The organism is Streptomyces sp. NPDC052687 (assembly GCF_040678395.1).
GTDB lineage: Bacteria > Actinomycetota > Actinomycetes > Streptomycetales > Streptomycetaceae > Streptomyces.
Map to the genome: position 1 here is coordinate 1 of NZ_JBFATR010000005.1, position 115,343 is coordinate 115,343.

At 73.2% G+C, this 115,343-nt stretch carries 94 protein-coding genes, 6 tRNA genes and 1 other RNA gene (1 of these 101 running past the window's edge); 44 read left to right on the top strand and 57 right to left on the bottom strand.

What is annotated here, in order from left to right:
• Positions 1-90: 90 nt before the first annotated feature.
• The 6 genes from AB0K92_RS07565 to ffs all read right to left on the bottom strand — a co-directional run bounded on the left by AB0K92_RS07565 (position 91) and on the right by ffs (position 9,808).
• Complete coding sequence (locus AB0K92_RS07565) at positions 91-990, bottom strand: phosphoribosylaminoimidazolesuccinocarboxamide synthase (RefSeq protein ID WP_365920365.1); 900 nt, start codon at positions 988-990, stop codon at positions 91-93.
• Positions 991-1,058: 68 nt separating this feature from the next.
• Entirely contained in the window at positions 1,059-2,567 is a 1,509-nt protein-coding gene (locus AB0K92_RS07570) for a N,N-dimethylformamidase beta subunit family domain-containing protein (RefSeq protein WP_365920367.1), read from the bottom strand.
• A gap of 396 nt (positions 2,568-2,963) precedes the next feature.
• On the bottom strand, positions 2,964-4,841 hold the full coding sequence (locus AB0K92_RS07575; RefSeq protein ID WP_365920369.1) for a hypothetical protein: 1,878 nt from the start codon (positions 4,839-4,841) through the stop codon (positions 2,964-2,966).
• A 289-nt stretch (positions 4,842-5,130) separates the two neighbouring features.
• Positions 5,131-6,384 (bottom strand): phosphoribosylamine--glycine ligase, encoded by a 1,254-nt coding sequence (gene purD / locus AB0K92_RS07580; protein ID WP_365920371.1) that lies wholly within the window; start codon positions 6,382-6,384, stop codon positions 5,131-5,133.
• A gap of 741 nt (positions 6,385-7,125) precedes the next feature.
• Entirely contained in the window at positions 7,126-9,501 is a 2,376-nt protein-coding gene (locus AB0K92_RS07585) for a DNA polymerase III subunit gamma and tau (RefSeq protein ID WP_365920373.1), read from the bottom strand.
• A 208-nt stretch (positions 9,502-9,709) separates the two neighbouring features.
• Positions 9,710-9,808: signal recognition particle sRNA small type (gene ffs / locus AB0K92_RS07590), an RNA gene on the bottom strand.
• A 72-nt stretch (positions 9,809-9,880) separates the two neighbouring features.
• On the opposite strand from ffs, the gene AB0K92_RS07595 reads away from it, so the two are divergent.
• Positions 9,881-9,965 (top strand) — tRNA-Ser (locus AB0K92_RS07595).
• 68 nt (positions 9,966-10,033) lie between these two features.
• On the opposite strand, the gene AB0K92_RS07600 is transcribed toward AB0K92_RS07595, so the two are convergent.
• The gene (locus AB0K92_RS07600; protein WP_365920374.1) at positions 10,034-12,397 is read right to left on the bottom strand and encodes an ATP/GTP-binding protein; all 2,364 of its coding nucleotides are present in this window, start codon (positions 12,395-12,397) and stop codon (positions 10,034-10,036) included.
• Between the two features lie 189 nt (positions 12,398-12,586).
• On the opposite strand from AB0K92_RS07600, the gene AB0K92_RS07605 reads away from it, so the two are divergent.
• Positions 12,587-12,748 (top strand): hypothetical protein, encoded by a 162-nt coding sequence (locus AB0K92_RS07605; protein WP_166000237.1) that lies wholly within the window; start codon positions 12,587-12,589, stop codon positions 12,746-12,748.
• Between the two features lie 25 nt (positions 12,749-12,773).
• Here the strand turns inward: AB0K92_RS07605 and AB0K92_RS07610 are convergent, their stop codons facing one another.
• The 7 genes from AB0K92_RS07610 to AB0K92_RS07640 all read right to left on the bottom strand — a co-directional run bounded on the left by AB0K92_RS07610 (position 12,774) and on the right by AB0K92_RS07640 (position 20,822).
• Positions 12,774-13,409 (bottom strand): response regulator transcription factor, encoded by a 636-nt coding sequence (locus AB0K92_RS07610; RefSeq protein WP_365920377.1) that lies wholly within the window; start codon positions 13,407-13,409, stop codon positions 12,774-12,776.
• Entirely contained in the window at positions 13,406-14,623 is a 1,218-nt protein-coding gene (locus tag AB0K92_RS07615) for a sensor histidine kinase (protein ID WP_365920379.1), read from the bottom strand. Before AB0K92_RS07615 ends, AB0K92_RS07610 begins: the two co-directional genes overlap by 4 nt.
• Before the next feature lie 144 nt (positions 14,624-14,767).
• Positions 14,768-16,642, bottom strand: coding sequence for a copper resistance protein CopC (locus AB0K92_RS07620; protein ID WP_365920381.1), 1,875 nt, complete (start codon positions 16,640-16,642; stop codon positions 14,768-14,770).
• A gap of 80 nt (positions 16,643-16,722) precedes the next feature.
• Positions 16,723-17,496: a glucose 1-dehydrogenase gene (locus tag AB0K92_RS07625; RefSeq protein WP_365920383.1), complete on the bottom strand. Its 774-nt coding sequence runs from the start codon at positions 17,494-17,496 to the stop codon at positions 16,723-16,725.
• Entirely contained in the window at positions 17,493-17,966 is a 474-nt protein-coding gene (locus AB0K92_RS07630; RefSeq protein WP_365920385.1) for a cupin domain-containing protein, read from the bottom strand. Before AB0K92_RS07630 ends, AB0K92_RS07625 begins: the two co-directional genes overlap by 4 nt.
• A gap of 155 nt (positions 17,967-18,121) precedes the next feature.
• Positions 18,122-18,733: a GNAT family N-acetyltransferase gene (locus tag AB0K92_RS07635; protein WP_365920387.1), complete on the bottom strand. Its 612-nt coding sequence runs from the start codon at positions 18,731-18,733 to the stop codon at positions 18,122-18,124.
• Entirely contained in the window at positions 18,726-20,822 is a 2,097-nt protein-coding gene (locus AB0K92_RS07640; RefSeq protein ID WP_365920389.1) for a penicillin acylase family protein, read from the bottom strand. Before AB0K92_RS07640 ends, AB0K92_RS07635 begins: the two co-directional genes overlap by 8 nt.
• 214 nt (positions 20,823-21,036) lie before the next feature.
• Between AB0K92_RS07640 and AB0K92_RS07645 the strand changes: the two genes are divergently transcribed.
• From AB0K92_RS07645 to AB0K92_RS07660, 4 genes are all read left to right on the top strand, one after another.
• The gene (locus AB0K92_RS07645) at positions 21,037-21,630 is read left to right on the top strand and encodes an HhH-GPD-type base excision DNA repair protein (RefSeq protein ID WP_365920391.1); all 594 of its coding nucleotides are present in this window, start codon (positions 21,037-21,039) and stop codon (positions 21,628-21,630) included.
• Positions 21,631-21,718: 88 nt separating this feature from the next.
• The gene (locus AB0K92_RS07650) at positions 21,719-22,384 is read left to right on the top strand and encodes an HdeD family acid-resistance protein (RefSeq protein WP_365920393.1); all 666 of its coding nucleotides are present in this window, start codon (positions 21,719-21,721) and stop codon (positions 22,382-22,384) included.
• A gap of 75 nt (positions 22,385-22,459) precedes the next feature.
• Entirely contained in the window at positions 22,460-22,822 is a 363-nt protein-coding gene (locus tag AB0K92_RS07655; RefSeq protein WP_365920394.1) for a hypothetical protein, read from the top strand.
• A 50-nt stretch (positions 22,823-22,872) separates the two neighbouring features.
• Complete coding sequence (locus AB0K92_RS07660) at positions 22,873-22,998, top strand: hypothetical protein (RefSeq protein ID WP_365920396.1); 126 nt, start codon at positions 22,873-22,875, stop codon at positions 22,996-22,998.
• A 20-nt stretch (positions 22,999-23,018) separates the two neighbouring features.
• Here the strand turns inward: AB0K92_RS07660 and AB0K92_RS07665 are convergent, their stop codons facing one another.
• Entirely contained in the window at positions 23,019-24,632 is a 1,614-nt protein-coding gene (locus AB0K92_RS07665) for a helicase HerA-like domain-containing protein (protein WP_365920398.1), read from the bottom strand.
• 130 nt (positions 24,633-24,762) lie between these two features.
• Between AB0K92_RS07665 and AB0K92_RS07670 the strand changes: the two genes are divergently transcribed.
• Together AB0K92_RS07670 and AB0K92_RS07675 are read left to right on the top strand one after the other, a co-directional pair.
• On the top strand, positions 24,763-25,059 hold the full coding sequence (locus tag AB0K92_RS07670) for a type II toxin-antitoxin system VapB family antitoxin (protein WP_003991361.1): 297 nt from the start codon (positions 24,763-24,765) through the stop codon (positions 25,057-25,059).
• Positions 25,060-25,190: 131 nt separating this feature from the next.
• Complete coding sequence (locus tag AB0K92_RS07675) at positions 25,191-25,814, top strand: LytR C-terminal domain-containing protein (RefSeq protein ID WP_365920740.1); 624 nt, start codon at positions 25,191-25,193, stop codon at positions 25,812-25,814.
• A gap of 223 nt (positions 25,815-26,037) precedes the next feature.
• Here the strand turns inward: AB0K92_RS07675 and upp are convergent, their stop codons facing one another.
• On the bottom strand, positions 26,038-26,673 hold the full coding sequence (gene upp, locus AB0K92_RS07680; RefSeq protein ID WP_086167719.1) for a uracil phosphoribosyltransferase: 636 nt from the start codon (positions 26,671-26,673) through the stop codon (positions 26,038-26,040).
• 155 nt (positions 26,674-26,828) lie between these two features.
• On the opposite strand from upp, the gene AB0K92_RS07685 reads away from it, so the two are divergent.
• From AB0K92_RS07685 to griH, 7 genes are all read left to right on the top strand, one after another.
• Positions 26,829-27,026 (top strand): DUF4461 domain-containing protein, encoded by a 198-nt coding sequence (locus AB0K92_RS07685; RefSeq protein ID WP_166005025.1) that lies wholly within the window; start codon positions 26,829-26,831, stop codon positions 27,024-27,026.
• 302 nt (positions 27,027-27,328) lie between these two features.
• Positions 27,329-27,871: a hypothetical protein gene (locus AB0K92_RS07690; RefSeq protein WP_365920742.1), complete on the top strand. Its 543-nt coding sequence runs from the start codon at positions 27,329-27,331 to the stop codon at positions 27,869-27,871.
• Between the two features lie 68 nt (positions 27,872-27,939).
• The gene (gene tadA, locus AB0K92_RS07695; protein WP_365920744.1) at positions 27,940-28,371 is read left to right on the top strand and encodes a tRNA adenosine(34) deaminase TadA; all 432 of its coding nucleotides are present in this window, start codon (positions 27,940-27,942) and stop codon (positions 28,369-28,371) included.
• Between the two features lie 113 nt (positions 28,372-28,484).
• Positions 28,485-28,572 (top strand) — tRNA-Ser (locus AB0K92_RS07700).
• Positions 28,573-28,750: 178 nt separating this feature from the next.
• Positions 28,751-30,025 carry an aspartate kinase gene (locus tag AB0K92_RS07705; protein WP_365920400.1) on the top strand — a complete coding sequence of 425 codons (1,275 nt, stop codon included), beginning with the start codon at positions 28,751-28,753 and terminating at the stop codon, positions 30,023-30,025.
• 70 nt (positions 30,026-30,095) lie between these two features.
• Entirely contained in the window at positions 30,096-30,914 is an 819-nt protein-coding gene (griI, locus tag AB0K92_RS07710; RefSeq protein ID WP_365920402.1) for a 2-amino-4,5-dihydroxy-6-oxo-7-(phosphonooxy)heptanoate synthase, read from the top strand.
• Between the two features lie 64 nt (positions 30,915-30,978).
• Positions 30,979-32,085: a 3-amino-4-hydroxybenzoic acid synthase gene (gene griH, locus AB0K92_RS07715; RefSeq protein WP_365920404.1), complete on the top strand. Its 1,107-nt coding sequence runs from the start codon at positions 30,979-30,981 to the stop codon at positions 32,083-32,085.
• A gap of 88 nt (positions 32,086-32,173) precedes the next feature.
• On the opposite strand, the gene AB0K92_RS07720 is transcribed toward griH, so the two are convergent.
• The 9 genes from AB0K92_RS07720 to AB0K92_RS07760 form a co-directional block, all read right to left on the bottom strand.
• Entirely contained in the window at positions 32,174-33,508 is a 1,335-nt protein-coding gene (locus AB0K92_RS07720) for an MFS transporter (RefSeq protein WP_365920406.1), read from the bottom strand.
• A gap of 226 nt (positions 33,509-33,734) precedes the next feature.
• Positions 33,735-34,655, bottom strand: a complete 921-nt coding sequence (griF, locus tag AB0K92_RS07725; RefSeq protein WP_365920408.1) for a grixazone synthase — start codon at positions 34,653-34,655, stop codon at positions 33,735-33,737.
• A gap of 51 nt (positions 34,656-34,706) precedes the next feature.
• Positions 34,707-35,108 (bottom strand): tyrosinase family oxidase copper chaperone, encoded by a 402-nt coding sequence (locus AB0K92_RS07730; RefSeq protein ID WP_365920410.1) that lies wholly within the window; start codon positions 35,106-35,108, stop codon positions 34,707-34,709.
• An 85-nt stretch (positions 35,109-35,193) separates the two neighbouring features.
• The gene (locus AB0K92_RS07735) at positions 35,194-36,576 is read right to left on the bottom strand and encodes an aldehyde dehydrogenase family protein (protein ID WP_365920412.1); all 1,383 of its coding nucleotides are present in this window, start codon (positions 36,574-36,576) and stop codon (positions 35,194-35,196) included.
• Positions 36,576-37,637, bottom strand: a complete 1,062-nt coding sequence (locus AB0K92_RS07740; protein WP_365920414.1) for an AMP-binding protein — start codon at positions 37,635-37,637, stop codon at positions 36,576-36,578. Before AB0K92_RS07740 ends, AB0K92_RS07735 begins: the two co-directional genes overlap by 1 nt.
• A gap of 131 nt (positions 37,638-37,768) precedes the next feature.
• Positions 37,769-39,118 (bottom strand): MFS transporter, encoded by a 1,350-nt coding sequence (locus AB0K92_RS07745; protein WP_365920416.1) that lies wholly within the window; start codon positions 39,116-39,118, stop codon positions 37,769-37,771.
• 233 nt (positions 39,119-39,351) lie between these two features.
• The gene (locus AB0K92_RS07750; protein ID WP_365920418.1) at positions 39,352-40,728 is read right to left on the bottom strand and encodes an FAD-binding oxidoreductase; all 1,377 of its coding nucleotides are present in this window, start codon (positions 40,726-40,728) and stop codon (positions 39,352-39,354) included.
• Between the two features lie 128 nt (positions 40,729-40,856).
• Entirely contained in the window at positions 40,857-41,792 is a 936-nt protein-coding gene (locus AB0K92_RS07755) for an AfsR/SARP family transcriptional regulator (RefSeq protein WP_365920420.1), read from the bottom strand.
• Positions 41,762-42,379, bottom strand: coding sequence for an NAD(P)-binding domain-containing protein (locus AB0K92_RS07760; RefSeq protein WP_365920422.1), 618 nt, complete (start codon positions 42,377-42,379; stop codon positions 41,762-41,764). Before AB0K92_RS07760 ends, AB0K92_RS07755 begins: the two co-directional genes overlap by 31 nt.
• A gap of 215 nt (positions 42,380-42,594) precedes the next feature.
• Between AB0K92_RS07760 and AB0K92_RS07765 the strand changes: the two genes are divergently transcribed.
• From AB0K92_RS07765 to AB0K92_RS07785, 5 genes are all read left to right on the top strand, one after another.
• Positions 42,595-43,725, top strand: coding sequence for a LuxR C-terminal-related transcriptional regulator (locus AB0K92_RS07765; RefSeq protein ID WP_365920424.1), 1,131 nt, complete (start codon positions 42,595-42,597; stop codon positions 43,723-43,725).
• A 188-nt stretch (positions 43,726-43,913) separates the two neighbouring features.
• A complete protein-coding gene (locus AB0K92_RS07770) occupies positions 43,914-44,093 on the top strand; it encodes a hypothetical protein (protein ID WP_166000266.1) in 180 nt (59 codons plus the stop codon).
• Positions 44,090-44,383 carry a Dabb family protein gene (locus AB0K92_RS07775; protein WP_365920426.1) on the top strand — a complete coding sequence of 98 codons (294 nt, stop codon included), beginning with the start codon at positions 44,090-44,092 and terminating at the stop codon, positions 44,381-44,383. The genes AB0K92_RS07770 and AB0K92_RS07775 overlap by 4 nt, the downstream gene beginning before the upstream one ends.
• Before the next feature lie 152 nt (positions 44,384-44,535).
• The gene (locus AB0K92_RS07780) at positions 44,536-45,381 is read left to right on the top strand and encodes an RNA polymerase sigma factor SigF (RefSeq protein ID WP_166000268.1); all 846 of its coding nucleotides are present in this window, start codon (positions 44,536-44,538) and stop codon (positions 45,379-45,381) included.
• A gap of 350 nt (positions 45,382-45,731) precedes the next feature.
• Positions 45,732-46,673, top strand: coding sequence for an RNA polymerase sigma factor SigF (locus AB0K92_RS07785; protein WP_166000269.1), 942 nt, complete (start codon positions 45,732-45,734; stop codon positions 46,671-46,673).
• Between the two features lie 221 nt (positions 46,674-46,894).
• Here the strand turns inward: AB0K92_RS07785 and AB0K92_RS07790 are convergent, their stop codons facing one another.
• Positions 46,895-47,089, bottom strand: a complete 195-nt coding sequence (locus AB0K92_RS07790; protein WP_324938596.1) for a hypothetical protein — start codon at positions 47,087-47,089, stop codon at positions 46,895-46,897.
• A 241-nt stretch (positions 47,090-47,330) separates the two neighbouring features.
• On the opposite strand from AB0K92_RS07790, the gene AB0K92_RS07795 reads away from it, so the two are divergent.
• The 3 genes from AB0K92_RS07795 (at position 47,331) to AB0K92_RS07805 (ending at position 51,437) form a co-directional block, all read left to right on the top strand.
• Complete coding sequence (locus AB0K92_RS07795; RefSeq protein WP_365920429.1) at positions 47,331-47,849, top strand: MarR family transcriptional regulator; 519 nt, start codon at positions 47,331-47,333, stop codon at positions 47,847-47,849.
• Between the two features lie 13 nt (positions 47,850-47,862).
• Complete coding sequence (locus tag AB0K92_RS07800) at positions 47,863-50,535, top strand: MFS transporter (protein WP_365920431.1); 2,673 nt, start codon at positions 47,863-47,865, stop codon at positions 50,533-50,535.
• A 77-nt stretch (positions 50,536-50,612) separates the two neighbouring features.
• Entirely contained in the window at positions 50,613-51,437 is an 825-nt protein-coding gene (locus AB0K92_RS07805; protein ID WP_365920433.1) for a YceI family protein, read from the top strand.
• 137 nt (positions 51,438-51,574) lie between these two features.
• Here AB0K92_RS07805 and AB0K92_RS07810 read toward each other — a convergent pair whose 3' ends face one another.
• From AB0K92_RS07810 to AB0K92_RS07850, 9 genes are all read right to left on the bottom strand, one after another.
• Positions 51,575-52,348, bottom strand: a complete 774-nt coding sequence (locus AB0K92_RS07810) for a TetR/AcrR family transcriptional regulator (protein ID WP_365920435.1) — start codon at positions 52,346-52,348, stop codon at positions 51,575-51,577.
• Between the two features lie 115 nt (positions 52,349-52,463).
• Entirely contained in the window at positions 52,464-53,936 is a 1,473-nt protein-coding gene (locus tag AB0K92_RS07815; protein WP_365920437.1) for an MFS transporter, read from the bottom strand.
• Positions 53,937-53,994: 58 nt separating this feature from the next.
• A complete protein-coding gene (locus tag AB0K92_RS07820; protein ID WP_365920439.1) occupies positions 53,995-56,217 on the bottom strand; it encodes a glycosyltransferase family 39 protein in 2,223 nt (740 codons plus the stop codon).
• Entirely contained in the window at positions 56,214-57,476 is a 1,263-nt protein-coding gene (locus AB0K92_RS07825; protein ID WP_365920441.1) for a bifunctional glycosyltransferase family 2/GtrA family protein, read from the bottom strand. Before AB0K92_RS07825 ends, AB0K92_RS07820 begins: the two co-directional genes overlap by 4 nt.
• Positions 57,477-57,490: 14 nt before the next feature.
• A complete protein-coding gene (locus tag AB0K92_RS07830; protein WP_365920443.1) occupies positions 57,491-59,251 on the bottom strand; it encodes a HAMP domain-containing sensor histidine kinase in 1,761 nt (586 codons plus the stop codon).
• 119 nt (positions 59,252-59,370) lie between these two features.
• On the bottom strand, positions 59,371-60,111 hold the full coding sequence (locus AB0K92_RS07835) for a response regulator transcription factor (RefSeq protein WP_166000279.1): 741 nt from the start codon (positions 60,109-60,111) through the stop codon (positions 59,371-59,373).
• 241 nt (positions 60,112-60,352) lie between these two features.
• Positions 60,353-61,234, bottom strand: coding sequence for a DUF2797 domain-containing protein (locus AB0K92_RS07840; protein ID WP_365920445.1), 882 nt, complete (start codon positions 61,232-61,234; stop codon positions 60,353-60,355).
• A gap of 102 nt (positions 61,235-61,336) precedes the next feature.
• On the bottom strand, positions 61,337-63,097 hold the full coding sequence (locus tag AB0K92_RS07845; protein ID WP_365920447.1) for an SDR family oxidoreductase: 1,761 nt from the start codon (positions 63,095-63,097) through the stop codon (positions 61,337-61,339).
• Complete coding sequence (locus AB0K92_RS07850; RefSeq protein WP_365920449.1) at positions 63,094-63,474, bottom strand: hypothetical protein; 381 nt, start codon at positions 63,472-63,474, stop codon at positions 63,094-63,096. The genes AB0K92_RS07845 and AB0K92_RS07850 overlap by 4 nt, the downstream gene beginning before the upstream one ends.
• Positions 63,475-63,809: 335 nt before the next feature.
• Here AB0K92_RS07850 and AB0K92_RS07855 point away from each other — a divergent pair, with 335 nt between their 5' ends.
• The 5 genes from AB0K92_RS07855 to AB0K92_RS07875 all read left to right on the top strand — a co-directional run bounded on the left by AB0K92_RS07855 (position 63,810) and on the right by AB0K92_RS07875 (position 67,699).
• Positions 63,810-64,772, top strand: a complete 963-nt coding sequence (locus AB0K92_RS07855) for an ABC transporter ATP-binding protein (RefSeq protein WP_365920746.1) — start codon at positions 63,810-63,812, stop codon at positions 64,770-64,772.
• A complete protein-coding gene (locus tag AB0K92_RS07860) occupies positions 64,762-65,670 on the top strand; it encodes an ABC transporter permease (RefSeq protein WP_365920451.1) in 909 nt (302 codons plus the stop codon). Before AB0K92_RS07855 ends, AB0K92_RS07860 begins: the two co-directional genes overlap by 11 nt.
• Positions 65,667-66,578, top strand: a complete 912-nt coding sequence (locus AB0K92_RS07865) for an ABC transporter ATP-binding protein (RefSeq protein WP_365920453.1) — start codon at positions 65,667-65,669, stop codon at positions 66,576-66,578. Before AB0K92_RS07860 ends, AB0K92_RS07865 begins: the two co-directional genes overlap by 4 nt.
• A gap of 9 nt (positions 66,579-66,587) precedes the next feature.
• The gene (locus AB0K92_RS07870) at positions 66,588-67,307 is read left to right on the top strand and encodes an ABC transporter permease subunit (protein ID WP_166000290.1); all 720 of its coding nucleotides are present in this window, start codon (positions 66,588-66,590) and stop codon (positions 67,305-67,307) included.
• Between the two features lie 307 nt (positions 67,308-67,614).
• Positions 67,615-67,699 (top strand) — tRNA-Ser (locus AB0K92_RS07875).
• Positions 67,700-67,791: 92 nt separating this feature from the next.
• Here AB0K92_RS07875 and AB0K92_RS07880 read toward each other — a convergent pair.
• From AB0K92_RS07880 to AB0K92_RS07920, 9 genes are all read right to left on the bottom strand, one after another.
• Entirely contained in the window at positions 67,792-68,601 is an 810-nt protein-coding gene (locus tag AB0K92_RS07880) for an HAD family hydrolase (RefSeq protein WP_365920455.1), read from the bottom strand.
• Positions 68,598-69,875, bottom strand: coding sequence for a serine--tRNA ligase (gene serS / locus AB0K92_RS07885; protein WP_365920457.1), 1,278 nt, complete (start codon positions 69,873-69,875; stop codon positions 68,598-68,600). Before serS ends, AB0K92_RS07880 begins: the two co-directional genes overlap by 4 nt.
• A gap of 540 nt (positions 69,876-70,415) precedes the next feature.
• Positions 70,416-71,348, bottom strand: coding sequence for a prephenate dehydratase (pheA, locus tag AB0K92_RS07890; protein WP_166000295.1), 933 nt, complete (start codon positions 71,346-71,348; stop codon positions 70,416-70,418).
• 329 nt (positions 71,349-71,677) lie between these two features.
• On the bottom strand, positions 71,678-72,973 hold the full coding sequence (gene efeB, locus AB0K92_RS07895) for an iron uptake transporter deferrochelatase/peroxidase subunit (RefSeq protein ID WP_365920460.1): 1,296 nt from the start codon (positions 72,971-72,973) through the stop codon (positions 71,678-71,680).
• A gap of 10 nt (positions 72,974-72,983) precedes the next feature.
• Positions 72,984-75,041: a copper resistance protein CopC gene (locus AB0K92_RS07900; protein ID WP_365920462.1), complete on the bottom strand. Its 2,058-nt coding sequence runs from the start codon at positions 75,039-75,041 to the stop codon at positions 72,984-72,986.
• Between the two features lie 13 nt (positions 75,042-75,054).
• Entirely contained in the window at positions 75,055-75,540 is a 486-nt protein-coding gene (locus AB0K92_RS07905; protein ID WP_365920464.1) for a copper chaperone PCu(A)C, read from the bottom strand.
• Positions 75,537-76,190: an SCO family protein gene (locus AB0K92_RS07910; protein ID WP_166005030.1), complete on the bottom strand. Its 654-nt coding sequence runs from the start codon at positions 76,188-76,190 to the stop codon at positions 75,537-75,539. The genes AB0K92_RS07905 and AB0K92_RS07910 overlap by 4 nt, the downstream gene beginning before the upstream one ends.
• Positions 76,191-76,284: 94 nt before the next feature.
• Positions 76,285-77,064, bottom strand: coding sequence for a YcnI family protein (locus tag AB0K92_RS07915; protein WP_365920466.1), 780 nt, complete (start codon positions 77,062-77,064; stop codon positions 76,285-76,287).
• A 481-nt stretch (positions 77,065-77,545) separates the two neighbouring features.
• Positions 77,546-78,352 carry a hypothetical protein gene (locus AB0K92_RS07920; RefSeq protein ID WP_365920468.1) on the bottom strand — a complete coding sequence of 269 codons (807 nt, stop codon included), beginning with the start codon at positions 78,350-78,352 and terminating at the stop codon, positions 77,546-77,548.
• A 219-nt stretch (positions 78,353-78,571) separates the two neighbouring features.
• On the opposite strand from AB0K92_RS07920, the gene AB0K92_RS07925 reads away from it, so the two are divergent.
• Positions 78,572-79,018 carry an ATP-binding protein gene (locus tag AB0K92_RS07925; protein ID WP_166000307.1) on the top strand — a complete coding sequence of 149 codons (447 nt, stop codon included), beginning with the start codon at positions 78,572-78,574 and terminating at the stop codon, positions 79,016-79,018.
• A gap of 191 nt (positions 79,019-79,209) precedes the next feature.
• Here the strand turns inward: AB0K92_RS07925 and AB0K92_RS07930 are convergent, their stop codons facing one another.
• Both AB0K92_RS07930 and AB0K92_RS07935 read right to left on the bottom strand, forming a co-directional pair.
• Entirely contained in the window at positions 79,210-80,667 is a 1,458-nt protein-coding gene (locus AB0K92_RS07930; protein WP_365920470.1) for an aminopeptidase P family protein, read from the bottom strand.
• Between the two features lie 109 nt (positions 80,668-80,776).
• Complete coding sequence (locus tag AB0K92_RS07935) at positions 80,777-82,291, bottom strand: PP2C family protein-serine/threonine phosphatase (protein ID WP_365920472.1); 1,515 nt, start codon at positions 82,289-82,291, stop codon at positions 80,777-80,779.
• A 491-nt stretch (positions 82,292-82,782) separates the two neighbouring features.
• Between AB0K92_RS07935 and AB0K92_RS07940 the strand changes: the two genes are divergently transcribed.
• Positions 82,783-83,448 carry a bifunctional DNA primase/polymerase gene (locus AB0K92_RS07940; RefSeq protein WP_365920474.1) on the top strand — a complete coding sequence of 222 codons (666 nt, stop codon included), beginning with the start codon at positions 82,783-82,785 and terminating at the stop codon, positions 83,446-83,448.
• Positions 83,449-83,779: 331 nt separating this feature from the next.
• Positions 83,780-84,427 (top strand): hypothetical protein, encoded by a 648-nt coding sequence (locus tag AB0K92_RS07945; protein ID WP_365920476.1) that lies wholly within the window; start codon positions 83,780-83,782, stop codon positions 84,425-84,427.
• Between the two features lie 255 nt (positions 84,428-84,682).
• Here AB0K92_RS07945 and AB0K92_RS07950 read toward each other — a convergent pair whose 3' ends face one another.
• From AB0K92_RS07950 to AB0K92_RS07960, 3 genes are all read right to left on the bottom strand, one after another.
• Positions 84,683-85,648, bottom strand: coding sequence for a DUF5926 family protein (locus AB0K92_RS07950; RefSeq protein ID WP_365920478.1), 966 nt, complete (start codon positions 85,646-85,648; stop codon positions 84,683-84,685).
• A 289-nt stretch (positions 85,649-85,937) separates the two neighbouring features.
• Positions 85,938-86,576, bottom strand: coding sequence for an ATP-binding protein (locus AB0K92_RS07955; RefSeq protein WP_365920480.1), 639 nt, complete (start codon positions 86,574-86,576; stop codon positions 85,938-85,940).
• A gap of 89 nt (positions 86,577-86,665) precedes the next feature.
• Positions 86,666-87,493, bottom strand: coding sequence for a glycerophosphodiester phosphodiesterase (locus AB0K92_RS07960; RefSeq protein ID WP_365920482.1), 828 nt, complete (start codon positions 87,491-87,493; stop codon positions 86,666-86,668).
• Between the two features lie 224 nt (positions 87,494-87,717).
• Between AB0K92_RS07960 and AB0K92_RS07965 the strand changes: the two genes are divergently transcribed.
• From AB0K92_RS07965 to AB0K92_RS07985, 5 genes are all read left to right on the top strand, one after another.
• Positions 87,718-89,208, top strand: a complete 1,491-nt coding sequence (locus AB0K92_RS07965) for a trypsin-like peptidase domain-containing protein (protein WP_365920484.1) — start codon at positions 87,718-87,720, stop codon at positions 89,206-89,208.
• Between the two features lie 324 nt (positions 89,209-89,532).
• Complete coding sequence (locus AB0K92_RS07970) at positions 89,533-90,009, top strand: hypothetical protein (protein WP_365920486.1); 477 nt, start codon at positions 89,533-89,535, stop codon at positions 90,007-90,009.
• Positions 90,010-90,024: 15 nt separating this feature from the next.
• Complete coding sequence (locus AB0K92_RS07975) at positions 90,025-92,349, top strand: DUF6571 family protein (RefSeq protein WP_365920488.1); 2,325 nt, start codon at positions 90,025-90,027, stop codon at positions 92,347-92,349.
• Entirely contained in the window at positions 92,346-92,876 is a 531-nt protein-coding gene (locus AB0K92_RS07980) for a hypothetical protein (RefSeq protein WP_365920490.1), read from the top strand. Before AB0K92_RS07975 ends, AB0K92_RS07980 begins: the two co-directional genes overlap by 4 nt.
• A gap of 96 nt (positions 92,877-92,972) precedes the next feature.
• Positions 92,973-93,062 (top strand) — tRNA-Ser (locus AB0K92_RS07985).
• 73 nt (positions 93,063-93,135) lie between these two features.
• On the opposite strand, the gene AB0K92_RS07990 is transcribed toward AB0K92_RS07985, so the two are convergent.
• Complete coding sequence (locus AB0K92_RS07990; RefSeq protein WP_365920492.1) at positions 93,136-94,002, bottom strand: bifunctional DNA primase/polymerase; 867 nt, start codon at positions 94,000-94,002, stop codon at positions 93,136-93,138.
• Between the two features lie 842 nt (positions 94,003-94,844).
• Here AB0K92_RS07990 and AB0K92_RS07995 point away from each other — a divergent pair.
• On the top strand, positions 94,845-95,426 hold the full coding sequence (locus AB0K92_RS07995; protein WP_365920494.1) for a SigE family RNA polymerase sigma factor: 582 nt from the start codon (positions 94,845-94,847) through the stop codon (positions 95,424-95,426).
• A gap of 168 nt (positions 95,427-95,594) precedes the next feature.
• Positions 95,595-97,238, top strand: a complete 1,644-nt coding sequence (locus AB0K92_RS08000; RefSeq protein ID WP_365920748.1) for a long-chain fatty acid--CoA ligase — start codon at positions 95,595-95,597, stop codon at positions 97,236-97,238.
• A gap of 172 nt (positions 97,239-97,410) precedes the next feature.
• Here AB0K92_RS08000 and AB0K92_RS08005 read toward each other — a convergent pair whose 3' ends face one another.
• The gene (locus AB0K92_RS08005) at positions 97,411-98,685 is read right to left on the bottom strand and encodes an MFS transporter (RefSeq protein ID WP_365920496.1); all 1,275 of its coding nucleotides are present in this window, start codon (positions 98,683-98,685) and stop codon (positions 97,411-97,413) included.
• A gap of 127 nt (positions 98,686-98,812) precedes the next feature.
• On the opposite strand from AB0K92_RS08005, the gene AB0K92_RS08010 reads away from it, so the two are divergent.
• Positions 98,813-99,391: a TetR family transcriptional regulator gene (locus AB0K92_RS08010; RefSeq protein WP_365920498.1), complete on the top strand. Its 579-nt coding sequence runs from the start codon at positions 98,813-98,815 to the stop codon at positions 99,389-99,391.
• A gap of 142 nt (positions 99,392-99,533) precedes the next feature.
• Here the strand turns inward: AB0K92_RS08010 and AB0K92_RS08015 are convergent, their stop codons facing one another.
• Positions 99,534-104,306 (bottom strand): PAS domain-containing protein, encoded by a 4,773-nt coding sequence (locus AB0K92_RS08015; RefSeq protein ID WP_365920500.1) that lies wholly within the window; start codon positions 104,304-104,306, stop codon positions 99,534-99,536.
• Positions 104,307-104,571: 265 nt separating this feature from the next.
• Positions 104,572-105,060, bottom strand: coding sequence for an SSI family serine proteinase inhibitor (locus tag AB0K92_RS08020; protein WP_365920502.1), 489 nt, complete (start codon positions 105,058-105,060; stop codon positions 104,572-104,574).
• A 227-nt stretch (positions 105,061-105,287) separates the two neighbouring features.
• Here AB0K92_RS08020 and AB0K92_RS08025 point away from each other — a divergent pair.
• From AB0K92_RS08025 to AB0K92_RS08045, 5 genes are all read left to right on the top strand, one after another.
• Positions 105,288-105,378: transfer RNA gene (locus tag AB0K92_RS08025), tRNA-Ser, on the top strand.
• Positions 105,379-105,600: 222 nt separating this feature from the next.
• Positions 105,601-105,673 (top strand) — tRNA-Arg (locus AB0K92_RS08030).
• A gap of 253 nt (positions 105,674-105,926) precedes the next feature.
• A complete protein-coding gene (locus AB0K92_RS08035) occupies positions 105,927-106,475 on the top strand; it encodes an RNA 2'-phosphotransferase (protein WP_365920504.1) in 549 nt (182 codons plus the stop codon).
• A gap of 119 nt (positions 106,476-106,594) precedes the next feature.
• Positions 106,595-107,497, top strand: coding sequence for an LLM class flavin-dependent oxidoreductase (locus AB0K92_RS08040; protein WP_365920506.1), 903 nt, complete (start codon positions 106,595-106,597; stop codon positions 107,495-107,497).
• A 100-nt stretch (positions 107,498-107,597) separates the two neighbouring features.
• The gene (locus tag AB0K92_RS08045) at positions 107,598-108,485 is read left to right on the top strand and encodes an HAD hydrolase family protein (protein ID WP_365920508.1); all 888 of its coding nucleotides are present in this window, start codon (positions 107,598-107,600) and stop codon (positions 108,483-108,485) included.
• Between the two features lie 208 nt (positions 108,486-108,693).
• Here the strand turns inward: AB0K92_RS08045 and AB0K92_RS08050 are convergent, their stop codons facing one another.
• The 4 genes from AB0K92_RS08050 to AB0K92_RS08065 form a co-directional block, all read right to left on the bottom strand.
• A complete protein-coding gene (locus tag AB0K92_RS08050; protein ID WP_365920510.1) occupies positions 108,694-109,731 on the bottom strand; it encodes a peptidoglycan DD-metalloendopeptidase family protein in 1,038 nt (345 codons plus the stop codon).
• A gap of 197 nt (positions 109,732-109,928) precedes the next feature.
• A complete protein-coding gene (cydD, locus tag AB0K92_RS08055) occupies positions 109,929-113,513 on the bottom strand; it encodes a thiol reductant ABC exporter subunit CydD (protein WP_365920512.1) in 3,585 nt (1,194 codons plus the stop codon).
• Positions 113,514-113,525: 12 nt separating this feature from the next.
• Positions 113,526-114,569 carry a cytochrome d ubiquinol oxidase subunit II gene (gene cydB / locus AB0K92_RS08060; RefSeq protein WP_365920514.1) on the bottom strand — a complete coding sequence of 348 codons (1,044 nt, stop codon included), beginning with the start codon at positions 114,567-114,569 and terminating at the stop codon, positions 113,526-113,528.
• Positions 114,570-114,589: 20 nt separating this feature from the next.
• A protein-coding gene (locus AB0K92_RS08065; RefSeq protein WP_365920516.1) for a cytochrome ubiquinol oxidase subunit I crosses the window boundary here: on the bottom strand, positions 114,590-115,343 show its 3' portion. It continues 752 nt past the right edge of the window; 754 of the gene's 1,506 nt are visible here — the last part of the coding sequence; its start codon lies beyond the right edge, outside the window; the stop codon is at positions 114,590-114,592.

The window sequence follows — 115,343 nt, forward strand, 5'->3', positions numbered from 1 at the left end:
GGCCGGGGGCGGGCCGGGGGCGGGCCGGGGGCGGGCCGGGGGCGGGCCGGGGGCGGGCCGGGGGCGGGCCGGGGCGGGGCCATGGACGGCTCAGCTCCAGGGAGTGCCCGTCAGACGCTCGTACGCCTCCACGTACTTCGCCCGGGTCGCGTCCACCACCTGCTGCGGCAGCGCGGGCGGGGGCTGCTCGCTCTTCCGGTCCCAGCCCGACTCGGCGGAGGTCAGCCAGTCGCGCACGAACTGCTTGTCGTACGACGGCTGCGCGCGGCCCGGCTGCCACTGGTCGGCCGGCCAGAAACGGGAGGAGTCGGGGGTCAGCACCTCGTCGGCGAGGACGAGGGCGTCGCCGTCGAAGCCGAACTCGAACTTGGTGTCGGCCAGGATGATCCCGCGCTCGCGGGCGATGTCGCGGGCCCGCGAGTAGACGGCGAGGGTCAGCTGGCGCAGCCGGGCGGCGGTGTCGGCGCCGACCTGGCGGGCGACCTCCTCGTAGGAGACGTTCTCGTCGTGCTCGCCGACGGCGGCCTTGGTGGCCGGGGTGAAGATCGGGCCGGGCAGCTCGGAGCCGTCGGTGAGGCCTTCGGGGAGGGCGAGGCCGCACACCGTACGGGACTCGTTGTACTCGGCCAGGCCGGAGCCGGTCAGATAGCCGCGGGCCACGCACTCCACCGGGACCATCCGCAGCGACTTGCAGACCAGGGTGCGGCCGGCCCAGTCGGCGGGGGCGCCGGCGGGCAGCTCGGTGCTCAGGACGTGGTTGGGGGCGAGGTCGGCGAGCTGGTCGAACCACCACAGGGAGAGCTGGGTGAGGACCCGGCCCTTGTCGGGGATCTCGGTCGGCAGCACCCAGTCGTAGGCGGAGATGCGGTCGCTGGCGACCATCACGAGGTCGCCCGCCTCGTTCCGGTACAGGTCGCGCACCTTGCCGGTGTGCAGATGCACCAGGCCCGGAACCTGGATCGGCTCGGGCTTTTCGACGAATCCGGACACGGTTCCTCCCCGTGGTTCTGTCCAATGCCTCGATTGTCCCGTACGGGCACGGGCCGGCGGACAGCGGGTCAGTCACGTTTGCAGATGCGGTCCAGGAGGTTGGCCGTGGCTCGCTGGATACGGCGGTCCACGTGGCCCGGCCGGTCCAGCGCCGGAGACCAGGCGAAGGTTCCGGAAGCGAAGACCCAGGCGCCGGAGGGGGCGCGGTAGAGGGAGGTCTCCTGGTGACGGGTGACGCCCTCGGCGTCCCGGTACGGGGAGTGGGCGAGCAGGATGCGCTCGTCGTGGTCGGGGAGGGGGGCGCGCGGGAAGTAGCGGTCGGCCTCGCCGGCGACCAGGCCCTCGATGGCGTCGCCCTCGTGCGCGCCGGTCGCGTCCCACAGCCAGTGGCCGGCGTTGCGGACGATCAGCGGGTGGGGTTCGGGGACCGGGCCCGCGTACTGGATGCCGAGCAGTTCCTGCTCGGGGCGGTCGATCTCGCGCCACAGCACCGGTTTGCCGGGCCCCTGGCGTTTGCGGCAGGTGAGGAGGCGGTCGGGGCTGCCGGACGGGGACGGGCCCAGCTCGACCTGCCAGTAGACGGAGTTGGAGGACAGGAAGACCAGGGACGTGCCGTGGTCGCGGGCCGCCTCGGCGGCGCGGCGCATCTGCGGGGACCAGTACTCGTCGTGGCCGGGGAAGACCAGCCCTCGGTAGCGGGTGGGGTCGACGCGGCCGGCGTGCAGGTCGCGGGCGTCGGCGTAGGCGAGGTCGTAGCCGTAGCGCTCGGCCCAGCGGATGACGTCGTAGGCGTGGCCCACGTGCAGCGGGAGGCCCGCCCCGGCGTACGGGCGGTCGAAGGAGACGGTGGTCGCGGCGTCGCGCTCGCCGAGCAGGCGGCCGTCCTCGTCCCAGGCGTGGTAGAGGCTGGCGCCGGTGCGGCCGTCCTCCGGATAGAGGTTGTACGCCTGCCAGGTGACGTCCGGCAGTACCAGCAGCAGGTCGGCCGGGCGGTCGTCGCGGACGGTGAAGGGCACGTGGGAGCGGTAGCCGTCGGCGGTGGTCAGGACGGCCACGTAGGCGCCGGTGCTCCAGTGGTCCGGGACCTGCAGACGCCAGGAGAGCCACCAGTGGTGGCAGGAGACCGTACGGTCGACGACGAGCGGCGGGGACTGGACGATGCCGGACAGGCGCGGGCTCGTGGTGATCTTGGCGGCGCCGTCACCGGCGTAGTGGCCGATGCGGTAGACGTCGACGCTGAACTCCTGCGGCGGGTCCACAGTGATGTGGAAGTCCACGGCCTCGCCGGGGGTGACCGCGCCGGTGGAGGCGAAGCCCTTGATCTGGCGGTGCACGTCGTCGGCGGAGCGGATGGGGCCGGTCGAGCCGGCGCGCGGGGCGGGCACGCGGCTGCCGGGGCGGTGGGCGGCGCCGGTGCGCTCGGGGGCGTCCGGGTCGACGTACCAGGGGACGACCTGGCCGTCGTCGAAGTAGGTCTCGCTGCCGCGCAGCCAGGGGAGCGGGCCCTGGCCGAAGGGGTCCGTCACGGCGTGCGCCAGTGCTCCCGACTCCCAGCGGCGGATCTGGTCCGAGCCCATGGTGCGTGCTCCCCTCCCTTGGGCCCCCGTGTGTGTCGGTCGGTTCGGTGGTCCGGTGGTGCGGTGGTCCGGTGGTGCGGTGGTGCTGAGCTGCGTGGTCGAGTCGTGCGGTCGTGTGGTCGGGCTGTGCTCGGGTGGTGCGGTGGTGCGGTGGTGCTGTTTCCGGGTCGTGCGGGTTCCGGGGTGGTGCGGTGGTGCGTTCGCGTGGGCCGCGGCCGGGTGGTCGCGGGGCGGGGGTGGTGCTTGTGACGCCGGTGCGGTTATGAGCTTGTCGTATGTCGCAAGCCCTTGCCACGCGCCTGTTCGGTCCCAGCACATCACATTGCGCACGGACTCCGTCACCGTTCGTTTCGAATTGACCGAAAGCGGAACAGAGGGCTCCGGGAGGGAGGGGGCTCAGACGAGACGAACCGGCTTCTCGGGGCGTATGCCGATCTCGGTCAGCCAGGCGCGCAGGGGCGCCGGGTCGCCGTCCTCGATGAGGCTGAGGACCTTCGGGGCGAGGTCGGCCGCGCGCTCGCCCCTGATCAGGAGCGAGGGGCCGTCCAGCCAGTCCAGGCCGGGGGTGGCGCCCGCGGTGTCCATCGCCGCGCAGCAGACCATCGCCGTGATGTGGTCGGCCAGCAGCTCGCGCGGGGTGCGCGGCGGCTGGAGGGGGAAGAGGGGGAGGGCGGCGTCGTCCCAGAGCGGTGCGTCCGGGCCGGTGACGGCCGGCTGGGCGGGGACGACGGGGAGAGCGGCTTCCTCCTCGCGGGTCAGCTCCTCGCTGAGACCGGCGGCGAGGGCGGTGCAGCGGGGGCTGGGCACGGGCTGCCCGTCGGCGTCCTCCACGCGGGTGGCGGTGTGCGAGGCGTGGGCGGAGGCGCGGGCCGGGGCGGGAGTCTCCTCCGCGAGGTGGTCGAGGACGCGGGCCAGGGTGGGGCCCTGGGCGTCGGGGGCGGTGCGGCGGACGCCGAGGGCGTCCAGGACGCGGTGGAGGCGGGCCGCGTCGGTGCGCCATTTGCGGTCGACGACCTCCTCCGGATACTCCTGCCAGTCCACCGGACACCAGTCCGGACCCGGCGCGGCGGGGCCGCCGTGGAAGAGGCGGGCGGCGAGCAGCGAGGCGGCCTCGTCCACCGCGCCGGGCTCCTCCAGCAGGTCGCAGGCGGGGCGCTCGCCGAGCCGCGAGGCGAAGCCCTCGGCCAGCCGGTCGCGCCGGGACAGCTCGGTGAGGGCGGCGACGACGCCCGCGTCCAGCCGGGAGGGCCAGCGGCCCATCCGCCAGGCGGGCAGCGCGACCCGGGTCAGCAGCCGGTCCCAGCCCGCGTACGCCAGGCCGACCTGCTCCTGGGCGACGATCCGCAGCCCGTAGTCCACCGCCTGGGCGCGCTCGGCGGCGGCGGCCGCCACACCGCGCTCCATCTCGGCGGCGTGCTCGCGGCAGCCGCGCAGCAGCAGCCGGGCCAGCCAGGCGGCCCCGGCGCCGGGGAGCCGGGTCAGCGGGCCGCGGCCGGCGGCGGAGGTGACGGCCACCGCGGCGTCCAGACCGCGTACGAAGCGTCTGGCGGCCGCTATGTCGGGGTGGGCCGAGGGGCCCGTACCGGCGACGACGGGGGCGAGGACGGCGCGCAGTTCGCCCACGCGCATCCACCACAGGAACGGGGAGCCGATGACGAGGACGGGCGCGGTCGGTGTGCGCCGGGGGCCGCCGTGACCGCCGTGACCACCGTGATCGCCTTGCTCGCCATTACCGCCGCGACCGAGCGGCCCGTCCTGACCGAGCGGTCCGCGCAGTCCGCGTGGCCCGCGGCGTCCGCGTGGTCCGCGGCGGGCGAGGCCCGGCGGGTGGCCGGGATCGTCGCCGGGCGGGGGCGGGCCGTGGGCCGGGTGGGTGCGGTCCTCCAGCCAGCTGTCGCAGTCCGGGGTGAGCGCTATGGCCGAGGGGGCCGGGACGCCGAGCCGGTCGGCTAGGTCGCGCACCAGCCGGTACAGATCCGGGGCGGCCTCCTCGGCGATCGGGACCGTGGGGCTCACGGCCGGCCGGGCGCGGGCGACGACCAGCGCGAAGCCGGCGGCGGCGAGCAGCACGAGCAGCGCGAGGGCGCCGGTCGCCCAGCGGGCGGCGTCCCAGAGCGGGCCCGTCAGACGCCCGGTGGAGCCGCCGACGAGCAGGATCACCGCGGCGGCGGCCGGCAGCAGGGCCACGGCCAGGGCCCGGCTGCGCACCCGCAGCACGGCCACGGCCCGGGCCCGCGCGGCCTGGGCCCCCACCTCCACACCGATGGCGGTCACGACCGGACCTCACCCCCTCCCGTCCTGGCTGCACTGGCTGTCCTGGTGTTGCTCACTCCCCCACTGTGGCACCCACCACTGACATCGCAATGCCGGTGGGCCAAGTGCCGGAACGCTTGCGCCGCACCCTAGTTGGGGGTTCGGCCCCCGTCAGCCGGAAAGCACATCGGTCACTCGATGGAATGGCTTTGGGGAAAGGTGGATGACGCAGGGCAAAGGTCAGGCCCCGGATTCCGTCGGGAGTCCGGGGCCTGGATCGTGCCTGGTGGGCGGGGGTGCCGCGGGTCCGCTACCGGCCCGCCGCCGCCTTCGCCGCGATGTCCGTGCGGTGCTGGGAGCCGTCGAGCCGGATGCGACCGACCGCCTGGTAGGCGCGCTCACGGGCCTCGGTGAGGTCCTTGCCGGTCGCGGTGACGGACAGCACCCGGCCGCCCGCGCTCACCACGGCGTCGCCGTCGCGCCGGGTGCCGGCGTGCAGCACGTACGCGTGCGGCGCGTCCTGCGCGGCGACCTCGTCCAGACCGGTGATCGGGTCGCCGGTGCGGGGGGTGCCGGGGTAGTTGTGCGAGGCGACGACCACGGTGACCGCGGCCTCGTCGCTCCAGCGCAGCGGCTCCAGGTCGGCGAGGTTGCCGGTGGCGGCGGCCATCAGCAGGCCGGCCAGCGGGGTCCTCAGACGGGCCAGCACGACCTGGGTCTCCGGGTCGCCGAAGCGGGCGTTGAACTCGATCACCCGCACGCCCCGGCCGGTGATGGCCAGACCGGCGTACAGCAGACCGGAGAACGGCGTGCCGCGGCGGCGCATCTCGTCGACCGTGGGCTGGAGCACGGTCTGCACGACCTCGTCCACCAGCTTGGGGTCGGCCCAGGGCAGCGGCGAGTACGCGCCCATGCCGCCCGTGTTGGGGCCCTCGTCGCCGTCCAGGGCCCGCTTGAAGTCCTGGGCGGGCTGGAGCGGGACGACCGTCTCGCCGTCCGTGACGGCGAAGAGGGAGACCTCCGGGCCGTCCAGGAACTCCTCGATGACCACGCGCTCGCAGGCCTGCGCGTGGGCGCGGGCCCGGTCGAGGTCGCCGGTGACGACGACGCCCTTGCCGGCGGCGAGACCGTCGTCCTTGACGACGTACGGCGCGCCGAAGGCGTCGAGGGCCTCCTCGATCTCCTCCGGGGTCGTGCAGACGTACGAACGGGCCGTGGGCACGCCCGCCGCCGCCATCACGTCCTTGGCGAAGGCCTTGGAACCCTCCAGCTGCGCGGCCTCCTTGGACGGGCCGAAGACCGGGATGCCCGCCTCGCGCACCGCGTCGGCCACGCCCGCGACCAGCGGGGCCTCCGGGCCGACGACGACCAGCTCGGCGCCGAGCCGCGTGGCGAGCGCGGCCACCGCCGCGCCGTCGAGGGCGTCGACCTGGTGCAGCTCGGCCACCTCGGCGATGCCGGCGTTGCCGGGCGCGCAGTGCAGCGCGGTGACGGCGGGGTCGAGGGACAGGGAACGGCACAGGGCGTGTTCGCGGGCGCCGCTACCGATGACGAGGACCTTCACGGGGTCAGCCTAACCGGAGCGGGGCGGGGCGGTTTGTGCGGGCGGCCGAAGGGATGGGGGTGGGGTGGTTGTGGGTTTGTCCAAGGGGCGGGGGTGGGGCGGGGTGCGGGCATGCGATACGCGGGGCGGGGGCGGGGTGGTTCACAGGCCGGGCTGGGACATACGCGGGGTCGGGCGGGGCGGTTCACAAGCCGGGCGGAGGCATACGCGCGGGCGAGGCGGGGCGGGTTCACAGGTTTCGGCGGAGCGATACGCAGCGCCGGACGGGGCGATGGGCAGCGCTGGGCGGAGCGCCATACGCGGGGCCAGGCAGGGCGGTTCGCAGGCCGGGCGGAGCCATACGCGGGCAAAGCGGGCGCTTTTCGGGCCCGGCGGAGCAATACGCAGCGCCGGACCGGGCGATACACAGCGCTGAGCAGAGCGCCATACGCGGGGCCAGGCAGGGCGGTTCGCAGGCCGGGCGGAGCCATACGCGGGCAAAGCGGGCGCTTTTCGGGCCCGGCGAAACCAACACGGGCGAGGCGGGGCGGTTTTCGGGGCCGGCGGACGATACGCAGCGCCGGACGGGCGATACGTAACACCGGGCAGGGCGGTTCGCAGGCCTGGCGGAGGGATACGCGGGGCCGGGTGGGGCGAGCGACACGCGGAGGTCGCACGAACAACACGCGGAGGTCGCGCAAGCGACACGCGCGGGCCGGGCCCGCCTCGGGTACCGGGGTCGCGCGGCCCGCCGCGTCACGGCTACTCGTTGGTGAACTCCTCGACCACCGTCGCTCCCAGCTCCCGCATGATCAGCTCCTGGCCGGAGAGGGCCGACTCGTCGAGGTCCGGGTCGTCGTCCTCGGGGATGTCGTCCTCGGGGGCGACCGGGACGGGGGCCGGGTCCCGGCCGGGCGGCGGGGCCACGGGGGCCGGGGGCGCGGTGGGCGTGGGAGCGGCGGGGGCGGCGGCCGAGGTCGCGGTGGCCTGGAGGGCGGAGGAAGCAGCGGAAGCCGGGGAGGCGGGCTGGGACGGGCGCTGCGCCGTCGCCGTACCACCACCGCCACCGCCGTAACCACCGCCCACTGCGCCGCCGTGGCCGCCGGCGGTGGCGCCGCCGTAGCCTCCGGAGGGCGCGCCGCCGTAGCCGCCGGTGCCGGAGGCGCCGCCTCCGCCGTAGCCGCCGCCGGGGCCGCCGCCGGACGGCGCGGAGCCGCCGGACGGGTCGACGATCGCGTCGATCTTCCACTGCACGTTGAACTGCTCGGCCAGCGCCTGCCGCAGTACGTCCTCGCTGCCGCTGCTCGCGAAGTTGTCACGGGCGCCCGCGTTGACGAAGCCGAGCTGGAGGGTGGTGCCGTCGAAGCCGGTCACCTGGGCGTTCTGGCTGAGCAGGATCCAGGTGAAGCGGCGGCGGTTCTTCACCGCCTCCAGGATGTCCGGCCAGAGGGCACGCGGGTCGAGGCCGCCGACGGGGGCGGCCTGGAGGGGGGCCGAGGGGGCGGCGGCGGACGGGGCGGGTGCCTGGGCGCCGGGCGCGCTCGGGGTGTGGGCCGCCGGGGGGCGGCCGGGGCCGCTGCCCGGGGCGGTGGCGGTGGGCCAGCCGCCGGGGCGGCGACCGGCACCGGCACCGGCGGGTGTGGCGGTGGGCCAGGCGCCGGGGGCCGGGGCGGCGGGCGCCGCCGCCGGCTGGGCGGGTGCGGCGGCGGCCGGGGCCTCGGCGGGGGCCTGGGGCTGCGGCGCGCTGGGGGCCGGGGTGCCGACGGGCGCGGGTGCCGGGGCGGCCTGGACGGGAGCCGCGGGCTGAGCGGGGGCCGGAGCGGCGGCGGGAGCCGTGGGTGCGCCGGAGCCCCGTACGGCGGCGCGGGCCGCGGCGGCCCCGCCCCCCGGAGGAACCTCACCGGCGGCCCCGGCGGCGGCGTGGGCGTCCGGCCCCGGCGCGTACCCCATGGGAGGCGTGCCGGCGCCCGCCGAGAAGTTCACGCCGCGCTCCAGGCGGTCCAGGCGGGCCATGACGGACCGCTCGTCGCCGTACGCGGCGGGAAGCAGGACGCGGGCGCAGATCAGCTCCAGCTGCAGGCGCGGGGAGGTGGCGCCGCGCATCTCGGTCAGGCCCTCGTTGACGAGGTCGGCGGCGCGGCTCAGCTCGGCCGCGCCGAAGACGCCGGCCTGGGCCTGCATCCGCTCCAGGACGTCGGCGGGGGCGTCGATGAGCCCCTTCTCGACGGCGTCCGGCACGGCGGCGAGGATGACGAGGTCGCGCAGCCGCTCCAGCAGGTCGGCGACGAACCGGCGGGGGTCGTTGCCGCCCTCGATGACCCGGTCCACGACCTCGAAGGCGGCGGCGCCGTCACCGGTGGCGAAGGCCTCGACGACGGAGTCGAGGAGCGAGCCGTCGGTGTAGCCGAGGAGGGAGGTGGCCATGGCGTACGTCACACCCTCCTCCCCCGCGCCGGCGAGCAGCTGGTCCATGACGGACATCGAGTCACGCACGGACCCGCCGCCGGCCCGGACGACCAGGGGAAGGACGCCGTCCTCGACGGGGATGTCCTCCTTACGGCACACCTCGGCGAGGTAGTCCCGGAGCGTGCCCGGCGGGACGAGCCGGAACGGGTAGTGGTGGGTCCGCGAGCGGATGGTCCCGATGACCTTCTCGGGCTCGGTCGTGGCGAAGATGAACTTCAGGTGCTCCGGCGGCTCCTCGACGACCTTCAGCAGGGCGTTGAAACCGGCCGACGTGACCATGTGGGCCTCGTCGATGATGTAGATCTTGTACCGGCTGGAGGCGGGGCCGAAGAAGGCCTTTTCGCGCAGCTCACGGGCGTCGTCCACACCACCGTGGGAGGCTGCGTCGATCTCGATGACGTCGATCGAACCCGGCCCGTTCCTGGCCAGGTCGCGGCACGACTGGCACTCCCCGCAGGGGGTGGGAGTGGGACCCTGCTCACAGTTCAGACAGCGGGCGAGGATGCGTGCGCTGGTCGTCTTGCCGCAGCCACGCGGACCGCTGAACAGGTACGCGTGATTGACCCGGTTGTTCCGCAGCGCCTGCTGCAACGGGTCGGTGACATGCTCCTGCCCGATGACCTCGGCGAACGACTCCGGGCGATAGCGGCGGTACAGCGCGAGAGACGACACGCATACGAGGTTATAGGCGCCCACTGACAACCGGATCCGCCCCGAGATCGCCGACAGCGGGCCCGGAGATCGCCGGCCCCCCGGTCTCGGAGATCGCCGGGAGTGCGCTCGCGAGATCGCCGATCGCGGACGCGGGAATCACCGGCGGTCACGCCGACCACCGCCGAAGACCGACCGGGCCCCGCCCGGCAGCCGCAACACGCCCGGCAACGCAAGCGCCCCCCACGCACCCGCCAGAGCCAACCTACCCTTGCTGCCTTCCGGCCCTGGGGGAGTTCAGTCAGATAGCGCCGCGTGAGGGGCTGCGCCCAGGCTACCTGATCCCGGGGGCGGGGAACGAGTTCGCGAGCACCCTTCTCGGTCATGTAATGTTTCCGGCGGAGGATTCGCCTAGAGGCCTAGGGCGCACGCTTGGAAAGCGTGTTGGGGGCAACCCCTCACGAGTTCGAATCTCGTATCCTCCGCCTCCGCCCGCGAGGGCAGTCGAGGGCCCCGACCGGTTCGCCGGTCGGGGCCTTCGTCGTGTGGCGTCTCACAGGTCGTCCTCGGCGGTCCCGCCCGTCTGGGCGCGCCGGTCGCGGCGTCGGGGGCGAGGGCGGTCGGAGACCCAGAAGGCCCGGGACATGACCTTCTGCTCGTGCTTGGTCCGCTCCCGCGTCAGGTGGTCCTTGAACTGCCGTCCATGGGCCTTCAGGGCCTCGGTGACGAGCAGGTCGGCGAGTGCGCCCAGTCCCGCCGCCTGCAGGGCTCCCACCAGGGCCGCCTGATCGGCGCAGGAGCGGGCGCGGACCATGTGGTCCAGGACCCGTCGCTGCACGCGCTCCGCGCGCGGACCCACGCCGCTCGTCGAGCCGAGCCGCTTGACCAGCAGGGCCACGTCGACCACCGGACCATGGAGGTACCTGTCGGTGATCACCGCGTCGAGCTGGCCCGTCAGCGAGGCCGACTCCAGTGCCAGCATCAGGTGGGCCAGGGTCGGCACCTCCATGCTGCTCGCGTGCCGGCACAGGACGTCCCGGCCGGCACAGCGCGATCCGGCTTCGGCCAGGGCCGCGAGGAAGAGGCCCGCCTGTCCCGCCAGCTCGTCGTGGACCGCGCACCGGAAGATCGCCTCGGCGGGCGCGTCCAGCCCGTGGTGCTCCAGCCAGGTCAGCAGTGCGGCGCACTCGGCCGGCGTGAGGATCCTGGCCGCGGTCCGCATGACCGCCTCCAGGCCCGGTGCCATGCCGCCCAGCAGGTCCAGCAGCTGCTCGATCTGGTCCACCGGTCGCGACCGCACGGTCAGGACCAGCAGGTTCGCCGCGAACTGATGGCGTCCCGCCATGTGCAGCTCGCTGATCAGGACGGCGACGTCGTCGACGGGACGGCACCTCCCCGCGCGGGACAGCACCGACCAGGCCCGTCCGTCCCGCAGGGCCTGGACGAGCGGGATGAGATGGCCGATGCTGCGGTCCTGGGTCAGGGCGAAGACCGTCTCGGCGTCCCGCTCCAGGCCGTGGTGGCTCAGCGCGCGCAGGAACTCGGCCACGTCGGACGCGGACCGCCCGGCCGCCACCGCCCGCTGCAGGACGTCCGCGTACCGGGACAGCCGCACGTCGCGCAGGGTGAGGCTCAGCGTCACCAGGTCGGACACCGGTCGCTGGGCGGCTGCCGCCGACATCGCGGTGACCACCGCGCCGTCGAGTTCGCCGCCCGCCAGGGTGAGGGTCACGGACACCAGGTCGGGCACCGAACGGACCACGGCCGCCGCACCCAGAAGACCTTCCGCGTGCTCCGGGAGCCCGGCCCGGTGCAGCGCGAGGGCGAAGTCGGCCAGGTCCTCGGGCTGGTGGAACCGCACCGACGCCTGAACCAGGATCACCACGTATTCCTCCAGGCCGTCCCGGAACAGTTCCCGGGCCAGGGCACTGGTGTCGTCGACCGAGCGGACCATCAGCATGGCGGGCAGCGCGGTCTGGGCGTGCGTGTCGAAGCCCGCCCGCCGCAGCGCGGACAGGAGCCCCGCCACCTCCTCGACGGTGCGCGACTGGCCGGCCGACCGCACGAGCTCGCTCGCCATGGCCTTCCGGGTACGCAGCTCCAGATCCCCGACGGCCCGCACCAGCTCGGGCACCGAGGACCTGCGGTCGGCCTCCTCCAGCATCGCCACGATGGAGGGGCGCTCGTCGTCGTCCTGCTCGCCCTCGCCCAGTGCCTGAAGGGTCTCGAGCCTGCTTTCCAGCCGGTGGCACCGGTCCTCGGCGGCGATCAGTTCCGCGCGGGTGACCGCCAGTGCCTCCTGCAGGTAGATGACCTGTTCCTGCAGGTCACCGCTTTCCTCCTGAAGCCGCGCGTACTCGCCCCGCCACAGCTCCACCTCGCCCCGGTGGGCGAGCCGCTGCTCCTCCAGCTGCGCCTCCAGGTTCCGGCACCGGCCCCGTACCTTCGCCAGGCGGCCCTCCCGGTCCAGCAGCGCCTCCTCCAGGGCGCGCTGCCGGGTCGTGATGCGGCGGGTCTCCTCGTCGGCCTCGGCCAGCCTGTCCTGGAGGGCCTGCATCTCACTGCTGTGCCGGTTGCTCTTCAGCGCCGCCCGGTGCAGCTCCCACAGGGCCGCCCGCGCCTCGGGGGTGAGGGGGGCCGCCCGGGCCTTCTCGACATCCTCGATGATCCTGGTGACGAAGTCCCAGGGCGGGACCCGCTCGCCGTTGAGGTAGCGGGTCACCGAGCTGGGATCGATGAACTGCCGTGCCGCGAGGCGCCGCACGCCGATCCCGAGCACGAGGAAGAGCTGGCGCAGATGCTGCGCCAGCGCCCGCTTCTCCGGGGGCAAGCCGTCCTTCAGCGGGGCCAGCCTCACCGGCCGGGCCGGGGCGGCCGTGGCCACCTCGCCAGGGGTGGGCGCCTGTCCGTCGTACATCCCGCCAGTATCGCGGCGGCCCAACTCGCCTGTGGTGTCAATGGTGTTGCCGTCCGGAACGGCAACACCCCCGAGTGCTGCCACTGCGAACGGCAACACGCGCGGCGCCCTTCGGGGCCTTGCCTGCCGTCCGCGTGGGGAACGATCGGTCCCACGGTGCACACGCCGATGCCGAACGGGAGGAAAACCATGACCATGACCGACGACGCCAGGACCGACGACGCCGGGCGGCCGCCTGCCGCGCGGTCCGCCTTCTGGCACCGTCTCGCCCGTCAGGCGGCTCTCGGCGCCGCCGGTGCGGTCGGTTCAGGGGTGGTGACCCTGCTGGTGTGGTGGCTGCGGGGCGGCTAGGGCGAGACACCCCTGGGACACGCGGTCACGGGATGAGCCGTTGTTCCTTCGCCGTGGCGACCGCCGCCGCACGGGTGGTGACGCCGAGTTTGTCGTAGATGCGGCGGAGGTGGGTTTTGACGGTGGCCTCGCTGATGTAGAGGGTGCGGGCGATGTCGCGGTTGGTGAGGCCCTGGACGAGGTGGCCGAGGATGTCGCGTTCGCGGGGGGTGAGGGTGGGGCGGGGGGTGCGCAGGTGGGACATGACGCGGGTGGCGACGGGGGGTGAGAGGGCGGTGCGGCCCTGGGCGGCGGCGTGGATCGCGGTGAAGAGTTCCTCGGGGCGTTCCGCCTTGAGGAGGTAGCCGGTGGCGCCGGCCTCGATGGCGCGGGTGATGTCGGCGTCGGTGTCGTAGGTGGTGAGGACCAGGACGTGGGGCGCGCGGGTGCCCTCGTCGGCCGTGCGCAGGATGCGGCGGGTGGTTTCCACGCCGTCCATTCCCTCACCCAGCTGGAGGTCCATCAGGACGACGTCCGGGGTGAGCTTGCGGGTGAGCGCGATCGCCTCCTCGCCCGTCGCCGCCTCGCCCGCCACCTCGATGTCCGGGGCGCTGGCCAGCAGGGCGCGCAGGCCCGCGCGGACCACCGCGTGGTCGTCGCAGAGGAGGATCCGTACGGTCATTGCGGCTCCGGGGGTGGGGTCGCGGACAGGGGGATCGCCGCCGACAGGACCGTGCCCTCGCCGGGCGCCGACTCGATCGTCAGGGTGCCGCCCAGCCGGCGCAGGCGGGCGCGGATCGCGGGCAGGCCGTGGCCCCGGCCGGACCCCTGGGGCGCGGGCGTCCGCGGGTCGAAGCCGCGGCCGTCGTCCGCGACGTCGAGGACGATCTGGTCGTCCAGGCAGGTCAGGGTGAGGGTCACCGTGGTCGCCGCCGCGTGTTCCCGTACGTTGGCGAGCGCGCCCTGCGCGATGCGCAGGACGGCCGACTCCACCAGGGCGGGCAGCGGGGCCGTGGGGGTGCCCTCCGTGTGCAGGCGGACCGTGAGGCCGGCGTCCGACTCGCGCTCCGCGAGCGCCGCCAGGGCCTGTCGGAGTCCGGCTCCGCCCGCCAGGTCCGCCGGAGCGAGGTCGTGGACGAAGCGGCGGGCCTCCGCGAGGTTGCGTTCGGCGACCGAGGCGGCCGTACGGACGTGGGAGCGGGCCGTGGCCGGGTCGGTCTCCCAGACGCGATCGGCCGCCTGGAGCAGCATCCGCTGGCTGGACAGGCCTTGGGCGACGGTGTCGTGGATCTCCCGGGCGAGGCGTTCGCGTTCGGCCAGCATGCCCTCGCGGCGCTCGGTGGCGGCGAGGACGCGGCGGGTGCGGACCAGGTCGTCGATGAGGGCGCGCCGGCGGGCCGACTGGCGTTCCATCGTGACGAAGACGGCGGTGGCGATCGCGGCCACGGCCGGGGGCGCGAGCAGCACGTTCGGGTCGGGCCAGCCCGCCAGCCGGAGCTGGGCGGCCACCACCAGCGCGGTGAGCACGGCGACCAGGGTGACGGCGGCGCGCGGCGGCAGGGTGCGCAGGCCGGTGTAGAAGAGCGGGACCGCGCACCAGGCGAAGCTCGGGGCGAGGGCCACCAGCGCCGCCCAGGCGGCCACGACCGCGCCCAGCCAGATCATCCGCCGCGCGGTGAGCCGGGCGCCGAGCGCCGGGCCGAGCACATACAGCGCCGCCAGCAGCACCGAGAGGGCGATGATCCACGGGGTGCGCGGCTCGGGGCCGTGGCGGGCGAGGTAGCGGGCCAGGGAGGCGCCGAGCAGGACGAAGAAGGCGGTGTGCATGACGACCGTGAGGGTCGTGCGGTCGTCCGGTTCGAGTGTTCGCGCGTCGTCGTCCGTCGCGTGCGCCATGCCTCCCCGCCTCCCTTCTCCTCCGCGCTGAGCTGGGCAAACACCTCCATTGTCGGGCTTGGGGGCCCGTCTTGGGTCAGCCGTTCGGATGACCCCGTTCCTGACTCCGTTCCTGACTCCGTTCCGGCTTCGACCGGTGCGGGTTCAGCCGATGCGGACCGTCCGCGCCACCGTCACCTGGTCGAACTCCGACACCCGCACCGTCACCTTCATGCGCCAGCTGCCCGGCACGGGCAGGTCGAGGGTGTCGGTGGCCCAGTAGCCGCCGCGGTCGGCGAGTTCCGCGTCGATCGGGCCGATGTCCTGCGCGGGGTGGGTGAAGGTGAGGCGGAGTTCGGGGACGGTGACGAGGCCGCCGTCGGGGGCGAAGGCCACGGCCTGGACGGAGTTCTCGCCGGTGCGGGCCGGGTCGAGGGTGATCTGGACGGTGCCGCGTCCGCCGGGGGTGCCCACGTCGAACGGCACGGTCGTGGTGGTCGTGGGCGGCAGCACGGTCGCCGGTCCGGCCGCCGCCGCCTCGGCCGCGGCGCGGCCCGGGAGCGTGCCGGTCAGCAGGGTCGTCAGCGCCAGGACGACCACGGCGACGGCCAGTTCGGCGAGGACCGAGCGACGCAGGCGACGCCGGTCCGGGTACGGGGGTGAGGGCAGGGGTGGGGGCGACGACGAGGGCGGCGACGAGGGCGAGGGTGAGGGCTCGGCAGGGCCTCCGACCGGGTGCGCGGGCGCGGGCTCCCCGCCGCCGCCTCCTTCCGCCTCCCGCGCCGACGGCCCTCCGACCCGCTCCAGTGCCCTCTCCGGTACGGCTGTGCCCTCCCCGGACGCCGGCGCGCTGGACGTCGCCTCGCCGGGCGTCGCCTCCCCGGACGCCGGCTCCCGCACCAGCCCCCGTGACACCCACGCCGCCCCCAGCAGCAGCACCACCGCCGCCGTCTTGGCGGCCAGGAGCCGGCCGTACGTCGTCTGGGTGAGCGCGTCGAGGGAGCCGAGGCCGCGCCAGGACTGGTAGACGCCCGTGACGACGAGGACGGTGACGGAGGTGAGGGCGAGGCGGGAGTAGCGGTGGACGGTGGCCGTGGGGAGGCCTCCGTGGCGCAGGCAGGTCAGCAGTGCGGCGAGGCCGCCCAGCCAGGCCGACATCGCCAGCAGGTGCAGCACCGAGGAGACCATCGCCACCGGCACCTGGATCCCGGCGGACGCGTGCTCGGCGGCGGCCCAGGTGAGGGCCAGGCCCACGGCGAGCAGCGCCCGCACGGCCGGTGTACGCCGGCCGGGGAGCCGTACGGCGAGCAGGAGCAGGGCCACACGGGCCAGCAGGGCGATACCGGGGCGGGTGGTCGCGGTGCGGGTCAGGCTGTCCGGGTCGAACGCCGTCCACGGGGCCGCGCCCGTCTCGTAGGGGGCGCGCAGCAGGAACAGGGCCAGGGTGGCCGCCAGCAGCGTCCACCAGCCGGTGACCAGCAGCCGGCGCAGGGGGCCGGGGTCGGGCGGGCGGCAGAGGGCCGTGAAGGCGGCGGTGCCGAGGAGGAGGGCGACGGCCAGGTAGGCGAGGTGGCGGGCCAGGAGGTGCAGGGCCTTGGTCGCCGGGTGCTCGGGCGGGCCGGTGTCCGCGGCGGCCGTCGTACGGCTGGGTTTGCCGACGGAGAAGCTGAACGCGCCGGAGACGGGGTGGCTGTCGGCGGAGACCACCCGCCAGACCACCGTGTAGGTGCCGGTGCGCAGGTGATCGGGCAGGCGGACGCGGACGGTGTCGTCGCCGTCGGGCGCGTGCCGGGCCTCGCCGACGCGGACGCGCCGGTTGTCGGGGCCGAGCAGGCGCACCGACCCGTCGAGCAGGCCGACGGACTCGGTGAAGGAGAGGGTGAGCTGCCGGGGCGCGGATTTCAGGACGGCGCCGTCGCGGGGGTCGGTGCCGGCCAGCGCGGCGTGCGCGGAGGCGGGGGCGGCGGAGCCGAGGAGGACCAGCAGGGTCAGCAGTGCCAGCAGCAGCGCCGGCCGGCGCGGTCGTCCGCCCTCGTGCATCGGATCCGTACACCTCCGTACTCGACCGGGGAGAGCCACTCAGGGGTCATACGGACGGCGCGGCCCGGGTGTTCAGCCGCTCACCAGGTCGGCCGCGCCGTCACCCCGCCGTCCACGACCAGGTCGTGGCCCGTGATCCAGGACGCGAGCGGGGAGGCGAGGAACGCGCAGGCGTCGCCGATGTCCTCGGGCCGGCCCAGGCGGCCGAGCGGGGCCGCGCGCCGCCAGCGGTCCACGCCGTCCGGCCAGTCCCGCGCCAGCCCCTCGCGGTCGACGAGGCCGGGCGAGACGGTGTTCACGCGGATGCCGAGCGGGCCGTACTCCAGGGCCGCCGCGCGGGCGTGCATCACCACGGCCGCCTTGGCGGCGCTGTAGTGGGCGTGGCCCGGGGCGGGCGCGCTCGCCTCGACGGACGCGATGTGGGTCACCGAGCCGCCGCTCTCGCCCATGACCTCGACGGCCGCCTGGGTGCAGGCGAACACGCTGCCCAGGTTGGTGTCGACGACCGCCCGCCACTCCTCGGCCGTCATCCCGGCCAGCTCGCGCACCGGCTGCACGCCCGCGTTGTTGACCAGCGCGGTGAGCCGTCCGCCGCCCCACGCGGCGGCCTCGCGCACGATCCGCCGGCACGCGGCCGGGTCGGTGAGGTCGCCGCGTACGACCGTGGCCCGGCCGCCCGCTTCCTGGATGCGGTCCGCCACGGCATGGGCCTCCCGCACCGCCGTACGGCAGTGCACGGCGACCGCCGCGCCGTGCTCGGCGAATCGCAGCGCGATGCCCCGGCCGATGCCCCTGCCCGCGCCGGTGACGAGGGCGGTCTGCCCCTCCAGGAGTCTGGGGGAAGGCGTCGTCATGGGCGGCACAGTGCCATGATCCGCGCGGCCTCGGCCGGATAGCGCGCCGTGAGTTCGCCCGCGTCGCCGTGTTCGTAGTCGGCGTAGGTGAAGCCGGGCGCCAGGGTGCAGCCGAAGAACGTCCAGGAGCCGCCCTCGGCGACCCGGCCGCCCATCCAGGTGCCCGCGGGGACGGTGAGCTGGACCTGCTGGCCGCCGAGGACGTCGGGGCCCAGCACGGCGGTGCGGGCGGTGCCGTCGGGGGCGAGCAGGAGCAGTTCCAGCGGGTCGCCGAGGTAGAAGTGCCAGATCTCGTCGGTGGGGAGGCGGTGCAGGGCGGAGTGGTCGTCGCGGGTGAGCAGGGCGACGATCGCGCTGCCCTCGGGGCGGCCGTCCGGGCGCTCGGGACCGGCCCAGGTCCGCCGGAACAGGCCGCCCTCGCGCGGAATCGGCTCGAGTCCGTAGTGCGCGATGAGCTCTTCTGGCGTCACGCCGCGAAGGCTACCCCCAGGGTCTCGCGGGCTACCCCCAGGTTTCGCGGCCTACGTTCAGGATTTCGCGGGCCACCCCCAAGGTCTCGCGGGCTACCGCCAGAATCTCGCCGCCTAACCCGACGGCCTCGCGCGCCTCCCCGAGCATCCCGCGCTCACGCCGGGAACACCACCTCCCGGCGCAGGAAGGCCAGTTGCGCCCGCTTCTCCGGCAGGTACACGTCCGGCAGGTCGATCTCCGGCAGGACGACCGCCGGTCCCGCGTCGAAGCCCTGCTTCACGAACCGGGCGATGGCCTTGTCGTTGCGCACGTCCGGGTCGACGACGATGCGGCGCCGGCCGAGGGTGCGGAAGACGTACGCGGTGACGGCGGCCACCAGCCCCGCCGTCCAGCCGGAGCGCGCGCCGCCCGTTGCCGTGGGGGGCGCGAGCAGCAGGTGGATGCCTATGTCGCCGGGCTGGACCTCGTAGCACTCGCTGACCCGGTCGGCCTCCGGGTCGTAGGTCTGGAGGAGAGCCGCCGGGATGCCGTCCTTCAGCATCAGGAAGGCGTGGTGGGTGTCGAGGGTGTCCATGTGCGCGTAGATGCCGGCGACCTGATCACGGGTCAGGCCGTTCATGCCCCAGAAGGCGGCCCGTTCCTCGCTGACCCAGCTGTGGATCAGCTCCGCGTCGCCCTTGGCGTCGAGCGGCAGGATGCGGACGGTGCCGAAGCCGTCGACCACCTCCTCGTGGACTGTTTCACGTGAAACGCAGGCGTCAGACATCGCTCTCGTTCTCCTTCACGAGCCGGTCCCAGTCGGTGACGACCGGGACGAGTTCTCCCCCGCTCCAGAGAGGGAGCTGGTCACGGTGGTGCGGGGAGCCGGGCACGCCGGACGCGCCGAACGGCACCACCCACAGGCTGTCCTCACGCCGCGCCAGGTCCCACACATAGCGGGCGGCCGGTCCGCGCGCCGCCAGGTCGGTGAGGCCGGGGACGGCGGAGGTGCACAGCACGCAGTCGTGATCCCCTGACAGGCCGGGTTCGTCGTACGGGGTGCTGTTCAGCGCGCGCCAGGGGGCGAGGCGGTGGGTCTCGCCCCAGGTGCCCCGCGGGGGCCGTGCGGCGGTCTCCTCCAGCGCCTCCCGGATCAGCGCGGGGCGGTCGATGCCGTACAGCTCCCGCGCTCGCAGCAAGTGTTCGAGCGCGTAGCCGATGCGCACCGTGAGGTTCAGCCAGGGCAGCAGGGCCTCGGGATAGGCGGGCACCTCGGTGAGCGGCGCGAAGGCCGGGTGCGCGGCGAGGCGGCGGACGAGCGCGCTGCGCACGGCGGCGAAGGCGGCCGCGTCGGCGCTGTCCGCGTCCATGTGGCGGTCCCAGCGCAGCAGGCGGTCGCGCAGCCGCTCCGCCTCGGGGGTGAGGCCGTCGAGGCCGGCGAGCCGGTCCAGGAGGGGGGCGGCGGAGGCGAGGTGGGTGTCCATGTGGATCGCGGGCATGTCGCCGGCCGCCCAGCGCTCCTTCCGCGCGAGCAGCGCGGCGATGCGGTCGGCGCGGTGCGGCGGGGCGAACTCGACGCCGAGCGGGGCGGCGGGGCCGCGCTGGTTGGCCATGACGGCGACGCCGTCGGTGAGGCCCGCGCGGGGCATGGGGTGCCAGCCGGTCCACTCGTGGCCGGGCTCCCAGGCGGGGACGGGACCGAGGCGGTGGGCGGCGGAGCGCTCGGGAACGCGGCCGGCGACCCGGTGCAGGGTGCCGCCCTGGGTGTCGGCGGCCTGGACGACGTTGACCGGCTCGGCCCACTGGTCGAAGGCCCGGTCGATGTCGGCCACCGTGCGGGCGCGCAGCAGCGGCAGCAGGGCGCCGAAGCCGAGGTCGGCGGTGACGTGCGGTGGGTAGCGCAGGCTGAGGGCGAGCGGGGTGCCGTCGTCGAGGCCTTCGGGGCCGCCCGCGACGACGGGTCCCCGGTCGGTCGTGATCACCTCGACGGGCACCTTCTCCTCGCCGCGCACCTCGACGTACTCGGTGTGCAGGGAGGCACGGTGCCAGACCCCGTCGGGTCCGAGGGCCTCCACTCCGGCACCGGTGCGGCGCAGTCGCTCCTCGTACAGGTCCTGGTAGTCGGCCATCGCGTTGGTGATGGCCCAGGCGACGGTGCCGGTGTGGCCGAAGTGGGCGATGCCGGGAACGCCGGGCACGGCGAGGCCGATGACGTCGAACTCCGGGCAGGAGAGGTGGATCTGCTGGTAGACGCCGGGATCCTCGATCCAGCGGTGCGGGTCGCCGGCGATGACGGCCTGCCCGGTCACGGTGCGCTCGCCGGACACCAGCCAGCCGTTGCTGCCGGAGGTGCCGGGCCCGTCGGTGGCGAAGAGGCCGACGGCGTCGGGGCCGAGGTGGCGGACGGCGTGCGCCCGCCAGAGCTTGGCGGGGAACCCGGCGAAGAGGATGTGGGTGGACAGCCAGACGGCGAACGGGGTCCACGGCTCCCAGCGGCCGGGGGCGAGACCCGCCTCGCCGAACCGGGGGTCGCGGCGCGCGCCTTCCGCCAAGCCGTCGTTGACGCCGTCGACGTACGCGCGGATGAAGTCCGACGACTCGGGGTCGCGGGCGGCGAGGGCGCGGAAGCAGCGGTAGGCGGTGCTGGAGAGGCGGGCCCGGCGGGCGAGGAGGTCCCAGTGGAGCGCGTCGGAGCCGAGGAAGGCAGCCGAGGTGCCCCGCGCGCGGTGCCGCTCCACCTCGAGCTGCCACGCGCGGTCGAGAGCGGTGACGCGGCCCTGGAGGCGGGCGAGTTCGCGTGCGCTGGCGGCCCGCAGATGCGGGATGCCCCAGGCGTCCCGGTAGATCCCATGGGCCCCGGATCTCTCTGTCGTCACCCCAGTGACCCCTCTGCGCTCTGATCGGACTGCTTTGGTTAGGCTTGCCTAAGTGATTCGTGGCGGAATCGTACGCGACGCGTGCAGGGGCGGCACCACCGGTGCCCCGGCCCGCCGGGGACCACCAGCGCGCGGCCGCCCCAGGACCACCGGCGCGCGGCCGCCCCAGGACCACCGGCGCGCGGCCCGCCCGGCGACGCGGGATCATCGGTGCATGGACGTCACCCTCCGCCTCGCCCAGGACCCGGACGCCGACGCGCTGCTCGGCCGCAGCCCGCTCGCCGCGCTGATCGGCATGCTGCTCGACCAGCAGATCCCCATGGAGTGGGCGTTCAAGGGCCCCAGGACCATCGCCGACCGGATGGGCACCGACGACCTGGACGCCCACGAGATCGCCGCCCAGGAACCCGAGGCCTTCGCCGCCGTACTGTCCGAAAAGCCGGCCGTGCACCGCTACCCCGGCTCGATGGCCAAGCGGATCCAGCAGCTGTGCCAATACCTCGTCGAGCACTACGACGGTGACGCCGAGGCCGTCTGGAAGGACGTCCCCGACGGCGCCGAACTGCTCAGGCGGCTCCAGGAGCTCCCCGGCTTCGGCAAGCAGAAGGCCCAGATCTTCCTCGCCCTGCTCGGCAAGCAGCTCGGGGTCACCCCCGAGGGCTGGCGCGAGGCGGCCGGCGACTACGGCCGGGCGAAGTCCTTCCGCTCCGTCGCCGACATCACCGGCCCCGAGTCCCTGGCCAAGGTCCGCGCCCACAAGCAGGAGATGAAGGCCGCGGCCAAGGCCGCCAAGGCGGCCGGGAAGTAACACTCCTCCCCGTCACGGGCACCCGCCCGGTCGTCCGGGTGGCCCGCCCCAGGTGGCGGGCGGCCCGCGCGCGGTCCAAGCATGGACCATGAGCGAGGCACCGACGGGCTCCCCGTGGGGACCCGAGTACGACGACCGCAAGGTCCACCGCACCCGGACGGCACCCACCGCCCGGGAACCCGAGCCGCCGTTCGAGGGCCCTTTGCACGCGCTGTCCCGCGCGGCCTGGCAGATCGTGCTGCTCACCGGGGTCGCCTCACTGGTCCTCGGCGTCCTGGTCCTGGTCTGGCCGGGCGCGTCCCTGCGCGCCGCCGGAGTCCTGTTCGGCCTGTACCTCCTGCTCAGCGGCGCCTTCCAGCTCGTCTCCGCGTTCGGCACGCACAAGACGACCGCGCTGCGCGTGCTGGCGTTCGTCAGCGGCGCGCTGTCGATCCTGCTCGGCCTGTTCTGCTTCCGCGGACCCCTTCAGTCGATCCTGCTGCTGGGTCTGTGGATCGGCATCGGCTGGCTGTTCCGCGGCATCGCCCAGACCCTCGCCGCGGCCTCCGATCCGGGGGTGCCGGCCCGCGGCTGGCAGATCCTGCTGGGCGTCGTCACCCTGCTCGCCGGTGTCGTCCTGATCGTCTCGCCGTTCGAGTCGGTCGCCGTCCTCACCGTGGTCGGCGGCTGCTGGCTGGTCGCCGTCGGCATCGTCGAGATCCTCACCGCCCTGCGCGTCCGCGGCCGGGCCCGGCACGTACCGCACGAGCTGTGAGCCGCGCCGGTACGCCGAGTGAGCGGATCTGGCCACCACCGTGACCGCCCTACGCCCTCCGGGGAGACGACTTCCGTGAGCACCGCACCCAGCCGCCCGCGCCCCCCGCGCAGCCGGATACGGCCGCGGCGGGTGTGGCCGCGGGTCCGGCCGCGGTTCCTGCTGCGCGTCGTCGTGGTGCTGCTCGCGCTGCTGATGCCCGTGGCGCCCGTGGCGGCGGCCGGGCTGCCGGTCGCGGCGACGTCCGCGGCGGAGGCCGCCGAAACGGACCTGGCGGAGGCGGCGCTGCGGCCCGTGACGCGCGGTCCCCGGCCGCCCGCCGTGCCCCGGCGGGCGGCCCGGCCCGCCCCGGCACCCGTGCGTCCGCCGCTGCGCCTCCCGGTGCCGTCCTCGCCGTACCCCCTCAGTGCCCTGCGGTGCGTGGTGCTGCGCTGCTGACCGGGGCCCGCTCCCCGGACACGTAACCCCACGACGCAAGGAGCACAGCCATGCCTGTCGATCCGTACGCGGTGCTGCGCGCCCTGTTGCGCGCCGAGGCCGCGCGCAGCGCGCCGAAGCCGGAGGCGCAGAAGCCGCGCCCGCAGCAGTCCTCGGTGAAGGAACAGGGCCGCTGAGCCGCCGGTACGGCCCGGACCTAGCGACGGCGCCGGGCCGTACCGAAGAGGGACCGGGTGATCTCGCGGCCGATCCCGGTGCCGACCGAGCGGGCCAGCGACCGGAACACACCGCTCTCGACGACCTGTTCGAGCATGGACTCGTCCCGCTCGCGCCCGGTCCCCCGCCCGCCGCGCGGCGTCCTTTCGCCCTCGGACTCCCGCCCCGGTTCGGGACGCGGCCGCGCGGTGCGCTCCGCCGCCCGCTGGAGCTTCTCGTACGCCGACTCCCTGTCCACAGCCTGTGCATAGCGTTCGAACAACGGGGAGCCCGTCACCGCCCGCTCCAGGCCGGCCGGGTCGACCGGGCCCATCAGCGACTCCGGCGCCCGCAGCCGCGTCGCCGCGACCGGTGTCGGGGCACCCTCCTCGCTGAGCACCGTCACCACGGCCTCGCCCGTGCCCAGACCGGTCAGCAGCTCCTCCAGGTCGTAGGCGGAGTCCGGGAAGGTCCGCGCCGTCGCCTTCAGCGCCCGGTGGTCGTCGGGGGTGAAGGCGCGCAGCGCGTGCTGGACGCGGTTGCCGAGCTGGGCGAGGACGTCGGCCGGGACGTCCTTCGGGGTCTGCGTGACGAAGAAGACCCCGACGCCCTTCGAACGGATCAGCCGCACGGTCTGCGTGACCGACTCCAGGAACGCCTTCGACGCGCCGCTGAACAGCAGGTGCGCCTCGTCGAAGAAGAACACCAGCTTCGGCTTGTCCACGTCCCCGACCTCGGGCAGATCGTGGAAGAGGTCCGCCAGCAGCCACATCAGGAAGGTGGAGAACAGCCGCGGCTTGTCCTGTACGGCGGGCAGCTCCAGCACGGAGACCACGCCCCGCCCGTCGGCGGCGGTCCGCAGCAGCTCCGCCGTGTCGAACTCCGGCTCGCCGAAGAAGGCGCCCATGCCCTCCGCCTCGAACGCGGTCAGCGAGCGCAGGATGACGCCCGCGGTGGCCGGGGACAGCCCGCCGAGGCCTTTCAGTTCGGCCTTGCCCTCGTCGGAGGTGAGGAAGGCGACCACCGCGCGGAGGTCCTTCAGGTCGACCAGTTCCAGGCCCTTGCCGTCGGCGTAGTGGAAGACCAGGCCCAGCGACTGCTCCTGGGTACGGTTCAGCCCGAGCGCCTTGGCGAGCAGCAGCGGGCCGAAGCCGGTGACGGTGGCCCGGACGGGAATGCCGTGCCCGTGGCCGCCGAGGGCGTAGAACTCGGCGGGGAAACCGGCCGGCGTCCAGTTCTGGCCCACCTCGGCGGCCCGGGAGCGCACCTTGTCGCCCGCGACGCCCGGCGCCGAGATGCCGGAGAGGTCGCCCTTGACGTCGGCGAGGAACACCGGCACGCCCTGCGCGGACAGCTGCTCGGCGATCAGCTGGAGGGTCTTGGTCTTGCCGGTGCCGGTGGCGCCCGCGACCAGGCCGTGCCGGTTGAGCACCGGCAGCGGCACGCGGACCCGCGCGTCGGGCAGGCACCGGCCGTCCCACAGCAGGGCGCCCAGGTCGAGGGCCGGCCCGTCGAAGGCGTACCCGGAGGCGATCTCCAGGGCCTGCGCGGGGAGTGCGGAAGCGTGTCCGGGCGCCTCGGGCGCGGTGGGGGGCGGGGTCTCGCGGTCGCTCATGGCAGCCCTCTCACATCGGCCCGGCACGGGGCCCCGGTTTCCGTTTCGCCCCGGTTCACGGCATCTTTTCCAGCGTCGCACTCGCTCTTCATGGCTGCGCCCGGAACGTCGGGACCGGTAGGCTTTCCGTGTGATCTTCAAGCGCATCGGAAACGGCCGGCCGTACCCCGACCACGGCCGGGACAGCACCCGGCAGTGGGCGGACGTGGCGCCGCGCCCGGTCCGCCTCGATCAGCTCGTCACGACCAAGCAGCAGCTCGACCTGGAGACGCTGCTCGCCGAGGACTCGACCTTCTACGGCGACCTCTTCGCGCACGTCGTGAAGTGGCAGGGCGACCTCTACCTGGAGGACGGCCTGCACCGCGCGGTCCGCGCGGCCCTCCAGCAGCGCCAGGTGCTGCACGCGCGCGTGCTCGAACTGGACTGACCCGCCCGCGGGGCGTTCTTGGCCCTTTCGGGTTCTTTCACCTCCCCCGCGCGGCGTCGACTGATCATCTAATAGGCATCGCCGCCGGGGCGCACTACGCTGCGCTCATGAGCATGCTGACTCCCCCCGGCATGGGCGGCCAGTACCGCATCACGGGGGACAAGTACCCGCGGATGCGCCGGCCCCGCAGGCGCGGCCGGATCGCGCTGCTCGTCACCGCCTCCGCCGCGGTCCTCGGCATGCTCGGCTGGGGCACCCTGCAGCTGATCGACGTCTTCACGGGCGGCGGCGAGGCCTCCGCGGTCGCCCCGAAGGCCGCCTGTGCGACCCGGAGCCCGTCTCCCGGCGCGAGCCCGGCCGCCGCGAAAGCGGTGCCGAAGCCCGGCGCGATCACCGTGAACGTGCTCAACGCCACCACCCGTACCGGCCTGGCCAAGAAGACCGCGGACGAGCTGAAGAAGCGCGGCTTCCGCATCGGGGACGTGGGCAACGCGCCGAAGGAGTACGACAAGAAGGTCAAGGGCACCGGGATACTCCTCGGACCCGCCGCCTCCCTCGACACCTCGCTGCCGGTGCTCGCCGCCCAGCTGCCGGCCGCGGAACGCCGCACCGACGCCGGCCGCAAGGGAGCCGCCGTGGACCTCATCCTCGGCGACGCCTTCAAGAACCTCGCCCCCGAGCCGGACGCGGACCGGGCGGTGGCCACCCTGACCGAGCCGAAGCCGACGGCCACGGCGTCGAAGAGGACCTGCTGACCTCCGGCACGGACCGGGCCGCGCCGCCCCGCACCTGAGTGATCGCCCCGGCGGCCCCGGCCGCACCCGGCCTCACGGGCCGGCCGGCCAGAGCCCCACGGCACCGACCGGCCGAACCCCCGGCGGAACGCGCCGGTCAGAGCACCGTCCTGCCGGAGCGGACTGCCGGACCGGACCGCCGGGCCCCCAGCGGGGCACGTCGGCGCCGGAGGGACCTGCCGGGCTACTCCGCCGAGCCGTACATCCGGTCGCCCGCGTCGCCGAGGCCCGGGACGATGTAGCCGTGCTCGTTGAGGCGCTCGTCGACCGAGGCGGTGACGACGGTGACCGGCGTGCCGGCCAGCTCGCGTTCCATGACCTCGACGCCCTCGGGCGAGGCCAGCAGCACCACGGCGGTCACGTCGTCGGCGCCGCGCTTGATCAGCTCCTGGATCGCCGCGACGAGGGTGCCGCCGGTGGCCAGCATCGGGTCGAGGACGTAGACCTGGCGGCCGGACAGGTCCTCCGGCATCCGGGTGGCGTACGTCGAGGCCTGGAGCGTCTCCTCGTTGCGGATCATGCCCATGAAGCCGACCTCGGCGGTCGGCAGCAGCCGGACCATGCCCTCCAGCATGCCGAGCCCGGCGCGCAGGATCGGCACCACCAGCGGACGCGGGTGGGAGAGCTTGACGCCGGTGGTGCGGGCGACCGGCGTCTGGATGTCGACCTGCTCGGTGCGCACGTCGCGCGTGGCCTCGTAGGCGAGCAGGGTGACCAGCTCGTCGGCGAGACGGCGGAAGGTCGCGGAGTCGGTGCGCTGGTCGCGCAGCGTGGTGAGCTTGTGGGCGACCAGGGGGTGGTCGACGACGTGGAGACGCATGCCCTAACAGTAACCGCGCCCGCGGACCCCTTCCGATCGTCGTCCGCCCGTCGCCCGCCCGTCGTCCGCTCGGCGCACAGTGGCGTCAAACCGCCCGTCCGGGGGAAGGTGGGAGGGACGGACTGGGAGGTGTGCCTGTGCCCGAGCTGCCGGACCTGCCCGCGCCCGACCCGTCGGGTGATCGGCCGGACGAGGGGTCCCGACCGGAGACGGACGCCGAGCGCCGCCGCCGGCGGGCGCAGTTCCTGCGGGAACTCGCCGAGGCGCGCGCACTCCGTGACCGCGTCCAGCCCCGCCGCGCGAAGGTGGCCCGGCTGCGCCACGCGATGCGTATGCGCACGTTCCGCTGGTAGCCGTCCCCCTCCGCCCACCCGTGGGAAGAACCGCGCCGCGAACGGGCGTTGTGGGGGTGGGCGTGCGTGACCGGTGCCGAAAGCCGCGTACGATCCGCAGGTGGCGGCAACGAGTCTGCTGGTGAGTCGTTCGCGGACGTGCGATCAAAACAGCCGGACACAGGGAGCCGAAGACGTCCCCTGAACGCTTAGTTTCTGCCACGATTCCGAGTGGGTGGGGCTCGGAGCCCTGAACTCCCCGCCCGAAACCTCCGCCGGGGGGACCCCCAACCGGCACGCCTATGACCAGTGGGAGAGTCACGGTGTACTTCGCCGCACTGCTCGCGCGCACCGAAGACGGGTGGGAAGCGAGCGACACAGAGCTCGACGATGTGGAGACCCTGTCGGATCTGGCCGACCTGGCCCGGGAAGCCTCTCCCGACGAGGACACGGTGCTCGTCCTGATCGAACAGGAGGACGCCTGGTTCGGCGTCGTCCGGGTCGACGGCGAGGACGACCCCCGGATCTACGTCTCGGAAGCCGCTGCGGCCGCCCGCAGCAGCTACGGCGAGATCCTGCTCACCGACGAACTGCTCGGCCGGGAGCCCGGCGACGACGACCCCGACCTCGACGCCCTCGACCTCGACGGCACCGAGGACGGCGAGCCGGAGACCTTCGACGCCGAGGCCGCCGACACGGCCGGCGGCACCGCCGGTGAGACGGTGCCGCACGGTCCGGTCGGCGACGCCGGCCTCCTGGAGGACCTGGGCATCGACGCGAAGGAACTGCGGGCCCTGAAGGGAGACGCGCTCAACTCGATCGCCGACGCCCTGGGTGCCGCGGACGTCCTGGAGGCGGTGCGCTGACCGCCTCCCCCGACACCGGCGGCGCACCGGACCCCGTGGACCCGGTGCGCGACCGCTGGCACCACGCCATGCGCCTCGCCCTGGACGAGGCGCACCGGGCCGCCCGGGGCGGAGACGTCCCGGTCGGCGCGGTCGTCCTCGGCCCGGACGGTACGACGGTGCTCGCGACCGGCCACAACGAGCGCGAGGCCACCGGCGATCCGACCGCGCACGCGGAGGTGCTGGCCATCCGCCGGGCCGCCGCGCGGCTCGGCGACTGGCGGCTGTCCGACTGCACCCTGGTCGTCACGCTGGAGCCCTGCACGATGTGCGCGGGCGCCCTCGTGCAGTCCCGGGTGGACCGGGTGGTCTACGGCGCCCGGGACGACAAGGCGGGCGCGGCCGGCTCCCTGTGGGACGTCGTCCGCGACCGCCGGCTCAACCACCGCCCCGAGGTGATCGAAGGCGTGCTCGCCGAGGAGTGCGCGCGCCTGCTCACGGACTTCTTCCGCGCCCGCTGAGCGCCGTGAGCCCCCGGTGACTCCCGTGCGCGGGGCAGGTGCGGGGCGCGTGCCGGGCGGCCCCCGGGAAACGGATTTCGGACCACGGCCCGGCGTGCTGTAAGGTCTCCCTCGGTAGCGTGTCCGAGCGGCCGAAGGAGCTCGCCTCGAAAGCGAGTGTGGCGCAAGTCACCGAGGGTTCAAATCCCTCCGCTACCGCCAGCGAAACCCCCTGAGCACCCCCGGTGCCCAGGGGGTTTTCTCGTTCCCCGGCCCGGCCGGCGCCCCGCGATACGCGGCCGATGCGGGCACGGTGCGATCCGATAGCGGCGGCGATACCCGCCTCGCGGAAGCTCGACGCGTCCAGTCAGCGCACGAGGTCTTCGAGAGCGGGGGCGAGATGACGACGCCGGCCGACGGGCGGACGAACGGCACTGTGGTGCAGAAGTACGGCGGCAGTTCGCTGGCCACGGCCGGGCAGGTGCGCGCGGTGGCGCAGCGGATCGCGGCGGTCGCCGCGACCGGGCGGCGGGTCGCCGTGGTGGTGTCGGCCCAGGGCAAGACCACCGACGAGCTGCTCCGCGCGGCGAGCGAGATCAATCCGCGGCCCGACGGGCGGGAGCTGGACCAGCTGCTCGCCACGGGCGAGGCCGCCTCCGCCGCGCTGATGGCCATGGCCCTCCAGCACACCGGGGTCCCGGCGACCGCCCTCTCCGGGGCGCAGACCGGCATCCTCGGCTCCGGGCCGCACGGCTCCGGCGTCATCGCGGCCATCGACACCGAACGCATCGACCGGCTGCTCGACCGGGGCCGGGTGGTGGTGATCGCCGGGTTCCAGGCGATCGGCGCCGAGCTGGACATCATCACGCTGGGCCGCGGCGGCTCGGACACCACCGCGGTGGCCGTCGCCGCCGAACTGGGCGCGCGCCACTGCGAGATCTACACCGACGTGCCCGGCGTGCTCACCACCGATCCGCGGCTGGTGCCCACCGCCCGGCTGCTGCCCGAGCTGGACATGGACGTGATGGCGGAGATGGCCTTCGCGGGAGCCAAGGTCATGCACTCGCGCGCCGTCGAACTCGCCGCGCTGTGCGGGGTCGACATCCACGTCGGGCACGCGGCCGGCTCCGGCATCGGGACCCGCATCCTCACACGAGACGGAGAGAGCATGCTTGAGACCCGGACCGCCGTCGTGGCGGTCGTCCACGACCAGGATGTCGCACGGGTCACCGTCCGCACCACGAACGGCCGGGAGCACGCGGCCCTCAGCGTCTTCCGCGCCCTGGGCCGGCAGGCCGTGCCGGCCGACATGACGACGGTCCTCAAGGAGAGCGACGGCGGCCACGCGGTCGCCGTGACCGTCCCGCACAACCGGGTGGAGGCGGTCCGCCGGTCGCTCGCGGACCGCGCGGAGGCGGTGGCCGTGGACACGTCCGTGGCCAAGGTGTCCATCGTCGGCACGGGACTGCTCAGCCGCCCGCAGTACGCCGAGCGCATGCTCTCCGTCCTCACCGGCCGCGGCATCCACGCCGGTGCGCTGTCCGCCTCCCAGTCGCGGGTGTCGGTCACCGTGCCCCGCGGCGAGGTGGAGCGGGCCGTACGGCTGCTGCACACCGAGTTCGGGCTCGACGCCGCGCAGGGCAGCGGTCCCCTTCCGCTGGCGGCCCGGCCGTGACCGGCAGGCCGGCGGCCGCCCCCCGGCGGTCGGGCCCCGCCCACCGTTCCGCGAAACCACTGGAGATTCGATGAACGCCTATCTGCCCTTCGCCCGCAGGCTGCGGCTCCAGCGGCTGCACCGCCACACCCCGGACCGGCTGCTGATCGTGCCGCTCGACCACTCGGTCACCGACGGCCCCGTCACCGGCGGGAACCGGCTCAACGCGCTGGTGGGCGAGCTGGCATCGCACCACGTGGACGCCGTGGTGCTGCACAAGGGATCGGTGCGGCAGGTCGATCCCGAGTGGTTCACCCGCACCTCGCTGATCGTGCACCTGAGCGCCAGCACCATCCACGCGCCCGACCCGAACGCCAAGTACCTGGTCTCCAGTGTGGAGGAGAGCCTGCGGCTGGGCGCCGACGCGGTCAGCGTGCACGTGAACCTGGGCTCGGACGCGGAGGCCCGGCAGATCGCGGACATGGCGGCGGTCGCCGAGGCCTGCGACCGCTGGAACGTGCCGCTGCTGGCGATGATGTACCCGCGCGGGCCCAAGATCGGCGACCCGCGCGACCCGGCCCTCGTGGCCCACGCGGTCCAGCTCGCCGCCGACCTGGGCGCCGACCTGGTCAAGACCCTCTACGTCGGCTCCGTCGCCGAGATGGCGGACATCACCAGGACCGCGCCGGTCCCGGTCGTCGTGGTCGGCGGCCCCCGCACCGACGACGAGGCGGCGACCCTCGCCTACGTCGAGGAGGCCCTGAGCGCCGGCGTGGCCGGTGTCGCCATGGGCCGCAACGTGTTCCAGGCCCCCGACCCAGGGGCCATGGCAGACAAGCTCTCCGACCTGATCCACGGCGGGCGGGCGGTCCGGCAGGACGGCCCCGCCAAAGGAGCCGTTGCCGCCTGAACCCGGCGCGGACAACGCGCATCGCACGCCGTACCGCCCTACTCACCCTCCGAAAGGTACGTCCATGAAGATCAGCTGGCTCGACATCCGTTCGCTCGGTGAGGCCCGCGACGCCATCGTCCAGGAAGCGCTCCACCACCGCGTGGAGGCGATCGTCGCCGACGACGTCGCGGACCTGAAGGACCTGCCGCCCACCGTGACCAAGGTGCTCTTCCCGCAGGGCAAGCCGCTGCCGGAGGACTTCGGCGACGCCTCGGTCGTCATCGTCGACCCCGCCCGGCACGGCGCCACCCCCGCCGAGCTGGCGCTGCGCCACCCCGACGTGGAGTTCGGGCGGTTCGTGGAGATCATCGACGCCCCGACCCTGGAGGACGCCTGCGAGTCGGCGCGCACCGAGAAGTGGAGCGTGCTGCTGTTCCGCGACCCGACCAAGATCCCGCTGGAGATCGTGATCGCCGCGGCGGCCCGGTCCACCGGCTCGCTGATCACCGTGGCCCAGGACGTCGAGGAGGCCGAGATCATCTTCGGCGTGCTGGAGCACGGCTCGGACGGCGTGATGATGGCCCCGAGGGGCGTCGGTGACACCGCCGCGCTCAAGCGGGCCGCGGAGGCCGACGTGCCCAACCTCAACCTGGTCGAACTGCGGATCGTGGAGACGACCCACATCGGGATGGGCGAGCGGGCCTGCGTGGACACCTGCACGCACTTCCGGGAGGACGAGGGCATCCTGGTCGGCTCGCACTCCAAGGGCATGATCCTCTGCGTCAGCGAGACCCACCCGCTGCCGTACATGCCGACGCGTCCGTTCCGGGTCAACGCCGGCGCCATCCACTCGTACACCCTGGGCAAGGACGAGCGCACCAACTACCTGAGCGAGCTGAAGGCGGGCAGCAAGGTGACCGCCGTCGACGTCAAGGGCAACACCCGGCTCGTCACCGTCGGCCGGGTGAAGATCGAGTCCCGTCCGCTGATCTCCATCGACGCCGAGGCGCCGAACGGGCAGCGGGTCAACCTGATCCTCCAGGACGACTGGCACGTGCGGGTGCTCGGCCCGGGCGGCGCGGTGCTCAACAGCACCGAGCTGAAGCCGGGTGACACCGTGCTCGGTTACCTGCCGAGCGAGGACCGGCACGTCGGCTACCCGATCGACGAGTTCTGCCTGGAGAAGTAGCACCGAGGCGGGCCGGGAGTCTCCCCCGCTCCCGGCCACCGCCCCCGGCCGCGCCGCCCCACCGGGGCCGGCGTGGCCGGGGGCGTTCTCACGCCCGCGCGGCGGTACGGCGGAACGCCGCGGCCGCGAGGACCACGGTGACGGCGCCCGTCACCCCGGCCAGCGCGAAGGCGGGGAAGCCCCACTCCTCGCGCCCGCTCGCGATGAGGACACCGCCCAGCCAGGGGCTGAACACCGCGCCCAGCCGCCCGACGCCGCTCACCCAGCCGAGGCCGGGCGCCCGCAGCGTCTCGGGGTAGAGCCGGCCGGCCACCGCGTAGACCATCGTGGAGGCGCTGTAGAGCCAGACGCCGGTGACCGTGATCAGGACGTACGTCACGGGTACCGGCAGCCGCACGGCGAGCAGCAGCAGGGCCGCGGCGGTGAGCAGGAACCAGGTGCCGGACACCGCGACGGGGCCGAACCGCACGGCCACCGTGCCGGCGATCAGCATGCCCACGATGCCGCCCGCGTTGACCGCCATGAGCAGGCCCACGGAGGAGCCGACCCCGTAGCCGGAGGTCCGCATCAGCTGGGGCAGCCAGGTGCTCACGCCGTAGACGAGCATCAGTCCGCACGCGGAGGCGGTCCACAGCAGCACCGTCGGCCACCGCCAGCCGGGGCCCACCAGCCGCCGCACCGCCGCCGCCCGGCCCGCCGGGGCGCCGGTTCGGGCGGGGGTCTCGGTGGGGGCGGGGACGCCGTAGCGGCGGGCCGTGGCGGCGGCGCGGGCGTGTTCGCCGCGGACGCGCAGCGCGGTCGGGGACTCGGGCAGGTGACGCAGGAGCAGCGGTACGGCGACGACGGCGGGCAGCACACCGGCGGCGAACGCCCAGCGCCACCCGTACTCCGGGGCCACGGCCAGCCCCAGCCCGGTCGCGGCCATGCCGCCCGCGTGGTAGCCCGACATCAGGATGCCGGTGGCCAGCGCGACCCGGCGGGCGGGGGTGAACTCGGCGACCACCGCGAGGCAGACGGGGATGAGCCCGCCCAGCCCGAGGCCGGTGAGCAGCCGGCCGGCGGCGAAGACGGGAACGCCGGGGGCGAGGGCGCAGACGCCGGAGCCGAGGGAGAAGGCGAGGACGCAGCCGACCAGGACCGGGCGGCGCCCGAGCCGGTCGGTGAGGCTGCCGCAGCCCAGGGCGCCGAGCAGCATGCCGAAAGTGGTCCAGCTGCCCACGGTCCCGGCGCCGGACGCGTCCAGGCCGAACTCCGGGTCGTCGAGCAGGTACGGCAGCGCGGCGCCGTAGACCATGACGTCGAAGCCGTCGAAGAAGACGGCCGTCCAGCACAGGGCGAGCACGGACACCGCGGTGCCGGTCGCGGGCAGCAGCCGGGCCGGGCGTTCGCGGTGCGGGGCGAGAGGCGAGGTCGAGGAGGTCATGGGTCTCCGTCCTGACGGGATGACGGGATGACGGGGGGACGGGGTGACGGGGTGACGGGGGGGATGACGGGGGTCGGGGGGACGGGGCGGTTCGGGCGAGTGGGTCAGGCGACGTCGTACGGGTGACGCGGAGCGGGTGACGCGGGGCGGCGATGTGAGGCGGGCACAGACACGGCGGCGCCGGACCCCGGCGGGTGTCCGCCCGGGTCCGGCGCCGCCGGATGGCCTACTTGTCGTACCGGTACCACTTGGTGTGGTCGATGAGGTCGCGGGGCGTCATGGTGTGCCACGGGCCCAGCGGGGTGTCGATGTCGGGGACGTCCTTGGTGTCCACGAGCGGCAGGTAGTGCGGCACGTCGGGGTTGCGCTCCTGCCACAGGGCCCAGCACCGGTCGATCATGCAGTGGTTGAGGAAGAAGACCGGGTCGTTGGGCGAGCCGATGTACATCATGTGGCCGCCCACCCAGACGTGCCCGGCCGCGTGCAGCTTGCCGACCTTCTCCTCCCAGGGGAACTTGGTGTAGCCCTCCAGGTGGTTGCGGAAGCTGTTGTACGGCGCCTCGCCGCCGGAGGTGTGGTTCCACGGCGGGCAGTCGTAGACCGGCAGCGCGAGGGTGTCGTCGAGTTCCTTGGGCGTGGGCAGCTTGTCGGTGAGGGTGCCCATGTCACGGACGAGGTAGTCGCGCTCGTCGTGGGTGTAGTTGCCGTTGAGGGCGGGGTTCTCGTCGCCGACGGGCACCACGCTGACGTTGAGCACCCAGCCGTTGTCCCGGGCGAACGGGCCGGTCATCACCCGGCGGTCGCCCGGCCGGCCGTTGCCGCCCATGAACTCCTCGTCCCACAGCGGGGAGTCCTCACCGTGGTCGATGGTCCAGTCCCAGTACGGCAGGGTGACGCGCGGGTCGACCTTCTGCAGGGCGCGCTCGAAGCGCAGCAGGTACTGCCGGTGCCAGGGCAGGAAGCCGGGGTTGATGTGGCCGAGCCGCTTGCCGGTCTCCTTGTCCAGGTAGTCCACGGAGTTGATGCGTATGTGCAGGTCCACGAACTTGTCGTAGATCCCTCTGCGCTTGATCTCCAGGACCGCGTTGACGAAGCGGCGCTTCTCCTCGGCGGTCATGTCCAAGTGGTTCTTGCGGATGTGCACCATGACGGGTCCCGTTCGGAAAGAGAGGGGTCGGACGTTGACCTGGGCGGCGGCTCAGACCGTGGTGACGTGGGAGTGGGTGCCGTGCCCGGCCGGCAGGAGGGCCGCTCCGCGCAGCTCCTCGACGGCCCGGCGCGCGGCGTGCAGCGGGGTGGGCGCCATCTCGTAGTGGCACATCGAGCTGAGGTAGGCGTCGTCCGCGAACTTCATCAGGTGCAGCGGACGGCCGTCGATGAAGACGCCGCCGCCGGCCGCGGCGGACGCGACGCGTATGGTGCGCCCCTGGTACCGCTCGGTGTACTCGGTGTCGTCGGCGGTGCCGGCCGGGCGCGCGTCGGCGGCGGTGCCGGACGGCTCCTGATCGGCGGCCCCGGTGACGAAGGGGACGGCGGCGGCCGCGGCGGCCAGGGCCGCGCCCGCGGTGAGCTTGACCATCTCACGGCGCTCGATTGTCATGATCATGACCTTTCTGTGGATCGGCTGGACACGAGGAGGCGAGGAGGGCGAGGGGGGACGAGGGGAAAACCGGGCGGTGCCGCGGTCAGGCGGCGGTCGCCCCCGCCCCGGACACCACGACGCCCTTCGGTTCCAGCAGGAACTGGGTGTAGTTGTCGTCGTGCGGGATGCCGGGGACCGCGGTCCACGGCAGGACGGCGCCGCGGGTCACCTTGCGCACGCTCGGCTCCCGGATCACCGCCTCCGCCAGCTCCGCACGGGCGGTCAGCAGGTTCAGCACGAGCGAGTCCCGCAGCGGCGCCACCCCGTCGGCCTCCGTCCAGGGGGCGACGACCACGAACGGGAACGGCAGCTCCACCCCGACGGCCGGGTGGTCCGCCCGGTCGGCCGCGAGCACCACCGGCCGCAGCAGGAACGATCCGTCGGCCAGTTCGACCACCGGGCCCGAGCCGTCGATCCGGGCCGAGTGGTCGACCAGGCCCTCCCGCACCGCGTCGAGCTGCCGGCGGATCCGCTCCGCCCGCTCCCGGTCCGCGACCAGGAGCGTGGCGCCCCGCTCCGTCGCCGGCACCGAGGGCAGCTCGGCCAGCCGCCGGGCCAGCCGTTCGGCCACCTCCCCGACCGGGCGGGTGGTGAGCACCGCGGACAGGTTGGTGCACCGGGTGCCGCCGTCGAAGGAGGCGGACACCGCCAGGTGGTCGATCACCGCGTCGTCGGGCTCCACGTCCACGAACGCCTTGGTCCTCCCCGGCCCGCGCACCGCCACCGAGTCCTGCCCCTGCCACCGCCGCACCGCGCTGTCGCCGCCGTAGACGATCCCGCGGTCGGCCTCGCGCAGCAGGAACTCCCCGGTCTGGTGCGAGGCGGGCAGATAGGCCACCTTGTGCGCGGGCAGACCGGCCGCGAGCAGCGCCCGCATCAGCCGCCGGGCCGAGAAGGGGTCGCGGCTGCCGGGCTTGACGGCCACGCTGTAGCCGTGGAAGAGCGCCTGCGCCCAGGTGACGTTGGGCACCGGGTGGTTGCTCGCCATCACCGCCGCGAAGACCCGGCCCCGCGGCACCCAGCGGGTCTCGAAACCCTGCCCGAAACCGGTGCGCGGCAGCTCCGCGGCGGTCGTCTCGGGCAGCTCCCGCAACTCGGCCACCAGGTCGGCGACCGCCTGCTCGATCGCCGCCGCGGTCAGCCCGGTGGCGTGCGCCACGCGCGCGGCGTAATCCTGCGGGCTCTCGCCCTCCAGCGTGGCCGTGGCGAACAGCTCGGCGGCCTTGGCGAACACGTCCTCGCCGGGGGGCCGGCCGTCAGCGCGCTCCCGCAGCTCCCGCAGCGCCGCCAGCGCCATCAGCCGCGGCGCGGTGCCCACGTCGGCGAGGTCACCGCCGCGCACGTCCGGCACCCGGGTGCGGTCGGAGCTGGTCAGCGTCCGGCCGCAGACGAAGGGGTCGACGGTCACAGGGCTCGCGCCGGTCATCAGTAGACCCCCTCGATCACGCGTACGTCGTCCAGTCGGCGGTAGGTCTGCACGTCCGCGAGTCCCTCCACCGGGGAGCCGGGCCGGGCGGGAACGCGGATGGCGCTGTCGCGTTCCAGCACGTTGGGCAGGAACATCTCCTCGCTCACCAGGTGCAGCCGCACCCGGCCGCGCTCCCCGTCGGCGACCGGCCGACCCTCGTCGTCCACCAGTTCGAGACGGGTGGTCTCGGGGAACGGCTCGAACACGCACCGGTGTTCGTCACCGGGGACGGCCGGCCGCTGCGGAGCCACGCCCATCAGGCTGTTGCCGTAGATGCCGACGACCGTCGCCTCCGGGAAGAACACCTCCTCCAGCTGACGGAGGTTCTCGGCGCTGATGGACGTACCGGCCCAGAGGACGGCGCGGACCTTGGCGCGGACCGCCTCGTACAGCGCGGGGCGGGCGCAGATGGCCTCCAGCAGCGGGGGCGTGGTGTTGAGCACCGCCACGTCCTGGGTGGCGAGGATGGTCTCCGCCTGGTCCAGCAGATGCTGGACGTACTCGTCGGCGTCCGCCTCGCGGCCCTGCGCGAGCAGCCGCTTCACCCAGCGCGGGTCCAGGTCGACGGTGTGGAAGAGCCCGTTGCCGAGCGCGGCGTAACGGGAGACGTCGTAGCCGATCACATGGGGGCCGCTCGGGCCCAGGTGCAGCCAGTCGCCCTCGGCGGGCACCCCGGCCTCGATGAGGCGCTGCCGCGCCCAGACCAGCATCCGCGCACGGTAGCCGCCGTCCACGATGCGCTTGGGCGACCCGGTCGTCCCGCCGGAGTCGTAGACCCGGAACGGCCGGTCCGCCAGGCCGCGCGGGATCAGGTCCCGCACGGGCACCTGGCGCAGCTCGGCGCTCACGTCGGGGAACCGGGTGAGGTCGGCCAGGCCGTGCACCTCGGTGAGCGGGTCGAAGCCGAGCGCCGGGCGCTTGGCGAGCCAGAACGGCGACCCGGTGTCCTCCCCGAAATGCCAGGCCACCGTCTTCCGTACATGCAGGTCGAATGCGGTGTTCGTGACTGTTGTCGTCATGGCTGGATGCGCTCCTCAACGCGGAAAGGCGCCGACCCGTCCATCCTTCGGCCGACGCCTATCGCTGCTGTATCGCCGTTGTTTTTCCGCCGGGGGTGCCGCGCCGGGCCTCGCCGCGGCACCCCCGGCCGTCACGCGTCGCGCCGGCCGAGCGTCAGCGCGGTCAGCGCGCCCACGAGCGGGAAGACCGCCACCACGACGAGGAGGTCGGTCAGCGACATCGACTTCACCAGGGCGCCCGCCGTGGCGCTGCCCACGCCGCCGCCGACGAAGAAGGTGAGGTTGAGCAGGCCCATCGCACCGCCACGCAGGGCGGGTTCGACTCGCGCGGACATCAGGGCGGTGGTGATGACCTGGGTGACCGCGAACGCGGCGAAGCCGAGGGAGGCACCGATCACCACCGGCGCGGGGTGGGACAGCGCGACGGAGAGCGCCAGCACGACCGCCATGGCCGCCGCGATGCCGCTCAGCAGCAGGCTGCCGCCCCGGCCGCCGGTCAGCTTGCCCGCCGTCCGGGACAGCACGGCGCCGACGACCGCGCCCGGCAGCAGCCACGCGCCCACCGCCAGCACGCTCCAGCCGTGCTCGCCGACCAGGATCTGCGGCACCGCGTACATCGCGGCGAACAGACCGGCGTAGACACCGATGCCGGTCACCGCGGCCCGCAGGAAGACGCCGTCCGAGACGAGCCGGCGCGGCACGAAGGCCGCCTGCACCGCGCGGACCCGCAGCAGCAGCCCCACGGCGGACACCAGCAGCGCCGCGGCCAGCGCGATCACCACCGGAGCGGACAGCCCCAGCGCGTACGACTGGATGAGCAGCAGGAACGACATCGCCGCGACCGTCAGCAGCAGGGCGCCGGGCAGGTCCAGCGGCCGTCCGCTGCCCCGCCGGGCGGCGGCGGCCCGCAGGCACAGCGGCACCGCGAGCAGCGACAGCGCGGGCAGGACCAGGGTGATACGCCAGGTCACCCACTGGGTGAACACACCGCCCGCGAGGGTCGCGCTGGCCGAGAAGACCGCCATCGTCGCGCCGAAACCGCCCAGCACCGCGGCCCGGTCGGCCGGGGCGGCCGAGGCCGACAGCGCCAGCGCGCCCGAGGTCATGGCCCCGGAGCCGGCGGCCAGCACGAAACGGCCCGCCACCAGGGTGCCGATGTCGGGCGCCACCAGGCAGATCACGGTCCCGAGGGCGAGCACCAGCGAGCCGAGCAGCAGGGACGCGCGCACTCCACGCGAGTCGGCCAGCCGGCCGAACAGGGCCGTGCCGACACCCAGCGCGAGGGCGTGGGCGGTCAGCACCCAGGCGGCGGCCGAGGGAGTGGCGTCCAGCGACGCGGCGACGTCCGGCAGGGCGACACCGGCCGCGGTGACACCGAAGACGGCGGGGCCGAACAGCGCGCCGTAGCGCAGCCCCGCGGAGCGGGCACTGAGCGGGGCGGGGTGGTCGGCCGTGACGGACACGGCCTGTTCTGTGGTCATGGGAGATCCCTCTGCGGAGACGAAGGAGAAGAGGAGGAGGAGAGAGAGGCGGGGAGGAGGAGAGGAGGGGAGGAGGGGAGGAGGGGAGGAGGGGAGGAGGACAGAGCAAGGGAGGGGAAGGGAGGAGAGGGGAGAGCAGGGGGGCTGGAGGGGGAGAGGCGGAGGCGGGAAGGAGCAGGCCGGAGGCAGGAGGCAGGAGGCCGGAGGCCGGGGGCAGGACGGCCCGGGGTCGGTCAGTCGTGCGCGGGGCGCAGCGCGTGGCCCCGGCGGAACAGGTTGTCCGGGTCGTAGTGGTCCTTCAGCCGGGTCAGGCGGGCGCGGGTCCGCTCGTCGTAGCAGTCCGCCGCGGCGTCGGCCGTGTCGGGGCCGGCGAGGAAGTTGACGTACCGGCGGCCCGTGCCCCAGCCGGAGAGGGGGGCGAGCACCCGGTCCGGGGAGCCGGGCAGCGAGAGGGTCGACAGGGTGAAGGCCCCGTCGCGGTTGCCGACGGCGTTCGGCACGGCCGGCGGCCGGGACAGCGCCCCGCCGAGCTGCCGTACCTCGACCATCGGGTCGGTGCAGTCGGCGTCCGGCCCGGCCACCTCCAGCAGCCGTTCCAGCGCCGCGTCGTCCAGGTCGCGCAGCACGATGTTGCGTTCGTGGTAGGGCAGCGGCTCGGTGGGGTCCTGGTGGATGTCGGCGACGTCGGTGTACGGCATCTCGCCGACGGTGTCGGCCAGCGCCGCGCCGACGGCCCGCAGCGGGCGCACCAGGCGCTCGCCCTCTTCCGCCGGCCCGGTGAAGGCGATGCGGACATGGACGGCGAGCCGCCCGGCGGGGTGGCCGGGGACTCCGGGCAGGCCGGGCAGCCGCAGCAGGGCCACCGACGAGGTCATGGACTCGGGCACCCGGCGGGTCCAGTCCCGCCAGGTCCGCAGCAGCGGTGCGGCGAGTTCGCCCGGGAAGTACAGGCCCCCGCCGTACAGCCGGGGGACCGGCACGAGGCGGAACTCCAGGTCCGTGACGACACCGAAGTTGCCCTTGCCGCCCCGCACCGCCCAGAACAGGTCGGCGTCCGCCTCCGGGGTGACGGTGCGGTGCCGTCCGTCGGCCGTGACGATCCGGAACCGGGTCACGTGGTCCGCCGCGTAGCCGTACTGCCGGCCGAGCGGTCCGAGGCCGCCGCCCAGGGTGTAGCCCACGACGCCCACCAGCGGGGAGGAGCCGTTGAGCGGGGCGAGGTGGTGGTAGGCGGCGGCCGCGATGACCTGGTGCCACTGGGCGCCGGCCTCGACGCGCGCGATCCGGGTCAGCGGATCGACGGCCACGGTGTTCATCCGGCGGGTGCTGATCAGCAGGGCGTGCTCGTCGGGGGCGGCGATGCCGTGACCGGTGGCCTGGACCCCGACGGCGAGTCCGCGTTCGCCCGCGAACCGGACGGCGGCGACCACGTCGTCGGGGTGCACCGCCGCCACGATCAGCCGGGGCCGGTGCCGGGTGATCTCGTTGAAGCCCGCCAGCTCCGCCTCGTAGCCGGGGTCGCCGGGCAGGAGGACCTCACCCTTCACCTGGCCGACGAGGCGGTCCACCGCGCTGTTCTCGACTTCGTACTGCTGCGCTGAGCTGGTCACGGGCAGATCCCTCTCTGTGCGTGCGGCCCTTGGTGCGCGGGCCGCGACCGGCGACGGGATCGAGTCTTTCCGTCGCCGCAGAGCCCGGCCATCCCCAGCCGGAGAGGGAGTCCGCCGGTGCCGCCTCCCTAAATCGAGGGGGACGGCAGGAGGCGACGGGGGGTGGTCGGAGAGTCCGTCAGACTGGTCGGACCGAACAGCAGGTCCCGCCATTCCTCGGACTGGGTACGGGCTTCGGAGCTGCCCAGGATGAGACGTTCCAGCGACCGCAGCCGCTCGCCGGGCTCGATGCCCAGTTCCTCGCTGAACCGCCGCCGGGTGGTGCGGAACAGCGCCAGGGCGTCGGCCGTGCGGCCGGACTGGAACAGGGCGATCATCAGCTGCGCGATCAGCGTCTCGCGGAAGGGGTGCTCGGTCACGTGATGGGTGAGTTCACCCAGGATCCGCCGGTGGTAGCCGAGGCGCAGCTCCAGTTCGAAGCAGTCCTCCAGGGCGGAGTGGTAGTCCTCGTGGTACTTGAGGGCGACGCTGTCCAGCAGCGGGCTGCCGAGACCGGCGCCGAGCGGGCCGCGCCACAGCGCGAGGGCCTCGCGGAACAGCCCGACCACCTCGCCGGGCGCCCTCGTGCGCGCCTCCAGCCGGGCCTGGCCGATCAGCCGGGCGAACCGGTGCAGGTCGATGTCGTCGTCGCGGACCTGGAGTTGGTATCCGGTCTTGTGCGTCTCGATGGTGGCGGGAACATCACCGCCGGCGAATTGCCGACGTAATGACGAAATACAGATGCGTATCTGACTGCGGTCCGTGACGGGCGGGGAGTCGTCCCATATGGCTCTTATCAGGCGCTCCACCTCGATGACCCGGTTGCTTTCCAGCAGCAGCATGTTCAGCAGAATGCGCTGCCGATCTCCACTGAGTTTCACCTCTCCCTTGGCCCCGTGCACGACAAGAGGCCCGAGCGCCAGAAATGCAGGGTTCCCGGTCATGATCCCCCCGAAGTCTTGGCGGCGATACGGAGTCGCCGCCTCTCCGTAGCTCACCAGCTCGGCAGGAACTTTAGTCCCCATCCTTCCGGCGCAGCCAACTGATGGCTTATTTCCCTACCCAGCCGCGCCATTTCATCCAGCAGGCGTGCCCGGTCGAGGCCGCCCGCGTCCAGTGCTCTCAACTTCGCACGATTTACCAGCTCGACCATCAGGACTTTCGCCGTCTCGTCGTCCGATGCCACGAAGACGTCGACGGGCTGCTGGTCCAGCTCGCCGCGGTAGATGGATTCGGCGTCCCCGGCGGGGCACGCCCTGACCCAGCGGGCCTCGGGCGCGATGTCGACCAGATCCCGCATGCGTCGCCCGGCGGTCCGCTCGTGCGGCGCGGTGACCTCCACGAGCACCTTCCCGGCGAGCGTTCCCGCCCTGGTCCGCAGGGCCTGCGCGCTTTCGTCCCGCGGCGCCGCGAGGATCACCAAATCTGGCTGAAAGGACACATGTGCGGTGCAGGCGACGACGAGTCCGGGAGTTCCGGCCGCGGCTTCCCGGGCCACTGTGCGGGCTCGTCCGATACGGCGATCGGCCAGCAGGACGACCGCGCCCGCGACGGCAGCCCGCCGCGCCATCGCCCTGCCCATGTCGCCCGCCCCGATGACTCCCACTCTCATTGCTGGTCGGCTCCCGCTCCTGGCCTGCACGGACGGAACGTTTCGGTGGGCCCGGGCGGCCCCGCGCCGCGGACCACCTCGTTCCGGCCGCCACCCTTCCGCAACCCGGGCGGCTTTTCATCCCCGCATTCGAGGGGAGTCGCGCCCGCGCCCGCCGGCGCATACCCCTCAAGTGCGGGGTTGGCCGCGAGCCGGCGGCCTGCGACCATCGGACGGTGACCAGTGCCCAGCCGACCCGAGTCGACACCGGACGCACCGAACTCCTCAGCCGTGCCGCGCGGAGCACCGATCCGCTGGCCATGTTCGCGGAGACCTCCCACCATCTGCGCAGGCTCATGCCGTACGACGCCGCGGTCTGGCGGGTCACGGATCCGCAGACCGGGATGATGGCCGCCCCCATCCGCGCCGAGAACCTGGACGAGAAGGGGTGCGCGGTCTACTGGGAGTGCGAACTGTTCACGGAGAACGTCAACCTCTACCGCGATCTGGCCCAGGCCGAGCGGCCGGTGGCGGGGCTGCGCGAGGCCACCGGCGACCTGCCCGCGCGCAGCAGCCTGTTCCAGGCGTTCATGAAGCCGCGCGGCCTGCAGGACGAGTTACGGGCCGTGCTCCGCGTCGGCGGACGCCCGCACGGGCACATCAGCCTCTTCCGCGCGAAGGGCCGTCCGGCGTTCGGACCGGCCGAGACCAAGCTCATCGAGAGTCTGATCACCCCCCTGGCCAGGAAGTTGCGCTCGTTCGCCGGAACCGTTCCGCAGTCCCTGCCCGACACCGTGCACGGCCCCGGCCTGCTGCTGTTCGACGCGACCGGCGCGCTGCTGTCCGCGAACGACGACGCGCTCGCCCACCTCGAGGACCTGCCCGAGGGTCCCGCCGTGCGGGCGGCCTCCGGACTGGAGGTGCCGGCCTGGATCCAGTCCACCGCGCTGAAGGCCCGTGCGATCGCCCAGGAGCGGGACCGGGGCCACGCCCGGGTGCGGGTGCGCGCCCGCAGCGGCCGCTGGCTGGTGTGCCACGCCTCGTGCCTGCGGGAGGCGGACGGTTCGCTCGGCCCCTCCGCGGTGGTGATCGAACCGGCGAAGACCTCCGAGATCGTGCCGCTCATCGTGGACGCCTACGAGCTGACCGAGCGCGAGACGGAGGTGACCCAGTGCATCGCGCGCGGGCTGTCCACCGGCCAGATCGCCCAGGAGCTCCACCTGTCGCCGCACACGGTCCGCGACTACGTGAAGGCCGTCTTCGAGAAGGTCGGCGTCTCCAGCCGGGGCGAACTGGTCGGCAAGCTGTTCACCGAGTACTACGCGCCCCGCGCCGAGCCGGGCATCGTCCGCGTCCACGACAGCTGAGGACGGCGCCTCCTCCGGCTCCCCTGGCTCCCCCGGCTCACCCCGCTCCCCCGGCTCCCCTCGCTCCCCGGCTCCGACGCCTCCCTGGCCCCCGCGCCTCCCCTGACGACGGCATGACAGGGTGACGGATACACTCACCGCCGGCAACAGGGGCCCCTCGGGGCACGGCAGTCACAGGGGAGGCCGCGGTGGCGGTGAACGCCAAGAAGATCGCCGTCTATCTGATCGTGGTCTTCGTGCTGTACGTGATCATCACGGACCCGGCCAAGGCCGCCGACTACGTCCAGATAGGCTTCGAGGGCATATCGGACGCCGCGGGGGCACTGGGCGACTTCGCGACGTGGGTCGCCAACGGAGGAAAGTCATGATCCGCCACCTGGTCCTGTTCAAGCTCGACGCGGGCGTCGACCGCGACGACCCCCGTGTGGTCAAGGGGGTCGAGGCGTTCCGCGCGCTCGAGGGCCGGATCCCCGAGATCCGCTTCTGGGAGCTGGGCTGGAACATCAGCGACCGCCCCATCGCCTACGACTTCGCCATCAACTCGGGCTTCGACGACGCCGACGCGCTGCGCCGGTACGTGGAGCACCCGGATCACCAGGCGGGTGTGGCGCTCTGGAAGGAGTTCGCCACCTGGGTGATCGCGGACTACGAGTACTGAGCCGCGCGCACCCCTCGACTCCGGCCCTCCGCCCTCCCGGCGGGGGGCTTTTTCCCACCGCACATAGGGCCTTTTACCCCAACTCATCCCTCAACACGGCGTTATGAGGTGCTTGCACACAGTGCACATGTCTTGTGATGCTATGACCGCTTTTGACGGATGAGTTGACCGATGAAGAGGTGGCGTTGACCGTGTCGGCCAGTACTGCGCCGCCCCAGGAGACCGCACCGCGCAGCCGCGGCGCCGACACCCGGGCCCTCACCCAGGTCCTCTTCGCCCAGCTCAAGGAGCTGGAGCCGGGCACGCCGGAGCACGACCGGGTGCGCGGGGCGCTGATCGAGGCCAACCTTCCGCTCGTGCGGTACGCCGCCGCCCGCTTCCGCTCCCGCAACGAGCCCATGGAGGACGTCGTCCAGGTCGGCACCATCGGGCTCATCAACGCCATCGACCGCTTCGACCCCGACCGGGGCGTGCAGTTCCCGACCTTCGCGATGCCGACCGTGGTCGGCGAGATCAAGCGCTACTTCCGCGACAACGTGCGCACCGTCCACGTACCGCGCCGGCTGCACGAGCTGTGGGTGCAGGTCAACAGCGCGACCGAGGACCTGACCACCGCCTTCGGACGCTCCCCGACGACCGCCGAGATCGCCGAGCGGCTGCGGATCTCCGAGGACGAGGTGCTGTCCTGCATCGAGGCCGGGCGGTCGTACCACGCCACCTCGCTGGAGGCCGCGCAGGAGGGCGACGGACTGCCGGGGCTGCTCGACCGGCTCGGCTACGAGGACCCCGCGCTGGACGGCGTGGAGCACCGGGACCTCGTCCGGCACTTGCTGGTGCAACTGCCGGAACGCGAGCAGCGCATCCTGCTGCTGCGCTACTACAGCAACCTGACCCAGTCACAGATCAGCGCGGAACTCGGCGTCTCCCAGATGCACGTCTCCCGGCTGCTGGCGCGCAGCTTCCAGCGGCTGCGGTCGGCGAACCGCATCGAGGCCTGAGGCGCGGCCGGCGCCGTGCGCCTCCCGGGGCCGGACACCCGTATGGAGCCGTTTGCGCACCGGGTGAATCGAACCGGCGCACAACCGAAAGCCTGATCCATCGACCACCCTCGCGAGCGAATCGCTCACCTGGGCGGTTGTGGTCGGACGTGTGCCGAAAAGCCGTCAGACCCTTTGTTTCCAGGGCGTTTTCGCGTCTTGCATGTCGACATGTCACTACAGCGTGTTGCCGACATGTGACATTCTGCGGGAAGCGCGTTTGCCGGAGCTTCGGCTCCGGTATTCAGGTGAAGGCTGCGTTCCTCGACGGGAGCGACCGCCAGACCGTCCCGCGACCCAAAGGGGGTGGCATGTCCGCAGACCAGGGCAGCTCGAAGGTGCTCACGCTCACGAAGAGCGAGGGAGCGACCGTCGAGCCCGACGTGCTCGACGACGTTACGGCCCTCGGGGCCGCGCCGGCCCCGGCCCTCCCGACGGCTGATGTCCCGGCGGATCTCCCGGCCGAAGTCCCGGCGCTGCCGGCCTCGGGGGACATCGACACCCGCACCCTGTCCCGCTCCCTGTTCCTGCGGCTGGCCGCCCTCGACGAGAACAGCCCCGAGCGCGCCTACGTCCGGGACACCCTGATCGAGCTGAACCTCCCCCTCGTGCGCTACGCGGCGGCCCGCTTCCGCTCCCGCAACGAGCCGATGGAGGACATCGTCCAGGTCGGCACGATCGGCCTGATCAAGGCCATCGACCGGTTCGACTGCGAACGCGGCGTGGAGTTCCCGACCTTCGCGATGCCGACGGTCGTGGGCGAGATCAAGCGGTTCTTCCGGGACACCTCGTGGTCGGTCCGCGTGCCGCGGCGGCTCCAGGAGCTGCGCCTGGCCCTGACCAAGGCCAGCGACGAGCTGTCCCAGAAGCTGGACCGCTCCCCCACGGTCGGCGAACTCGCCTCCGTGCTGGGCGTGTCCGAGGACGACGTGGTCGACGGCTTGGCGGTCGGCAACGCGTACACGGCCTCCTCGCTGGACTCGCCGGCCCCCGAGGACGACGGCGGCGAGGGCTCCCTGGCCGACCGGCTCGGGTACGAGGACAGCGCCCTGGAAGGCGTCGAGTACCGGGAGTCCCTGAAGCCCCTGCTCGCCAAGCTGCCGCCCCGCGAGCGCCGGATCATCATGCTCCGCTTCTTCGCCAACATGACGCAGTCGCAGATCGGCGAGGAGGTCGGCATCTCCCAGATGCACGTCTCCCGGCTGCTGACGCGCACGCTGGCCCAGCTGCGGGACGGGCTCATCTCCGACTGAGGGCACGTCGGCGGGTCCGGCTGAGAGCACGTCGGCGGTCCGGCCGACAGCACGTCAGCGGGTCGTCACAGCCGACGACTTGGCAGAGCACCGGACACGACCTGCGGGACTTGTGGCCGCCGAGGCGCCGTGACACGCGCGTCGGCGGCCGTCGTGTGTCTGCCGTGTGTCCGGTGTCTGCCGTGTGTCCGGTGTCTGTCGTGTGCCCGGAAAGCGGGCGGTTACTTCAGCGCGAGCCAGGCGACGGCGGCGACGATCGCGACGGCGACGACGACACCGACGATCAGACCGATCCGGGGGCCCGCCGGGGCGGACGCCTGCCGCTGGGCCTGGGGCGCCTCGTCGACGAACGCGCGGAACATCTGGGTGCTGCCTGCGGGGTCGTAGTTGCCCTGCGGGTTCTGGGTGTTGGCCATGCCCCGAGACCCTAGCGAAGAGACGGCAACGGCCCAAGGCCGGGGTTGCGAAGGCCCGCGCGGGGCCGCAGGGGCGCGCGGGCGCGCCGGGTCACCCCGATAGCCCTCCCCACCTGCGTCTTTACAGTCTCCAATACTTGCCTTTGCCAAGTTTTTGGTCCCGCATGCCCGTTTTCGTTTGCCTGTGGCAACCATCCATTCCTATGGTTGCCCTAAGCAACAAAGAACCGGGAGACGTCCTATGGCCGAGCAGGCGCTGTACGAGGAGCTGGTACGTCAGTTCAGTGCCTTCGGTGCCGTGAAGCGGGAGATGGGACGGATCCTGCCGTCCGACTGCCCCGCCGGCTCCGCCGCCGTGCTGACCCTGCTCGGACGGCACGGCGAGATGCGGATGAGCAGGCTCGCCGAGCTGCTGAGCGTCGACATGTCGGTGACCAGCCGCCATGTCGCCCACCTCGCCGAGCGCGGCTGGATCGAACGCTCCCCCGACCCGGCGGACAAGCGCTCCCGGCTTCTCCACCTGACCGCGGCCGGCGAGGCCCAGCTGGACGAGCTGTCCCGACGGACCACCCGGCTGCTCGCCGAGCGGCTGAGCGACTGGACCGACGAGGAGGTCGTCCGGCTCACCGGACTGATGGCCCGGCTGCGGGCCAGCTTCGACGACTGCCGCGCCGCACCGTCCCGGCCGCCGCGGCCCCCCGCACCGCCGCAGGGCGCGCGCCCGGTTCCCGACACCCGTACACCCGCAGCGACGACGTAAGAAAAGGAAGCCCATGGCAACGACCACACCAGCCGGTGTGCGGGCTCACGCCAGGCACGGGGGAGGCGCCCACGGCGGCGGTTCCGCCGGCGGCGCACCGATGACCCACCGGCAGATCATGGAGGCGCTCTCCGGGCTGCTGCTCGGCATGTTCGCCGCCATCCTCTCCTCCACGATCGTCTCCAACGCCCTGCCCGAGATCATCCAGGACCTCGGCGGCGGCCAGAGCGCGTACACCTGGGTGGTCACCGCCGCCCTGCTGTCGATGACGGCGTCCACCCCGCTGTGGGGCAAGCTGGCCGACCTGGTCAGCAAGAAGGCGCTGGTGCAGATAGCCCTGCTGATCTACATCGTCGGCTCGGTCGTCGCCGGCCTGTCGCAGAACAGCGGCATGCTGATCGGCGCCCGCGTCATCCAGGGCCTCGGCGCCGGTGGTCTCACCGCGCTCGCCCAGATCATCATGGCCGCGATGATCTCCCCGCGGGAGCGGGGCCGCTACTCCGGCTACCTGGGCGCGACGTTCGCGGTCGCGACGGTCGGCGGTCCGCTGGTCGGCGGTGTCATCACCGACACCGACTGGCTCGGCTGGCGCTGGTGCCTCTACGTCGGTGTGCCGTTCGCGCTGATCGCGCTGGTGGTGCTGCAGAAGACCCTGCACCTGCCGGAGAGCAGGCGCCGCGTGAAGGTCGACTGGGCCGGCGCCTTCTTCATCACCGCCGCCGTCTGCCTGCTGCTCATCTGGGTCACCTTCGCCGACGACAAGTACGACTGGCTGTCCTGGCAGACGTACACCATGGTCGGCGGGGCGCTCGTGCTCGCCGTCGTCTTCCTGTTCGTCGAGACGAGGGCCGCCGAGCCGATCATCCCGCTGCACCTGTTCCGCAACCGCACGATCACGCTGGCCTCGGTCGCCTCCCTGTTCGTCGGCATCGCGATGTTCGCGGGCACCGTCTTCTTCAGCCAGTACTTCCAGCTGGCGCGCGACAAGTCGCCGACGATGTCCGGCGTCATGACGATCCCGATGATCGCGGGTCTGTTCGTCTCCTCCACCGTCTCCGGCCTGATCATCACCAAGACCGGCAAGTGGAAGGCGTGGCTGGTCACCGGCGGTCTGCTGCTGACCGCGGGCCTCGGCCTGCTGGGCACCATGCGCTACGACACCGACTACTGGAAGATCGGCGTCTACATGGCCGTCATGGGTCTCGGCGTCGGCATGATGATGCAGAACCTCGTGCTGTCCACGCAGAACCAGGTCGCCCCGCACGAGCTGGGCGCCGCCAGCTCCGTCGTCACCTTCTTCCGGTCGCTCGGCGGCGCGGTGGGCGTCTCCGCGCTGGGCTCGGTGATGTCGACCCGCATCACCCACTACGCCGAGGACACCATCGGGCAGCTCACCCCGGAGCAGCGGGCGGGTGCCGCCAAGGCGATGGGCACGGGCCAGATCCCCGACATGGACCTGCTGCCCGCCCCGATCCGCGACTGGCTGGAGAGCGCCTACGGGCACGGCATCGCCGACGTCTTCCTCTACGTCACGCCGATCGCGTTCATCGCCTTCCTGGTGACCCTGTTCATCAAGGAGGTCCCGCTGCGCACCTCGGGCGCGCTGGCACAGGCGGCGGAGGCGTCGGCCCCGGCGGGGGCGACGGCGGGGGCGACGGCGGGGCCGACGGCGGAGCCGAAGGCCGAGGCCGGCACCGGCACCGGCACTGACACTGGCGGAAAGGTCCCGGCCTGGGCCATGGCCGCCGTCACCGAGGCCGCCGGTGAGGCCGGACCCGAGGGCGCACAGCGGCTCGCCGGCGCCACGGTGGCCGGGCCCGCCACGACCGCCGAGGCCCACGTGACCGCCGCGTCCGCCGAGTCGGCCGAGTCCCACGCCACCGCCGCGTCCGCCGAGGCCGCCGGATCCGCCGCGTCGGTCGGTGGCGGTATCCCGGTGCGCGGGCAGGTCCGCGGGGCCGAGAGCGCGCCCGTCCCGCAGGCCGCCGTCACGCTGATCTCCCTCTCCGGGCGGCAGCTGGGCCGGTCGGTCGCGCAGGCCGACGGCTCCTACACGCTGCACGCGCCGGGCGCGGGCTCCTACGTGCTGATCGCCTCAGCCGACGGCTTCCAGCCGCAGGCCTCCACGATCGTCGTGCACGACGAGCCGGTGGCGTACGACATCCTGCTCAGCGGCACCAGCGGGCTCAGCGGCGTCGTGCGGGCCGCCGGGAGCGCGCTGCCGGTCAAGGACGCGATGGTCGTCGTCACCGATGTGCGCGGGGATCTGCTGGCCAGTGCGGCCACCGGGGAGCAGGGCGAGTTCGGCTTCGCCGAGCTGGTGCCCGGCCCGGTGACCGTCGCGGTGAACGCCGCCGGGTTCCGGCCGCGCGCCCTGCCCGTCGAGGTGGGCGGCACCGGGGTCACCCGCGTCGAGATCGACCTCGACGCCGGCGCCCGGGTGCGGGGCGTGGTGCGGGCACCGCACGGTCCCCTCGCGGACGCCCGCGTGACGCTGGTGGACGCGGCGGGCAACGTGGTCGGCACGGCCACCACCGGGGCGGACGGCGCGTACGCCTTCACCGACCTGGACGGCGGCGAGTACACGGTCATCGCGACCGGCTACCCGCCCGTCGCGACCGCCCTGACGGTCGGCGGCGCGGGCGTCGACGACCACGACATCACCCTCGCCCACCCCGGCGAGTGACCCAGCCACCGGCCCGTGGCGCGCGCTCCGAGCGAGGGCGCGCCGCGGGCCGGTTTCCCTGCGAGGAGTTATCGAACATGGCACTGACCGCGAGAATCCGTACCCGGGACGGATGGGCGGTGTCGCACGCCGTCGTCACCCTGACCGACATGACCGGTACGCAGGTGCTGCGGGCCGAGGCGGACGCGGACGGCGTCGTGCGCGATCCGACCGCGCTGGCGCCCGGGGCGTACACGGTGATCGTCACCGCCGTCGGGTACGCGCCGCACGCCGCCGGGGCGCTCGTCACGGCGAGCGGGCGGATCGAGGCCGGCACGGTGACGCTGGCCCGGCAGGGAAGTGGCTCCGAGCTGCCGCCGCCGGGGCCCTGGACGATCGACCCGGCGCACTCCGGTGTCGCCGCCGTCGCCCAGCACCTGGGCATCTCCAGCGTGCGCGGGCGGTTCACCGACTTCGGCGGGTCGATCGAGATCGCGCCCGACGACATCGTGAACTCGCGGGTGCAGGCGGTGATCCGGGCGGCGTCGATCGACACCGGCAACGGCATGCGCGACACCCATCTGAGGTCGGCGGACTTCCTGGACACCGAGCGGTTCCCGGAGATCGTCTACCGGTCGGCGGGCCTGTCGCCGGCCGGCCCGGACCGCTGGACGGTCCACGGCGAGCTGGACATGCGCGGTGTCGTCCGCCCGGTCGACCTGGACCTGTCCTACCTCGGCACCGGCGCCGACCCGTGGGGCGGGACGCGCGCGGCGTTCCGGGCGACGGCCGAGCTGCGGCGCGAGGACTTCGCGATGAACTACAACCAGGTCGTGCAGGCCGGGATCGCGGCGATCGGCACCACCCTGCGGGTCGAGCTGGACGTCCAGGCGGTCCAGGGCGAGCGCCTGCCCCAGCCGTAGGCCGACGGCAGGACACCGGACATCGCGACCACCACCCGGCTGTCGCTTAACGAGCCGCCGGACTTCGTACGGCGACGGGAGGCTTCCCGGCGCGGCCGGTGGCGCGGGAAACCACCCCGTAGGGGGTGTCCCGCCGGTCAGCCGCGTTCGACCATCGCCTCGATGCCGGCGATCAGCAGGTCGAGGGCGTAGGAGAAGTCGCGGTCCAGCATCTCGGCGACCGTGCTGCCGCCCCGGGCCGCCATGATGTCCTTCGACTCCTGGAGGAACTCGCCGGTCTCGGGCACCTCGCTCACCGTGCGCAGGGCCTGCTCGTAGAAGCCGTCCGGGGTCTGACCGGTGTCGGCGACGCGGGTGTAGAAGTGGCCCTCGATGGTGCCGTAGCCGTAGACGAACTGGAAGACGGCGACGATGGCGCTCGTGATGCGGTGGGCGGGCATGCCCGTGCGGCGGATGATGTGCTGCACCACACGGGCGAACGCCAGGTTCCGCGGGCCGATGTTGAGGAACCGGCCGACCAGCGGGGAGGCCCAGGGATGGCGCACCAGCAGGGCCCGGTACTCCGCCGCCAGCGCCCGCAGCTGGTCCCGCCAGTCCTCGCCGGCGTCCGGGTCGGGCAGCCGCAGCTCGCCGAAGACGGCGTCCAGGGCGAGCTCCAGGAGATCGTCCTTGGTGTCGACGTACCAGTACACGGACATGGCGGTGACGTTCAGCTCGGCCGCCAGCCGCCGCATGGAGAACTTCGCCAGGCCCTCCGCGTCCAGCAGCCGCACGGTCGCCTCGGTGATCCGCTCCCGGTCCAGCCCGGACGGCTGCCCGCCGCCCCGCCGGCGGCGCCCCTCGTCCCCCAGCCAGACGCTGGCCCGCGCCGCCCCGCGTTCCGCAGCGTTCTCAGCAGCGTCCTTCGCCATGGCGCACCTTCCTGAGCATTCCGACGCCGGTCATGCCACGTAACTTAGGGGGCGGGGACCCGCGCGGAGCACCGCGGACCACTCGCGGCCGCCCCTGCCCGGCGTCCCCCGGTCCTCAGGCGTCTTCCCGCTCGGCCCGCCGCAGCAACGCCGCCGCGACGACACCGCCCAGCAGCACGGCGGCGGCGCCCACCAGCTGACTGAGCGACAGCCCGTCGGCGTACGCGTCGACCACCCGGTCGCGCTCCACGGCGGAGCCGGCCGCCGCCAGCGCCACCGGCAGCGACACCGCCGCGAACCGCGAGTTGAGCACCGCGCCCAGTACCGCCACCCCGAGCCCGTTGCCGAACTCCGCCAGCGTGCCGTTGATCCCGGCGCCGACGCCCGCCTTCGCGGGCGGGATCGCGCTCATGATCGCGTGCGCCATCGCGGGGTTGGCGACGGCACAGCCCACCCCGATCAGCACCAGCCCGAGCAGCATCCCCGCGTACCCGCCCGAGCCGAGCGTCGCGATCGACACCAGTCCGGCGGACATCAGCACCATGCCCAGCAGGACGGAGACCGGCGTGCCGAGGGCGGTGGTCCACTTCGCCGACAGCCCGGAGAAGTTGAGCACCACGACCGCCAGCGCCAGCGGCGCCGTGCGCAGGCCGGCCTCCAGCGGGCCGTAGCCGAGCACGAACTGCAGGTGCTGGGTGAGCAGGAACAGCGCGCCGCCCATCCCGAAGGTGATCAGCACGGCTCCGGCGACCGCGCCGGTGAACCGGCGGTTGCGGAAGAAGTGCAGGTCGAGCATGGGGTACGGGATCCGGCTCTCCCACCGGGCGAACACCGCGAGGACGACGACCGCGACCGTGCCGCCGGCCAGCACCCGCCCGGACGACCAGCCGTGCTCCGGGCCGGAGATGATCGTGAAGACCAGGGACGACATGCCGATGGTGGACAGCAGCGCGCCGAGCAGGTCGGGCCGGTCGCCCTGCGGGTTCTTGGACTCCGGCACGAGCGCGACGACGGCGGCCAGGCCGAGCGCGGCGACCGGCAGGTTGATCAGGAAGATGGCGCCCCACCAGAAGTGGTCCAGCATGAAGCCGCCGACGAGCGGACCGGTGGCGAAACCGAGCGCGTTGACCGCGCTCCAGACGCCGATCGCCTTCGGGTGCTCCTCCGGCGCGAAGATCTGCATGGCCACGGCGAGGGTGGTGGTCAGCAGCAGCGCGCCGCCCACGCCCATGCCGGCCCGCGCGGCGATCAGCTGGGCGGTGGAGTCGGCGAGGCCGGCGACCAGGGAGCCGGCGCCGAACAGCGCCAGACCGGTGATCAGCATCTTCTTGCGGCCGTAGCGGTCGGCGGCGCTGCCGGCGGTGAGCAGCAGGCCCGACTGGACCAGCGAGTAGGCGTTGATCATCCACTGGATGTCGGAGGTCGCGGCGTCCAGTTCCTCGGTGAGGGACGGGATGGCCACGTTCAGGACGGTGTTGTCGAGCAGCACCGTCAGCTGGGCGAGACAGATGACACCGAGGATCAGCCAGCGCCGCGGGTGGCCGCCCTGGGTGTCGTGCGGGGACTGAACCGGAGAGGTCGACGACATGCTGTACACCGTATAGGCAGCCCTATACGGTGTACAGCGGTTATCCGGGCCGTCGGCGTCAGCCCTTCGGCCGGGTCAGGTCGTAGAAGGTGGCCGAACCGACCGTCACCGCCTCGAAGCTCTCCTCGACCCAGGCGCTGATCCGCGCGGAGGTGCCGTCGCCGCCGCCGGGGCCCGTGCCGCCGCCGGTGCCGCTCGCGAGGAAGTAGTGGATCTCGCCGTCCTCGACGTACCGCTGGAACTGCGCGAGCGTCGGGGCCGGGTCGGTGCCGTTGAAGCCGCCGATCGCCATCACCGGCTCGCCCGTGGCCAGCTGGTAGCTCGCGGCGTTCTGCGAGCCGATGGCCGCGGCGGCCCAGGTGTACCGCGCGGCGTCCGCCTCCAGCAGCCGCCTGGCCTCGTCGGAGACGGAGGCGCCGTTGAGGAGGCCGCCCATGCCGCCGCCCGCACGGCCACCGCCCTCGCCGGTGCCCCCGGCGGGCGTCTGGGGCCGGCCGTCCTGCTGGGTGCCGTCCTGCTGGGTGCCGTTCTGCTGATTCGGGCCAGGTCCGCCGGGGAGGGCGCCGCCGATGCCGCCCGTCGGGGGCTGGTTCGCCGTCCCGCCGTCCTGGCCGCCGGGGGCCTGGTTCCGGCCGCCCTGCCGGTTGCCGCCCGGGAAGCCGCCGGGGCCGCCGCCCGCGCCGGGCCGCCCGCCGCCCGTGCCGCCCGCGACCGCCGGGCCGGCCGTGACGATCGAGCCGCTGTGGCCCTCGCCGAGAGTGGTGAGGGTGTACGCCGCCGGCCCGGCCGACCCGGTCACCAGGGCCAGCGCGATCACGCCGAACGTCAGCCGGCGGCCGAGCCGGCCGGCGAAGACCAGACCGAGCGCGGCGGTCAGTCCGCCGGCGAGGACCACCCACTTCAGCCACGGCAGGTAGGCGGCGGAGCGGTCGAGCAGGACGTAGCCCCACACCGCGGTGGCCGTCATCGCGGCGGCCAGGGCCAGCGAGGCCCGGGCCCGGCCGCGCTCCCGCCACAGCAGGGCCGTGCCCATGCCGGTCAGCGCGGCGACGTACGGCGCGAGGGCGACGGTGTAGTACTCGTGGAAGATGCCCTGCATGAAGCTGAAGATCACCATGGTGATCAGCAGGGAGCCGCCCCAGAGGAGGAACACCGCGCGGGTGGGGTCGGTGCGGTTCGGCTTGCGGGTGGCGAACAGGGCAGCCACGAGGAGGATCAGCGCCGCCGGGATCAGCCAGGAGACCTGGCCGCCGATGGTCGCGCCGAACATCCGGTCCCAGCCGGTCTCGCCCCAGCCGCCGCCCTGGCCGCCGCCGACACTGCCGGTCTCCTCGCCGTTGATCCGGCCGAGCCCGTTGTAGCCGAAGGTCAGCTCCAGGAAGGAGTTGTGCTGCGAGCCGCCGACGTACGGCCGCGAGGACGCCGGCCACAGCTCCACGACCGCCACCCACCAGCCGCCCGCGACGACCATCGCGAGTCCGGCGAGCAGCACCTGGCCGACGCGCCTGCGCAGCGGGGCGGGGGCCAGCACGGCGTAGACCAGCGCGAGCACCGGCAGGATCAGGAAGGCCTGGAGGGTCTTGACCAGGAAGGCCAGTCCGATCGCCGTGCCCGCCCACACCAGCCACTTCGTCCGCGCTTCCTCCAGGGCGCGCTGGGTGCCGTACACGGCGCAGGTCATGAGCAGCGCGAGGGCCGCGTCCGGGTTGTTGAAGCGGAACATCAGCGCGGCGACCGGCGTCAGCGCGAAGACCGCCATGGTGAGCAGCCCGGCCGGGGCGGCGAAGCGGCGGCGGACGGACGCGTACAGCACACCGGCCGTCGCCACCGCCATCAGCACCTGCGGGAACAGGATCGCGAAGGAGTTCAGGCCGAGCAGCCGCACCGACAGCGCCATCGGCCACAGGGCGGCGGGGGGCTTGTCGACGGTGATGGCGTTGCCCGCGTCGAGCGAACCGAAGAAGAACGCCTTCCAGGACCGGCTGCCGGCCTGGACGGCCGCGGAGTAGAAGGAGTTGGCGTAGCCGGACGCCGTCAGGTTCCAGGTGTACAGCGCGCCGATGAGGAGCAGTGCGCCGAGGAAGGCGGGGCGGGCCCAGCGGGGGTCGTCGGGGCGGCCGCGCCACAGCCGGCGGACGGGGGAGGGAGGCTCGGCGGTGGCGGGCGGGCCGGCGGGCGGGCCGTGCGGCGGGGACGCGGGCGCGGGCGCGCTCGTAGGCGTGGGTGTGGTGGTGGGCGTGGTCGCGGGCGTGGGTGTGGTCGCGGGCACGGTCTCGGTCATCGGGAGCCCCTTGGATCGGTGTCGTGGTCCGGGAAGACCCAGGCCCGGAAGAGCAGGAAGCGCAGCACCGTGGCCGCGAGGTTGGCGGCGATCAGGACCGCGAGTTCGGTGGAGCGCGCCGGGTCGGAGGTGGCCGCGCCGAGCGCGGCGAGGGAGCCGCTGGTGAGGGCGAGACCGATGGCGAAGACGACCAGGCCCTGTGCCTGGTGCCGCACCGCGCCGCCGCGCCCGCGCACCCCGAAGGTGAGGCGCCGGTTGGCCGCCGTGTTGGCGACGGCGGAGAGCAGCAGCGCGAGCGCGTTGGCGGTCTGCGAACCGGTCGCGGAGCGGAAGCCGCTGTAGAGGAGCAGGTAGCACAGGGTGGACAGGGCGCCGACGACGCAGAAGCCGAGCAGCTGGCGGGCCAGGCCCCGGGGGACGTCGGTGAGCCGGCGGTCGCGCGGGTCGTCGCCGAACGGCCGGGTCAGCCGGTCCAGCGGCAGCGATCCGGTGGCCAGCGCCCTGCCCACCCGCAAGACGCCCTTCAGGTCCTCGGTGGCGGTCCTCACGATGTGCACGGTCGAGTCGGGGTCGTCGACCCAGTCGACGGGCACCTCGTGGATGCGCAGGCCCGCGCGCTCGGCGAGCACCAGCATCTCGGTGTCGAAGAACCAGCCGGTGTCCTCCACCAGCGGCAGCAGCACCTGGGCGACATCGCGGCGGATCGCCTTGAAGCCGCACTGGGCGTCCGAGAAACGGGCCTGGAGGGAGCCGCGGAGGATGAGGTTGTACGAGCGGCTGATGAACTCCCGCTTGGCGCCGCGCACCACGCGCGAGCCGCCGGCCAGCCGGGAGCCGATCGCCAGGTCCGAGTGGCCGGAGATCAGCGGGGCGACCAGCGGGAGGAGCGCGTTGAGGTCGGTGGACAGGTCCACGTCCATGTAGGCGAGGACGGGGGCGTCCGAGGCCGACCAGACGGTGCGCAGGGCCCGCCCGCGGCCCTTCTGCTCCAGCCGTACCGACCGCACCCGCGGCAGGTGCGCCGCGAGGGCGGCGGCGACCCGCGGGGTGGCGTCCGTCGACGCGTTGTCCGCGATGGTGATGCGGAAGGCGTACGGGAACGTGCGCGCCAGGTGGTCGTGCAGCCGCAGCACGCACGGCTGGAGGTCCTTCTCCTCGTTGTAGACGGGAATCACTACGTCCAGGACAGGCGTACCGGCTCCGGCGGCCGGGAGGTGCTCCCGCGCCGGCAGGGTGCCGGGAGAAGAGTCGGTTCGCATGGCACCGACTCTTCTCAACTCCCCTGTCGCGCCCGTGTGGTGAGGCTGTGGCGGGACTGTGAGTGCCGGGGGTGAGCGGGGGGTGGCGGTGCGGGTGCGGGCGCGAGTGCGGGCAGGGGTGGGGGTGGGGGTGCAGGCACGGGTGGGGGTGCGGGCGCGAGTGCGAGTGCGGGCGCGGGCACGGGTGGGGGTGCGGGCGCGAGTGCGAGTGCGGGCGCGGGCACGGGCGCCGGCGCGGGCAGGCGTACGGTGAACACCGTCCTGCCGGGGACGCTGTCCACGGTCACGGTGCCGCCGTGGGCGCTCACCACGGCCTGCACGATCGCCAGGCCCAGACCCGTGGAACCGGTGGCGCGGGAGCGCGCCGAGTCGCCGCGCGCGAACCGTTCGAAGACGTGCGGCAGCAGCTCGGGCGGGATGCCCGGACCGTCGTCGCTCACGTCCACGCACAGCCACGGCCCCTCCCGGCGCACCCGCGCGGTGACGGTCGTACCGGGCGGGGTGTGGGTGCGGGCGTTGGCCAGCAGGTTGACGAGGACCTGCTGGAGGCGGGCGGCGTCCGCGTGGACGAGCGCGGGCTCGTCGGGCAGGCCGAGCCGCCAGACGTGGTCCCGGCCCGCGGCGCGCGCGTCGCTGACCGTGTCCACGACGAGCGGGACGAGGTCGGTCTGCTCGAACCGGAGCGGGCGGCCGGCGTCGAGGCGCGCGAGCAGCAGCAGATCCTCCACCAGGAGGGTCATCCGCGCCGCCTCGGACTCGATACGGCCGAGCGCGTGCCGGGTGTCGGGGCCGACCGCCTCCCGGCCGCGCCGGGTCAGCTCGGCGTAGCCGCGGATGGAGGCCAGCGGGGTCCTGAGCTCGTGGCTGGCGTCGGCGACGAACTGCCGGACCCGCGTCTCGCTCCGCTGGCGGGCGTGCAGGGCGCCGTGGACGTGGTCCAGCATCCGGTTGAGCGCGGCGCCGACCCGGCCGACCTCGGTGTGCGGGTCGCACTCCGACTCCGGGACCCGCTCGTCGAGGTTGACCTCGCCGCTGTGCAGGGGGAGTTCGGAGACCCGGGTGGCGGTGGCGGCGACCCGGCGCAGCGGGCGGGTGGCGACGCCGACGATGACCGCGCCGGCGAGGGAGGCTGCGATCAGTCCGGCTGCGGTGACGCTGACCTCGACGAGGATCAGGGTGCTGACGGTGCCGGTGACGTCGGCGGTGGGGACGGCCACGTAGTAGCTGCCGTTGGGGCCGGTCTCGTAGCGGGCGAGGTAGCCGCCGAGGCCCGGGACGTCCACGGCGTGCGCCTTGTCGTCGCGGGGCACCGTGCCGAGCGCGGCGGTCTGGGAGGCGCTGAGCGACTCGCCGTTCAGCTGGGGGACGTTGTTGTCGTCGTTGGCCTTCCTGCCGACCTTGGCGTCCGTGATGGCGCCGTCGCGGACCTCGGCGGCGATGGTGCCGATGGGCTGCGGGCCGCGCTCGACAAACGAGGTCAGGTCGATCTTCCGGTGACTCTCCTCCGGCCCGTCGCCTTGTGGGGTGTCCTGTCCGTCGCCCTGGCCTGCGTCCTGTCCGGAGCCCTGGCCCGTGTCCTGCCCGTCACCCTGTCCGGTGTCCTGTCCGGCGGGCGGGCCGGTGGTGTCGTCCGCGTCCTGCTCCGGCGGGACGAACCCGTGGGCGGCGCGGGCGGCGGCCTCCTTGAGCCGGCCGTCCAGCTGCTCGTAGAGGTGGGAGCGCAGGGCGAGGGTGGTCACCGTGCCGATCACCGCGCAGACGACGGCGATCAGCACGACGGAGGCGACGACCAGCCGCGTCCGCAGGGTGCGCGGCTGCCCCGCCCGGCGCCGCCGCGGACGCGGTCGCCGTTCGGGGGCCGGCCGCCGCCGCGGACGCGGAGCCCGCCGGCCGGTCACGACGCGGCGGGCTTGATCAGATAACCGGCGCCGCGCCGGGTGTGGATCATCGGCTCACGGCCGGCGTCGATCTTCCGCCGCAGATAGGAGATGTACAGCTCGACGACGTTCGCCTGCCCGCCGAAGTCGTACGACCAGACCCGGTCGAGGATCTGCGCCTTGCTGAGCACCCGCCGCGGGTTGCGCATCAGGAAGCGCAGCAGCTCGAACTCGGTGGCGGTGAGGTGGATGGAGTCGCCGCCGCGGGTGACCTCGTGGCTGTCCTCGTCGAGGGTGAGGTCGCCGACGACGAGGAGGGACTCGGAGCGGCGGTCGGCGGCGCCGGAGCGGCGGATCAGCCCGCGCAGCCGGGCGACGACCTCTTCCAGCGAGAAGGGCTTGGTGACGTAGTCGTCGCCGCCCGCGGTGAGTCCGGCGATACGGTCCTCGACGGCGTCCTTGGCGGTCAGGAACAGGACGGGGACGTCCGGCAGCTCGCGGCGCAGCCGCCCGAGCACGCTGAGCCCGTCCATGTCCGGCAGCATCATGTCGAGGACCACCGCGTCCGGCCGGAACTCCCGCGCGGTCCGCACGGCGCCCTGCCCGTCGCCCGCGGTACGGATCTGCCATCCCTCGTAGCGCAGGGCCATGGACAGCAGCTCGGTGATCGACAGCTCGTCGTCCACCACGAGCACCCGGACGGGGCTCCCGTCCGGCCTCAGCAGTTCGGTGCGCCCCCGGGGCGAGATCGTGGTCATGCCAGCACCCTGTCGGGGTCCTCTGAGAGCGCCCTTTCGGCAACCTGTGATTTCCCTGAGAAACCCACAGGCGCGGCGGGGAGGCGCGCGGCACGCTCGGCCGCCCCACGGCTTCTGACCGGCCCACGGCTCCGGACCGCCCCGCGCGGCTCCGGAACGGACCACAGCTCCGGCTCGGTCCGCGCTGCTCGGAACAGCCCCCCTCAGAACGGCCCGCGCCGCTCAGAACAGCCGGTGCCGCTCAGAACAGCCGGTGCTGCTCGTGCTCGTCGGCTCCGCGCAGCCTCCGCACCGGCACGGACACCTCCTCCCCGGCGGCGGTCACGAGGTCCCACCCCCTCATCAACCGCGTGTCGAGAACGACGACTCCGCCGCCACTTCCGGTGTCCAGGTGCAGATCGGGCCCGGCGGCCGCGACCAGCTCCCCGCCGACCGCCCCGCCGGGCACCAGCTCGGTCACCTCGGCGCCGGCGGGCGGGGCGGCGGCGAGTCCGAACGCGGCCACGTGGTCCACGGGCCGGAACGGCTGGACCTCCAGTGACTCCGGCCAGCCGTCGAGCGTGACCGCGCGGGCGTGCAGCTCGCCCGGCTCCGCCGCGCGCTCGGCCTCCGTCGGCGGCAGCGCGGCCCGCACCGCGCGCTTGTCGGCGTACGGGATCCGGTCCGGCACCCCGAGCGCGGCCCGCAGCAGCTCCTCCGCGCGCCGCGCCGCCATGAGGGGACCCACCCCCAGCCAGCTGAAACAGACCGCGCCCTGCTCCAGCAGCCGCGCGGACCCCCGCTCGACGGCCGTGATCCCGACCTTGCTCAGACCGGGCCCGAACCAGGCGAGGTAGACCCGGTAGGGCCGCGGATCGTCCGCGACCGTGTCGGCCGCCACGGAGTGCGCCCGCTCCAGCCGCGCGCACTCCTCACACCGGGCCCCGACACTCCGCCCCGCGACCACGGCCCCCACCGGACAGGCGTTCCCCCGGGCCCCCACACACCGGCGCGCGCTCCCCTCCACGACCCGGAAGGCGACCCTCTTCCCCCACGTCAGCCCACTCCCCACCCCGCCCTCCCACCACAACACGGGCCCCCCGCGATCCCACCGCAGCCCCGAGCACTTCCAGATCCGAGTCATCCCTGTCGAGCGTAGGGGGAGGCACTGACAGTGCCACCGCACGTCGTCGGCGACGACGCGCACGACGCGCGCGAGGGCAGTGCGCGTGGGAAACACCACCCCTCACACAGGCGGCCGCACCCGAGCCAGCCCCCGCAACAGCCCCGGCGCGACCCGCGCCAGCACCCGCGCTCCCCGCGCCTCCGGCGTCACCGGCACCACCGCCTCGTTCCGCGCCACGGCCCGCAGCACCGCGTCGGCGACCTTCTCGGGCGGATAGTTGCGCAGTCCGTACAGCCGCACCGCCCGCTTCTGCCGCCGCAGCTCCTCCTCGGCCTCCGCCCCCGCGAACCGCGCCGTCGCGGTGATGTTCGTGTTCACCAGCCCGGGGCAGATCGCGCTCACCCCGATCCCCTGCCCCGCCAGCTCCGCCCGCAGGCACTCGCTGAGCATCAGCACCGCCGCCTTGGAGGTGCCGTACGCGGCGAGCACCCGGGACGGCTGGTACGCCGCCGCCGAGGCGACGTTGACGATGTGCCCGCCCTGCCCCCGCGCGGTCATCTGCCCGCCGAACAGCCGGCACCCGTGGATGACCCCCCACAGGTTGACGTCGAGGACCTTCCTCCAGTCCTCCGGGGTGGTGTCGAAGAACGAGCCGGACAGCCCGATCCCCGCGTTGTTCACGAGCACGTCCACGACGCCGTACTCCGCGGCCACCCGCTCCGCGAGCTTCTCCATCTGCCGCTCGTCGGAGACGTCCACCGTCTCCGCCCACGCCGCCGGCGCCCCCAGCAGCCGCGCCGTCCCGGCCGTACGGGCCGCCGCTTCCGCGTCCCGGTCGACGGCGATCACCCGCGCCCCGGCCTCGGCGAACGCGTACGCCGTGGCCCGCCCGATCCCGCTGCCCGCGCCGGTGACCAGCACGAGCTGCCCGCCGAACCGCTCGGCGTGCCGCCCGCTCCCGGCCACCGGGGCGGTGCGCCCGTCCTCCACGCCGGTCACGAACTCGTCGATCCACGCGGCGAGCTGGTCGGGCCGCGTCCGCGGCACCCAGTGGCGGGCGTTCAGCGTCCGCCGGGTCAGCCGCGGGACCCACCGCTCCAGCTCGTCGTACAGCTTCTCGGACAGGAACACGTCCCCGAGGGGCGTGACGAGCTGCACGGGCACGTGCGCGTACGCGTCCGCGCGGGGCCGCCGCAGCCGCGCGCGGACGTTGTCGCGGTACAGCCACGCCCCGTGGGCGGCGTCCTCGGGCAGCGAGCCGGTCGGATACGCACCGCGCGGTGTCCGCTCGAAGCGCTCCAGGAGCCGCGGCCACGCCTTGCCCAGCGGCCCGCGCCAGGCGCGTTCGGGCAGGCCGGGCGTGTGCAGCAGGTAGACGTACCAGGACTTGGCGCCCTGCCCGAGGAGCTGCCCGACCCGGCGCGGGGTGGGCCGCTTGAGGCGCTTGTCGATCCAGTGCCCGAAGTGGTCGAGGGACGGCCCGGAGATGGAGGTGAAGGAGGCGACGCGCCCCTCGGTGCGCCGGACCGTGACGAACTCCCAGGACTGCACCGAACCCCAGTCGTGCCCGACCAGGTGCACCGGCCGGCCGGGGCTGACCGCGTCCACGACGGCGAGGAAGTCGTCGGTCAGCTTCTCCAGCGTGAATCCGCCCCGCAGCGGCCGCGGAGCCGTGGAACGGCCGTGGCCGCGCACGTCGTAGAGCACCACGTGGAAGCGGCCGGCGAGGCGGGCCGCGACCTCCGACCAGACCTCCTTGCTGTCCGGATAGCCGTGCACCAGGACGACCGTCGGCCGCCCGGGGTCGCCCAGCTCGGCCACGCACAGCTCCACGCCCCCGGTCCGCACCCAGCGCTCCCGCGCGCCCCTGAGCACCGTCACGTCTCCTCCGTCCAGCGCCGCGGGTGCGGCAGATCGTCGTCGAGCCGGAAGGCGCTCGCCTCGGGGTCCCGGGAGTCGGTGACGACCAGGATCTCCTCGGACTTCGCGCCGGTGCCCCGGAAGCCGGGACGGGGTCCGACCGCCCACGGACCGGGCTGCGGCGGGTGGTCGGAGACGTGCTTGCCCCGCACGGGGCGGGGGCCGAGGGAGCCGGAACAGCCGATGCCGGCCGTGTACCCGCCGTGCGCGGGGGCCATGTCGGGGATCAACGGCGTCCCCGGCTCCAGCCGCGCGGCCACGGCCTCCGCGCACGCGTACGCCGGCCGCCGGCCCCGCCGGAACCCGCCCGGTTCCGTCGCGGAGAGCGAGCCCGTCACCGCCGCCCCCGCCGCCGCGCGGTCGCCCCCGCGGTCGTCGCGGTCGTCGCCCCTGCCGTCATGCCCGGCCCCTTCGCCTGCGCCGCACGCACGCCTCCCGGCTGCGCTACGCGTCCGTCACGCGACGGGAGCGAATCTCCCAGCTTGTTAGAGTCCGCGTCAATAGGCGTGATCGAGGTCGCCGGAAGGGGAAAGAAAGGCGCTGGTCGGACGCGTTCCGTAGCTCTCAGGCACGGCATCCCCTACGGGCCCGTACGACTGGAGTCTGACGCGAGGACAGCTCTGCGGGTTGACGACCAGGCGTGTCCGGCGTCACTACCGTCTTCGACGTGACTGTGATCGCGACCGAAAGCCTGAGCAAGCGGTTCCCCCGGGTGACCGCGCTTGACCGGCTCTCCGTGGACGTCGGGCCCGGTGTCACCGGGCTCGTCGGAGCCAACGGTGCCGGCAAGTCCACACTGATCAAGATCCTGCTGGGCCTGTCCCCGGCCACCGAGGGCCGCGCCGAAGTGCTCGGACTCGATGTCGCCACCGAGGGCGCCGCCATCCGCGAGCGCGTCGGGTACATGCCGGAGCACGACTGCCTGCCGCCCGACGTCTCCGCCACCGAGTTCGTCGTGCACATGGCCCGGATGTCCGGCCTCCCGCCCGCCGCCGCCCGCGAACGCACCGCGGACACCCTGCGGCACGTGGGGCTGTACGAGGAGCGGTACCGCCCCATGGGCGGCTACTCCACGGGCATGAAGCAGCGCGTCAAGCTCGCCCAGGCCCTCGTCCACGACCCGCAGCTGGTCTTCCTGGACGAGCCCACCAACGGCCTGGACCCGGTCGGCCGCGACGACATGCTCGCCCTGATCCGCCGCATCCACACCGACTTCGGCATCTCGGTCCTGGTCACCTCCCACCTCCTCGGCGAGCTGGAACGCACCTGCGACCACGTCGTCGTCATCGACGGCGGCAAGCTGCTGCGCTCCAGCTCCACCACCGACTTCACCCAGACCACGACCACCCTCGCGATCGAGGTCACCGACAGCGACGAGCACCCCGACGGCACCCGCGCGATGCGCGAGGCGCTCGCCGCGCGCGGCATCACCGTCGAGCACGGCGGCAGCCTGCCCGGCGCCGGCCACGTCCTGCTGCTGACCGCCCAGGGCGAGGAGACGTACGACCTGGTCCGCGACACCGTCGCCGGCCTGGGCCTCGGCCTGGTCCGCATGGAGCAGCGCCGCCACCACATCTCGGAGGTCTTCCAGGAGACCGGCGACCAGCGGAAGGAGGCCGTGGGCCATGGCAGTTGAGCAGCCCGTCACCGCCCCCGCGGGCGACCAGACCCGCATCCACAACATCGGCTACCGCAGCTACGACGGCCCGCGCCTCGGCCGCGCCTACGCCCGCCGCTCCCTGTACTCGCAGTCCCTGCGCGGCGCGTACGGCCTCGGCCGCTCGGCCAAGTCCAAGGTGCTGCCGATGCTGCTGTTCGTGGTGATGTGCCTGCCGGCGGGCATCCTCGTCGCCGTGGCCGTCGCCACCAAGGCGAACGAACTCCCGCTCGACTACACCCGCTACGCGATCCTCCTCCAGGCCGTGATCAGCCTGTACGTCGCCGCGCAGGCCCCGCAGGCGGTCTCCCTGGACCTGCGTTTCAAGACGGTCCCGCTGTACTTCTCCCGCCCGATGGAGACCGCCGACTACGTCCGCGCCAAGTACGCGGCGCTGGCCTCGGCGATGTTCCTGCTGACCGCCACCCCGCTGATCGTGCTCTACGCCGGCGCGCTGCTCGCCAAGCTGGACTTCACAGAACAGACCAAGGGATTCGCGCAGGGACTCGTCTCCGTGGCACTGCTCTCGCTGCTCTTCGCCGGGATCGGCCTGGTCATCGCCGCGGTCACCCCGCGCCGGGGCTTCGGCGTCGCGGCCGTGATCGCCGTGCTGACCATCTCCTACGGCGCGGTGTCCACCCTCCAGGCCATCGCCTTCGAACAGGAGACCACCGACGCCATCGGCTGGATCGGCCTCTTCTCCCCGATCACCCTGATCGAGGGAGTCCAGTCCGCGTTCCTCGGCGCCACGTCGACGTTCCCCGGCAACACCAACCCCACCGACGCCCAGGGCGCCGTCTACGTCCTCGTCACCCTCGGCCTCATCGCCGGCTGCTACGGCCTGCTGATGCGCCGCTACCGGAAGGTCGGCCTGTGACCACGCTCAGCATCGACCACGTCTCCCGCTGGTTCGGCAACGTGGTCGCCGTCAACGACATCACCATGACGATCGGCCCCGGCGTCACCGGCCTGCTCGGCCCCAACGGCGCCGGGAAGTCCACCCTGATCAACCTGATGGGCGGCTTCCTCGCCCCCTCCACCGGCACCGTCACCCTCGACGGACAGCCCGTGTGGCGCAACGAGCGGATCTACCGGCACATCGGCATCGTCCCCGAGCGGGAGGCGATGTACGACTTCCTCACCGGCCGCGAGTTCGTCCTCGCCAACGCCGAACTGCACGGCTTGGGCGCCAAGGAGGCCCAGAAGGCGCTCGCCACGGTGGAGATGGAGTACGCGCAGGACCGCAAGATCGCCACCTACTCCAAGGGCATGCGGCAGCGCGTGAAGATGGCGAGCGCCCTCGTCCACGACCCGTCGCTGCTCCTGCTCGACGAGCCCTTCAACGGCATGGACCCGCGCCAGCGGATGCAGCTGATGGACCTGCTGCGGCGGATGGGCGACGAGGGCCGCACGGTGCTGTTCTCCTCCCACATCCTCGAAGAGGTCGAACAGCTGGCCTGGCACATCGAGGTGGTGGTCGCGGGACGGCACGCGGCCAGCGGCGACTTCCGCCGCATCCGCCGGCTGATGACCGACCGCCCGCACCGCTACCTGGTCCGCTCCAGCGACGACCGGGCCCTCGCCGCCGCGCTGATCGCCGACCCGTCGACCGCCGGCATCGAGGTGGACCTCGCCGAGGGCGCGCTGCGCATCCAGGCGGTCGACTTCGGCCGCTTCACCACCCTGCTGCCCAGGGTGGCCCGGGAGCACGGCATCCGCCTGCTGACGGTCTCGCCGTCCGACGAGTCCCTCGAGTCCGTCTTCTCGTATCTGGTCGCGGCGTAGGAGGCCGAAATGTACGACCCCACCGTCGCCCGGCTCACCTACCGGGCCCTGCTCGGCCGCCGCCGGGCCCTCATCCTCGGCGCGCTGCCGCTGCTGCTGATCGTGATCGCCGTCGTGGTGCGCACCCTGTCCGGCGCGGACGACCAGACGGCCGCGAACGTCCTCGGCGGCTTCGCGCTGGCCACCATGGTGCCGATCATCGGCGTCATCGCCGGCACCGGCGCGATCGGCCCGGAGATCGACGACGGCTCCGTGGTGTATCTGCTGTCCAAGCCGCTGAAGCGGCCGACGATCATCTACACCAAGCTGATCGTCGCCATCGCCGTGACCATGGTCTTCTCCGCGGTCCCGACCCTGGTGGCGGGCCTGATCCTCAACGGCAACGGCCAGCAGATCGCCGTCGCCTACACGGTCGCCGCGCTCGTCGCCTCCATAGCCTACGCGGCGCTGTTCCTGCTGCTCGGCACCGTCTCCCGGCACGCCGTGGTGTTCGGCCTGGTCTACGCGCTGGTCTGGGAGGCCCTGTTCGGCTCCCTGGTCCCCGGCGCCCGCACGCTGAGCGTCCAGCAGTGGTCGCTGGCCGTCGCCCAGAAGGTCTCCGGCGGCGACCTCATCACCTCCGACGTGAGCCTGACCACGGCGGCGGTCCTGCTGGCCGCGGTGACCGTCCTCGCCACCTGGTACGCCGGCCGGAAGCTGCGCACGCTGACGCTGGCCGGAGAGGAGTAGACGCACCCGGACGCTCCCCGGCCGCTCCTCGTGAGGACAGACCCGCCAGGGAATCGAACGTACGGACGCATTTAATCGGTGGCGCCGGACTCCTCCGCCCCGGCACAGTGGTGGTCGTCCCACCACGAGCCGGGAGAGGAGTTCGGCGATGCCCCTGCACGGCAGTACGCCGGGCTCCCGACAGGGCAGCCGGCCCGCGGGCTCCGGAGCAGCCGTTACCGCTCCGTAGAACCCGCGGAACACGGGGAGCTGCCCGGGGCGGCCGCTTCGAGCACGCGAGCGCCGAGCCCGCGTGGGCCGCCCACCCGGAGGATTGGCCGAGAGGCAAGGCACCGGCTTGCTAAGCCGCGGTCGGGGGTCACCCCGCGCACGTTCGATCCGTGCATCCTCCGCAGAGCAGACGCAGACACAGACACAGACGCAGACGCAGACGCACAGCAGCAGCCCGCAGAAACAGAAGCAGCAGCGCTGGACCCCCAGGGCCTCAGCCCAGCAACCGCTCCAGCACCACCGCGATGCCGTCCTCCTCGTTGGAGGACGTCACCTCGTCGGCGACCGCCTTCAGCTCCTCGTGCGCGTTGAGCATGGCCACACCGTGGGCCGCCCAGCCGAACATCGGGATGTCGTTGGGCATGTCACCGAAGGCGATCGTGTCGGCCGCCTTCAGGCCGAGCCGCCGCGCCGCCAGGGACAGGCCCGTGGCCTTGGACAGGCCGAGCGGCAGCAGCTCCACGATGCCCTCGCCCGCCACGACCACGGTGACGAAACCGCCGGCCGCGCGCGTGGCGATCTCCGCCAGCTCGTCGTCCCCGAGGTCCGGGTGCTGGATGTAGAGCTTGTTCAGCGGGGCGGTCCACAGGTCGGCCGCGTCCGAGAAGGGCGTCGCGGGCAGGGTGCCCTGCACCTCGTAGCCCGGCCCGACCAGGACATCGCCGTCCAGGCCGTCCCGGCTCGCCGCGAGGTACAGCGGGCCGACCTCCGCCTCGATCTTGGCCAGCGCCACCCCGGCCAGCTGCCGGTCCAGCGTCACCGAGGTCAGCAGCCGGTGCTCCCCGGCGTGGTAGACCTGGGCGCCCTGGCCGCACACGGCGAGGCCGTCGTAGCCCAGGTCGTCGAGGATGTGCCGGGTCCACGGGACCGCGCGCCCGGTGACGACGATGTGCGCGGCGCCCGCCGCGGAGGCCGCGGCGAGCGCGTCACGGGTGCGCCGCGAGACCGACTCGTCGGAGCGCAGCAGCGTCCCGTCGAGGTCGGTGGCGATCAGCCGGTACGGGAACCCGGTGGCGTCACTCACTTGGCGACCGGCTCCAGGACCTCACGGCCGCCCAGATAGGGACGCAGCACCTCGGGCACGCGCACCGAGCCGTCGGCCTGCTGGTGGTTCTCCAGGATCGCCACGATGGTGCGCGGTACGGCGCACAGGGTGCCGTTGAGCGTGGCCAGCGGGCGGACCTGCTTGCCCTCGCGGACCCGGATCGACAGCCGGCGGGACTGGAACTCGGTGCAGTCCGAGGTCGAGGTCAGCTCGCGGTACTTGCCCTGGGTCGGGATCCACGCCTCGCAGTCGAACTTGCGGGCGGCCGAGGAGCCGAGGTCGCCGGAGGCGACGTCGATCACCCGGAACGGCAGCTCCAGCGAGGTCAGCCACTGCTTCTCCCACTCCAGCAGCCGCTGGTGCTCCGCCTGGGAGTCCTCGGGAGCCACGTACGAGAACATCTCGACCTTGTCGAACTGGTGCACGCGGAAGATGCCGCGGGTGTCCTTGCCGTGCGAGCCGGCCTCGCGGCGGAAGCAGGGCGAGAAGCCCGCGTAGCGCAGCGGCAGGCGGTCGGCGTCGATGATCTCGTCCATGTGGTACGCGGCGAGCGCCACCTCGGAGGTGCCGACCAGGTACAGGTCGTCGTTCGGGAGGTGGTACACGTCCTGCGCGGCCTGGCCGAGGAAGCCGGTGCCGGCCATCGACCGCGGGCGCACCAGCGCGGGCGTCAGCATCGGCGTGAAGCCCGCCGCCGTGGCCTGCGCCATCGCGGCGTTGACCAGCGCCAGCTCCAGCAGGGCGCCGACGCCGGTGAGGAAGTAGAAGCGGGAGCCGGACACCTTCGCGCCGCGCTCCACGTCGATGGCGCCGAGCCGCTGGCCCAGCTCCAGGTGGTCCTTGGGCTCGAAGCCCTCGGCGGCGAAGTCGCGGATCGTGCCGTGCGTCTCCAGCGTGACGAAGTCCTCCTCGCCGCCGACGGGCACGTCGGGGTGGACGAGGTTGCCGAGCTTGAGCAGCAGCTCCTGGGTCTCGGCGTCGGCCGCGTCGCGCTCGGCGTCGGCGGCCTTGACGTCGGCCTTCAGCTGTTCGGCCCGCTTGAGCAGCTCGGCCTTCTCGTCACCGGAGGCCTTGGGGATCAGCTTGCCGAGCGACTTCTGCTCGGAGCGCAGCTCGTCGAAGCGGACGCCGGACGACCTGCGCCGCTCGTCGGCAGACAGGAGAGCGTCGACGAGCGCGACGTCCTCTCCACGGGCGCGCTGGGATGCGCGCACACGGTCGGGGTCCTCACGGAGCAGGCGAAGGTCAATCACGCGCTCCAGGCTACCGGTGCGGGGTGACGGCTCACGAACCCCTATTCCGCACTGCGACTTACGCTCCGTTATGGGTTAATTGCCCGGTGTGGTGGGTGACGTCAAGAAAAGGATCTCACTCGCCGGATCGGGGCACGGCGCATGGGCCCGCGTTGACCGGATTTCCCTGTGGAGAACGGGACTTGGGGGCGCCCCGGCCGCAGAAATCCACAGGCCGGAAAAGTTATCCACAGGCTGTGCGAAAGATCTGTGGACACCGGAATTGATCATTCCGAATCAGGCGATCAGGGCGAGGAATTAGCGATCCACCCCAGCTCCCGCCCCACTTTCGAGTGGAAATGGGTCACCCCAAAGGATTGATCGAAGGAAACAGGTGGACGAAGGGTGACCTGTACACCTGTGGACGGCCTTGCCGTCTGTAGGCCGATTTGTCGACTGAGTGGCGCTTCGTTGTCGACTTGTCCCCAGGTCGAGAAGCGGACCTGTGGATAACTTCTGTGGATAACGACAATCAGCAGGTAGGACTGGCCGGAAACGGCCCTAGAAGCGGCCGTCCTGGCAGCGCGCCACCCAGTCCGCCGCCGCCGTGAACTCCTGGTCCGAGGTGCCCTGCCGCGGCGGCAGCACCTCACCCGGCCGGGCGTCGGCCCGCGGGTACGACCCGAGGAAGCGCACCTGGAGACAGATCCGCTTCAGCCCCATCAGCGCCTCCGCGACCCGGCGGTCCGAGATGTGGCCCTCGGCGTCGATGCAGAAGCAGTAGTTGCCGATGCCCGCGCCCGTCGGACGGGACTGGAGCAGCATCAGGTTGATGCCCCGGGAGGCGAACTCGCCCAGCAGATCGCGCAGCGCACCCGGGTGGTCGTCGCGCTGCCACAACACCACGGACGTCTTGTCCGCACCGGTCGGCGCCGCGGGCCGGGCAGGGCGGCCCACCAGCACGAACCGCGTCTGCGCGTTCTCCGCGTCGTGGATCCCGGTCTCCAGCGGCTCCAGGCCGTACCGGGCCGCCGCGAACTCCCCCGCGAAGGCCGCGTCGTAGCGCCCCTCCTGCACCAGCCGGGCGGCGTCCGCGTTCGAGGCGGCCGACTCCCAGGTGGCGTCCGGCAGATTCCGCCTCAGCCAGTTGCGCACCTGCGGCTGGGCGGCCGGGTGGGCGGAAACCGTCTTGATGTCCGACAGCCGGGTGCCCGGCCGCACCAGCAGGGCGAAGGTGATCGACAGCAGCACCTCGCGGTAGATCATCAACGGGTCGCCCGCGACGAGTTCGTCGAGCGTGGTGGTGATACCGCCCTCGACGGAGTTCTCGATCGGCACGAACGCCGCCTCGGCCTCGCCGGTCCGCACCGCGTCCAGCGCGGACTGCACCGACACATAGGGGATCAGCTCCCGGGTCGCCGCCTCCGGAAGCGTGCGCAGGGCGACTTCGGTGAAGGTGCCTTCAGGACCGAGATACGCATAGCTCGCTGGCATGACCTCACCCTAATGGGCCCGTCGTACGCCGGCTGGTACGTCTCACCGAAGCCCCACCGGGGAGTGACACCGCGGCCCCGCCACCGGCCGAAGCCACCGCCCGGCCGGATCCGCCGCCCGGCCGAAGCCACCGCCCGAAGCCACCGCCCGGCCGGATCCGCCGCCCGGCCGAAGCCACCGCACGGCCCAAGCCACCGCACGGCCCAAGCCACCGCACGGCCGAAGCCACCGCTTGGTCGGACCCGCCGCCCGGCCGGAGCCGGAACCGGGCCGGAACCGCAGCCGGGCCGGAACCGCAGCCGGGCCGGGGCCGCAGGGGCCGGGGCCGCTCACCCCTCCAGCAGCCGCTGCCCCACATACTCGCCCTCCGCCGCCCCGCCCGGCACCGCGAACAGCCCGCTCGCCTCGTGCCGGATGAACCGCGACAGCGCGTCCCCGCGGTCCAGCTTGCGCTGCACCGGCACGAAACCGCGCAGCGGATCCGCCTGCCAGCAGATGAACAGCAGCCCCGCGTCCGGCACCCCGTCGGCGTCGATGCCGTCGTGGAAGGAGAAGGGCCGCCGCAGCATCGCCGCGCCGCCGTTCTGGTCGGGCCGGGTGATCCGGGCGTGCGCGTCGACCGGCACGACGAGATTGCCCTCGGCGTCGGTCTTCTCCAGGTCCATCTCGGTGGTCTCGTCACCCCCCGACAGCGGCGCCCCGTCGGACTTGCGGCGCCCGATGACGGCCTCCTGCGCCGGCAGCGACAGCCTCTCCCAGTCGTCGAGGAGCATCCGGATCCGGCGTACGACGGCGTAGGAGCCGTTCGCCATCCAGTCGGGCTCCCCGCTCTCCGGCACGAAGATCCGCCGGTCGAAGTCGGGCTCGTCCGGCTTCGGATTGCGGGTGCCGTCGACCTGCCCCATCAGATTGCGGGCCGTCATGGGGTGGGCGGTGGCGCCCGGCGAGCGGTTGAAGCCGTTCATCTGCCAGCGCACCCGCGCCGCGGCGCCAGCGTCCTTCTGGATCACGCGCAGCGCGTGGAAGGCGACCAGCGCGTCGTTGGCCCCGATCTGCACCCACAGATCACCGTTGCTGCGCGCCTTGTCCAGCTGGTCGGAGGAGAAGTCGGGCAGCGGGTCGAGGGCGACCGGGCGCCGCTTCTCCAGACCCGTACGGCCGAAGAAGCTGTGGCCGAAGCCGAACGTGACCGTCAGCGAGGACGGTCCGGCGTCCCGGGCGACGCCGGTGTCGTCCTGGCCGGCCGGTTCGCCCGCCATCAGCCGCCGGGCCGTCTCCGACCAGCGGCGCAGCAGCGCGGCGGCTTCCTTGCGGCCCGCGCCCGGGGCGAGGTCGAAGGCGACCAGATGGCCGCGGGACTGCATCGGGGTGGTGATGCCGGGCTGATGTTTCCCGTGAAACATCACCTGCTCGGCGCCCAGCGAGGTGAGCGGGGTCACCGGGGAGGGTGCCGCGGCATGGCCCACGGCACCGCCCGCGGCGCCGAGCACCAGCCCGGTCGCCCCGGCGGTGCCGAGCAGCCGGCGGCGTGAGATGCCCCCGCCGGGGCCCGACGCAGCGCCCGCGAGGGGCGCGCCGGGCCTGCGGGCCTGCGGGGCGGACGGGTCAGCCGTGTGGTCAGCCATGGTGTGCGGTTCAGCCGATCTGCGCGTTCTTGTCGACGGTCACCTGGTCGATGTCGGAGGTCCGCACGGTCACGGCGATCTTCCACTCGCCCGCCATGGGGATCTGCACTCCGCTCGCCGACCAGTGTCCGGTGGTGATGTGGTCGGGGACGACGGGCAGCGGCCCGATGTCCTGCGACTCCAGGGTGAAGGCGACCTTCACCTCGGGGACGTCGAAGACCCGGCCGTCGGGCCGCGTCACATAGACGTGCATGTCGTTGGCCCCGGTGCGCGCGGGGTCGAGGTCGATGCGGACGACGCCCTTGCCGTCCTCGCCGCCGGTGTCGAACGGCATGTCCAGCGTGACGGTCCCGGTCGCGGAGGCCGACGACGAGGCCGCCGCGGCCGCCTTGGCCTCCTCCTCGGTACGGCCCGGCTCGGTGGACGTGAGCACGGTCGTGACCGCCAGCAGGACGACCGCGACCCCCGCCTCGGCGAGCACCGAGCGGCGCAGGCCGGACCGGTTCGGGTCCGCGTCCCGCAGCCGCTTCTGCCGCGCCGCGTCGACGGCGGCCCGCTGCCGGGCAAGCTGAGCGGCCCGCTCCGGGTCGGCCTCGGACGTCTCCGAGCCGGCCTCGGCTGCTGCCGTACCGGCGCCGCCGGCCCGCGCGGCCACCCGCTCCGCGCGCCCGTCGCGCGTCGCACCGTCCGTCTCCACGGCATCCGGCGCGCCCTCGGTACCTGCGGCCCCCGCGCCACCCGCCGCTGCCGCGTCCGACGCCACTGCGTCCGGCACCGCCGTGTCCGTCAGCCGCCCGGTCCACCGCCGCGAGATCCACGCGACCCCGACCAGCAGGACCACGAGCGCCACCTTGACGCACAGCAGCTGCCCGTACCGGGTGCCGGTGAGCGCCGACCAGGAGCCGACCTGGCGCCAGGACTGGTAGAGCCCGGTCGCGGCCAGGACCAGCACACTGCCGAAGGCCACCCGCGAGAAGCGCCGTACGGCCGTGGCGTCCAGCGGTGTCCCGGCGGGGGCCCGGTAGAGCGCGACGAGCAGCGTGACCAGCCCGCCGAGCCAGGCCGCGACCGCCAGCAGATGCACCACGTCGACGGGCATGGCGATCCCCGGCTGCAGTCCGGTGGAGGCGTGCTCGGCCATGGCCCAGCTGGCGGCGAGCCCGGCGGCCACGACGACCCCGCCGACACCGAGCCCGAAGGCCAGATCCCGGCTCTCCTTCTCGGCGGCCGCGTCCTCGCCCTCGGCGTCCTCGCCCTCGGCGTCCCCGCCCTCTGCGCCGCCCTCGATCTGCTTGGCGTACGCCCCGAAGAGCACCGCGATGAACAGCGCCGCCGCGGCGAGCAGCAGCAGCCGCGACACCAGGGCCGCACCGGTCTTGGTCTGCAGCACCTGCCCCAGCAGCTCCAGGTCGAAGACGTCCCCGAACTTCCCGGACGACGTGTAGGACCCGCGCAGGAGCAGCAGCCCGAGCGTCGCCGCGGTCAGTGTCACCCAGCCGGAGACGACCAGCCGCTGGACGGCCCGTACGCCCGTGCCGCGCGGCCAGCAGGCGAGCGTGAACGCGGCACCGCCGGCGAGCACGATGAACCCGGCGTACGACGCGTAGCGCCCGAGCCCGTAGAGGAACCCGACGACTCCGCCGCCCGCGGCCTGCTCGGCCACGGTGACGCTGGTCGCGGAGGGCGCGCCGATGGAGAAGGTGAACGCCCCGGCGACGGGATGGCTGTCCGCCGAGACCACCTGGTAGGACACGGTGTAGGTGCCGTCGGGCAGGCCCGGCCGCAGCGTCACGCTGTAGGTCGCGCCCGTGCCGCGCGCCTCGCCGGTGTCCGCGCGCTCGCCCTTCGGGCCGAGCACCCGCAGCGAGTCGTCGGACAGCGAGACCGTCTCCGAGAAGGTCAGGGAGACCTGTTCGGGCGCCTTGTCGACGACCGCGCCCTGCCGGGGGTCGCTGCCGGTGAGCGCGGCGTGCGCGGAGGCCGGCGCCGCGCCGGCGAGCAGCGCGGCGGCGACGGCCAGAAGCAGCAGCACCAGGCTCCGGACGCGCGGGGCGGCGGTCTGCGTCACGGTGTTCCCTCTCTCAGTGTCCGGACGTGGGGCGGTACGTCGCCGGCTTCACCGGCAGTTCGACGGTGACCGGGTCGGTCCCGGCGAAGTGCAGCTCGACCTCGACCGTCTCACCCTGCTTCGGCTTGCGCGTGAGCTTCTCGAACATCAGGTGGTTCCCGCCGCTCTCCAGCACCAGTTCACCGTGGGCGGGCACCTTGGCGTCGGTCATCTCCCGCATCGCGGAGCCCACGGTCTCGTGCACGGTGACCTCGCCGAGGTCGCTGGTGACCTCGGTCAGCTCGGCGGCGGTGCCGCCGTCGTTGGTGATGGTGAGGAACCCGGCGGCCATGGAGGCGGAGACCGGCTGGGGCATGTAGGCGCCGCTGACGGAGAGGTCGGGCCCGTCACCGGATCCGGAGTCCGCGCCGGAGCCGCAGCCGGCGAGGGCGAGCGCCCCGGCCGTGAGCAGGGCGGCGACCGTGGCCGGCCGCCTCCGCGGAATCGCGAGCCGCCTCACGGCTTCTTCCCCTCGACCAGCTTCGGCAGGTCCTTGATGTAGTCGTCCACGGTGGCGTCCTCGCCGTAGAGGACGTACCCGGCGTCGGTCTTCGGGGAGAAGGCGACGACCTGGGTGCCGTGCATGGAGACGACCTTGCCCTTCTCCTTCTTCGGCGGCTCGATGGAGATGCCGAGGGTGCGGGCGCCGGCCTGGATGGTGGCGAAGTCGCCGGTCAGGCCGACGGCCTGCGGGTCGATGCCCTTCAGCCAGGTGCGGAGCGCCTCCGGGGTGTCCCGCTCGGGGTCGGTCGTGACGAAGACGACGCGCAGCTCGTCCTGCTGCGCCTTCGGCAGCTGCTTCTTGGCGACGGCGATGTTGTTCATCGTCAGCGGGCACACGTCGGGGCAGTTGGTGTAGCCGAAGTAGATCAGCGTCGGCTTGCCCGCGGTCTCCTCGCGGAGGTCGTACTTCTCGCCGCGGGTGTCGGTCAGCACCAGGTCCGGCTTCTCGAACGGCTGGTCGAGGACGGTGGCGGCCTTGTCGGAGCCGGGCTCCTCGGAGACCACCGAGACGGGCGAGCCGGAGGAGGCGTCCTCGCCGCCGCAGGCGGACAGGGTGAGGGTGGCGGCGGCGGTCAGGGCGAGCGCCGCGAGCGTCTTGTTGCGCACAGAGAGCATGGAGAGTTGTCCCAGATGTGAGTTGCCCGGTGGGCGCCGGACCGGACGTGACCCGGTCCGGCGCCCACCGCGAGCGGAATGAGCCTCAGGCGTCGGAGCGCCGGCGGCCGGCCAGAACGCCGTACGCCACACCGGCCCCGCCGACGACGATGCCGACGACGCCGAGGACGCGGGCGGTGGTGTCGGTGCCGTCCCCGGAGTCCTCGGACGCGGTCGTCTGCGCGGCCGCCTCGGCGTCGTCGGACGCCTCGTCGGCCTTCTCCCCGGAGTCCTCGGCCTCGTCGCCGGGACCGGAGGACGCGTCGGACGCGCCGTGGCTGTGGCCGTCCGCGGCGTCGGCCAGGGGCAGCACGGGCGCCGGGCTGTCCGGCTCCTCCTGGCCCTCCTGCGGCACCTCGATCCAGCGCACGACCTCCTTGTTGGAGTACGTCTGGATCGCCTTGAAGACCAGTTCGTCGGCGTCCTCGGGCAGCTGGCCGATGGAGACGGGGAACTTCTGCAGGAAGCCGGGCTCGATGCCGTCGCCCTTCGCCGTCCAGGTGATCTTGGAGACGGCCTCGGTGATCTTCTCGCCGTGCGACTCGATCGGCTTGTCCAGCTCGGTCTTGGTGACCTTGACGTCCCAGCCGTCGACCGGCACCGGCAGCGCCGAGGTCAGAGGGTGGTCGCTCGGGAAGCTGACCTCCAGCTTGGTGGTCGAGGCGTTGTCCCGCTCGTTCGGGACGCGGAAGTCCACGATCGCGTAGCCGCCCTTGGCGGCCGTCCCCTCGGGCTGCACGGTGACGTGCGCGAAGGCGGGCACGGACAGGGCGATGACGGCCGAGGCGGCGAGGGCGCCGGCGGCGGCGATACGGGAAGCCTTCATGGCGATGAGCACTCCACTTCGAGTGAAAGTCCGGTGATGGACCACTGACGGTCCACTGCTGAGAAGAGGTACGTACGCGCGCGAGCGACACCCACCGCCGAACAGTGGGCACCACCACGGACGGCCGACCACCGAACGACGGCCGGCACCGCCACGAATGGCCCACCATCGAACGACGACCGGCACCACCCAGGACGGCCCACCATCGAACGACGGCCAGCACCACGCCGGATGGCCCGCGCCATCGAACGACGACCGGCATCACAGACAACCCGCACCATCACAGACAGCCCGCACCATCACAGACGGAAGGCACCGTCGGAGACGGGACGCACCGCCGCGAACGGATCGGCGCCGTCGGTGAGACGGCCCGCGTCGTCGAAGACGGCTGCGCACGCGCGCGCGTGCCGCGCGACAGCGGCGCTCTTCCCCGCACGGCCGGCCGGAACGAGGTCCGTGGCGGAGTGAGGGGCGCGTCGCGTCAGGCGGCGAGAAGGAACCCCTCGGCCGGCGGGCCGCGCCGGATCACCGTGTGCTGGAGTACGAGCGTGCGCGGCTCGCGCACTTCCGGCCCCGCGGCGCACGGGACGCGCGGCCCGGCGTGCGGTGCGGCCACGAGCCCGGCGCACACAGCGCGCGCCAGCGCGAGCGCCCCGCGCAGGAAACCGGCGAGCGCCCCGTCGGCGACGGCCTCCGCCGACAGCCCGAGGATGCGCAGCAGCGCCAGATCCCCGCGCCGCAGCAGCCACCCCGCCGCGAGTCCCGCCAGCAGGTGGCCGAGCAGCATCGGCAGGGACGGCAGCAGCGAGGCCCAGGACCCGGGCGCGGTGGACAGGGCGTCCCCCGGCTGGTGCGCCAGATGGGTGCCCGGGTCGATCCGGGCGTCCGCGAGGATGCGCCGGGCCTGGTCGGGGCTGAGGGCCGCGGCGGTGGTGCCGCACACCAGCCGCGCGGCCTGCCGGACGAGCGAGGCGTCCGCCGCCGTCGAGGCGGTCGCGGCGCTCGCCGTGGTGTGCTGCCCCAGCCCGAAGAGCATGTGCAGAAGCGTTTGCCCGCCCGTCAGCAGGGCCGCGATCCCCGGCAGCGACCGCGCGCGTCCGGCGAGCGGCGCGACGACGAGAGCCGCCCCGAGGAAGCCCACGCCCAGCGTCCACAGCGGCACCGCGGCGCAGGACGCCAGCGCGTGACCGGCCGCGGCCAGCACGACGCAGACCGCGGCGAAGACCGCGGCCCGCAGGACCCGGAGATCTCCTCCGGAGCGCGCCGGGCGCTGATGGGGGGCAGACATGGCGGCCTCATCATCCCACTGGCCCCAGGGCCGGCGTACGCCAGGTCCACAAAATCGCCGACTGACGCATTCGGCCCCACATACACCGATTGGCGCCGCGGGCACATCCCCCGTATGGGCGGCATCACGCTGACGGAGGGCTTACACGCGGGTGCGGGCGGTAATACGTAACGGTATGTCGAGCCGCCGCCACGCGTACGGCGCCCAGGAGGCTGGAGCATGAGCATCTGGTGGTCACTGCATCTGCGGCGCGACGCCGCGAGCGTGCCGCTCGCCCGGCGTCTGCTGCTCGGCACGATGGAGACGGCGGGCGTCGACCCGGAGGTCTCCTACGACCTGTCCGTCGCCCTCACCGAGGCCTGTGCGAACGCCGTCGAGCACGGCGGCGGCCGTTCCTCCGGCGCGTTCCGGGTCACCGCCTACCTGGACGGCGAGAAATGCCGGATCGAGGTGACCGACTCGGGTCCGGGCTTCGCGCGCGCCCCCTCCCGCACGGCCCGCGTCCCGGCCTCCGACGAGGCCGAGCACGGCCGCGGCCTGTGCCTCATCCGGGAGCTCGCGGACCACGTGCACTTCGCCAACCGGCCGGGCCGCGGCGGCGCGGTGGTCAGCTTCGACAAGATCCTCAAGTGGCGCGACAACGCACCGCTGATGACCGCGTCCTGACCTGCTCGAACGCACCGAACGCACCCGGACGCACCCGCCGCACGACGAAGGCCGGGCCCGAACGCACCCGCCGCACGACGAAGGCCGGGCCCGAACGCACCCGCCGCACGACAAAGGCCGGGCCCGAACGCACCCGCCGCACGACAAAGGCCGGGCACCCTCACGGCACCCGGCCCTCGCCCCGTCCGGCCTCAGCCCGTCAGCGAGGCCATCCACTCCTCGACCTCGTCGGACCGCCGCGGCAGCGCGGCGCTCAGGTTCCGGTTGCCGTCCTCGGTGACGAGGATGTCGTCCTCGATCCGCACCCCGATGCCCCGGTACTCCTCCGGCACGGTCAGGTCGTCGGCCTGGAAGTACAGGCCCGGCTCCACCGTCAGGCACATCCCCGGCTCCAGCGTGCCGTCGACGTACGTCTCGGTGCGCGCGGCGGCGCAGTCGTGGACGTCCATGCCGAGCATGTGCCCGGTGCCGTGCAGCGTCCAGCGCCGCTGCAGCCCCAGCTCCAGCACCCGCTCGACCGGGCCCTCGACGAGCCCCCACTCGACCAGCTTCTCGGCCAGCACCCGCTGGGCGGCGTCGTGGAAGTCGCGGTACTTCGCGCCCGGCTTCACCGCCGCGATCCCGGCCTCCTGGGCCTCGTAGACGGCGTCGTAGATCTTCTTCTGGATGTCGGTGAAGCGGCCGCTGACCGGCAGCGTGCGGGTGACGTCGGCGGTGTAGTACGTGTGGGTCTCCACGCCCGCGTCGAGCAGCAGCAGGTCGCCGGAGCGCACGGGCCCGTCGTTGCGCACCCAGTGCAGCGTGCAGGCGTGCGGGCCGGCCGCGGCGATCGTGCCGTAGCCGACGTCGTTGCCCTCCACGCGCGCGCGGAGGAAGAAGGTGCCCTCGATGTACCGCTCGGAGGTCGCCTGCGCCTTGTCGAGGACCTTCACCACGTCCTCGAAGCCGCGCACGGTCGAGTCGACGGCCTTCTGCAGCTCGCCGATCTCGAAGTCGTCCTTGACCAGCCGCATCTCGGAGAGGAAGACCCGCAGCTCCTCGTCGCGCTCCGCGGTGACCTTGTCGGTCAGCGCGGCCTCGACGCCGGCGTCGTAGCCGCGTACGACGCGCACGGGGCCGGTGGCCTCGCGCAGCTTGCCGGTCAGCTCGCGCACGTCGGAGGCGGGGATGCCGTACAGCTTCTCGGCCTCGGTGAGGGAGTGGCGGCGGCCGACCCACAGCTCGCCCTGGCCGTCCAGCCAGAACTCGCCGTTCTCGCGGTCGGAGCGGGGCAGCAGGTAGATCGTGGCCTGGTGGCCGTCGGCGGTGGGCTCCAGGACCAGGACGCCGTCCTCGGTCTGGTTGCCGGTGAGGTAGGCGTACTCGACCGACGCGCGGAAGGGGTACTCCGTGTCGTTGGAGCGGGTCTTCAGGTTGCCCGCGGGGATCACCAGGCGCTCGCCGGGGAAGCGGGCGGACAGCGCGGCGCGGCGGGCGGCGGTGCGGCCGGCCTGGGGGATCGGCTCCAGGTCGCGCAGCTCGGTGTCGGCCCAGCCGGTCCTCATGTTCTCGGCCAGCTCGTCGGACACGCCCGGGTACAGTCCGTTCTTCCGCTGCTTGATCGGCTCTTCGGTCTCTTTTGGGGTCTCCGGGGTGAGCTCGTCCGCCACGGTCATCCTCCTAGGTACGGCACTGGACCTCCCCCATCGTACGGTCGTACAGGTGGAGGCCCAGGGGCGAAGGAGCCGCCGCCGTCGTCCGCCGGCGCGCGGGCCGCGCTCACTCGAAGCGGGCCGCGAGCAGCACGACGTCCTCCTCGTGGTCGGCCTCGTCGAGGCCGTCCGGCAGCATCGCGCGCAGCACGTGATCGGCGATCGCCTCCGGGTCGCGCCGCTTGGCGCGGGACAGGCCCGCGGCGGCCGCGTGCAGCCGGGCGAAGGCGCGGTCGACGGGGTCGCCGGTGCGGTGCAGCAGCCCGTCGGTGTACAGCAGAACCGTCTCTCCGGGTTCGGCGTACAGCTCCACGCTGGGCGCCTCCCAGCAGGCGAGCATCCCGAGCGGGGCCGAGACGGAGGTCTCCACGAACTCGGTGCGCCGCTCGCCGATCACCAGCGGCGGCGTGTGCCCGGCCCCGGCCAGCGTGAGCTTGCGCAGCGCGGGCTCGCAGAAGGCGAACAGCGCGGTGGCCGAGCGGGCCGGTTCGGTGAGCCGGAGCAGCAGTTCCAGGTCGGACAGGACCGCGACCGGGTCCTCGCCCTCCATCACGGCGTACGCCCGCAGCGACGCGCGCAGCCGGCCCATCGCGGCGATCGCGCTCGGCCCCGACCCGGTGACGGAGCCGACGGCGAGCCCGAGGGCGGCGTCCGGCAGCGGCAGCGCGTCGTACCAGTCGCCGCCGCCGCGCGGACCGCTGCGGTGGCGCGCGGCGAGCTGCACACCGGAGACCCGCGGCAGCCGGGAGGGCAGCAGCTCCTCGGCGATCGTCGTCATGCACGCGCGCGTGCGTTCGACTTCGAGCAGCCGGGCGAGGTGTTCGGCGGCGTAGCGGGCGTACAGAGCCACGAGGTGGCGCCGCCGCTCCACCGGCTCGGCGGGCTCGTCGTACAGCCATACGGCGGCCCCGAGGCGGCCCGCGGTCTCGGTGGACAGGGGGACGGCGTAGCTCGCGGCGTAGCCGAGGCGGGCGGCCACCTCGCGGTGGCGGGGATCGAGCCCTTCCTCGGCGAACAGATCGGGGTGGACGCTCTCCGTGGCGCCGCCGGGCCGTCCGGCGGGCACCTCCAGCAGCTCGGCGTACGGCAGCGCGGTGCGCGGGACGGTCTCCAGGTGGCCGAGATCCGACGCGCCGAGGCCGAGGCCGACGGTGCTGGGGGGGTCCTGGCCGCCGGAGGGTTCCAGTGCGACGAGTCCGCGCCGGGCGCCCACCAGGGCGGCGCCCGCGCGCAGCACCTCCTGCAGCGCGTCCGGCAGGGAGCCGGTGCGGGCCAGGCGTTCGGTGAGTTCGTGCAGGGTCGTGAGATCCGAGACCCAGCCGGCGAGCCGGTCCTGGAGGAGGGCTCCCGGTCCGGTGGTGGCGGCGGGGACGCCCGTGGCCAGCGACGCGGACGCGACAGTGTGTGCGGGGGCGGGGACCGTTGAATCGATTCCGGCCACTTTCGGAGGGTGCGGGGCGTTCATGGCGTCCGGCTTTCCGACCGGCGCGTATTGCTCAAAAGCATCGCAAACCCCCATGTCAATCTGCGCCGCTGGCAATGTCTCCACATGTACACGCAGTCGCGAGGAGATGTCCAGCATTGTCCTGGTGGGATTCCTGGTGTCTGTGGGATTTCCGGGATCTGGAGACAGATCCCTTGCAAAAAGGCAAAGTTGGCTTGAAACTGCCCCGTGTAAGCGCATATTGCGGTCGACTGGGCTTGCTCGACGGAGCGTCACAGCGGTCGTGATGGGTACGTACTCGGGGAAGGCCAGGGGTGGTTGGGAACCACCCGGAACCTGGCGACGGACCCGGGCGTCCTATCCACCGACGACCGTGCCCCATCCTCCCGTGGCGGCGGCGGAGAGAAATACGCGAGACGGCGAAACGCCACACTTCGCCACCCCCCGCCACGCCCATGCTCGTGAAAGACGCACGGGGCGGAGGCAGCCAACGCTCGACCCCCAGGGGGTCCCCGCGCTTCGACGCAGGGGTGTGATGCGCCAGCAGGTACGCACAGTGAAGTGATCGACACATGATGTGATGTGGACCACGGTGTTGCCAGGCGTGCAACGGAAAGGAACGAGCGCTCATGCGCGAGATCCTCGGAAGGCGACGCAGGCTCCTGTCCAGGCGGGACGACGGGAGCCGTGAGGTGCTCGGCGCGGCCCTGACCTTCGCTTCTCAATGGCAGTGGCCCGTACTCCCGGGCGTGGCGTCCGACCCGCAGGGGCGCGACCGCTGCGGCTGCCCGGACCCGGAGTGCACGGTGCCCGGCGCCCACCCCTTCGACCCCGGCCTGCTCGCGGCCACCACCGACGCGCGCATGGTGCGCTGGTGGTGGACCAACCGGCCGACGGCACCGATCATCCTGGCCACCGGCGGCAAGGCCCCGTGCGCGGTCAGTCTGCCGGCCCCCGCCGCCGCCCGCGCCCTGGCCACGCTCGACCGCGAGGGCATGCGCCTCGGCCCCGTCGTCGCCTCGCGGACCCGATGGGCCGTGCTCGTCCGCCCGTACTCCATGGAGCAGCTGGGCGAGCTGCTGTACGCCAAGGACTTCGTCCCCGGCTCGCTGCGCTTCCACGGCGAGGGCGGCTATCTCGCGCTGCCCCCCTCCGAGACCGGCCAGGGGCGCGTCCGCTGGGAACGCGCCCCGCTGCCCGGCTCGGCCGCCCCCTGGGTGCCGGACGTCGAGGCCGTCGTGGACGCCGTGGTCGACGCCCTCACTCGTACGGGTGTGAGCGCGCCCGAGTTCTAGGGTGTCGGGAGCGCGCGGAACCGGGCGCGCGGCCGGGCTCGTTATCGTCCCGTTCATGCTGCGTCACTCTGGGGGCCACGGCCCCCGAACGCCCGGGCGCCACGCATCCCGCGAACCCGGGCGCCAGGCATCCCGCCAACCCGGGCGCGGCAGGTCCCGCACGCCGCGCCGCGGCGGGCCACGAGTCCGCCGGATCCGCTGGTTCGCGCTGGCGGGTGCGGTGGTGTGCGCGCTGGGTCTGCCGCTGGCCGTCGCGGCCGCGGGGTCGCTGGGGTCGGTGGGGTCGGCGGGTTCGGTGGGTTCGGGAGGCTCGCGGGAAACCGGGCGCTCGGTGGGCGCGGCGGACTCGGTGGGCGCGGCGGACTCGGTGGGCGCGGCGGACTCGGTGGACGGGCGAGGCGCTTCGGCGGGCGCCGGCGGCTCCTCGGTGGCGGACGGGCGCGAGGGTGCCGGAGCGGGTGACTTCGCGGGCCGGGACGGCGACGGCGTACGGGACTCGACGGACCGGGAGGACGTCCGGAACCCCGCGGGCCGGCAGGACGAAGGCGCCGCAGACGGCAAGGCGCCGGGGGTCCGGGGCGACACCGCGCACGACGGCCGGCGCTCCCCCTTCCCGCTCGGGCTCGGCCTGGCCACCGCCGCCCGCTGCGGTCCCGAGCTCACCGCGCCCGAGGGCATCGAGGCGCAGACCTGTGTGCTGACGCAGGGCGAGGAGACCTGGGCGCGCACCTACTACCGCAATGCCACCGGTCACGCCCTGGACGCCGTACTGACCCTCATGGGTCCGGCCGACCGGACCGTGCAGATCCGCTGTGCGGTGGGTGCCGGGGACGAGCCGGCGAGCTGTGAGACGCCGCGCGAGGCCGGGTGGGGCGAGCCGGCGCGGTACACGGCGGTCGCGGAGTTCGCGGAGCGGGGCGGCCGGGGGCCGCTGCTGCTGCGCGTCGGCAGCAACGCGGCGCCGGTCACCGGCAGTTGACGCGTGGCGGCGCGCCGTACACGGCGTCGCGGACGAAAAGACCCGGTTGCTGGCGACGGGGGATGCACCAGCAACCGGGCTAATCGAACGGTAACAAGAGATCGGCAGTTCGCAAATTCTAGCTCGCGTTTCCCTCGGCTATTCGGACACCGACTCGCCTTGTTCCAGCGGGAGTTGTGACCGGAGTCACCGGTGGGTGCGGGGTCGGGTCCGGCTGACCGACCGGTCAGCCCGGCCCGGTCCCCGCGGGGGGCGTCAGCTGAGCGTGACCTGCCGGTTGGTGAGTCCGCCGCGGGCGCGGCGCTCGTCGGCGGTCAGCGGTTCCTCGGTGGCCAGGGCCGCGGCCAGGCGCTCGGCGAACTCGGCCGCGGGCTTCTCGGTGTCCTCGGCGGAGACCCCGCTCGGCAGGTCCCAGACCGGGACGATGAGCCCGTGAGCGCGGAAGGAGCCCACCAGACGGGTGCCCTCGCCGAGGCTGGAGCGGCCCGCGGCGTGCAGCCGCGCGAGGGCGTCCAGAAGCCGCTCCTCCGGGTGCGGCATGACCCAGCGCAGGTGGTTCTTCTCCGGGGTCTCGCACCAGTAGGCGGCGTCGACGCCGGTCAGCTTCACCGTCGGGATGGCCGCGGCGTTGGCGCGCTCCAGGGAGGCGGTCACCTCCGGCGTGGCGTTCTGCGGGTCCGGGACCCAGAACTCGAAGCCGCTGTGCACCACCGGCTCGAAGGGGCCCTCCGGGTCGAGCAGGTCCTGCAGGCGCGGGCCGTCGGCCGGCGCGCGGCGGGCCTGGACGGGGGTGCCGGGCTTGGCCTGAAGCGCGCGCTGGAGGGTGTCGGCGAGGTCCCGGCTGATGTCGCCGGACGCCGTGTCGTTCTGCAGGCCCAGCAGCACCGAGCCGTCCTCGCGGCGCAGCGCGGGCCAGGCCATGGGCAGGACGGTGGCCAGGGTGACCGACGGGACACCCTCCGGCAGGCCGCCCTTCAGGGTCAGCCGGACGGTGGCGGCGGGCACCAGCTCGCGCAGGGCCACCCAGTCGCACTCGCCGGGCAGTCCCTCGAACGGGCGGTGGACCAGCTCGGTCACGGCCTGGGCGGCGGCCCGGCCGTGGCACGCCTTGTAGCGTCGGCCGCTGCCGCAGGGGCAGGGCTCACGGGCGCCGACGACCGGGATCTCACCGTCGGTGATCTGCGGCCGCTTGGCCTTCGTCTGGGGTCGCTTCTTCGCCATGGTGGGTGTCTCCCGGTGACGGCTCGTCTCGTCGTACGGCGGGAGCCTAGCCGTTCGCGTCATGGCCGACGGGACCCTGTGGACAAGTGGGTCCGGCCGGCCGCCCCGATCAGCCGGTCGGCGGGTCGGCCGGTCGGCCGGTCGGCGGGGCGGCCGGTCGGCCCGTCGGCGGGTCGGCCGGTCAGCCCGTCGGCGGGTCGGCGGGTCAGCCGGTCAGCCGGTCAGCCGACCGTGCCGATGGTCGGTCGGCCCGCCGGCCCGCCGGTCCGCAGGTCGGCCGGTCGGCCGGTCAGTCCAGGTCGTCGAAGGCGTCCGCGAAGTCCAGCTCCGGCATGGCGGCCACCGCGGGGGCGGTGACGCGCGTAGCGAAATCGTCGCGGCGCCGCCCGGCATCCGGATCATGGACATCCGCGTGGACCACGACCCATACGGTGACCTCGCCGCGGATCTCGTCCCGGACCCCCCAGTCGTCGGCCAGGGCCGTGATGATGTTGAGCCCGCGGCCTCCGTGGGCGGTGACCGACGGGGTGGCCGGGGCGGGGCGGGTCGGGCCGCCGCCGTCCGTCACCTCGACGACCAGCCGGCCGCAGGGGTCGACCCGCCAGGCGGCCCGTACGTCACCGTCCCCGGCGAGCGCGTTGCCCAGGGGGCGGCCGTGTTTGCACGCGTTGCTCAGCAGTTCGGAAAGGATCAGTACGGCATCGTCGATGACCGATTCGGCCACGCCACCTCTGCGCAGCTGATCGCGCATCCGGTGCCTCGCCTCACCCACGCCCGCAGGGCCATGGGGTACGGCCATGCTCGACGACGTGGGCACTTCCTGTGCCACCACCAACGCCACCCCCGAGACCTCCTTCGCCCCACGCCACGGTGTGGATGCCCCATTGGCCTGTACCGGAAACCGGCCGGTTCCTGTCCGGTGACGCACTCGCAACGATCGAATACCTACCGAACGCGCCGGAGCACTCCCCGTGACGGCAACCCCGCGACGGCTCCCCGCGGCGCCGCGCGTCCCGGTCAGCGGCCGAGCCGGTGCAGCACCTCGCGGGGACGGTTGGTGATGATCGCGTCCACCCCCAGCTCGACGCAGAGGTCGATGTCGTCCGGCTCGTTCACGGTCCAGACGTGCACCTGGTGCCCGGCCTGCCGCAGCCGCTCGACGTAGGCCGGATGGTTGCGGACGATCCGGATCGAGGGGCCGGCGATCCGGACCCCCGTGGGCAGCCGCCCGTCGCGCAGCCGGGGCGAGGCGAACTGCATCAGATAGACGGTCGGCAGCGTCGGGGAGGCGGCCTGCACGCGGTGCAGCGAGCGCGCCGAGAAGCTCATCACGCGCACCGGCGACTCCTGCGGGGTCACCGGGGCGTCCAGTCCGAACCGCTTCAGGAGCACCAGCAGCCGCTCCTCGACCTGACCGGCCCACCGCGTGGGGTGCTTGGTCTCGATGGCCAGCTCCACGCGGCGCCCGGCGTCGGCGACCAGCTCCAGCAGCCGCTCCAGGGTCAGCACGGAGGTCTCGGCGGGGTCCTCGGGGCGGTGCTCCCAGTCCGGGTCCTCGTCCCGCGCGCGTCCCGCGGGGGTCTTCTTCCAGGAGCCGAAGTCCAGCGCGGCGAGATCGGCGAGCTCCAGGGCGGAGACGGCTCCGCGGCCGTTCGACGTACGGTTGACCCGGCGGTCGTGCACACAGACGAGGTGGCCGTCCGCGGTCAGCCGGACATCGCATTCGAGGGCGTCGGCCCCGTCCTCGATCGCCTTCTTGTACGCGGCCAGGGTGTGCTCGGGAGCCTCCTCGGAGGCCCCGCGGTGGGCGACGACTTGAATCCGGTGCTGCCGTGCAGGGGTCACCGCGTCATGGTGCCACCGGGACGGGGTAGCCGTCGGACCGGTGGGGCTTTCAGAGTGTCCGGGATACGGCGCTTGCAGCTGAAAAATCCTATATAAAGAGTGACCGTGGACGCACAGGCACCGCTTATGGTGCCCTGACGGGCCGTGGGAAAAGCTGACGGCATACGAACGGCACACCAGAAGAACCGGCACAGCTGCGTGACCGAGGATCGAGGAGAAGAGCTGTGAGCACCGAGAACGAGGGCACTGCGGTACCCCCGGCCCCGTCCGCACCTCCCGTGCCGGTGGACACCCCCGCAGCCTCCCCCCACGCGGACACGGCCATGCCCTCCGGCCCGCCCGCGTCACCCGAACAGCCCCCGGCGCACGCCCCCTCCCCCACCCCTGCGGAGGGCGGCGCTCCGCACGCGGGCGGCTCCGCGTACGGCGCGCCCGCCGGCTCCGGACCGGCCCCCGACAGCGGCTGGCCGCCCCCGCCCCCGCCGGGCGGCCCCGCGCAGGGCCCGGCCACCGCGGTGTACGGCGCCGACGGCCCCGGCGGTGCCGGTCCGGGCGCCCCGTGGGGAGCCGCGTACCAGCAGCCCTCGGCGCCCGCGCCGAAGCGGGGCCGCGGCGGCCTGGTCGCTGCGGTCCTCGTGGCCGCGCTGGTCGCGGGCGGCTTGGGCGGCGGCCTCGGCTACACGCTGGCCAGGAACGACGACAGCTCCGGCTCCACGACCGTCTCCTCCGCCGACAGCGGCGGCGACTTCAAGCGCGACCCGGGCACGGTCGCGGCCGTGGCCGCCCAGGCGCTGCCCAGCACGGTCACGATCGAGGCGGAGAGCAGCAGCGGCGAGGGGGGCACCGGCACCGGTTTCGTCTTCGACACCCAGGGCCACATCGTCACCAACAACCACGTCGTCGCGGACGCGGTCGACGGCGGCAGGCTGACCGCCACCTTCCCGAGCGGCAAGAAGTACGACGCCGAGGTCGTCGGCAACGCGCAGGGCTACGACGTGGCGGTGATCAAGCTCAAGAGCGCCCCGTCGGGCCTGAAGCCGCTCACCCTCGGCAACTCCGACAAGGTGGCCGTCGGCGACGCCACGATCGCCATCGGCGCCCCCTTCGGTCTGTCCAACACGGTGACCACCGGCATCATCAGCGCCAAGAACCGCCCGGTGGCCTCCAGCGACGGCACCGGCAGCCAGGCCTCCTACATGAGCGCCCTGCAGACCGACGCCTCCATCAACCCCGGCAACTCCGGCGGCCCGCTGCTGGACGCCAAGGGCAATGTCATCGGCATCAACTCCGCGATCCAGTCCGCCGGCAACGGCCTGGGCGGCACCAGCCAGTCCGGGTCGATCGGCCTCGGCTTCGCCATCCCGATCAACCAGGCGAAGTACGTCGCCCAGGAGCTGATCCGCACCGGCAAGCCCGTCTACGCCAAGATCGGCGCCTCCGTCTCCCTGGAGGACACCACCGACGGCGCCAAGATCACCGACACCGGCGCCGGCGGCTCCGAGCCGGTCGAGCAGGGCGGCCCCGCGGACAAGGCGGGCCTGAAGCCGGGCGACGTCATCACCAAGCTCGACGACACGGTGATCGACAGCGGCCCCACCCTGATCGGCGAGATCTGGACCCACAAGCCCGGCGACCGGGTCACCATCACCTACGAGCGCGACGGCAAGACCCGCACCGTCGAACTGACCCTGGGATCACGCGTGGGCGACAGCTGACGCGGCGCCCCTACCGCACCGAGCCGATGAGCCGATGTGCCGGAGCCACTCCGGCGCGTCGGCTCTCGCCGTTTCGGCTCGCGTCGGCTCTCGCCGTTCCGGCTCGCGTCGGCTCTCGCCGTTCCGGCTCGCGTCGGATCTCGCCGTTCCGGCTCGCGTCGTTTCCGGTGCGTCGGCTCCCGCCGTCGCGGCTCTGGGCCTCCGGATGCTCGTACCACCCGCCCCTCCGTGAACAGTTGCAACCCGCGATAGCCTCTGACGCGCGCACACCAAAGACAACCGGAACGACCCTTGACCGATGACGGCAACGGGGGGAGCGGACCCATGGCGTGGGACGAGTGGGAGCAGCTGAAGCATCAGACTGCGGACCGTCACTCGACGCAGATGCAACTGAACCAGGCACCCGCGACGGGCACGGGTCCCGGCGGAAAACCCGACCTGGTGGTGCAGCAGGACGACCTCGGTGCCGTGGGACACGCGGCGTTCGTCCTGCAGGGCGACCTGGAGAAGAAGGTCGACATCGCCGGCGCCGGCATGAACTCCGACCACGCCGGCTCGACGCACCAGGCCGCGTCGGAGCTGTCCCGGTCGAACTTCACCATGGGCGGCGAGCTGATGACGACGCTGACGGTCTGGGAGAGCCAGGTGAAGGCGGTGCGCCAGGCGTTCGCCCACATCTCCAACCACCTCGACTACAGCAAGAAGCTGCACGCCAACGACGACGCCAAGATCGGCGCGGTGATCAAGAGCCGCGACGGCTCCGCCCTGCCCGCTTCCGAGCTCAGCAAGTACTTCAAGTAGCGGGGAGGCCGCGGAATGTCGCTCACCTACCACGACCTCATGCAGGTCGACCTCGGCAAGCTCGCCACGGCCGTGTCCGACTGGAAGAAGGCCGTCGACAACCTCAAGCAGCTGGAGACCGACGCACGCGACGGGCTGCAGAAGAAGGCCGCCGAAGCGCGCTGGGAAGGCGTGAACGCCGGCGTCACCCGGGAGTTCGTGAACAAGAGCGCCAAGGAGCTGGCGGACCTGCAGGTGGAGGCCAACGGCATCTACAAGGTCCTGGACGACGCGCACCGCGAACTCGAGTCCCTGCAGAAGAGCGTGCGCACCCTCACCGCGGAGGCCAAGGGGAAGGGCTACACGGTCCGGGACAACGGCGACGGCACGGTCAGCGTCGACGCCCACGTCATGCCGGGCACCAGCCCGAAGGACGACAAGAACCTCGAGGAGCGGCAGCGCTACGCCGACTCGATCACCACCAAGGTCTCCCACGCCAACGACATCGACGTCTCGGCCAAGCTGGCCCTGTCGCGCACCCACGGCAACGACCCGTACAACGCCGGCCACGCGAAGTACGACTCGCTCAACGACGCCCAGGTCGAACGCGCCCTGGAACTCGCGAAGAAGCGCGAGAACATGAGCGACCAGGAACTCGCCGAGCTCAACCGGCTGCTGCGCCACAACGGGCGCGAGGTGGACGGCGAGTTCGCCACCGAGTTCTTCCAGGGCCTCGGCGGGCCCCGGCAGACGCTCGAGTTCTACGGCGCCCTGTCGATCGACGGGACCGACGGGGAGAGCAAGACGCGGCTGGCCGGAGTGCAGGACCTCCAGAAGTACCTGGGCCACGCCCTGGCCAACGCCACCGACCCCTACACCCCGCAGAGCCTCAAGGGCGACCGTCAGCATCTGCCGACGTGGTGGGGCGCGGAGTTCCGCAAGCTGGGCACCCAGGAGATCGAGTGGGAGCGCGGCATGTTCAGCCGCCCCTACGGCTACCAGGTGCTCGGCGGCCTCCTCCGCTACGGCAACTACGACCCCGCGTTCCTCACGCCCATCGCGGAGCACGTCACGCAGCTGCATCAGGACAATCCGCACCGCTTCGTGGCGAACAAGCCAGAGGGCAGCGACGACGGTTTCGGATTCAACCCCTCCGGGAAGCTTGGCACTGGCAACGACCCGCTGAACAGCGTGCTGGAGGCCCTTGGACACAGTCCGGAGGCAGCCGAGCAATTCTTCACGCAGCCGCCCACGGCGTACAACGAGGACGGCACGATCAAGTCCGGTGCGAAGACCGACTTCAAGTCCTACCTGGACCTGTTCACGAACAAGGACTTCGAGTGGACGATCGACACGAACGCCGCCAATGTCCTGGCGGATGAGGAGGCGACGAAGAAGGCTCTCAACTTCGGGCCTGACGCCCTCGGCCACGCGCTGGAGGCGGCGACGACAGGTCGTCCGTACGACAGCAACACTGCCGACCCGTCCATTAAGCACAGCGAAGCGCAGGCCAAGCTGGTCCACGACATCGTGGAGAAGTTCGCGGCGCATCCGGACTTGCTGACGCACAACATGAACGGAGAGCTGGAGGAGGAAGAGACCGGGCCGCTTTATGCGCTGCGGGACAGCCTGGGGCATATCTCGGCGGATTACATGGGGGACTTCCAGCGGATGGTGTACCAGGAGCCAGGCGACAGCAGACTCTTCCCAGTCAATGGCGCAGCTGCCAACCTGGATCCCGGAAATGCTCAGAAGTTCCTCGGTCTGGTCGGGCAGGATCCGGACGCGTACAGCGCCATCACTGCCGCGCAGCAGGCATACACCGCGAACGTGGTTCACGCTTTTCTGGAAGCGGAGGGGAAGGGACTCAGCCCAGAAGACAGCGCCCGCGTCGCCCATCTGGTTGCGCCGGGTGCTGCCATTGCCGGAGTTATGAGCAACGCGCGGGCTGACGCGATCTACGACTACCATACTGCCGATGACAAGGCTTTTAACGATGCCGCGGCAGACAACGCTAAGTGGGTGAACCGGATTGTAGGCCTGGGGACGGGAGCCATTCCCGCACCCTTCTCCGTCGTGGGAGAACCCATCAACTGGGTTGCGGAGGATGTATCCGAAAGCATCGTGGAGAGCGTGAAGCAGGACACCACCACTGAAGCTGAACACGCCGCCGGTGCGGATTACTCGAAGGGGCGGACCGCTGTGTTGGATGCATCAGCGGCAGCCGTTGCCAGCTACTTCGACCGCCATGGGGGCATCGACCCGAAAACGAGAGAGAGCATCGATCTAGGGGTTCGCACTCAAGCGGGTGTGAGCCATAGCGAGGGTGCTCAGTGGAACTCCTCGGGAGACGGAACGTGAGGCACCTCCAACGCTCGGCCCGCCTGCTCACCGCAGCTTTTCTCGCGGCTGCTCTTGCCGCGTGCGGCTCGTCGGATGATGAGGGGCTCTCGTATCCCGTCCCGGACAATATGTGTGGCATTCCCGTCGACAAAGACGTGCTGGAATCTCTGCTCGACGACGGTGACAAGCTGGAGCAGGACACTGGTGGCGATACACTCGCGGAAGGCCAGTTCTGCCACATGTATGTGGACGGGAACGACTCCGTGGTGAGTGACGCCGACTGGCGTGAGAGTGGATACGAGCTGCGCGACCTCTTCGAGTTCTACGATGTGAAGGGTCTGCGCTACTTCAAGGGCGGTAGATACGCATCCTGGAACTTTGGGGTGGCAACCGTCATTCCGTGCCCTGGAGTCAGCGAGGAAGGTGACGTGCTGGCCGTCGAGGTCAACGACATTAGATGGAACCGTAAGTCGCAAGCCCAGCTGGAGAAGCTCGTCCCGGCCTACTTCGACGCCTACAAGAAGAAGCTCGGCTGCCCGGCCTGACGGCCACGCCCGGCCTGATCTTGTACGGGCCTCGCCCGCGCGCGAGGCCCGGGGCCGGTACGCTGTACCCGCTCCGTCCCTGGTGGCCGGAGCGGAGGTGGGTTGCCCGAGCGGCCTAAGGGAACGGTCTTGAAAACCGTCGTGGCAGCGATGTCACCGTGGGTTCAAATCCCACACCCACCGCCAGGTGTCCGAAGGGGCGCTCCGTCACGGGGCGCCCCTTCGGCGTGCGGGGCTGGGTCCTCGCCCCGCTCCCTCGTCACCGGCGCCCCCTCGTCAGCCGCGCCGCCGAGGCGATCGTCGCGCGGGCCTCGCGTTCGGTGAGGCCGGTGGTGCGGGCCGCGTCGACGAGGGGGGCGACCAGGTCGGGGCCGATGCCGTTCTCGTAGGCGCGGCAGGCGGCCCAGAAGAGGCGGGTGTTGCGCTGTCCCCGGTGTGCGGCGAGCACGAACTGGACCAGACCGTGGCCGTGGCCGCCGGGCGAGGGGGAGGAGCGCGTGGCAGTCCGTGGGGGTGGCAGCAGGAGGCGCAGCAGGGCGGGCGGGCACGGGGCCGGGGGCAGGTGTGCGGTGCCGGGAGCCGTGCCGTACGACCCGTGTTCGGTGCGGGAGCCGGGGCCGACGAGGTAGCCGCCGGCGCCCCGGACGTCGATGCCGGGGGCGAGGCGGCCGGCGGAGTTCGGGACGACGACGTCCGGAGGGCCGGTCAGCCAGAGGTGACGGCCGCCGCTCGGGGTGGTGACGACGACCGTGGGCGGGATCGTGAACAGGTGCCGCAGGGCGAGTTCGCGCAGGGCCGCCGAGGCGTCCGTGCCCGACTTGGTGTCCAGGTCGATGCCGATCAGGTGGTGCGGGGGCAGTCCGCAGGCGATGCCATAGCCGGTGGCCCAGGGGGCGGCGGCGAAGAGGGCGCGGACACGGTCGGGGTCGGCCGAGGCGTCGTACACGCCGTGTCCGAAGCGGCCGCACTCGCCGTGGCAGGGCAGCGGCACGGGGTCGAGGCGGTGGGGTGAGCGCAGGGCCGGCAGTTTCGTCCGGGACAGGGGGATGACGGCCAGTCCGCGTTCGGCGGCGGACAGGGCGTGGGCGAGGGCCAGGGTCGTGGCCTGCCGGTCGATGGTGGCCATGACTTCATGGTCGTACTTACGTTCGAAAAATAGAAGGGGTGACGGGCGCGGCACACCGGGCGGGACGGATTGGCCGAAAACCTGCCGGAACGCTTCACCCCTTGCGCCGCTTGGGACCGATTCGCCCCATCCGCCCCGGCTCGTCGTCGTGATCAAGGAAAGGTGTCGAGAGGGGTTTATCGACTTGTCCTCACGCTTGAGGGCGAATCACGGCTTCCGGGGTGGTTCGCCGGGGATTCGGTGGGCAACCGTGATCACGCGACGTCGTGCACAGCACCGAGGTGGTCGGCCAACTGCCTTGGGGCGAACCGCACTTACGCACACAATGGCCTCCGGGCCGGTGCGACATTTGCTTCTGGGAGGAACCAACATGGCAAGCATCCGTACCGCCCGCGTCATCGCCGCCGTCTCCGCTCTGCCGCTCGCGGCCGCCCTCTTCAGCGGAGTGGCGACGCAACGACAACGTGGCCGTCGCCTTCACGCCGCTGGTGGTGAACTGACGGGCCGGTGCTCCGGCACCGGCCCAGGACTCTTGTGGGTGCTCTGTGGGGTGAGCGAGGTCCGGCTGAGCGGCGGTGCTTCGGCATCGCCGCTGGGTCGTTTCCGGCCATTTCCGGTCGCTCCCGGCCGTCTCCGGGCCGTTCCCGGTCGTCTCCGGGCCGTCTCCGGGCCGCCGGCCGTCCTCCTCCCGGACGACCCCCAGGGGTAAACCCTCACGTGTCCTCTCCGCCTCCTCCCCCTCCAGGAGGTGCACCCGGCACCGCCTCTACAACCTGAGGGGGACTCGTCTTCGGGACCTGCGGGCGATGAGGACCACGGGCTCGCGAACCTAGCGTTGAGCCATGACCACACCCGTCTGCACCACTGCTTCGGACGCCGCCGCGCCGGCCGTGCGGTCCCTGCCGTACGCCGCCGCGTATCCGTCGTTCTCGTCGTACGTGCGGGCCCGTCAGCCGGTCCTGCTGCGCACCGCCCGGTCGCTGACCGCGAACCCGAGCGACGCGGAGGACCTGCTGCAGACCGCGCTGACCAAGACGTACGTCGCCTGGGACCGCATCGAGGACCACCGGGCCCTCGACGGCTATGTGCGCCGCGCCCTGCTCAACACCCGCACCTCGCAGTGGCGCAAGCGCAGGGTCGACGAGTTCAGCTGCGAGGAGCTGCCCGAGCCGGAGCCGGTGCCCGGCGGGAACGACCCGGCGGAGCGGCAGGCGCTGCACGACGCGATGTGGCGGGCGATCATGCGGCTGCCCGCCCGCCAGCGCGCGATGGTCGTCCTGCGGTACTACGAGGACCTGAGCGAGGCGCAGACCGCCGAGGTGCTGGGCGTCTCGGTCGGCACGGTCAAGTCGGCGGTCTCCCGCGCGCTCGGCAAACTCCGCGAGGACCCGGAGCTGGAGCCGATACGCCGGCCCTTCTCCTAGGGAGTTTCTCGCCGTCCCCGCCGTAGCAGCGCCCTCGCGGTTACCGCAAGGTGACGTGATCGATCACCCTCCCCTAGTGACATACCGCGCGGTATGCGGCCAGAATCAGCGCAACCCCTACCGCCGCGTAGGCAATGTCGCCCCCGGGAGGACGCCGTGCTGAGCACCATGCAGGACGTACCGCTGCTGATCTCCAGGATCCTGACCCACGGGTCCACGATCCACGGATCGTCGCAGGTGACGACCTGGACCGGTGAAGCCGAGCCGCACCGCCGCTCGTACGCCGAGATCGGCGCCCGCGCCGCCCAGCTGGCCCATGCCCTGCGCGAGGACCTCGGCGTCGCCGACGACGACCGCGTGGCCACCCTGATGTGGAACAACGCCGAGCACGTCGAGGCGTACTTCGCGATCCCCTCCATGGGCGCGGTCCTGCACACCCTCAACCTCCGGCTGCCCCCGGAGCAGCTGGCGTGGATCGTCAACCACGCCGCCGACCGGGTGATCATCGCCAACGGTTCCCTGCTGCCGCTGCTCGCGCCGCTGCTGCCGCATCTGAAGACCGTCGAGCACGTCGTGGTCTCCGGACCGGGCGACCGCTCCCTGCTCGCCGAGGCGTCCGTGCCGGTCCACGAGTACGAGGACCTGATCGCGGGCAAGCCGACCGCCTACGACTGGCCGGAGCTGGACGAGCGCCAGGCCGCCGCCATGTGCTACACCTCCGGCACCACCGGCGACCCCAAGGGCGTGGTCTACAGCCACCGCTCGGTCTATCTGCACTCCATGCAGGTCAACATGGCCCAGTCGATGGGCCTGACCGACCAGGACACCTCGCTCGTCGTCGTCCCCCAGTTCCACGTCAACGCCTGGGGCCTGCCGCACGCCACCTTCATGACCGGCGTCAACCTGCTGATGCCGGACCGCTTCCTCCAGCCCGCCCCGCTCGCCGAGATGATCGAGGGCGAGCGGCCGACGCACGCCGCCGCCGTCCCCACCATCTGGCAGGGCCTGCTCGCCGAGCTGACCGCCAAGCCGCGCGACGTCTCCTCGCTCACCCAGGTCACCATCGGCGGCTCCGCCTGTCCGCCCTCCCTCATGGAGGCCTTCGACCAGCTCGGCATGCGGGTCTGCCACGCCTGGGGCATGACCGAGACCTCCCCGCTGGGCACGGTCGCCCGCCCGCCGGCCCACGCGGTCGGCACCGAGGAGGAGCTCGGCTACCGGCTCACCCAGGGCCGCTTCCCCGCGGGCGTCGAGGCCCGCCTCACCGGCCCCGGCGGCGAGCGGCTGCCCTGGGACGGCGAGTCCGCGGGCGAGCTGGAGGTCCGCGGCCCGTGGATCGCCGGCGCCTACTACAACGGCCCGGACGCCGAACCCCTGCGCCCCTCGGACAAGTTCAGCGAGGACGGCTGGCTGAAGACGGGGGATGTCGGCACCATCTCCCCCGACGGCTACCTCACCCTCACCGACCGCGCCAAGGACGTCATCAAGTCCGGCGGCGAGTGGATCTCCTCGGTGGAGCTGGAGAACGCCCTGATGGCCCACCCGGACGTCGCCGAGGCCGCGGTCGTCGCCGTCCCCGACGACAAGTGGGGGGAGCGCCCGCTGGCCACGGTCGTCCTCAAGGAGGGCGCCACCGCCGACTTCGAGACCCTGCGCGCCTTCCTCGCCGAGGAGGGCAAGATCGCCAAGTGGCAACTGCCGGAGCGCTGGACGGTCATCCCGGCCGTGCCGAAGACGTCCGTCGGCAAGTTCGACAAGAAGGTCCTGCGCAAGCAGTACGCAGAGGGCGAGCTGGACGTCACCCGCCTCTGAACCCCGCCGGGGGACGACCGCGGTAAAGCGCCTTCATCGCCGTACGGCAGCGCGTGGTCACCCGCCGTACGACAGCGCGTGGCCACCGCCGTACGACAGCGCGTGGTCACCGCCGTACGACAGCGCGTGGTCACCGCCGTACGGCAGCGCGTGTCACCGCCGTACGGCATGGTCACCGCCGTACGGCGGTCGTCCCCCAGCCCAGCAGCAGCCACAGCCCCGCCACCGCGCACACCCCGCCCCAGCCGAAGTGGGTGTAGGCGGAGCCCGCGAGCGCGGAGGCGGCGGCGCCGCCCGTGAAACCGGCGACCACGTACGCGGTGTTCGCGGTGGCCGGGGCGGAGGTGGTGGTCAGCGCCAGGGTCTGGTTGGCGACGTGCGAGGCGACGAGCGCCGCGTGGATGGCGACCGCCGCGGCGAACAGCGCCACCAGGACGTGTCCCCCGGCCCAGAACAGCGGCACGGACACGGCGGCCAGCAGATACGCGGCCCGTACGACCCGGGCGGCGCCGAAACGGTCCACCAGCCCGCCCGCCAGCGGCGCGACGACACTCGCGGTCAGCCCGAAGATGCCGAACAGCCCCGCGGTGGCGGTGGACAGGCCGTACTCCGGACCGGTCAGCAGCAGCGCCAGCGAGGTCCACAGCGCGCTCCACGCGCCGAACATCCCCGCCTGCCGTACGCAGGCCCGCCACAGGTCGGGCGAGCGGCGGGCGAGGCCGGGCAGCGCGGCGATCCCGCCGAACAGCGAGCCGGTGCGCGGCCGGTGCGCGGCGGGCAGGACCAGCGCGGTCGCCAGCCCGAGCACGAGGGTGAGGGCGCCCGCGCCCGCGAACACCCAGCGCCACCCGAAGGCCTGCCCGGCCAGCCCGCCCACCACGCGGGCCGCGACGATGCCGGTGAACAGCCCCGCGATCAAGGCCGCGACATGGCGGGCCCGGCGCTCGGCGGGGGCGCGCTCGGCGACCAGCGGGACGAGCAGTTGGGGGATCACGGTCGCCGCGGAGGCGACGAGGACGGCCGCCGCGAGCACGGCCGAGCCGGGGGCGGCCGCGGCGCCGGCCAGCGCGGCGGCGGTGACCACGGTGAGACCCGACACCAGCCGGCGCCGGTTCACGCTGTCGCCGAGCGGGGTGAAGAGCAGCAGCCCGAGCGCGTAGCCGAACTGCGCGACCGAGGCGATCCAGGCGACGCCGGAGGGCGTGCTGCCGTAGTCGCGCGCGATGAGGGTGAGCAGTGGGGCGGCCAGGTAGATGTTGGCGGCGGTGACCGCGCTGCACACGGCGAGGAGGGTGAGGAAGAGGGCGGGGGCGAGGCCGGGGCCGGGGGCGCCGGGTACGGCGGGTGAAGCGGTGCGGGCAGCGGTACCGGGGGTGGTGCGGGCAGCGGTACCGGGGGTGGTGCGGGCAGCGGTGCGGGGCTGCGTGCTCGTTGACGGAAGGCGCATCAGCGGGGGACCCTTCGAGCCGACTCTCATAACCAACCAGTTGGTTGGACTAGGGGAAAACAGTCTGTGCCGCCCTCGCATTCCCGTCAACCAAACGGTTGGTTACCCACCGCGCTACCCTGACCCCATGGCAGCAAGGGACCCCGAGGCCACCAGGACCCGGATCTTCGAGGCGGCGGTCGCCGAGTTCGCCCGGCACGGCATCGCGGGCGCCCGCATCGACCGCATCGCGAGCGAGGCCAAGGCCAACAAGCAGCTGATCTACGCCTACTTCGGCAACAAGGCGGAGCTGTTCGCGCACGTCCTCGAGCGGAAGATGCTGGACCTCGCCGCCTCCGTCCCCGTCGACCCGGACGACATCGAGTCCTGGATCGACCGCCTCCTCGACTACCACGCCGCCCACCCCGAGGTCCTGCGCCTGCTCTACTGGGAAGGCATCGAGTACGGCTCCGCCGAACTCCCCGACGAGACCGACCGCCGCGCGCACTACGCCCGCAAGGTCGCCGCCGTCGAGGACGGCCAGCGCCGGGGCGTCGTCACCGACGCGATCCCGGCTCCCGACCTGCTGCTCCTGCTGACCGCCCTGGCCAACTGGGCCACCGTCGTCCCGCAGATGGCGCGCATCCTGGCGGGCCCGGACGCCACCGACCGCGACCGCCTCCGGTCCTCGATCAAGGAGGCGGCCCGCAGACTGGTGGCCCCGTAGCGGGGTGAGGGCCCGTGGCGGGGTGAGGGCCCGTGGCGGGGTGAGGGCCCGTGGCGGGGTGAGGGTCCGTGGCGGGGTGAGGGTCCGTGGCGGGGTGAGGGCCCGTGGCGGACCGTGGTGAACCGTCCGGTCCGTACCGGTTCTAGTTCGTGCCGATGCGGGCGAGCAGGTCCACGATCCGCGACTGCACCTCGGCGCTGGTCGACCGTTCCGCCAGGAACAGCACCGTCTCGCCCGAGGCGAGCCGCGGCAGGTCGGCCTGGTCGACGGCGGCGGTGTAGACGACGAGCGGGGTCCGGTTGAGCTGCCCGTTCGCGCGCAGCCAGTCCACGATCCCGGCCCGCCGCCGGTGCACCTGCATCAGGTCCATCACGACCAGGTTCGGCCGGAACTGCCCGGCCAGCGCCACCGCGTCCGCGTCACTCGCCGCCCGCGCCACCTGCATCCCGCGCCGCTCCAGCGTCGCCGTCAGCGCCAGCGCGATCTCCGCGTGCTCCTCGATCAGCAGCACGCGCGGCGGGTGCTGCTCGCTGTCCCGCGGCGCGAGCGCCTTCAGCAGTACGGCCGGATCGGCGCCGTACGCCGCGTCCCGTGACGCCTGCCCGAGGCCGGCCGTCACCATGACCGGCACCTGGGCCGCGACGGCGGCCTGCCGCAGCGACTGCAGCGCCGTCCGCGTGATCGGCCCGGTCAGCGGGTCCACGAACAGCGCCGCCGGGAACGCGGCGATCTGCGCGTCGACCTCCTCGCGCGAGTGCACGATGACCGGCCGGTAGCCACGGTCGCTGAGCGCCTGCTGCGTGCTCACGTCCGGCGCGGGCCACACCAGCAGCCGCCGCGGATTGTCCAGCGGCTCCGGCGGCAGCTCGTCGTCCATCGGCTGCGGCAGCGGCGTGTCGGCCACCTCCACGGCACCGCCCGGACCGTCCAGCGGCTCGGGCCCCTCCGCGGCGTTCTCGTCCGGCGCGCCTATGGCGTACGACCGTCCGGCACCCTCGCTCCCCTGCCCGGGAAGCCGCGGCGGCTGGGCGGGCGCGGCCGGGCCCGGTGCCGGCTGGGGCTGCGCCGCCGGCTGGGCCGCGGCCTGCTCGGCCGGCGGATGCGGACGCGCGGCGCCGGGCTCGGGCGGCGTGCCCAGCTTGCGGCGACGCCCGGAGCCGCCCGGCTGGTGCGGAGGAGGCGTGGCGGCTCCCGTCGGCTGCGCCTGCGGGGCCTGCGCGGCCTGCGCGGCCTGCCGGTTGAACGGCACGCCCTGGCCCAGGGTGCGCACGCTGATCGACCGGCCCTGGGTCGAGTTGGGGTCCACGGGCGCCGCGGCCTCGGCGGGCAGCGGCTGCGCGACCCGCGCGGCCGCGGGCGGCGGGGTGGACGTGGGCGGGGGCGCGGGGGTCGCGGCCTCCGGGGGCAGGGGGGTGCTGCCGGAAGCATGCGGCTGGGGGGTGTTCGGCCGAGGGCCGGGGAGGGGCGTACCCGCTCCGGAGGTGTCCCCCTCGGGCGCCGGCCACGGCTGTGGCGCCGGGGTGCCCGCGGCGGGCGTGGCGGCAGGCGGTACGGCGGCGGCGGGCGCGGCTGCGGCGGGCGCCGCGGAACCGGCGATCGACTCGGCGGGAAGCGGCTGGCCCGGCAGCGGGTGCGCGACCGGCTGGACGGCGGGCTGGGCGACCGAGTGCGCGACGGGCTGGGCGGCGCCGGCCTGCGCGGGCACGGTGACCTGGCCCGTACCGGACGGAGACGGCGCGGGCACGGCGGCTTGACCGGCCGGAACGGGCTGTGGTTGCGGCTGCGGGGCGGCCCCCGGTGCGGGGTGCGGCGCCGGACCGGGCTGCGGGGCGTTGGCCTGAGCCGGAATGCTCTGCGCGGGCGCCCCGGCGGCAGGCTCCGGCGGCACGGCAACGGCCCGCCGCCGACGGCCGGTCGGCGCGCTCGTGGGGTGCGGCTGCGGCGGGGTGTGATCGCCGGACTGGTCGTGCGGTACGGCGTCGTGGCGGCCGTGGTCGTCGGCGACCGGGGTGTCGACGGGCGTCACCTGCGGCGGCACCGGGGCCGGGCCGGGAACGGGAGCGGCGGGAGCCGGAACGGGCATCGGCGCGGCGCCCGGCTGGACGGCACCCGGCTGCACGGCACCCGGCTGGGCGGCGGCGGGCGGCACAGGCTGCGGCCCGGGAACGCCGGGAGCCGGGGCCTGCGGGGCTTGCGGGGCCTGCGGGCTCGGGCCCTGGACCGGCGTGGGAACCGGAGACACCGGAGGAACCGGCATCGGCATCGGCGCGGGCCCCGCCTGCACCCCGCCGGGCGGCACGGGCCCACCGGAGGCCGGCGCCTGCGGGGACGCCTGCGGAAGCTGCGAAGCCTGCGGCAGCTGCTGAGCCGACTGCCCCGGCAACCCCTGCTGCCCCGGCAGCACTTGTTGCCCCGGCTGGCCCGGGAGCTCAGGCTGCCCTGGCACCCGTTGCTGACCCTGCTGACCCGGCAACCCAGGCTGACCCGGCTGCCCCTGCTGCCCCGGCTGCCCTTGCTGTCCCGGAATCCCCTGTCGGCCTTGCCCGCCCGGCATCTCCTCCCGCGGCGGAACCTCCCCCTCCGCTTCCTCGACCGCCCGGTCCGCCTCCGCCGGCGGCAGCGCGAAGACCGTGCGCGGCCCCGCCTCCTGCGCCGCGGCCCGCTCCTGGGCGGCGGCGAGGGCACGGCGCCGGCGCCCCGTCGGCTGCGCGTCCTCCTCCGTGGCGGCGGGCAGCGCCGGGGGCAGGGCGTGCTGCTCCTCGGGGGCGCGGCGCGCGCGACGGCCACCGGACGCGGGCACACCCTGCGGCGGCACCGTCCCGCCCAGACCGGTCCCCGCGGCGGCGGTTCCGGCGGCGTGCTCGTCGGCGGTGACGACGGCACCCTCGGCCACCGCGGCGGCGGCCTGTGCCGCGTCCTCGGCGGGCCGCCCGCGCCGCCGGCCGGTACCGCTCGCGACGGCGTCGGTCGTCTCTGCCGCCACCGGCTGCTGCGGCTCGGCTGCCGCGGCCGCCGCGCGACGGCGCCGCCGCCCGGTCGGCGCGGGCGCGTTCGGCTTCTGCTCCGGGCCGCCGCCCCCGGCCGCGCCCGGCACCTGCACGTCGGCCTCCAGGAAGGCGTCGGTGGCGCCCCGCCGGGCCCGCCGCCGCCCGCCACCGGACGTCTGCTCGGCGGCGGGTGCGGGGGCGGGGGCCGTGTCCGCCTCGGCACCGGCCACGGCCACGGCCGTGGAGGGGGACGCCGACACGGCACCCGCACCCCCGCCGAGCGGCACCTCGAGCACGTACGCGCTGCCGCTCATCCCCGGCACCTCGTGCGTCTGCAGCACACCGCCGTGCGCGCGCACGATCCCGCGCACGATCGGCTCGTGCACCGGGTCGCCCCCGGCGTACGGCCCGCGCACCTCGATCCGTACGACCTCGCCCCGCTGCGCCGCCGCGACCACGACGGTGTTGTCCATGTAACCGCCCGCGGACACCGGGGAGTTCCCGGTGGCGTCGACCCCGGCGACGTCGGCGACGAGATGGGCGAGCGCGGTGGCCAGCAGCCGGGCGTCGACCTCGGCCTCGATGGGGGGCGCGTGCACGGCGAACTGCACCCGGCCCGGCCCGATCAGCTCGACGGCCCCGTCGACACCGGAGGCGACCACGCGGTCGAGCATCACCTTGGTGCGGGTGATCTCGTCGGTGCCGGCGTCGAGACGCTGGTAGCCGAGGACGTTGTCGATGAGGGTGGTGATCCGCGAGTAGCCGGCCGACAGGTGGTGGAGCACCTGGTTGGCCTCGGGCCACAGCTGCCCGGCGTCGTCCGCGGCCAGCGCGGACAGCTCGCGGCGCAGCTCGTCGAGGGGGCCGCGCAGGGAGGTGCCCAGCAGGGTGAGCAGCTGCTCGTAGCGTGCGGCGAGCGCCTCGTGCCGGTCCTTCTCGCGCTCGGCGAGCGCGGCGTACCGCTCCTCGCCCGCGGCCAGCTCCTCCTGGTGCCGCTCGCGCAGTTCCTCGATCTCGGTGACGTGCTGCTGGCGCAGCGCGGTCAGGTCGGAGGCGTGTTCCTCGGCGAGCCGCTCCAGCTCCTCGGCGTGCGCCCGCTCCTGCTGCTCCTTCTCCTCGGCCAGCGCGTCGTACGGCCGCCGGTCCAGGAAGGTCATCACGGCGCCGACGAGCTGGTCGCCGTCGCGCACCGGCGCGGTGGTCAGATCGACCGCGACCTTGTCGCCGCTCTTGGACCACAGCACCTGGCCGCGCACCCGGTGCTTGCGCCCGGAGCGCAGGGTGTCGGCGAGCGGGGACTCGTCGTACGGGAAGGGGGAGCCGTCGGCGCGCGAGTGCAGGACGAGGGTGTGCAGCTCCTTGCCGCCGAGGTCGGAGGCGCGGTAGCCCAGGATCTGCGCTGCGGCCGGGTTGACCAGGACGATCCGCCCGTCGGTGTCGGTGCCGACGACGCCCTCGACGGCGGCCCGCAGGATCATCTCGGTCTGCCGCTGCGAGCGGGCCAGCTCCGCCTCGGTGTCGACGGTGCCCGAGAGGTCGCGTACGACGAGCATCAGCAGCTCGTCGCCGGTGTAGCCGTAGCTGTCGTAGGTCTGCTGGCTGTTCTCGAGGTTGGCGGAGGTGACCTCGACCGGGAACTCGGTGCCGTCGGTGCGGCGGGCCATCATCCGGGTCGGCTTGGTGCGGCCGCGCGGGTCCATGTGGTCGGGCCGCCGCATGGAGCCGGGGATGAGCTTGGAGTCGAAGTCCGGCAGCAGGTCGAGCAGCCCGCGCCCGACGAGCGCCGTGCCCGGGGTCTCGAAGGCCTCCAGGGCGATCGCGTTGGCGTTGACGACCGTTCCGTTGGCGTTGACCAGGACCAACGCGTCGGGGAGCGCGTCGAGTATGGCTGCGAGGCGAGCAGCGCCTCGGGGTGGCCTGCTGCTCACGAGACGCTTCCTCCCTGTTACCGCACCTTGCCGACCGCTCGGGCCATCTTGCCAACCGGCCCGCGGCGTGTCACGCGAGGGAGTCTAAGGGCTGGGGTTGCGCTCGCGACGCCGGATGGGAGAGAGGTCCCACGAGCCGGTGAAGCGCGGCCGGAACCCCTGCGGCAAGGAGCGCATGGCCGGATACGTCCGCGTCCATGCGCCCTTCTCGTCACCTCCGCAGGACGTTTACAGCGGCCTGCGCTTTCTCCTCGGCTCCCTCTCTCTATTTGCTCAGGTCGGGCAGCAACGGCACGAGCCGGTCCCAGCGGTCGATCTCGCAGCCGTTGCTGCGGTCGAACGTGGCATCGACGGGGCGTCCGGCCCACGTCCCGGTGACACGGGCGGTGGCGGAGCCGCCGTACTGCATGGTGCAGACGGTGCCCTCGGGGACCGGGGCGAAGGGCTCGTGGCCCCACCGGGTGTTCCGGTCGACCGCGCGGCAGGCGCCGGCCACGTCGGGGTGGTCGCCGCCCGCCGGGTGGCAGTCGACCCGGAAGGCTCCGTCCGCTCCGCCGCCGGCGCCCCGGACGGTGACGGTGAGGTGGTGATCGCCGCCGGTCCGCTCGACGCCCTGGAGCGGCGGCAGCACGGGCGACGGGGCCGGGAAGGCGACGGCGGTGGGCGCTGCGGCGAGCGAGCCGAGCGCGGCGAGGGAAGCGCCGGCGGCGACGAGCAGCCGCCGGACCGTGTGGGGGGTGATGACCTGCAACATGACCTGACCAACGCCTGACGCGCCGGTACGTTGCGTTCGACGGCGCTCGCACAACCGTCGGGCCGACGACCACGGCGGCGCGCTCGGCGACGACCTGCGACGCCGTCCTGGGAAGCCCTTTGCCCTGCGGCCCGCCTGCCTAGTACCGTGGGGGGCGATTGGTGACAGCACGCTCGACTGTGTCATCATCTGCACGCACCACTCGCGCTTGCGCGGGCGGCTGTGCTGGAGGCGTCGCCTAGTCCGGTCTATGGCGCCGCACTGCTAATGCGGTTTGGGCCTTAAAGCCCATCGAGGGTTCAAATCCCTCCGCCTCCGCGCAAGATCACCGAAACCCCGGTCCCCACGGACCGGGGTTTCGTCGTTCCACGCCTCCGCCCCTTCCGCCCCGCCCCTCCCCTCATGCCTCTCATCCCGCGTTTCCGCAGGTCAGACGGGGTGAACCAAACGGATTTCACATGACGGCGGCAGTCATGTAATGTTCTTCCTGTCGCCGCGAGCGGGCCGAAAGGAACGGAAGCGGCGGAGAAAAAAGAACAAGCACTCGTAGCTTAACGGATAGAGCATCTGACTACGGATCAGAAGGTTGCAGGTTCGAATCCTGCCGAGTGCGCACAGAGCAGAGGCCCCGAGAGATCCGGGGCCTCTGGCGTTTCTCGTGGGCGGACTCGTGGGCGGACTCGTGGGCCGACACACGGACGGACTCGTGAACCGAGACGTAGACCGACACGTGGACGGGCGCGCTCAAGGTTGAGGTTGTCCACAGGAATGGCCGATCGGCCTGTGGATAACTGGACTTGCTGTGGATCAAACCTCCAGATGTATATCGGATGCGTGATCCGCGTCTCTCCCGGCACCCTGGCCGCATGGATGAGAGACGCACCGTGAAGGTGTCGAAGTACCTCTCGAAGCATCTGCGGCACCAGCCGGAGCGGATCGGGCTGGAGCTGGACAAGGGGGGATGGGTCGAGATCGACACCCTGATCGCGGCCGCCGCCGCGCACGGGTTCCGCTTCAGCCGCGCGGAACTGGAGCATGTCGTCGCCACGAACGACAAGCAGCGGTTCGCGGTCGAGGGCACCCGGATCCGGGCCAGCCAGGGACACAGCGTCGAGGTGGACCTGGGCCTGCCGGCGGTCGCGCCGCCGCCGTACCTCTATCACGGGACCGTGGCCAGCGCCCTGGACGCGATCCGAGGGGAGGGACTGCGGGCGATGAGCCGGCACGACGTGCACCTCTGCGCCGACCGGGAGACCGCGACGCGGGTGGGTGCCCGCAGGGGTCGGCCGGTGGTGCTCGCGGTGGACGCCGGGGCGATGCACCGTGACGGTCATGAGTTCCGGGTCAGCGCGAACGGAGTGTGGCTGACGCGCGCGGTGCCGCCGCGGTATCTGCGGTTCCCGGAGCGGCATTGAGCCGGTGGCGGATCGTGGGGCGGCTGAGACGGACGGCTGCGGCAGAGGAGACGGCCGCTGTTTCACGTGAAACGTGGAGTTTCACGTGAAACGGGGAGGGGCCGCTTAGGCTCGATGGCATGAGTCTGCGCCTGAGCACCGTGATCCTCCCGTACCGCCGTTGGCACGAAGGGACCAAGGAGGCTTGGCAGCGCGCGGAGCAGCTCGGCTTCCACACCGCCTACACCTACGACCATCTGTCCTGGCGCAGCTTCCGTGACGGCCCCTGGTTCGGTGCCGTGCCCACGCTCACCGCCGCCGCGGCGGTGACCGAACGGCTGCGGCTCGGAACGCTGGTGACCTCGCCGAACTTCCGGCACCCGGTGACCCTCGCCAAGGAGCTGATCTCCCTCGACGACATCTCCGGCGGCCGGATCACCCTGGGTGTCGGCGCGGGCGGCACCGGCTTCGACGCCACCGCGCTCGGCCAGGAGCCCTGGACGCCGCGTGAGCGGGCCGATCGGTTCGCCGAGTTCGTGCCCCTGCTGGACCGTCTTCTCACCGAGGACTCGGTGACGCACGAGGGCACGTTCTACTCGGCGCACGAAGCCCGGAACATCCCCGGCTGCGTGCAGCGCCCCCGGCTGCCCTTCGCCATCGCGGCCACCGGCCCGCGCGGCCTGAAGCTCGCCGCCCGGTACGGGCAGGCCTGGGTGACGACCGGCGACCCGAAGCTGTACGAGAACGGCACGCCCGAGCAGTCGGTCGCGGCCCTCCGCGGGCAGATCGAGAAGCTGGCCGCCGCGTGCGCGGCGATCAGCCGGGACGTGACCGCGCTCGACAAGGTGCTTCTCACCGGGTTCACCCCGGATCGCGGCCGGCCGCTGGAGTCCCTCGACGCCTTCGTCGATTTCGCCGGCCGCCATCGTGAGCTGGGCTTCACGGAGATCGTGATCCACTGGCCGATCCCCGGCTCGGACTTCGCCGCCGAGCAGAAGGTCTTCGAGCAGATCGTCATGGAGGCACCGGCACAGCTGGCCTGAGCAAGGCGCGGTGCGGCCGGATGCGGTGACCGTGAGCGACGGGTCCTGTGACGACCGTCGCCTCTCAGATGTGCGGACTACCGCACGGCCGTGCAGGCATATGCGCGAGAATGGCCCGGTGACCTCAGCGACTCGACAGTCCGAGACCCCGGCCCCCGCGATACCGCCCCGGCTGATCGCCACCGATCTCGACGGCACGCTGCTGCGCGACGACAAGTCGGTGTCCCCGCGCACGGTCGCCGCCCTCGCCGCCGCCGAGGAGGCGGGAATCGAGGTCTTCTTCGTCACCGGCCGTCCCGCCCGCTGGATGGACGTCGTCAGCGACCATGTCCACGGCCACGGCCTGGCGATCTGCGGCAACGGCGCCGCCGTGGTCGACCTGCACGGCGGCCCCGGCACCCACCGGTTCGTGAAGGTGCGCGAGCTGGCCCGGGAGAACGCGCTGGACGCCGTACGGCTGCTGCGGGAGGCGGCGCCCGGCACGGTGTTCGCCGTGGAGCAGACGTACGGCTTCTACCAGGAGCCGGACTATCCCAAGCTGCACATGGAGATCCCGGACGCGCTCGCGCCCGCCGAGCAGCTGCTGGCGGCCGACGCCCCGGGGGCCGGCGAGCCGGTGCTGAAGATCCTCGCCTACCACCCCACGCTCGACCCGGACGGCTTCCTCACCCTGGCCCGCCTCGCCATCGGCGAGCGCGCCAACGTCACCCGCTCCAGCCCCAGCGCCCTGCTGGAGATCAGCGGTCCGGACGTCTCCAAGGCCAGCACACTCGCCCTGTGCTGCGCCGAGCGCGGCATCTCCCACGAGGAGGTCGTCGCGTTCGGGGACATGCCGAACGACGTCGAGATGCTGACCTGGGCCGGCCGGTCGTACGCCATGGGCAACGCCCATCCCGACGTGGTCGCGGCGGCGTCGGGCCGGACGGTCGCCAACAACGACGACGGTGTGGCGGTCGTGATCGAGCGGCTGCTGGCCGAGCGCCGCTGAGGCCTGGGGCGGTGTGCCGGCCACCGGTGTCGGTGGCAACCGGGCCGACCGCCGAGGTCGGTGGCAGCCGGGCCGACCGCCGAGGCCGGTGGCAGCCGGGCCGACCGCCGAGGCCGGTGGCAGCCGGGCAGACCGCCGAGGCCGGTGGCAGCCGGGCCGACCGCCGAGGCCGGTGGCAGCCGGGCCGACCGCCGAGGCCGGTGGCGGGCTAGCCGAGGGACACGCCGCGCGCCGCCAGCCAGGGCACCGGGTCGATCCCCGAGCCCAGCTGCGGGGTGACCCGGACCTCGAAGTGCAGATGCGGACCCGTGGAGTTGCCGGTCGTGCCGGACTGGCCGATCCACTGCCCGGTCCGCACCTGCTCGCCCTGCTCGACGGCGATGGACGCCAGGTGGGCGTACTGCGTGTAGTAGCCGCCCGGGTGCTCCAGCACGATCTCCATGCCGAAGGCACCGCCGCAGGAGGTCCGCACCACCGTGCCCGCGCCGACCGCCCGCACCGGTGTGCCGATCGGCACCGCGAAGTCCTGCCCGGTGTGCCGGTTGGCCCACCGCGCCCCGCCGCTGCCGAACGCCGCGGAGAGGGCGTACGTCTCCACCGGTGCGACCCAGTCGTTCGTGAAGTTCATCTCCGGCTGGTCCAGCCGCACCGCGCCCCGGCAGCTGCCCGCCGCCGCGGAGGCGTTCGCCTCGCCCTGCAGCCGCTGTCGCGCCTCCTCCAGCTTCTGCTCGATGGACCTCTTCATCGCCGCGAGTTCGGCGTTCCGTACTTCCAGCGCCTGCCAGGCCCCCCGCGCCTTCGCCTCGTCGGCGGCGAGCCGCGCCTCCGCGCGGCGGCTCTTGGCGATCGCGTTGTTCACCGCCGTGTCGGCCTGGGAGTACGCCCGCTGACCGCGCATCAGCTCCTCCGGGCTGTCCGCCAGGATCATCTGCGCGGCAAGCGGGAGTCCCCCGCCGTCGCGGTACTGGGCGCGGGCGATCCGCCCCAGGTCCTCGTGCAGTGCCGCGATCTCCTGCCGCTGCTGTTCCAGCAGCCCCTCCAGCCGCTGGGCCTCCGCGCGCTGCGCCTCCGCCTCGCTCCGCCCCTGCTCGTACCGCTCCGTCGCCAGCGCCGCGTCCTGGTACAGCCGCGCCACCTCCGACCCGGCCCCGGAGCCGCCGGGAACGTCGGCGGGCCGGGCGGCCAGGACGGCGAGCGCGCACACGAGCACCGCGAAGAGCCGGGGGTGACGGCGAGGAGAGAGCATGTCAGCGATCGTGGCCCGCGCCGTCGCCCCCGGCCTGTTCAAGTCGTACGCATGGGGGAACCGACCGGCGTTTATGGAGTCGTATGGAGCAGTCGCCGGACAGGGTGATGGTCAGTCAGTCCGCCGGTTCTGCAGGGCTGTCGACGTCTGTGCGGCTGTCGACGTCTGTGCGGCTGTCGGCGTCTGTCCGGCACCGGTCATGCCACCGTCAGCGGTTCCGCCGCCGCCTCACGCGCTGCCGTCAGCGGCCCTGCAGCCGCCTCCCGCGCCGCCATCTCGCGCAGCGGGCCTTCCGCCGCGGCCAGTTCCGCGTACGGCCCGCGCTGCACCACCCGCCCGGCGTCCAGCACGATGACCTCGTCCACGTCCTCCAGCCCGGCCAGCCGGTGCGTGATGAGGAGGGTCGTACGGCCCTCGGTGGCGGCCAGCAGGTCCGCGGTGAGCGCGTCGGCGGTGGGCAGGTCCAGATGCTCGGCCGGCTCGTCGAGGACGAGCACCGGGAAGTCGGCGAGCAGCGCCCGTGCGAGGGCGAGCCGTTGGCGCTGGCCGCCGGAGAGCCGGGCCCCGTGCTCGCCGACCAGCGTGTCCAGCCCGTCGGGCAGGCTGTCGGCCCAGTCCAGCAGCCGGGCCCGGGCCAGCGCGTCCCGCAGCTCCGCCTCCGTGGCGTCCCGCCGGGCGAGCAGCAGGTTCTCGCGCACGGTGCTGTCGAAGAGGTGCGCGTCCTGGGCGCACAGCCCGACGAGCCGTCGTACGTCGTCGCCGTCGAGGGCGTACGCGTCCACACCGGCCAGCGTGTACGAGCCGGCGCGGGCGTCCAGGAACCGCAGCAGCACCTGCGCCAGCGTGGTCTTGCCGGAGCCGGAGGCGCCGACGACCGCGATCCGGCGGCCCTGCTCCAGCGTCAGGTCCAGCCCGGCGAGCGCGTCCCGGTCCTGCCCGGGGTGGCGGGCGGCCAGGTCCCGCAGGACCAGCGGGAACGGGGTCGCGGGCGCCTGCCGGGGGCGCCGCGGCTCGCGTACCGGCTCGGGCGCGTCCAGCACCTCGTACACGCGCTCCGCGCTGCGGCGCACCCGCTGCCGGTACTGCACGGCGAGCGGCAGCCCGAGGACCGCCTCGAACGCGGCCAGCGGCGTGAGCACGACCACCGCCAGCGCGACGCCGTTCAGCCGTCCGTCGGCGACGGCCTGGACGCCCGTGAGCGCGGCGGCTGCCACGGTCAGACCCGAGATCAGCGCGATGAGCCCGTCACCGAGGGCGGTGGCGGTGGCCGCGCGGGAGGCGATCCGGGTCAGCTCGGCGTCGGCCCGCCGGGCGTCGGCGGTACGGCCGGGAAGGGCGCCCGCGACGGTCAGCTCGGCGGTGCCGGTGAGCAGGTCGGCCACGCGGGTCGCGAGGACGCCCCGGGCGGGGGCGAGCCGACGCTCGGCGCGGCGGGCCACGGCGCCCGTGATCAGCGGAACCCCGGCGCCCGCCGCCAGCAGACCGGCGGCGAGGACGGCGCCCGCCTCGGGCAGCAGCCAGGCGGTGAAGCCGACGGAGGCGGCGGAGACCGCGACGGCGGCTCCGGCGGGCAGCAGCCAGCGCAGCCAGTAGTCCTGGAGGGCGTCGACGTCGGCGACGAGCCGGGAGAGCAGGTCGCCCCGGCGGGTGCCGCGCAGGCCCGCGGGCGCCAGCCGCTCCAGGCGCCGGTAGACGGCGACCCGGGTGTCGGCCAGCATCCGCAGCACCGCGTCGTGCGACACCAGCCGCTCGGCGTACCGGAACACCGACCGGCCGATCCCGAAGGCACGCGTGGCCGTCACGGCCACCATGAGATACAGCACGGGCGGCTGCTGCGAGGCGCGGGAGATGAGCCAGCCGGAGGTGGCCATCAGCCCGACGGCACTGCCGAGCGCGAGGCTGCCGAGCAGCAGCGCGAGGACGAGGCGGCCCCGGCGGGCGCCGGACATGGCGCGGACACGGGCGAGGACGCCGCCGGCGGCGGGCGTGCCGGGAGCGACGGCGGCCGTGGCGGAAGCGGGTGCGTCGGCGGCCGTGGCGGAAACGGAAGCGGTGGTGGGGTCCTCGACGGCGGTGCCGGAGGCGGGATCTGTCTCGGCCGGGCGTACTTCCTGACGCGCCGAGCGGCCCGTCACCGTGTCCCCGCGCGCGTCGGCCCCGGCCAGCCGTACGACCCGGTCCGCCACGTCCAGCAGCGCCGGCCGGTGCACCACGAGCAGCACGGTGCGTCCGGCCGCCAGTCGCCGGACCGCCGCGACGATCTCTGCCTCCGTGGCCCCGTCCAGTGCGGCCGTCGGCTCGTCCAGCAGCAGCACGGGCCGGTCGGCGAGGAACGCGCGGGCGAGGGCCAGCCGCTGGCGCTGGCCGGCGGACAGTCCGGCCCCGTCCTCTCCCAGCACGGTGTCCACACCCTGGGGAAGGACGTCGACGAAGTCGAGCGCGCCCGCGTCCCGCAGCGCCCGGCGCACGGCCTCGTCGTCGGCGTCGGGGCGGGCCAGCCGGACGTTCTCGGCGATCGTCCCGGCGTACAGATGCGGTCGCTGCGGCACCCAGGCGATCCGCGCGCGCCACTGTTCCAGGTCCACGTCGGCGAGATCGGCTTCGCCGGTGCGCACACGGCCCGCGGTGGGCCGTACGAATCCCAGCGCGACGCTGAGCAGCGTCGACTTGCCCGCGCCGCTCGGGCCGACGAGTGCGACCGTCTCGCCGGGTTCGATGGTGAGGGAGACGCCGGAGACGGCGTCCGTCGTGCGGCCGGGGTAGCGGACGGTCACGTTCTCGAAGGTCAGCGGGCCGTCCGGGACGGGTGCGGTGCCCGCGGCCGGCACGGGGGTCTCCAGTACCGAGAAGATCTCCTCGGCGGCCGCCAGGCCCTCCGCCGCCGCGTGGTACTGGGCGCCGACCTGCCGGAGCGGCAGATAGGCCTCGGGCGCGAGGATGAGGATGACCAGGCCGATGTACAGGTCCATCTCACCGTGCACGAGCCGCATGCCGATCGTCACCGCGACCAGGGCCACCGAGAGGGTGGCCAGCAGCTCCAGCGCGAAGGAGGACAGGAAGGCGATCCGCAGGGTGCGCAGGGTCGCCTTGCGGTACTCACCCGTGATGCGCTTGATCGACTCGGCCTGGGCCTTGGCCCGGCCGAACACCTTCAGCGTCGGCAGTCCGGCGACCACGTCCAGGAAGTGCCCGGACAGCCGGGACAGCAGCCGCCACTGGCGGTCCATCCGGGACTGGGTGGCCCAGCCGATCAGCACCATGAAGACCGGGATGAGCGGCAGGGTACCGACGATGATCGCCGCCGACACCCAGTCCTCGGTGACGATCCGCGCCAGCACCGCCACCGGGACGACCACCGTGAGTCCCAGCTGGGGCAGATACCGCGCGAAGTAGTCGTCGAGGGCGTCGACTCCTCGCGTGGCCAGCGCCACCAGCGAACCGGTGCGCTGTCCGCTCAGCCATCCCGGACCGAGCGCCGCCGACCGTTCCAGCAGCCGTCCCCGCAGCTCCGACTTCACCGCCGCGCTCGCCCGGTGTGCGGCCAGTTCGGTGAGCCAGCCGATCAGGGCACGGCCGCAGGCGACCGCCGCCAGCAGCAGCAACGGGGTGCGCAGTCCGGTGACCGTCATCCCGTGCTGGAAGGCGCCCACCACCGTCTCAGCGATGAGCATCGCCTGCGCGATGACCAGCCCGGCACCGACGGCTCCCAGGCCGACGACCGCCAGCAGGAAGAACCGGGTGGCACGGGCGTAGCGGAGCAGCCGTGGATCGATCGGTTTCACGTGAAACACACCTCAGTGGACGGCTTCGGGGGTGGGGGGCGCCGCTGGGGCGCTGTGCGCGTCGGGAGCGATGTGCTGGGTGCCGATCCGCTTGCGGAAGACCCAGTACGTCCAGCCCTGGTAGAGCAGCACCACCGGCGTCGCGAGGACCGCCAGCCAGGTCATGATCTTCAGGGTGTACGGGCTGGAAGAGGCGTTGGTGACCGTCAGGCTCCAGTCGGGGTTCAGCGTCGACGGCATGACGTTCGGGAAGAGCGCCAGGAAGAACATGGCCACGGTGGCCACGATCGTGAGCCCCGAGAGCGTGAACGCCCAGCCTTCGCGGCCCGCCCGGTTCGCGGCGAGGGCCACGACCAGCGCGGCGACCGCCACGGCGAGGGCGATCAGGCTCTTGCCGTTCCCGCTGTTCACCTGCGTCCACAACAGGAAGACCAGCGCGAGCGCGGCCGTGAGGAGACCGACCCGGAGCGCCAGCTCGCGGGCGCGCTCCCGGATCCCCCCGACCGTCTTCAGTGCCACGAAGACGGCACCGTGGAAGGTGAACAGCGTCAGCGTCACCAGCCCGCCGAGCAGGGCGTACGGATTGAGCAGGTCGCCGAGGGTGCCGACGTACTCCAGGTCCCGGTCGATCTTCACGCCCCGCACGATGTTCGCGAAGGCCACTCCCCACAGGAACGCCGGGAGCAGCGAGGTCCAGAAGATCGCCGTCTCCCAGTTGCGCTGCCAGTGCTCCTCGGGCCGCTTGGCGCGGTACTCGAAGGCGACACCGCGGATGATCAGGCAGACGAGGATGAGCAGCAGCGGCAGATAGAAGCCGGAGAAGAGGGTGGCGTACCACTCGGGGAAGGCGGCGAAGGTGGCGCCGCCCGCGGTGAGCAGCCAGACCTCGTTGCCGTCCCATACCGGGCCGATCGTGTTGATCAGCACCCGCTTCTCGGGCCGGTCACGGGCCAGCAGCCTGGTGAGGATGCCGACCCCGAAGTCGAAGCCCTCCAGGAAGAAGTAGCCGGTCCACAGGACGGCGATCAGGACGAACCAGACGTCGTGCAGTTCCATGACTGTGCGGCTCCCTCGGCCTAGTAGGAGAAGGCCATCGGCTTGTCGGCGTCACGGAGGTCGCCGCCGATCTTCGTGGGCGGGTTGAGGTCGGCCTCGGTCAGCTCGGGCGGGCCGGCCTTGACGTACTTCACGAGCAGCTTGACCTCGATCACGGCGAGGACGGCGTAGAGCGTGGTGAAGGTGATCATCGAGGTGAGGACCTCGGCGGTGGAGACACCGGGGGAGACCGCGTCCCTGGTCTGGAGCACGCCGTAGACGACCCACGGCTGGCGGCCCATCTCGGTGAAGATCCAGCCCCAGGAGTTGGCGATCAGCGGGAAGCCCATCGTCCACAGGGCGAGCAGCCAGTAGAGCCGGGTGAGCCTGGTGCCGAGCGGCTTCTTCAGCAGGACGAGATGGGGCACCTCGTCGTCGCCGGTGCGGTAGGCGGGCGGGAGCATGAACTTCTTCCGCGTCAGCCACAGGCCCAGCAGCCCCAGCGAGAGGGAGGCCATGCCGAAGCCGATCATCCAGCGGAAGCCCCAGTAGGCGACGGGGACGATGGGCTTGTAGTCGCCGGGTCCGAACTTCTCCTGCAAGGCCTCGTTGGTGTCGTTGATGCCCGGGACGTACGACTCGAAGTCGCTGTGGGCGAGGAAGGACAGCAGGCCGGGGATCTCCAGGGCGACCTTGTTGTGGCCCTTGTCGACGTCGCCGTAGGCGAACACGGAGAAGGGTGCCGGCTTCTCGCCGTCCCACAGCGCCTCGGCGGCGGCCATCTTCATCGGCTGC

Coding starts and splice junctions, on each gene's coding strand:
- AB0K92_RS07610 (WP_365920377.1), bottom strand. CDS start 13,409: ATGACCGTACGGATCCTCCTCTGCGACGACCACGCGGTGGTCCGCGCG.
- AB0K92_RS07605 (WP_166000237.1), top strand. CDS start 12,587: ATGACCATGACCGACGACGCCAGGACCGACGACGCCGGGCGGCCGCCT.
- AB0K92_RS07570 (WP_365920367.1), bottom strand. CDS start 2,567: ATGGGCTCGGACCAGATCCGCCGCTGGGAGTCGGGAGCACTGGCGCAC.
- pheA (WP_166000295.1), bottom strand. CDS start 71,348: ATGCCAGCGAGCTATGCGTATCTCGGTCCTGAAGGCACCTTCACCGAA.
- AB0K92_RS07705 (WP_365920400.1), top strand. CDS start 28,751: ATGACGACGCCGGCCGACGGGCGGACGAACGGCACTGTGGTGCAGAAG.
- AB0K92_RS07920 (WP_365920468.1), bottom strand. CDS start 78,352: ATGTCTGCCCCCCATCAGCGCCCGGCGCGCTCCGGAGGAGATCTCCGG.
- AB0K92_RS07975 (WP_365920488.1), top strand. CDS start 90,025: ATGTCGCTCACCTACCACGACCTCATGCAGGTCGACCTCGGCAAGCTC.
- AB0K92_RS07660 (WP_365920396.1), top strand. CDS start 22,873: ATGCCTGTCGATCCGTACGCGGTGCTGCGCGCCCTGTTGCGCGCCGAG.
- AB0K92_RS07740 (WP_365920414.1), bottom strand. CDS start 37,637: ATGACGACAACAGTCACGAACACCGCATTCGACCTGCATGTACGGAAG.
- AB0K92_RS07600 (WP_365920374.1), bottom strand. CDS start 12,397: ATGTACGACGGACAGGCGCCCACCCCTGGCGAGGTGGCCACGGCCGCC.
- AB0K92_RS08045 (WP_365920508.1), top strand. CDS start 107,598: ATGCGCGAGAATGGCCCGGTGACCTCAGCGACTCGACAGTCCGAGACC.
- AB0K92_RS07860 (WP_365920451.1), top strand. CDS start 64,762: ATGGCAGTTGAGCAGCCCGTCACCGCCCCCGCGGGCGACCAGACCCGC.
- AB0K92_RS07790 (WP_324938596.1), bottom strand. CDS start 47,089: ATGGCCAACACCCAGAACCCGCAGGGCAACTACGACCCCGCAGGCAGC.
- AB0K92_RS07950 (WP_365920478.1), bottom strand. CDS start 85,648: ATGGCGAAGAAGCGACCCCAGACGAAGGCCAAGCGGCCGCAGATCACC.
- AB0K92_RS07745 (WP_365920416.1), bottom strand. CDS start 39,118: ATGACCACAGAACAGGCCGTGTCCGTCACGGCCGACCACCCCGCCCCG.
- AB0K92_RS07650 (WP_365920393.1), top strand. CDS start 21,719: ATGAGCGAGGCACCGACGGGCTCCCCGTGGGGACCCGAGTACGACGAC.
- AB0K92_RS07800 (WP_365920431.1), top strand. CDS start 47,863: ATGGCAACGACCACACCAGCCGGTGTGCGGGCTCACGCCAGGCACGGG.
- upp (WP_086167719.1), bottom strand. CDS start 26,673: ATGCGTCTCCACGTCGTCGACCACCCCCTGGTCGCCCACAAGCTCACC.
- AB0K92_RS07815 (WP_365920437.1), bottom strand. CDS start 53,936: ATGTCGTCGACCTCTCCGGTTCAGTCCCCGCACGACACCCAGGGCGGC.
- AB0K92_RS07730 (WP_365920410.1), bottom strand. CDS start 35,108: ATGACAATCGAGCGCCGTGAGATGGTCAAGCTCACCGCGGGCGCGGCC.
- AB0K92_RS08035 (WP_365920504.1), top strand. CDS start 105,927: ATGGATGAGAGACGCACCGTGAAGGTGTCGAAGTACCTCTCGAAGCAT.
- AB0K92_RS07620 (WP_365920381.1), bottom strand. CDS start 16,642: ATGCACGAGGGCGGACGACCGCGCCGGCCGGCGCTGCTGCTGGCACTG.
- griI (WP_365920402.1), top strand. CDS start 30,096: ATGAACGCCTATCTGCCCTTCGCCCGCAGGCTGCGGCTCCAGCGGCTG.
- AB0K92_RS07645 (WP_365920391.1), top strand. CDS start 21,037: ATGGACGTCACCCTCCGCCTCGCCCAGGACCCGGACGCCGACGCGCTG.
- AB0K92_RS07925 (WP_166000307.1), top strand. CDS start 78,572: ATGAGCATCTGGTGGTCACTGCATCTGCGGCGCGACGCCGCGAGCGTG.
- AB0K92_RS07870 (WP_166000290.1), top strand. CDS start 66,588: ATGTACGACCCCACCGTCGCCCGGCTCACCTACCGGGCCCTGCTCGGC.
- tadA (WP_365920744.1), top strand. CDS start 27,940: ATGCGCCTCGCCCTGGACGAGGCGCACCGGGCCGCCCGGGGCGGAGAC.
- AB0K92_RS08020 (WP_365920502.1), bottom strand. CDS start 105,060: ATGTTGCAGGTCATCACCCCCCACACGGTCCGGCGGCTGCTCGTCGCC.
- griF (WP_365920408.1), bottom strand. CDS start 34,655: ATGGTGCACATCCGCAAGAACCACTTGGACATGACCGCCGAGGAGAAG.
- griH (WP_365920404.1), top strand. CDS start 30,979: ATGAAGATCAGCTGGCTCGACATCCGTTCGCTCGGTGAGGCCCGCGAC.
- efeB (WP_365920460.1), bottom strand. CDS start 72,973: ATGGCTGACCACACGGCTGACCCGTCCGCCCCGCAGGCCCGCAGGCCC.
- AB0K92_RS07755 (WP_365920420.1), bottom strand. CDS start 41,792: ATGGGGACTAAAGTTCCTGCCGAGCTGGTGAGCTACGGAGAGGCGGCG.
- AB0K92_RS08010 (WP_365920498.1), top strand. CDS start 98,813: ATGGCAGCAAGGGACCCCGAGGCCACCAGGACCCGGATCTTCGAGGCG.
- AB0K92_RS07775 (WP_365920426.1), top strand. CDS start 44,090: ATGATCCGCCACCTGGTCCTGTTCAAGCTCGACGCGGGCGTCGACCGC.
- AB0K92_RS07665 (WP_365920398.1), bottom strand. CDS start 24,632: ATGAGCGACCGCGAGACCCCGCCCCCCACCGCGCCCGAGGCGCCCGGA.
- AB0K92_RS07935 (WP_365920472.1), bottom strand. CDS start 82,291: ATGCTGGACATCTCCTCGCGACTGCGTGTACATGTGGAGACATTGCCA.
- AB0K92_RS07805 (WP_365920433.1), top strand. CDS start 50,613: ATGGCACTGACCGCGAGAATCCGTACCCGGGACGGATGGGCGGTGTCG.
- AB0K92_RS07990 (WP_365920492.1), bottom strand. CDS start 94,002: ATGGCCACCATCGACCGGCAGGCCACGACCCTGGCCCTCGCCCACGCC.
- AB0K92_RS07810 (WP_365920435.1), bottom strand. CDS start 52,348: ATGGCGAAGGACGCTGCTGAGAACGCTGCGGAACGCGGGGCGGCGCGG.
- AB0K92_RS07760 (WP_365920422.1), bottom strand. CDS start 42,379: ATGAGAGTGGGAGTCATCGGGGCGGGCGACATGGGCAGGGCGATGGCG.
- AB0K92_RS07635 (WP_365920387.1), bottom strand. CDS start 18,733: ATGTCTGACGCCTGCGTTTCACGTGAAACAGTCCACGAGGAGGTGGTC.
- AB0K92_RS07675 (WP_365920740.1), top strand. CDS start 25,191: ATGGGCGGCCAGTACCGCATCACGGGGGACAAGTACCCGCGGATGCGC.
- cydB (WP_365920514.1), bottom strand. CDS start 114,569: ATGGAACTGCACGACGTCTGGTTCGTCCTGATCGCCGTCCTGTGGACC.
- AB0K92_RS08050 (WP_365920510.1), bottom strand. CDS start 109,731: ATGCTCTCTCCTCGCCGTCACCCCCGGCTCTTCGCGGTGCTCGTGTGC.
- AB0K92_RS07940 (WP_365920474.1), top strand. CDS start 82,783: ATGCGCGAGATCCTCGGAAGGCGACGCAGGCTCCTGTCCAGGCGGGAC.
- AB0K92_RS07840 (WP_365920445.1), bottom strand. CDS start 61,234: ATGACTCGGATCTGGAAGTGCTCGGGGCTGCGGTGGGATCGCGGGGGG.
- AB0K92_RS08000 (WP_365920748.1), top strand. CDS start 95,595: ATGCAGGACGTACCGCTGCTGATCTCCAGGATCCTGACCCACGGGTCC.
- AB0K92_RS07820 (WP_365920439.1), bottom strand. CDS start 56,217: ATGACCGAGACCGTGCCCGCGACCACACCCACGCCCGCGACCACGCCC.
- AB0K92_RS07970 (WP_365920486.1), top strand. CDS start 89,533: ATGGCGTGGGACGAGTGGGAGCAGCTGAAGCATCAGACTGCGGACCGT.
- AB0K92_RS08005 (WP_365920496.1), bottom strand. CDS start 98,685: ATGCGCCTTCCGTCAACGAGCACGCAGCCCCGCACCGCTGCCCGCACC.
- AB0K92_RS07915 (WP_365920466.1), bottom strand. CDS start 77,064: ATGAAGGCTTCCCGTATCGCCGCCGCCGGCGCCCTCGCCGCCTCGGCC.
- AB0K92_RS07795 (WP_365920429.1), top strand. CDS start 47,331: ATGGCCGAGCAGGCGCTGTACGAGGAGCTGGTACGTCAGTTCAGTGCC.
- AB0K92_RS07735 (WP_365920412.1), bottom strand. CDS start 36,576: ATGACCGGCGCGAGCCCTGTGACCGTCGACCCCTTCGTCTGCGGCCGG.
- AB0K92_RS07615 (WP_365920379.1), bottom strand. CDS start 14,623: ATGGCGCACGCGACGGACGACGACGCGCGAACACTCGAACCGGACGAC.
- AB0K92_RS07720 (WP_365920406.1), bottom strand. CDS start 33,508: ATGACCTCCTCGACCTCGCCTCTCGCCCCGCACCGCGAACGCCCGGCC.
- AB0K92_RS08040 (WP_365920506.1), top strand. CDS start 106,595: ATGAGTCTGCGCCTGAGCACCGTGATCCTCCCGTACCGCCGTTGGCAC.
- AB0K92_RS07825 (WP_365920441.1), bottom strand. CDS start 57,476: ATGCGAACCGACTCTTCTCCCGGCACCCTGCCGGCGCGGGAGCACCTC.
- AB0K92_RS07785 (WP_166000269.1), top strand. CDS start 45,732: ATGTCCGCAGACCAGGGCAGCTCGAAGGTGCTCACGCTCACGAAGAGC.
- AB0K92_RS07835 (WP_166000279.1), bottom strand. CDS start 60,111: ATGACCACGATCTCGCCCCGGGGGCGCACCGAACTGCTGAGGCCGGAC.
- AB0K92_RS07995 (WP_365920494.1), top strand. CDS start 94,845: ATGACCACACCCGTCTGCACCACTGCTTCGGACGCCGCCGCGCCGGCC.
- AB0K92_RS07625 (WP_365920383.1), bottom strand. CDS start 17,496: ATGACGACGCCTTCCCCCAGACTCCTGGAGGGGCAGACCGCCCTCGTC.